104 protein-coding genes, 5 tRNA genes, 1 other RNA gene, 2 pseudogenes, 2 riboswitches and 2 other annotated features are annotated in these 115343 nt (G+C 28.5%); of the genes and pseudogenes, 25 read left to right on the top strand and 87 right to left on the bottom strand.

Annotated elements, in window-relative coordinates; translation table 11 throughout:
• Positions 1-90: 90 nt before the first annotated feature.
• The 5 genes from CKV72_RS01405 to CKV72_RS12320 all read right to left on the bottom strand — a co-directional run bounded on the left by CKV72_RS01405 (position 91) and on the right by CKV72_RS12320 (position 2769).
• Entirely contained in the window at positions 91-1461 is a 1371-nt protein-coding gene (locus tag CKV72_RS01405; RefSeq protein WP_095177240.1) for an MATE family efflux transporter, read from the bottom strand.
• A gap of 136 nt (positions 1462-1597) precedes the next feature.
• The gene (locus CKV72_RS01400) at positions 1598-1741 is read right to left on the bottom strand and encodes a HepT-like ribonuclease domain-containing protein (protein ID WP_095177239.1); all 144 of its coding nucleotides are present in this window, start codon (positions 1739-1741) and stop codon (positions 1598-1600) included.
• Between the two features lie 3 nt (positions 1742-1744).
• Complete coding sequence (gene mntA, locus CKV72_RS01395) at positions 1745-2182, bottom strand: type VII toxin-antitoxin system MntA family adenylyltransferase antitoxin (protein WP_089865682.1); 438 nt, start codon at positions 2180-2182, stop codon at positions 1745-1747.
• A 118-nt stretch (positions 2183-2300) separates the two neighbouring features.
• On the bottom strand, positions 2301-2489 hold the full coding sequence (locus tag CKV72_RS01390) for a hypothetical protein (protein WP_089865679.1): 189 nt from the start codon (positions 2487-2489) through the stop codon (positions 2301-2303).
• Between the two features lie 58 nt (positions 2490-2547).
• Positions 2548-2769, bottom strand: a complete 222-nt coding sequence (locus tag CKV72_RS12320) for a hypothetical protein (protein WP_143012626.1) — start codon at positions 2767-2769, stop codon at positions 2548-2550.
• Between the two features lie 75 nt (positions 2770-2844).
• Between CKV72_RS12320 and CKV72_RS01385 the strand changes: the two genes are divergently transcribed.
• Positions 2845-3363, top strand: coding sequence for a hypothetical protein (locus CKV72_RS01385; protein ID WP_089865676.1), 519 nt, complete (start codon positions 2845-2847; stop codon positions 3361-3363).
• A 125-nt stretch (positions 3364-3488) separates the two neighbouring features.
• A complete protein-coding gene (locus CKV72_RS01380; protein WP_095177238.1) occupies positions 3489-3899 on the top strand; it encodes a hypothetical protein in 411 nt (136 codons plus the stop codon).
• A 43-nt stretch (positions 3900-3942) separates the two neighbouring features.
• On the opposite strand, the gene CKV72_RS01375 is transcribed toward CKV72_RS01380, so the two are convergent.
• Positions 3943-4284 carry a cupin domain-containing protein gene (locus CKV72_RS01375; RefSeq protein WP_095177237.1) on the bottom strand — a complete coding sequence of 114 codons (342 nt, stop codon included), beginning with the start codon at positions 4282-4284 and terminating at the stop codon, positions 3943-3945.
• A 145-nt stretch (positions 4285-4429) separates the two neighbouring features.
• On the bottom strand, positions 4430-5497 hold the full coding sequence (locus tag CKV72_RS01370; protein ID WP_095177236.1) for a DNA polymerase IV: 1068 nt from the start codon (positions 5495-5497) through the stop codon (positions 4430-4432).
• Positions 5498-5665: 168 nt separating this feature from the next.
• On the opposite strand from CKV72_RS01370, the gene CKV72_RS01365 reads away from it, so the two are divergent.
• Together CKV72_RS01365 and CKV72_RS01360 are read left to right on the top strand one after the other, a co-directional pair.
• Positions 5666-5977, top strand: coding sequence for a hypothetical protein (locus CKV72_RS01365; RefSeq protein WP_089865664.1), 312 nt, complete (start codon positions 5666-5668; stop codon positions 5975-5977).
• Positions 5978-6086: 109 nt separating this feature from the next.
• Entirely contained in the window at positions 6087-6767 is a 681-nt protein-coding gene (locus tag CKV72_RS01360) for a TIGR00266 family protein (RefSeq protein WP_089865661.1), read from the top strand.
• Between the two features lie 69 nt (positions 6768-6836).
• Here the strand turns inward: CKV72_RS01360 and CKV72_RS01355 are convergent, their stop codons facing one another.
• Positions 6837-8132: an NCS2 family permease gene (locus CKV72_RS01355; protein WP_095177235.1), complete on the bottom strand. Its 1296-nt coding sequence runs from the start codon at positions 8130-8132 to the stop codon at positions 6837-6839.
• Positions 8133-8303: 171 nt separating this feature from the next.
• Between CKV72_RS01355 and CKV72_RS01350 the strand changes: the two genes are divergently transcribed.
• Positions 8304-8783 (top strand): hypothetical protein, encoded by a 480-nt coding sequence (locus CKV72_RS01350; protein WP_095177234.1) that lies wholly within the window; start codon positions 8304-8306, stop codon positions 8781-8783.
• 67 nt (positions 8784-8850) lie between these two features.
• Here CKV72_RS01350 and mscL read toward each other — a convergent pair whose 3' ends face one another.
• From mscL to CKV72_RS01315, 7 genes are all read right to left on the bottom strand, one after another.
• Complete coding sequence (gene mscL / locus CKV72_RS01345) at positions 8851-9255, bottom strand: large-conductance mechanosensitive channel protein MscL (RefSeq protein ID WP_269153603.1); 405 nt, start codon at positions 9253-9255, stop codon at positions 8851-8853.
• A gap of 27 nt (positions 9256-9282) precedes the next feature.
• Complete coding sequence (locus tag CKV72_RS01340) at positions 9283-10161, bottom strand: mechanosensitive ion channel family protein (RefSeq protein ID WP_089865653.1); 879 nt, start codon at positions 10159-10161, stop codon at positions 9283-9285.
• A 23-nt stretch (positions 10162-10184) separates the two neighbouring features.
• Positions 10185-10457, bottom strand: coding sequence for a hypothetical protein (locus CKV72_RS01335; protein WP_089865650.1), 273 nt, complete (start codon positions 10455-10457; stop codon positions 10185-10187).
• A gap of 141 nt (positions 10458-10598) precedes the next feature.
• Positions 10599-12374, bottom strand: a complete 1776-nt coding sequence (locus tag CKV72_RS01330) for an ABC transporter ATP-binding protein (RefSeq protein ID WP_114648735.1) — start codon at positions 12372-12374, stop codon at positions 10599-10601.
• Entirely contained in the window at positions 12367-14106 is a 1740-nt protein-coding gene (locus tag CKV72_RS01325) for an ABC transporter ATP-binding protein (RefSeq protein ID WP_095177233.1), read from the bottom strand. The genes CKV72_RS01330 and CKV72_RS01325 overlap by 8 nt, the downstream gene beginning before the upstream one ends.
• Before the next feature lies 1 nt (position 14107).
• Positions 14108-14542 carry a MarR family winged helix-turn-helix transcriptional regulator gene (locus CKV72_RS01320; RefSeq protein ID WP_089865640.1) on the bottom strand — a complete coding sequence of 145 codons (435 nt, stop codon included), beginning with the start codon at positions 14540-14542 and terminating at the stop codon, positions 14108-14110.
• A gap of 228 nt (positions 14543-14770) precedes the next feature.
• Positions 14771-15880: a M20/M25/M40 family metallo-hydrolase gene (locus CKV72_RS01315; protein ID WP_089865636.1), complete on the bottom strand. Its 1110-nt coding sequence runs from the start codon at positions 15878-15880 to the stop codon at positions 14771-14773.
• 185 nt (positions 15881-16065) lie between these two features.
• Here CKV72_RS01315 and CKV72_RS01310 point away from each other — a divergent pair, with 185 nt between their 5' ends.
• Positions 16066-16521, top strand: coding sequence for a spore coat protein (locus CKV72_RS01310; RefSeq protein WP_089865633.1), 456 nt, complete (start codon positions 16066-16068; stop codon positions 16519-16521).
• A 48-nt stretch (positions 16522-16569) separates the two neighbouring features.
• Here the strand turns inward: CKV72_RS01310 and CKV72_RS01305 are convergent, their stop codons facing one another.
• The 11 genes and pseudogenes from CKV72_RS01305 to CKV72_RS01255 form a co-directional block, all read right to left on the bottom strand.
• Positions 16570-18129, bottom strand: a complete 1560-nt coding sequence (locus tag CKV72_RS01305; protein WP_095177232.1) for a GTP pyrophosphokinase — start codon at positions 18127-18129, stop codon at positions 16570-16572.
• A 188-nt stretch (positions 18130-18317) separates the two neighbouring features.
• A complete protein-coding gene (locus tag CKV72_RS01300) occupies positions 18318-19460 on the bottom strand; it encodes a THUMP domain-containing class I SAM-dependent RNA methyltransferase (protein ID WP_095177231.1) in 1143 nt (380 codons plus the stop codon).
• A gap of 68 nt (positions 19461-19528) precedes the next feature.
• Positions 19529-20017: pseudogene (locus tag CKV72_RS01295) on the bottom strand (MATE family efflux transporter); the annotation flags it as partial.
• Between the two features lie 11 nt (positions 20018-20028).
• Positions 20029-20409 (bottom strand): DUF4363 family protein, encoded by a 381-nt coding sequence (locus CKV72_RS01290; protein ID WP_238056515.1) that lies wholly within the window; start codon positions 20407-20409, stop codon positions 20029-20031.
• 19 nt (positions 20410-20428) lie between these two features.
• On the bottom strand, positions 20429-21163 hold the full coding sequence (locus CKV72_RS01285) for a DUF421 domain-containing protein (protein WP_089865619.1): 735 nt from the start codon (positions 21161-21163) through the stop codon (positions 20429-20431).
• 138 nt (positions 21164-21301) lie between these two features.
• Positions 21302-23014, bottom strand: a complete 1713-nt coding sequence (hcp, locus tag CKV72_RS01280; protein ID WP_095177229.1) for a hydroxylamine reductase — start codon at positions 23012-23014, stop codon at positions 21302-21304.
• Positions 23015-23163: 149 nt separating this feature from the next.
• Positions 23164-23802, bottom strand: a complete 639-nt coding sequence (locus CKV72_RS01275) for an aspartate/glutamate racemase family protein (protein ID WP_089867415.1) — start codon at positions 23800-23802, stop codon at positions 23164-23166.
• 13 nt (positions 23803-23815) lie between these two features.
• Positions 23816-24979 (bottom strand): iron-containing alcohol dehydrogenase, encoded by a 1164-nt coding sequence (locus CKV72_RS01270; protein WP_089867418.1) that lies wholly within the window; start codon positions 24977-24979, stop codon positions 23816-23818.
• 122 nt (positions 24980-25101) lie between these two features.
• Complete coding sequence (locus CKV72_RS01265) at positions 25102-26124, bottom strand: ABC transporter substrate-binding protein (protein ID WP_089867421.1); 1023 nt, start codon at positions 26122-26124, stop codon at positions 25102-25104.
• A gap of 4 nt (positions 26125-26128) precedes the next feature.
• Positions 26129-26926: an ABC transporter permease gene (locus tag CKV72_RS01260; RefSeq protein WP_089867424.1), complete on the bottom strand. Its 798-nt coding sequence runs from the start codon at positions 26924-26926 to the stop codon at positions 26129-26131.
• Positions 26916-27665 (bottom strand): ABC transporter ATP-binding protein, encoded by a 750-nt coding sequence (locus CKV72_RS01255; protein WP_089867428.1) that lies wholly within the window; start codon positions 27663-27665, stop codon positions 26916-26918. Before CKV72_RS01255 ends, CKV72_RS01260 begins: the two co-directional genes overlap by 11 nt.
• 225 nt (positions 27666-27890) lie before the next feature.
• On the opposite strand from CKV72_RS01255, the gene CKV72_RS01250 reads away from it, so the two are divergent.
• The gene (locus CKV72_RS01250) at positions 27891-28094 is read left to right on the top strand and encodes a cold-shock protein (protein WP_089867430.1); all 204 of its coding nucleotides are present in this window, start codon (positions 27891-27893) and stop codon (positions 28092-28094) included.
• Positions 28095-28191: 97 nt separating this feature from the next.
• Positions 28192-28710 (top strand): hypothetical protein, encoded by a 519-nt coding sequence (locus tag CKV72_RS01245; protein ID WP_089867433.1) that lies wholly within the window; start codon positions 28192-28194, stop codon positions 28708-28710.
• Positions 28711-28862: 152 nt separating this feature from the next.
• On the opposite strand, the gene CKV72_RS01240 is transcribed toward CKV72_RS01245, so the two are convergent.
• The 4 genes from CKV72_RS01240 to CKV72_RS01225 form a co-directional block, all read right to left on the bottom strand.
• Positions 28863-31055, bottom strand: a complete 2193-nt coding sequence (locus CKV72_RS01240; protein ID WP_095177228.1) for a DNA topoisomerase III — start codon at positions 31053-31055, stop codon at positions 28863-28865.
• Between the two features lie 82 nt (positions 31056-31137).
• On the bottom strand, positions 31138-32646 hold the full coding sequence (locus tag CKV72_RS01235; protein ID WP_095177227.1) for a DUF1846 domain-containing protein: 1509 nt from the start codon (positions 32644-32646) through the stop codon (positions 31138-31140).
• A gap of 213 nt (positions 32647-32859) precedes the next feature.
• Positions 32860-33420, bottom strand: a complete 561-nt coding sequence (locus CKV72_RS01230; protein ID WP_095177226.1) for a cupin domain-containing protein — start codon at positions 33418-33420, stop codon at positions 32860-32862.
• 98 nt (positions 33421-33518) lie between these two features.
• The gene (locus CKV72_RS01225; RefSeq protein WP_095177225.1) at positions 33519-33929 is read right to left on the bottom strand and encodes a hypothetical protein; all 411 of its coding nucleotides are present in this window, start codon (positions 33927-33929) and stop codon (positions 33519-33521) included.
• 378 nt (positions 33930-34307) lie between these two features.
• On the opposite strand from CKV72_RS01225, the gene CKV72_RS01220 reads away from it, so the two are divergent.
• Positions 34308-35651: a dicarboxylate/amino acid:cation symporter gene (locus CKV72_RS01220; protein ID WP_095177224.1), complete on the top strand. Its 1344-nt coding sequence runs from the start codon at positions 34308-34310 to the stop codon at positions 35649-35651.
• Between the two features lie 357 nt (positions 35652-36008).
• Here the strand turns inward: CKV72_RS01220 and ssrA are convergent.
• From ssrA to rpoN, 13 genes are all read right to left on the bottom strand, one after another.
• Positions 36009-36340: a transfer-messenger RNA gene (gene ssrA, locus CKV72_RS01215) on the bottom strand.
• A gap of 94 nt (positions 36341-36434) precedes the next feature.
• Positions 36435-36905, bottom strand: coding sequence for an SsrA-binding protein SmpB (gene smpB / locus CKV72_RS01210; protein ID WP_089867453.1), 471 nt, complete (start codon positions 36903-36905; stop codon positions 36435-36437).
• A gap of 90 nt (positions 36906-36995) precedes the next feature.
• Complete coding sequence (locus CKV72_RS01205) at positions 36996-37265, bottom strand: DUF2325 domain-containing protein (protein WP_202192295.1); 270 nt, start codon at positions 37263-37265, stop codon at positions 36996-36998.
• 328 nt (positions 37266-37593) lie between these two features.
• A complete protein-coding gene (gene rnr / locus CKV72_RS01200) occupies positions 37594-39705 on the bottom strand; it encodes a ribonuclease R (RefSeq protein WP_089867459.1) in 2112 nt (703 codons plus the stop codon).
• Positions 39706-39894: 189 nt separating this feature from the next.
• Positions 39895-41916 (bottom strand): sodium-translocating pyrophosphatase, encoded by a 2022-nt coding sequence (locus tag CKV72_RS01195; protein ID WP_095177223.1) that lies wholly within the window; start codon positions 41914-41916, stop codon positions 39895-39897.
• A gap of 89 nt (positions 41917-42005) precedes the next feature.
• Complete coding sequence (gene secG, locus CKV72_RS01190; RefSeq protein WP_095177222.1) at positions 42006-42230, bottom strand: preprotein translocase subunit SecG; 225 nt, start codon at positions 42228-42230, stop codon at positions 42006-42008.
• Between the two features lie 189 nt (positions 42231-42419).
• A complete protein-coding gene (gene eno / locus CKV72_RS01185; RefSeq protein WP_089867467.1) occupies positions 42420-43721 on the bottom strand; it encodes a phosphopyruvate hydratase in 1302 nt (433 codons plus the stop codon).
• Positions 43722-43737: 16 nt separating this feature from the next.
• The gene (gpmI, locus tag CKV72_RS01180; RefSeq protein ID WP_089867470.1) at positions 43738-45276 is read right to left on the bottom strand and encodes a 2,3-bisphosphoglycerate-independent phosphoglycerate mutase; all 1539 of its coding nucleotides are present in this window, start codon (positions 45274-45276) and stop codon (positions 43738-43740) included.
• A gap of 10 nt (positions 45277-45286) precedes the next feature.
• Positions 45287-46036, bottom strand: coding sequence for a triose-phosphate isomerase (gene tpiA / locus CKV72_RS01175; RefSeq protein ID WP_089867473.1), 750 nt, complete (start codon positions 46034-46036; stop codon positions 45287-45289).
• Positions 46037-46069: 33 nt separating this feature from the next.
• Complete coding sequence (locus CKV72_RS01170) at positions 46070-47266, bottom strand: phosphoglycerate kinase (RefSeq protein WP_089867476.1); 1197 nt, start codon at positions 47264-47266, stop codon at positions 46070-46072.
• A gap of 108 nt (positions 47267-47374) precedes the next feature.
• Positions 47375-48382, bottom strand: coding sequence for a type I glyceraldehyde-3-phosphate dehydrogenase (gap, locus tag CKV72_RS01165; RefSeq protein ID WP_095177221.1), 1008 nt, complete (start codon positions 48380-48382; stop codon positions 47375-47377).
• An 86-nt stretch (positions 48383-48468) separates the two neighbouring features.
• A complete protein-coding gene (locus CKV72_RS01160; RefSeq protein WP_089867481.1) occupies positions 48469-49500 on the bottom strand; it encodes a sugar-binding transcriptional regulator in 1032 nt (343 codons plus the stop codon).
• A 135-nt stretch (positions 49501-49635) separates the two neighbouring features.
• The gene (gene rpoN / locus CKV72_RS01155) at positions 49636-51018 is read right to left on the bottom strand and encodes an RNA polymerase factor sigma-54 (protein ID WP_089867484.1); all 1383 of its coding nucleotides are present in this window, start codon (positions 51016-51018) and stop codon (positions 49636-49638) included.
• Between the two features lie 1010 nt (positions 51019-52028).
• On the opposite strand from rpoN, the gene CKV72_RS01150 reads away from it, so the two are divergent.
• From CKV72_RS01150 to CKV72_RS01140, 3 genes are all read left to right on the top strand, one after another.
• Positions 52029-53015, top strand: a complete 987-nt coding sequence (locus CKV72_RS01150) for a N(5)-(carboxyethyl)ornithine synthase (RefSeq protein ID WP_089867600.1) — start codon at positions 52029-52031, stop codon at positions 53013-53015.
• Between the two features lie 71 nt (positions 53016-53086).
• Positions 53087-54193: an ABC transporter ATP-binding protein gene (locus tag CKV72_RS01145; RefSeq protein WP_095177220.1), complete on the top strand. Its 1107-nt coding sequence runs from the start codon at positions 53087-53089 to the stop codon at positions 54191-54193.
• Between the two features lie 18 nt (positions 54194-54211).
• Positions 54212-55750 carry an ABC transporter permease/substrate-binding protein gene (locus tag CKV72_RS01140; protein ID WP_095177219.1) on the top strand — a complete coding sequence of 513 codons (1539 nt, stop codon included), beginning with the start codon at positions 54212-54214 and terminating at the stop codon, positions 55748-55750.
• 72 nt (positions 55751-55822) lie between these two features.
• Here the strand turns inward: CKV72_RS01140 and CKV72_RS01135 are convergent, their stop codons facing one another.
• The 14 genes from CKV72_RS01135 to CKV72_RS01070 form a co-directional block, all read right to left on the bottom strand.
• A complete protein-coding gene (locus CKV72_RS01135; RefSeq protein WP_089867592.1) occupies positions 55823-56743 on the bottom strand; it encodes an ABC transporter permease in 921 nt (306 codons plus the stop codon).
• On the bottom strand, positions 56736-57824 hold the full coding sequence (locus CKV72_RS01130; protein WP_089867589.1) for an ABC transporter permease: 1089 nt from the start codon (positions 57822-57824) through the stop codon (positions 56736-56738). The genes CKV72_RS01135 and CKV72_RS01130 overlap by 8 nt, the downstream gene beginning before the upstream one ends.
• A complete protein-coding gene (locus CKV72_RS01125) occupies positions 57817-59361 on the bottom strand; it encodes an ABC transporter ATP-binding protein (protein WP_095177218.1) in 1545 nt (514 codons plus the stop codon). Before CKV72_RS01125 ends, CKV72_RS01130 begins: the two co-directional genes overlap by 8 nt.
• A gap of 63 nt (positions 59362-59424) precedes the next feature.
• A complete protein-coding gene (locus tag CKV72_RS01120; RefSeq protein ID WP_095177217.1) occupies positions 59425-60504 on the bottom strand; it encodes a BMP family lipoprotein in 1080 nt (359 codons plus the stop codon).
• A gap of 96 nt (positions 60505-60600) precedes the next feature.
• Positions 60601-61443: a DegV family protein gene (locus CKV72_RS01115; RefSeq protein WP_095177216.1), complete on the bottom strand. Its 843-nt coding sequence runs from the start codon at positions 61441-61443 to the stop codon at positions 60601-60603.
• 16 nt (positions 61444-61459) lie between these two features.
• Positions 61460-61927, bottom strand: coding sequence for a tRNA (cytidine(34)-2'-O)-methyltransferase (locus tag CKV72_RS01110; RefSeq protein WP_089867576.1), 468 nt, complete (start codon positions 61925-61927; stop codon positions 61460-61462).
• 76 nt (positions 61928-62003) lie between these two features.
• A complete protein-coding gene (locus CKV72_RS01105; protein WP_089867574.1) occupies positions 62004-62825 on the bottom strand; it encodes a Cof-type HAD-IIB family hydrolase in 822 nt (273 codons plus the stop codon).
• 79 nt (positions 62826-62904) lie between these two features.
• The gene (locus tag CKV72_RS01100) at positions 62905-63603 is read right to left on the bottom strand and encodes an N-acetylmuramoyl-L-alanine amidase family protein (protein ID WP_095177215.1); all 699 of its coding nucleotides are present in this window, start codon (positions 63601-63603) and stop codon (positions 62905-62907) included.
• Positions 63604-63680: 77 nt separating this feature from the next.
• Positions 63681-65915 (bottom strand): transglutaminase domain-containing protein, encoded by a 2235-nt coding sequence (locus tag CKV72_RS01095; protein ID WP_095177214.1) that lies wholly within the window; start codon positions 65913-65915, stop codon positions 63681-63683.
• A 26-nt stretch (positions 65916-65941) separates the two neighbouring features.
• Positions 65942-66994, bottom strand: coding sequence for a DUF58 domain-containing protein (locus tag CKV72_RS01090; RefSeq protein WP_169712332.1), 1053 nt, complete (start codon positions 66992-66994; stop codon positions 65942-65944).
• Between the two features lie 98 nt (positions 66995-67092).
• Complete coding sequence (locus CKV72_RS01085; RefSeq protein ID WP_095177213.1) at positions 67093-68043, bottom strand: AAA family ATPase; 951 nt, start codon at positions 68041-68043, stop codon at positions 67093-67095.
• 71 nt (positions 68044-68114) lie between these two features.
• Positions 68115-69497 (bottom strand): VanW family protein, encoded by a 1383-nt coding sequence (locus CKV72_RS01080; RefSeq protein ID WP_242868148.1) that lies wholly within the window; start codon positions 69495-69497, stop codon positions 68115-68117.
• Between the two features lie 205 nt (positions 69498-69702).
• Positions 69703-70530, bottom strand: coding sequence for a TPM domain-containing protein (locus CKV72_RS01075; RefSeq protein WP_095177212.1), 828 nt, complete (start codon positions 70528-70530; stop codon positions 69703-69705).
• Positions 70531-70533: 3 nt separating this feature from the next.
• Complete coding sequence (locus CKV72_RS01070) at positions 70534-71109, bottom strand: LemA family protein (RefSeq protein WP_089867553.1); 576 nt, start codon at positions 71107-71109, stop codon at positions 70534-70536.
• A gap of 215 nt (positions 71110-71324) precedes the next feature.
• Here CKV72_RS01070 and CKV72_RS01065 point away from each other — a divergent pair, with 215 nt between their 5' ends.
• Both CKV72_RS01065 and CKV72_RS01060 read left to right on the top strand, forming a co-directional pair.
• Positions 71325-72836 carry a transposase gene (locus CKV72_RS01065; RefSeq protein ID WP_095177211.1) on the top strand — a complete coding sequence of 504 codons (1512 nt, stop codon included), beginning with the start codon at positions 71325-71327 and terminating at the stop codon, positions 72834-72836.
• Positions 72837-73134: 298 nt separating this feature from the next.
• On the top strand, positions 73135-74364 hold the full coding sequence (locus CKV72_RS01060) for a competence/damage-inducible protein A (RefSeq protein ID WP_089867550.1): 1230 nt from the start codon (positions 73135-73137) through the stop codon (positions 74362-74364).
• 78 nt (positions 74365-74442) lie between these two features.
• On the opposite strand, the gene CKV72_RS01055 is transcribed toward CKV72_RS01060, so the two are convergent.
• The 8 genes from CKV72_RS01055 to CKV72_RS01020 form a co-directional block, all read right to left on the bottom strand.
• Positions 74443-75612, bottom strand: coding sequence for an NAD(P)-dependent malic enzyme (locus CKV72_RS01055; protein WP_095177210.1), 1170 nt, complete (start codon positions 75610-75612; stop codon positions 74443-74445).
• 206 nt (positions 75613-75818) lie between these two features.
• Positions 75819-76457, bottom strand: a complete 639-nt coding sequence (nth, locus tag CKV72_RS01050) for an endonuclease III (RefSeq protein WP_089867546.1) — start codon at positions 76455-76457, stop codon at positions 75819-75821.
• Positions 76454-77161: a lysophospholipid acyltransferase family protein gene (locus CKV72_RS01045; RefSeq protein ID WP_089867543.1), complete on the bottom strand. Its 708-nt coding sequence runs from the start codon at positions 77159-77161 to the stop codon at positions 76454-76456. The genes nth and CKV72_RS01045 overlap by 4 nt, the downstream gene beginning before the upstream one ends.
• A 34-nt stretch (positions 77162-77195) precedes the next feature.
• Positions 77196-78179: a tRNA epoxyqueuosine(34) reductase QueG gene (gene queG, locus CKV72_RS01040; protein ID WP_089867540.1), complete on the bottom strand. Its 984-nt coding sequence runs from the start codon at positions 78177-78179 to the stop codon at positions 77196-77198.
• A 15-nt stretch (positions 78180-78194) separates the two neighbouring features.
• Positions 78195-78755, bottom strand: coding sequence for a serine O-acetyltransferase EpsC (epsC, locus tag CKV72_RS01035; RefSeq protein WP_089867538.1), 561 nt, complete (start codon positions 78753-78755; stop codon positions 78195-78197).
• A gap of 46 nt (positions 78756-78801) precedes the next feature.
• Positions 78802-79038, bottom strand: a binding site (T-box leader).
• Positions 79039-79119: 81 nt separating this feature from the next.
• A complete protein-coding gene (sleB, locus tag CKV72_RS01030; RefSeq protein ID WP_169712331.1) occupies positions 79120-79818 on the bottom strand; it encodes a spore cortex-lytic enzyme in 699 nt (232 codons plus the stop codon).
• Positions 79819-80623: 805 nt separating this feature from the next.
• Complete coding sequence (locus CKV72_RS01025) at positions 80624-81571, bottom strand: YegS/Rv2252/BmrU family lipid kinase (protein WP_095177208.1); 948 nt, start codon at positions 81569-81571, stop codon at positions 80624-80626.
• Between the two features lie 142 nt (positions 81572-81713).
• A complete protein-coding gene (locus tag CKV72_RS01020; protein WP_089868191.1) occupies positions 81714-82145 on the bottom strand; it encodes a CBS domain-containing protein in 432 nt (143 codons plus the stop codon).
• Between the two features lie 259 nt (positions 82146-82404).
• On the opposite strand from CKV72_RS01020, the gene pssA reads away from it, so the two are divergent.
• On the top strand, positions 82405-82860 hold the full coding sequence (pssA, locus tag CKV72_RS01015; RefSeq protein WP_238056844.1) for a CDP-diacylglycerol--serine O-phosphatidyltransferase: 456 nt from the start codon (positions 82405-82407) through the stop codon (positions 82858-82860).
• Positions 82861-82901: 41 nt separating this feature from the next.
• Here pssA and CKV72_RS01010 read toward each other — a convergent pair whose 3' ends face one another.
• The gene (locus CKV72_RS01010) at positions 82902-83240 is read right to left on the bottom strand and encodes a hypothetical protein (RefSeq protein ID WP_089868188.1); all 339 of its coding nucleotides are present in this window, start codon (positions 83238-83240) and stop codon (positions 82902-82904) included.
• Between the two features lie 78 nt (positions 83241-83318).
• Positions 83319-84976: pseudogene (locus tag CKV72_RS01005) on the bottom strand (nucleoside kinase).
• 124 nt (positions 84977-85100) lie between these two features.
• Here CKV72_RS01005 and CKV72_RS01000 point away from each other — a divergent pair.
• The 3 genes from CKV72_RS01000 to fba all read left to right on the top strand — a co-directional run bounded on the left by CKV72_RS01000 (position 85101) and on the right by fba (position 88023).
• Complete coding sequence (locus CKV72_RS01000; protein ID WP_089868184.1) at positions 85101-85769, top strand: DUF421 domain-containing protein; 669 nt, start codon at positions 85101-85103, stop codon at positions 85767-85769.
• 19 nt (positions 85770-85788) lie between these two features.
• A complete protein-coding gene (locus CKV72_RS00995) occupies positions 85789-86169 on the top strand; it encodes a DUF4363 family protein (protein WP_157726514.1) in 381 nt (126 codons plus the stop codon).
• A gap of 903 nt (positions 86170-87072) precedes the next feature.
• On the top strand, positions 87073-88023 hold the full coding sequence (gene fba, locus CKV72_RS00990) for a class II fructose-1,6-bisphosphate aldolase (protein WP_089865966.1): 951 nt from the start codon (positions 87073-87075) through the stop codon (positions 88021-88023).
• A gap of 33 nt (positions 88024-88056) precedes the next feature.
• On the opposite strand, the gene CKV72_RS00985 is transcribed toward fba, so the two are convergent.
• Positions 88057-89091 carry a nucleoid-associated protein gene (locus tag CKV72_RS00985; RefSeq protein ID WP_089865968.1) on the bottom strand — a complete coding sequence of 345 codons (1035 nt, stop codon included), beginning with the start codon at positions 89089-89091 and terminating at the stop codon, positions 88057-88059.
• Between the two features lie 147 nt (positions 89092-89238).
• On the opposite strand from CKV72_RS00985, the gene CKV72_RS00980 reads away from it, so the two are divergent.
• Positions 89239-90147 carry a type I phosphomannose isomerase catalytic subunit gene (locus CKV72_RS00980; protein WP_089865971.1) on the top strand — a complete coding sequence of 303 codons (909 nt, stop codon included), beginning with the start codon at positions 89239-89241 and terminating at the stop codon, positions 90145-90147.
• 62 nt (positions 90148-90209) lie between these two features.
• Here the strand turns inward: CKV72_RS00980 and CKV72_RS00975 are convergent, their stop codons facing one another.
• Both CKV72_RS00975 and CKV72_RS00970 read right to left on the bottom strand, forming a co-directional pair.
• Positions 90210-90488 carry a spore coat protein gene (locus CKV72_RS00975; protein WP_089865975.1) on the bottom strand — a complete coding sequence of 93 codons (279 nt, stop codon included), beginning with the start codon at positions 90486-90488 and terminating at the stop codon, positions 90210-90212.
• A 21-nt stretch (positions 90489-90509) separates the two neighbouring features.
• Complete coding sequence (locus tag CKV72_RS00970; RefSeq protein WP_089865978.1) at positions 90510-90716, bottom strand: hypothetical protein; 207 nt, start codon at positions 90714-90716, stop codon at positions 90510-90512.
• Between the two features lie 145 nt (positions 90717-90861).
• On the opposite strand from CKV72_RS00970, the gene CKV72_RS00965 reads away from it, so the two are divergent.
• From CKV72_RS00965 to leuS, 3 genes are all read left to right on the top strand, one after another.
• Positions 90862-91413 carry a class IV adenylate cyclase gene (locus tag CKV72_RS00965; protein ID WP_089865980.1) on the top strand — a complete coding sequence of 184 codons (552 nt, stop codon included), beginning with the start codon at positions 90862-90864 and terminating at the stop codon, positions 91411-91413.
• A 141-nt stretch (positions 91414-91554) separates the two neighbouring features.
• Positions 91555-91630: transfer RNA gene (locus CKV72_RS00960), tRNA-Gln, on the top strand.
• Positions 91631-91688: 58 nt separating this feature from the next.
• Positions 91689-91898, top strand: a binding site (T-box leader).
• Positions 91899-91951: 53 nt separating this feature from the next.
• Complete coding sequence (leuS, locus tag CKV72_RS00955) at positions 91952-94390, top strand: leucine--tRNA ligase (RefSeq protein WP_089865983.1); 2439 nt, start codon at positions 91952-91954, stop codon at positions 94388-94390.
• Between the two features lie 23 nt (positions 94391-94413).
• Here leuS and yjbM read toward each other — a convergent pair whose 3' ends face one another.
• Complete coding sequence (yjbM, locus tag CKV72_RS00950; protein ID WP_095177207.1) at positions 94414-95208, bottom strand: GTP diphosphokinase; 795 nt, start codon at positions 95206-95208, stop codon at positions 94414-94416.
• 145 nt (positions 95209-95353) lie between these two features.
• On the opposite strand from yjbM, the gene CKV72_RS00945 reads away from it, so the two are divergent.
• Positions 95354-96133, top strand: coding sequence for a DUF2225 domain-containing protein (locus CKV72_RS00945; protein WP_095177206.1), 780 nt, complete (start codon positions 95354-95356; stop codon positions 96131-96133).
• A gap of 52 nt (positions 96134-96185) precedes the next feature.
• Here the strand turns inward: CKV72_RS00945 and CKV72_RS00940 are convergent, their stop codons facing one another.
• From CKV72_RS00940 to CKV72_RS00920, 5 genes are all read right to left on the bottom strand, one after another.
• A complete protein-coding gene (locus CKV72_RS00940) occupies positions 96186-96872 on the bottom strand; it encodes a metallophosphoesterase (RefSeq protein ID WP_089865993.1) in 687 nt (228 codons plus the stop codon).
• Between the two features lie 8 nt (positions 96873-96880).
• Positions 96881-97144 (bottom strand): EscU/YscU/HrcU family type III secretion system export apparatus switch protein, encoded by a 264-nt coding sequence (locus CKV72_RS00935; RefSeq protein WP_089865996.1) that lies wholly within the window; start codon positions 97142-97144, stop codon positions 96881-96883.
• 17 nt (positions 97145-97161) lie between these two features.
• Complete coding sequence (locus CKV72_RS00930; protein ID WP_089865998.1) at positions 97162-98715, bottom strand: hypothetical protein; 1554 nt, start codon at positions 98713-98715, stop codon at positions 97162-97164.
• Between the two features lie 75 nt (positions 98716-98790).
• On the bottom strand, positions 98791-99405 hold the full coding sequence (locus tag CKV72_RS00925) for an ECF transporter S component (protein WP_089866001.1): 615 nt from the start codon (positions 99403-99405) through the stop codon (positions 98791-98793).
• A gap of 96 nt (positions 99406-99501) precedes the next feature.
• A riboswitch (FMN riboswitch) is annotated at positions 99502-99616 on the bottom strand.
• Positions 99617-99990: 374 nt separating this feature from the next.
• Complete coding sequence (locus CKV72_RS00920) at positions 99991-102147, bottom strand: Tex family protein (protein WP_095177205.1); 2157 nt, start codon at positions 102145-102147, stop codon at positions 99991-99993.
• A 109-nt stretch (positions 102148-102256) separates the two neighbouring features.
• Between CKV72_RS00920 and CKV72_RS00915 the strand changes: the two genes are divergently transcribed.
• Entirely contained in the window at positions 102257-103600 is a 1344-nt protein-coding gene (locus CKV72_RS00915) for a M28 family metallopeptidase (RefSeq protein WP_095177204.1), read from the top strand.
• A 39-nt stretch (positions 103601-103639) separates the two neighbouring features.
• Here CKV72_RS00915 and prfB read toward each other — a convergent pair.
• A protein-coding gene (gene prfB / locus CKV72_RS00910; protein WP_111921437.1) for a peptide chain release factor 2 occupies positions 103640-104744 on the bottom strand; the annotation gives its coding sequence in 2 pieces (ribosomal slippage) (positions 103640-104662 and positions 104664-104744; 1104 coding nt in all).
• Between the two features lie 67 nt (positions 104745-104811).
• Positions 104812-107322, bottom strand: coding sequence for a preprotein translocase subunit SecA (gene secA / locus CKV72_RS00905; RefSeq protein WP_095177202.1), 2511 nt, complete (start codon positions 107320-107322; stop codon positions 104812-104814).
• Between the two features lie 198 nt (positions 107323-107520).
• Here secA and CKV72_RS00900 point away from each other — a divergent pair, with 198 nt between their 5' ends.
• Positions 107521-108297 (top strand): HAD family hydrolase, encoded by a 777-nt coding sequence (locus CKV72_RS00900; RefSeq protein WP_095177201.1) that lies wholly within the window; start codon positions 107521-107523, stop codon positions 108295-108297.
• Between the two features lie 15 nt (positions 108298-108312).
• Here CKV72_RS00900 and hpf read toward each other — a convergent pair whose 3' ends face one another.
• From hpf to CKV72_RS00855, 9 genes are all read right to left on the bottom strand, one after another.
• A complete protein-coding gene (gene hpf, locus CKV72_RS00895) occupies positions 108313-108843 on the bottom strand; it encodes a ribosome hibernation-promoting factor, HPF/YfiA family (protein WP_089866017.1) in 531 nt (176 codons plus the stop codon).
• Between the two features lie 413 nt (positions 108844-109256).
• Complete coding sequence (locus CKV72_RS00890) at positions 109257-109931, bottom strand: ComF family protein (protein ID WP_095177200.1); 675 nt, start codon at positions 109929-109931, stop codon at positions 109257-109259.
• The gene (locus CKV72_RS00885; protein WP_095177199.1) at positions 109904-110935 is read right to left on the bottom strand and encodes a hypothetical protein; all 1032 of its coding nucleotides are present in this window, start codon (positions 110933-110935) and stop codon (positions 109904-109906) included. The genes CKV72_RS00890 and CKV72_RS00885 overlap by 28 nt, the downstream gene beginning before the upstream one ends.
• Before the next feature lie 13 nt (positions 110936-110948).
• Positions 110949-113180 carry an SF1B family DNA helicase RecD2 gene (gene recD2 / locus CKV72_RS00880; protein ID WP_095177198.1) on the bottom strand — a complete coding sequence of 744 codons (2232 nt, stop codon included), beginning with the start codon at positions 113178-113180 and terminating at the stop codon, positions 110949-110951.
• A 223-nt stretch (positions 113181-113403) separates the two neighbouring features.
• Complete coding sequence (gene metK, locus CKV72_RS00875; RefSeq protein WP_089866027.1) at positions 113404-114579, bottom strand: methionine adenosyltransferase; 1176 nt, start codon at positions 114577-114579, stop codon at positions 113404-113406.
• A gap of 82 nt (positions 114580-114661) precedes the next feature.
• Positions 114662-114765: riboswitch (SAM riboswitch) on the bottom strand.
• Between the two features lie 109 nt (positions 114766-114874).
• Positions 114875-114960, bottom strand: a tRNA-Tyr gene (locus CKV72_RS00870).
• A 5-nt stretch (positions 114961-114965) separates the two neighbouring features.
• Positions 114966-115041: transfer RNA gene (locus CKV72_RS00865), tRNA-Thr, on the bottom strand.
• Positions 115042-115057: 16 nt separating this feature from the next.
• A tRNA-Tyr gene (locus CKV72_RS00860) sits at positions 115058-115143 on the bottom strand.
• Positions 115144-115148: 5 nt separating this feature from the next.
• Positions 115149-115224: transfer RNA gene (locus tag CKV72_RS00855), tRNA-Thr, on the bottom strand.
• Between the last annotated feature and the right edge of the window lie 119 nt (positions 115225-115343).

The following is a 115343-nucleotide window of genomic DNA, read 5'->3' as shown; positions in this document are numbered from 1 at the left end:
AAAGATTTTCTGACGTAAGGAAGAAAATCATCCTTCATTGTCCTCTGTCCTCTGTCAATTGTCCTCTATAAAAATTTTATGACGCAAAATTTATATATTATGAATGACGTTTTTTATCCATTTATTCGATTTAACTCTCTTATAACTTAATATGAACTTTCCAAATTCCTCTATGCCTGCCATGGATGCTACTATATATACTGGTAGTTTTATTATGAATGCGGCTATTAAAGTTAGGGGAAGTCCTACAAGCCACATAGTTACAGCTTCTGATATTAATGCATATTTTGCATCTCCTCCACCTCTTAGAACTCCTACTATCATAACAGCATTAAATACTCTCATTACCATTATAGCAGAGGTTATATATAGTATAAGTAAAGAAGTTGTCATAACTTCTTTAGATACATTAAATAAGTTTAATATAAATGGTGCACTTAGTGCCATAGAAAAACCTAATATTATTCCAAGTACTATACCCATTTTAGTAAATTTTTTAGCATATTCTTTTCCTTCTTCTTCTTTTCCTTCTCCTATTTTATTTCCTATCATAACTGCTGAAGCATTAGCTACCCCTAGTGTTACTACCATAAATAGGTTTTGTACTGTAGTACATATTTGTATTGATGCAATGGCTTTTGTACCTATTCTACCGTATATTGCTGCATACATAACCATAGCTAGTCCCCAACAAGCTTCATTAAATAGTACACTTGCTATAGTTCTATATATTTTATTTATGAATTTCATGTTTATATCTGTCATTTCTTTTATGGATGCTGCTAAGACACCTTTTTTACTATATACATATATTAAAAGTGCTAAACATTCCACTAATCTAGCAATTACAGTAGCTAAGGCTGCTCCTTTTACTCCTAAGGCTGGTAATCCAAAGTGTCCAAAGATTAATCCATAGTTAAAAAATACATTAGTAATTAATGCAATTCCACTTATGGCCATTGGTATTATGGCTTCTCCAATACATCTTAAAGATATACTGTATGCTAAAGTTATAGCAGTAAGTATATAACTTACAGATATGACTTTTAAATATTTAGCTCCTGATTGTATGACTTGTGGATCTTTATTAAATAAAGATATTATATTTTCTGGCATTAATAAAGCTATTAATGTCATTATCAATGATATTGAAACACCTGCTATTACATTTACTCCCAATATTTTTTTTATGTTTTTTTCATCTCTTTTTCCCCAAAATTGAGAAATAAATATTCCTCCACCGCTAGATATTCCAAGTACAAGTAGGTTAAAGAAAAAGAAATATTGGTTTGCTACACCTACAGATGCTATTTCCACTTCACCTAATTTTCCTACCATAACTGTGTCTATCATATTCAAAAAAGCTGTTATAAAGTTTTGAATTATTATAGGTAGTGCTAATCTCCCTAAAACTTTATAAAATTCATTGTTTCTAGCTTTTGTTTTTAATGTGTTTTCCAATACGATCTCTCCTTTCCCCTATAAATTATCTTCAAATTAAAAGCAAACCCTTAGAAGTTTTTCAAAGTGGTTTGCTTCATCACTAATCTATATATTTTTTCTTGAAAAAACATTATATCATATAAGATTGTGTTATTCAATAGTTTTTTTCTTTAATCCATTGGTTTATGTAATTCATAAATTTAGCAAAATCATCCAAATTATTTTTTAATACATTTATAATTATTTCTTCGTCAATTTTCATATAATCGTGAACAAGTATATTTCTAAATGAAACCATGTTTTAACTATCACTCCCTGAATTTTTTTCAATCCATTCATTAATATATTTCATCTGAGTTCTTCTAAATGGTTCCATATCCATGTATACCTTAAGAACTTTAACTTCAAAAAATACCTTAATTTCTTCACTTTCCATATATACAAGTTTTCCATATTTGATTATTTGATGCCTTAAGACTGGACTTGCAGAATTTAAAATAACTAAATCTATATCATTTCTTTTAAATATTAAAGTTAAATCTCCTATTAAGCTTAATTTATCCATAGGATTATAATTTTCATCTAAAAGAACTGCTATATCTAAATCACTATCTTCAGTATTTTTACCTTTTGCATAAGAACCAAATATATATAATAATTTAATTCCATAATCCTCAACTAATTTCTCTATATTATTATCTAAAATATTTATAACTTCTTTTAGGTTATTTTGCAACACAATATCACCTACCAAACTATCATTTGAAATATCTTTATTATATTAATTATACACTAAATATATATTTAAAAATACCATTAAAAAAGAGGTGTCCATTTGGACACCCCCTTATTATATTTTATGCTTCAACATCATTATTATCTTCTGGACAATTACATTCACAACATTCTGGATTTAAATAATGTGCAATAATTCTTGCTTTAAATACTCTGTCATCTCCTTCTGGATCACAAGGATCTACTTCTATTGGATCACAGTTTTCCTCTTGTCTTACAAGTAATTTATGTATTTTAATTTTATTCTTCATTTATAAATCACACCCCACGTTTTTATTTAAAAGTTTAATATTATAGTAAATATTAATACTAGCATTCATTATAATAACAGCATTCACTACAACAAGATTTTTTAATAATTATTAGTAAGATTATTATTATTAATATCAGCTCTATATTAATGCTACATTTAACTGGCGGGGGTAATGGAGCATCTACATTTACCTTTATACTTTTACAAGTATCACAAGGCTTAACTATTGTTTTACCTTGACCCCATATTAAGTTACAATTCTTTTTATTATTAATCAATGCTTTAAAAAGTTACAAAATTACATCACCTTTTACAAAATACTTCATAATATAAAAGCATAGGAGGTGACATATATGGCAGTTTTGAATTATAGCCTTGAATTAAAAGAAGGTTTTCCACAATGTAATCCTGATGGCACACAAACTTGGGTTTATATTATTACTAAAACAGGAGATACTTCCAGTGAAGAAATTAGCCACTGGGATTTAGAACTTTGTCCAGAACATGAAGTGTTAAGAGTTTCTAAAAATGGTGTAGAAGTTTCTGCAGAAGATGCAGATGATATAGATGTAACAATATTTTATCCAGAAAATGAAAATGCCTCTTGTTTATTCTTACCTGATGAAAATGTAAGAGTAATAAAATGGAATAATCTAAATGATGATGAGGTTGCTCCAACTGCTCTAGGTGAATTTAACTTCGTACTATCACGTTGCTTCCAAGAAGGTGAAATTAGAGCATCCATTAAAGGTGGTAGTGAACAAACTGATGGTTGTGATATAAGAACTATAATAGGTCCTACTTGTGAAGAGGAACCTTCTAGAGGTATAGATTTTTCAAATTTAAAAGATATGGATATAGTAGATGACTAAAAATAGAAAAAAATGGACCCTTTTAATTTATGGTAATGGTAATAACGAAATAGAACCTGAAATATACAGTAATTTTTCTACTCTTACAAATCTTAAGGATATAAATAAAAGAAAATTTTAATTCTATGGGAGAATATTTTATTGAAAATAATATATATGATACAAAAGAAATAAATAAATTATTAAAAACTAATGTACCTAAACCTTGTTCAAATTATATAAAAGAAATAAACTCGTTGATTTCATCTTTATGTATTTATAATAGTTGTTTTAATAAAACTATTCCTATAAAATTTATTTGCGCAGACTTGGGTAGAGCTATAGCTTTATATAAAAGATTGTCTTTTGCTAAAAATAATTCTTGGACTAAACTTCTTAGTAAATATGAAATTGAAAGTAAGCAAAAGATTTCTGATTTAAAACCCCTTACACTATCCAATGCTGCTATTTATAGTTTTTTAAAAAATTTAAATCCCCATTTATCTTCTAATAAAATATTAGATATAATTAAAAGATTAAAATCTAATTCTATATAATAAGACCCCAATGCTAATTTTTAGCACAAGGGTCTTTTTATTTTTATTGCTCAAATATAACTATAAGAAGCATTTTAAATTTTTCTGTTGCATATAAGGCATGAGGTATACCTGATGGCATTACTATAGTTTCACCTTTTTTTACATTAAACTTTTCATCTCCAACTGTTATTTCTGCCTCTCCATCAATAACATAAACCATTGCATCTCCATCAGATGAATGAGAGCTTATCTCCTCTCCTTTGTCAAAGGAAAATAAGGTTACACTGGAACCTTTTCCTTGAGAAAGAGTTCTACTTATTACTTGACCCTCTTGGTATTCTACTAGTTCTTCTAAATTAAAAATCTTTGCAAATTCTACGTTTTTAATTAAATTATTTTTCATATAATTCCCTCCAATTTTAAATAAAATTTAATTTATATTTTTTAAAGTGATAATCTATGATTTTAGTATAGTATATTTTTCCCTTAAATTCCGTAACTTATGCTACCAAATTGTAACTTATTTAAAAGAACTCAAAGAACTTATTTTAACTTCTTTGGGAGTTCATAAGTTGTTCTATAGTTAATTGTTCAATTTTAATTTCTGAAAGATTTGATAGTGTAAGACCTATAAGTCTTAAGGGGTCTTTTATATTTATGCTATCAAGTATTTTACAGGCTTCAATATATATTTTTTCTTCTTCATTAATATATTCTTTTAAGGTTTTACTTTTGGTTGTGATTTCAAACTTATAATTTTTTATTTTTACTGTTACTGTCTTTCCCCACATGTGGTTTTTCCTTAAACCCTTTGATATACTTTTAGAAAAACTATACAGATATTTTTTAATTTCTTCTATATCTTTAGTATCCTTTCTTAGGGTTGTTTCATTTCCTATAGATTTTCTTTCTCTTCCAACTTCAACTTCTCTATTGTCAATTCCTCTTATTCTTTCATATATTTCTAATCCAAATTTACCAAAATACTCTATAAAAAGATCTAAGGGAAGCTTATACATATCTTCAATTTTAAAAACACCTATATTATTCATTTTTTTCACTGACTTTTTTCCCATTCCATGTACTTTATTTATTGATAAAGGTAATAATATATCTGGAATCATATCTTTTTTTATTATTTTTATTCCATTTGGCTTATTCCAATCCGAAGCTAATTTAGCTAAAAATTTATTATAAGAAATTCCAATAGATGCAGTTAGTCTTTCCCTTTTCCATATTTCTTTTTTTATGTAATCTACAACCTTTAAAGGTTCTTTACCACAATTTGTTATATCTAAATAGGCTTCATCTATGGAAACTGGTTCTACAACTTCAGTTATTTCATAAAATATTTTAAATATATTCTTTGATACTTCCCTATATCTATCATGTCTTGAGGGAACATATATACCATAGGGACATTTTTTTCTAGCCATAAAAACAGGCATAGCAGAATGAACACCATATTTTCTAGCTTCATAGGAAGCTGTTGCCACAACTCCCCTACCACTAGTTCCCCCAACTATAACAGGTTTTCCCTTTAATTTAGGATTATCTCTTTGCTCTACAGAGGCAAAAAAAGCATCTAAATCTATATGCATAATAATTCTATCCAAATTACATACTCCTTTACATTTTAACCAAACTTATGTTCTTATATATTTTATCATATATTTTAAAGTATTTCTTCTAAAGTTAAGAAATTCTTAATATATTATGTAATTTTTACTTAAGATTTAATTTTTATAATATATATAACAAAACAAAGACAAGGAGAATCTAAAATGGAAATGCGTGAATGGAGAATTGGTTCTTTAACCTTAGGACTATCCCTTATAATTTCAGGAATTGCTTTTATATTTTTTAATATTTATGGAAATGAAGATTTTTTAATAAAAGCGTTAAATTGGTGGCCTATTATACTTATAATTTTAGGATGTGAAGTTTTACTTTCTAATAAATTATATATTATGGGCAAAATAAGCTGTAAATTAGATTGGATAAGTGTACTATTTATATTTATACTATTAGGTTTTTGTTTTGTTACTGCTTTATTTTGTTTTCTTATAAAAAACGGAATGCTGTACTACTTATAATACCCCATGTAAAATAACTAGGGAATAGAAATTATTCTCTAGTTATTTTAATATTAATTTAAGATTATTATGATATAATTCATTTAATAAATAGTGGGGAGTGATTTATTTGAATTACGAAATAAAAGGTGGTACTTTACCTGTTGTTATTTGTAATCTTAACCCTGGCGAAAAAGTTGTTTCTCAAGCTGGGGCCATGGGTTGGATGTCTGATAATATAATTATGGATACTAATATGAAAGGCGGACTTATGGGCGGTCTTGGAAGAATGATGTCTGGAGAATCCATATTTTTAAATACATTTACCTGCAGTGGAGGTTATGGTACTATAGCCTTTCCTTCTTCTTTTCCTGGTAAAATATTAGCTCTTAATTTATCTCATGGTGAAAGTGTAATAGCTCAAAAGGATGCTTTTCTAGCTTCAGAAGAAAGTGTTTCTCTTACAACATTTTTTAAGAAAAAACTTTCAGCAGGTCTTTTTGGTGGTGAAGGTTTTATACTTCAGAAAATCACTGGTCCTGGATTAGTATTTTTAGAATTTGATGGATATATAGAAGAATATACTTTATCCCCAGGTGAAACACTAAAAGTTGATACAGGATATGTAGCTATGTTTGAACCCTCTGTTGATTTTGATGTGACTACAGTAAAAGGAATGAAAAATATATTTTTTGGTGGTGAAGGATTATTCCTTACTACTTTAACAGGTCCTGGCAAAGTTTATCTTCAAACTATGCCTATGCAAAACATGGCAGCACATATATATAGTTTAATTCCACATAAAGATTGATTAAAAAAGAGCTGTTGAATTAGCGATATTTTAAATCGCTATTAACAGCTCTTTTTTATTTGTATCTTATTAAACACTAAGTATGAAATTAATTAAAAATATAATTGATATTATATACATTGGCAAAGAAACATCTTCTTTTTTATTTGCAGCTAATTTAGCAATAGGATATGCTATAAATCCAAAGGCCATACCATCTACTATGCTATAGGTTAATGGAATCATAGTTATAATTAAAAAAGCTGGAAATCCTTCTGTAAAGTCATTGAAGTTTATATTTAAAACATTTTTAATCATTAAGCTTCCTATAATTATAAGTATTGGTGCTACAGCTGAATTTGGAATAACTTTTATAAGTGGAAGGAAGAATATTGAAAGAATAAATAATATTCCTGTAAATATAGAAGTTAAACCCGTTTTTCCTCCAGCTGCAATTGCCGCTGCACTTTCCACAGTGGCTATAGTTGGGCTAGTTCCTAAAATACCACAAGTAATTGAAGATAATGCCGTGGATTTATAAGCGTTTTTAAATTTTTCTGGTTGTTTAAGCATAATATTTACATATCCATTAAGAAGTCCTAAATTTTCAAACACCAAAACTAATACCAATGAAAATACTGCTGTCCAGAAACTTATAGTTGTTATTCCTCCAAAGTCTAAATTAAAAAATACATCTCCATATCCTTGAAAACTTAATCCTTGAAAATTTATTGATGATACATCAACCAACCCTAGTAGATAAGATACCCCTGTACCTAAGATTATGCTTATCAAAAAATTTCCCTTTATATCTTTTATGAATAAAAATAATGTTATAGCTAAATTTATAAGGGTTGCTAAAACTAGTGGATTTTTTAAATCTCCTAGAGTTACAAAATTACTTTGGTGTGAAACTATTATTCCACCCTTTTGAAATCCTATAAAGGTTATAAATATTCCTATTCCCACAGTTATTGCTTCTTTTAAAGAATGTGAAATAGATTTTGTGATAATATCTCCAAGTCTTGTAAAAGTTATTATTGAGAATATTGCACCCGCTATAACCACTGCTGTTAAAGCTTGTTGTACAGAAAGTCCCATGGATTTTATAATAGTATATGAAAATAAAGCATTTACCCCCATACCGGGTACTACCATAATAGGCACATTTCCTAAAAGCCCCATTATAATGCAACCTAAAAAGGATACTAATATAGTAGCAATAATTCCCACTTCTAATGGAATTCCTGCATCAGAAAGTATTGATGAATTAACAGCTATAATATAGACTACAGAAAAAAATCCTGTTAATCCAGCTAATAATTCACCTTTAACAGTGGTTTTATATTTTGTTAAGTCGAATATCTTTTCAATTATTTTCTTCATTTCTTATTACCTTTCTCATATACCCTCAGCCCACCCTCATTATTAATAAATAATGCAATAATTATTATATCAAAGGTTAGAGTAAAATCAAACTTAAGAAATTATTAATATTTCATATGATATTTCATTAAGAATTTTACAATACAATAAGTATTAAAGAGGTGGTAATAAATGAAAAACAATAAATTTTTAACTTTTATTTTTTCCTGCATTCCTGGAGCTGGACACATGTATCTAGGCTTTCAAAAAAAAGGATTGCAAATTATGCTTTTATTTTTTTCCTTATTATTTTTAGGTGATTTTTTAAGAACAAATATATTTTTTGTTCTTATACCTGTAATATGGTTTTATAGCTTTTTTGATGTAAGAAAAGCTTTTAATAAAAGTGAAACTTTTGAAGATGAAATAATATGTTTTTCCTTAATTAATTTTGATCTTAAGTATATAGGATATTTCTTAATTTTTGCAGGAATTATAGGATTAATGAATGGAGCATTGTTCCCTATACTGAGTGTTTATCTAGATTGGCATACTATAGAAACTATAAAAGATGTACTTATGTCTTTAATTTTAATAATTATAGGAATTAAACTTATATGTGGTAAAAAAGTTTATTATAAAAGATTAAATCCCCCTTCTGATGAGAATTAGGTAAAAAACTAATAATTTACAATTTGTTCATTGCCCCCGAGGGTCAAAAAAAAGAAACTATTTAAAATTAAATAGTTTCTTTTTTTAGAATGTCTCTTATTTCTGTAAGTAATTGTTCTTCTTTAGACGGTTCTTCTACTTTAGGCTTTTCTTCTTCTTTCTTCTTAAAAGAATTTATAAGTTTTACAAATAAAAATATAGAAAAAGATATTATTAAAAAATCAACCACTGATTGAATAAATTTTCCATAATTTAATACTATTTTAGAGCCATCCATAGACATTACAGTTAAACTTAAAGTATCAAAATTAACTTTTCCTAGTAATAATCCTACTGACGGCATTATTATGTCCTCTACTAAAGAACTTACTATTTTACTAAAAGCTCCTCCTATTACTACACCTACTGCTAAGTCTATTGCATTTCCTTTTACTGCAAATTTTTTAAATTCTTTAATCATATTTTTAAACATTACATTTCTCCTTTGTTTTTGATATATTTAAACCAATTCTATGTCCTTTTCTTTTCCTATTTGTTTTAAGATTTCTTCTATTATCTTATGTTCTGTATTTCTAGAATTTCTAATTTTACACATAAATCTTAAAGTTAAAGTGATTTTTCCTTCTGCTATAGAAGTGTATATGGTATGGGATAAATTTTGATAATATATAGGATGTTTTTTAGAAGCTATATTCAGTGATTCCTTCACATCTCCTTCTATATCTCCCAAAATAGAATCTGCCACTTTATTCATTATTTCTTTAGTCTTTTCCCAATTACTTTTAAGAGTTATATTTATCTCTATTTCATTCCAAGTAAATGGGAAATCTCCAGTTTCATTTATTACCTCTGTGGTAATAAGTTTTATATTAGGTATATAAACAAATCTTCCAGTACTTTGTCCATATATTTTGTTAGTTTTAGTTACTTCTATTATAGTAGTGTAAAACCAATCTATTTCTACTACGTCACCAATATTATCATCTATTTTTATTCTATCTCCAACTTTAAAGGGTTTGTGTGAGTTAATTATAACCCATCCTAAAAAGTTTGATACTAAATCTTTAAAAGCAAAAGCCATACCTGCTGAAAATAATCCTAAAAAAGTTAATATATCTTTAGATTCATAAACCCAAATAGGGATTAGAAAAACTAGAAAAAGAACTTTATTGATAAAGGATACTTGTTTTTTTAATTTTATAGTTCTTTCAGAACTTAAGTTAGCTTTTTCTATAGATTTATATATAAATCTATAGATTAGATAAAATACAATCAAAAGCATAATTGATACTATAAATTTAGGAACTGTTCCTACATATTTAAATTTTAAACTTATAGACTTAAACACTGAGGTCAACTTTGATAAAATATCTTCCATAATATAAAGTGTACCCCCTTTATCTACTCTTCCTTTTTATCCAATTCTTCTATTATAAATTTATCAAAATATATATCTTCCATAAAATTATCTTCATTAAAAGTAGTTTTGTTCATTCTTTCAAATTCTTTATAATTTGTAGGTAGCCAATAGGGATTGGAGATATCCAACCTATTGCATATTTCTTTTATACAAATTTCTAAATCTTTTTCATATTCTTTTTGTGAATTAGAAACTACTATTTCTTCTTGAATCATTTTATTATCTTTCATGAGTTTTCCCCATATTCTTGGCATATTATTCCTCTCTTTCTGTAAGTTATGTATAAATACAATAATAAAGTACATATTACCTTCTGTAAAGTTTTATTATAATAAAAAATAAGTAAAATAACTTTAAATTATCTTAAGCTATCTTACTTATATTATCATAAATTTTTAAATTTTAAACTGTGAAACATATAAATTATGATAGAATCCTTCATCTTCCATTAGGGTTTCATGATTTCCTCTTTCTATAATTTCACCATTTTTTATAACTAATATTTTATCTGCTTCTTCTATAGTCTTTAGTCTATGAGCTATTACAAAGCTAGTTCTACCTTTCATAAGATTTTTTAACCCCTTTTGTATTTGAAGTTCTGTTCTAGTATCTATATTACTAGTTGCTTCATCAAGAATTAATATATCTGGATTAGAAAGTATTACTCTAGCTATAGATAAAAGCTGTCTTTGGCCATGACTTAAATTTTCACCTTGAGATGTTACAATAGTATCATATTTTTTTGGTAAATGCTTTATAAAAGAGTGAGCATTGGCAAGTTTTGCAGCTTCTATTATTTCTTCATCTGTAGCATCTAGCCTTCCATATCTTATATTGTCTTTTATTGTTCCAGAAAATAAATAGTTATCTTGAAGAACCACTCCTACTCTTCTTCTTAGGGATTTTATACTATATTCCTTTATATCTAAATTGTCTATTTTTATATTTCCATCATTTATATCATAAAATCTTGTTAATAGATTTATTATAGTTGTTTTTCCTGAACCTGTTGGTCCAACTAAAGCTATAGTTTCCCCTGGATTACATTGAAAATTTATATTTTTTAATACTGGTGTATATTCTTTATATGAAAAGTTTACATTTGTAAAATCTACTTCTCCCTTCAGAGTTTCTATTTTAACTGCACTATCCTTATCTTGTATATCTGGTACTTCATCTATAATTTCAAAAACTCTTTCTCCTCCAGCTATAGCTGATTGTATTGTATTATATAAGCTAGCTAGTTGATTTAAAGGTCTTGAGAATTGTCTTGAATAGTTTACAAAGCTTGCAATTATACCTACAGTTGCCATACCCTTTAGGGTTAAAACTCCTCCTACAGCTACTACTAATGCAAAACCTAAATTGTTTATAAAATTCATAAGTGGACGCATTGCACCAGATAATATTTCTGCTGTAGTAGTTGTTGTTCTTAACTTATTATTTTTTTCTTCAAATTTATTAAATACATATTCTTCTCTACTAAATAGGGTTATTATATCCTGTCCTCCAATAGTTTCTTCTATTAACCCATTTAAGTCTCCTAAAGATTCTTGTCTTTCTATAAAAGATTTTTTTGTTAATCTTCCTAAGTATTTAGTTATAAAAAACATAATAGGGATTATTATGAATGTGGCTAAAGCCATAATTGGATTTAAAAGAAACATGGCCACTGTAACTCCTATTATTGTTAATATACTTGAAAGTATTTGTATAACACTTTGAGTTAGAGCATTATTTAAATTATCAATATCATTAGTAGCTCTACTCATAATGTCCCCATGGGCATTGTTGTCGAAGAATTTTAAAGATAATTTTTGCAGCTTTGAAAATAATTCTGCCCTTATATCTTTTATTGTTCTTTGGGATACTATAACCATTATATAGGTTTGAAGCCATGTAAATATAGCAGTTAACACATATATTATAGCTAATATTAATATTATCTTTATAGCTCCTGGTACATCTTTAACCGAAATATAATCATCAATAGCTACTCCTATAAAATAAGGTCCTAGAACCCCTAGTACAGATGTTATTAGAACTAATAACATAACTGTCCACAGAGCCTTTTTGTTTTCTTTTTTTAAATATTCCCAAATTCTTTTTACTGTACCTTTAGTATTTTTTGCCTTTTTAACAGGTCGAAAGGCATTTTTTCTTTTAGACATTTTGTTCCTCCTTTCCACCTTGAGAAAGGTAAATTTCTTTATATACATCACAATTTTTTAGTAATTGTTCATGAGTTCCACACCCTACTAATTCACCATCATCTAATACAAGTATCATATTGTAATTAATTATAGAGGATATTTTTGAAGCAATCATAAATGTAGTAGTTTTACTAAATTGCTCTCCTATAGATTTTTTAATAATTTTTTCAGACTCAGCATCTACTGCACTAGTTGAATCATCTAAAATTAATATAGATGGATGCCTTACTAATGCTCTTGTTATAGATAATCTTTGTTTTTGTCCTCCTGATAGATTTGTAGCCTTTTGTGTTAATTCATAATTAAATCCACCTTCAAATTTATCTATAAATTCCATAGCACAAGCTGCTTTTGCTGACTTTATCATTTCATCTAATGTAGCATCTTCTTTACCATATTTAATATTTTCTTCTATAGTTCCAGAAAACAATAATGCCTTTTGTGGTACCATACCTATAGATTTTCTTAAAGAAGAAAGTTTTATATCTTTAATGTTCACTCCATCTATTAATATTTCTCCATCACTTACGTCATAAAGCCTTGATATAAGTTTTACTAAAGTAGATTTACCACTGCCAGTAGAGCCTATTATGCCTACCTTACTTCCAGCCTTCACCTTAAAATTTATGTTCTTAAGAACTAAATCATCATCTCTATTATAACTATAAGATACATCCTTAAATTCTACTTCTCCTTTTATATTGTCAAGTTCTTTTGCATCAATACTATCTTTTATTGTTATTTCTGTATCTAATATCTCCATAGCTCTTTCCATGGAAGGAAAAGCTCTTGTTATGTGTATAAATATCATACCTATCATCATTAAAGACATTAAAATTTGAAGAAGATAATTTAAAAATGCCATAATCTGTCCTATTTGAATTGTACCTTTATTTACATTAACAGCTCCAATCCATAGCGTTGCTATCATAGCTCCGTTAATTATTAAACTCACTATTGGAATCAAAATAGATATTAGCTGCATTGCATCTATATTTTTTAAAGTTAAGTTTTCATTTACTTTTTCAAATTTTTCTATTTCATGATCCTCTCTTACAAAAGCTTTTACAACTCTTATGCCAGATAAATTTTCTTGTATAGATGTATTTACTCTATCTAAAGCTTCTTGAACTTTTTTAAATAAATTTCCTACTCTTTTTCCCAAAACCATTGTAACTACAAGAATTAATGGAATAACTACCAAAAGTATTGGTGATAATTCATAAGTACTTGTAAGTACCATTACTATACTTCCTATAAATAAAAGAGGTGCTCTTACAACTACTCTAAGCATCATCATTATTGCCATTTGTATGCTGTTTACATCGTTGGTTAATATAGTTATTAATTTACCGCTTTGGAATCTATCTATATTTTCACCTGAAAATTTTTGAATTTTTTTGTATAAATCCCTTCTTAAATCTGTAGATAAATTTACTCCTGCTTTTGTGGAAAATATTATACACATAACACCACCAAAAAGACCTAAAAAAGCAATTAATATCATAAGAGATCCTGTTTTTAATACATAGGTAAAATCTCTATTAGCTATACCTATATCTATAATATTTTGCATAAGCCTTGGTTGATATAAATCCATAACTACTTCTAAAACCATAAAAAGTGGCCCCATAATAGCTAAAAATGTATATGGCTTTAAGTATGCAAATATTCTTTTTAGAGATGCCATATTACCTCATTTCCTTTCCTTTTAAATTATTATATATTTTTCCCAATATATTGCTAAAAATATCCTTTTCTTTTTTAGAAAGACCTTCAAAACAACTTTCTTCAAAGTCTTTATAAGCTATTTTTATAGTATCTATCATTTCATAAGCTTTATTAGTTAAATATATTCTACTTATTCTTAGGTCTTTTTCGTCATCCTTTTTTTCTACAAAACCTGCTGCTTCAAGTCTTTTTACCATTTTAGTTATAGTTGCTGGCGCTGTACATAGCTTATTACATAATTCCTTTTGAGTAAGCCCCTCATTTTTACAAAGAATAAAAAGCAAAGCAGGTTGCCCTCTATAAAGTCCTATTTTATTTAGCTCTTCTTCTAATCTTTTAAAAGTTAATCCACAAACCTTTAAATGATTTATAATTAGACTATTTTCTATATCCATATACTTCCTCCATTATTTAGCCGGCTAATAAATTTCATAGTAATTATTATATTCAATAGTTTTATAAATGTAAATAGACTTTTTTAATTAACAGCTAGTAATTAATAGTAAATAGCCAATGTAGAAATTCCTTAAAGGGATTTGTTTAAATTGAAAAAACCCTTACATATTAATGCGTAAGGGCTTTATTAGTGTTGTAAATTATTTAAAAGTATTTACAAAAATTTATTATTTTCTTAACATAATTTGATATACTAGTTTTGCAGTATTGTTTAAATTTTCTATAGTTATATATTCTTCTGTAGTATGAACCTTTGCCATGCCTGTAGCTAGATTTACTGCTTTTATGCCATTTCCGTTAAATACATTGGCATCACTTCCACCACCAGAGGCTGCTGGTTGAAAGTTTACTCCTATTTCTTCACAAGCTTTCTTAACTATTTGAACTGTTTCATCTTCTACATCTAAATTAACAGGATCATAACTATGAGTTACATCTATATCAACAGTTACTCCAAATTTTCCTGCTGCTTTATTGAAACATTCTACCATATGTTCTGTTTGTTTCTTCAATTTATCTTTATTTATGCTTCTAGCTTCTGCTTTTATTTCTACTTCTGGACAAACTATATTAGTTGCTTTACCACCTTCAATAATACCTACATTTGCTGTAGTTTCTTCATCTATTCTAAGAAGTTTCATATTGCTAATAGCTTCTGCTGCTACTTGTATTGCACTTATTCCTTCTTCTGGTGCTACCCCCGCATGAGCTGCTTTTCCATTTACTTTTACATTTATTTTATCTTGTGCTGGAGCTTTTATTATTACCTTACCAACATCTCCACCACTATCTAATATAAATGCTTTTTTAGATTTTATTTTTGAATAATCTGCATTCTTAGATCCTTTTAAACCAATTTCTTCACAAATAGTAAATACTACTTCTATAGGACCATGAGATATGTTGTTTTCTTTAATTGTTTTTATAGCTTCAAGTACAGAAACTATTCCTGACTTATCATCTCCACCTAATATTGTATCGCCACTGCTATAGATAACTCCATCTTTAATAACTGGCTTTACACCTATACCTGGAGTTACAGTATCCATGTGACAACTAAATAATATTGGTTCTATATCTAAATCACCTTTTAAATATCCATAAACACTAGTTCCATTAGAACCTACTTTTTCTCCGGTGTTATCTGTAGAAACTTCCATACCTAATTCTTTCATATCTCTTATAAGAGTTTCCATCATTTCTTTTTCATTTAGACTTTCACTGTCTATTTGAACATACTCCAAGAATTTATCTAACAATCTTTCTTCTTTTATCATTTCCTACCTCCTATGATGAATTCTAAAATTGCATTTTTTTAATTTTCTTAATATATTTATACTATCATTTACCACATTATTTATCAATTATATAAAAAAATTTTTCTATAATATAATTTGATTTTAGTGGAATACTATTTGTAAATAGGATAAATATCTATATTATAGAAAGGGGTTTTTTAACTATGGCTCTTACAAGTAAAGAACAGGCATACATTGAAGATAATCTAAATGCTGAATACTTATGTATAAGAAAGTATGAACAGTATGCATCAATTGCAGCTGATCAACAATTAAAACAAATGTTTACGGATCTCGCAAATAAAGAACGTAAACACGCAGATACTCTTAAAGGAATGCTTTCTGGCAGCAATATAACTCCACAAAATATCTTTGAAAGTTATAATAGTCCTGCCGGTGACCAATCTAATATTCAAAGTAGTCTTGGTATTACAGATGCTCAATTGTTAAATGATGCTTTAGCTACTGAAAAACATGTATCAAGCACCTATAATACATCTGTTTTAGAATCTATGGATCCTAATATAAGAAAGCAACTTCAACATATTCAAAAAGAAGAACAAGATCATGCCCAGACCCTCTTTAATGCAATGCATTCACGAGGATGGTATGAAGTATAATAAAATAGGAGATAGGCTTTAAATATAAAAGCCTATCTCCTATTTTTATTATTTTATTAAAGCATTTTCATTTATATTACTTAATTTTATTAGATGTAATGCATCCTTTGCTGTTATTTCTGACAATAATTCTAGCTTGTCTATGTATTTTAGTATTCCTTCACTTACATGTATCTTTCCTGAATGATTTTTTACTCTCTCTATAAATTCTTTTACATTTTCTACACCTACTTTATAGTCGAAAACAGAAAATACTTTAAATTTAAAGAATTCCAAGTAAATGTCCTTAGTATTTTCCCATTCTTCAAAAGTATTTACATTAGCAACTACTATTTTAATTATATTGTCTATTATTTTATTTATACTTTCTATATTTTCTTCGTATACAAAACTTATAGAATCTATTTCAACAAAGCAATTGGCAAGTTCTTTCATCATTGAATTTACTATACTTTCAACTTCACTTTCTTCAAATAAGAAGTGAAGTTTTGTAAAACTTTTATTATTGTAAAATCTTCCTTTAAAATATGCTATAAAATCTTCAAAATCCTCAGCATTATTACCTAATTCTATTTCAAAAAGCATTTTAAAAAATATATTCCATTGAAAATCCTTATTTATAGAATTTAGCATAACATCTCCTATGATTCCACAAAACTCGTCTTCTATACAAATTTGTCTTTCAAATTTTATTTTTTCCGTAAAATTCATTTCATTTTTACCAATTTCATTTAATCTAGATAGAGTTTTTAGCAAAGTTTGATTGTATTCTTCTAAATTTTCCGCATTATTTGTTCTAAATATGTATTTCATTATAACATCACAGGATCTTCTAAAGTCTACAATCAAACCTATATGATTTCTCATTTTTGTAGAAAAAATATCATAAATTATTTTAGCCATCATCATTTCTAACTGTGCTTTTCTAATTGTAGGATCTATGGTATTAAGTTGATTAACCTGTTTATAAATAAGTAATAGCTGATTATCTATCATAGATAGATTTTTCTTAATAGATCCCATTATATTTTTAAAGAAGTCATCTACTAACATATAATTATTATTTTTATATATTACTTTATGCTCTATTTCACCCCAAAATATATTAACTAGGGATTTTATTTGAAGTTCAAAATTAAACCTTTTGTCATCATATTGGTAAAAACCATCTATTCTAAATATTTCAAACCCATTTCTTTGTTGTTGAGGTTGTTCTCCTGTTAAATCCAATTTTATATTTTCATTTATTTCATTATAATAATATCCATTCTCATCTTTTTTGTTAAAATTATTTTTAATTTTTTCATATATATTATTTTCATCTTCAATAAATCTGCACTCAATTCTTATACCTATTAGGTCTGAAAGATTTTTAAATAATTCTTCTGGTGATTTATATTTTTTATAATAATTATTTCTTATTATCTTTTCTTTAAGACTTTTAGATGATTTAACTCTAGAATTTACATTTAAAAATCCTCCATCTTCACCTTCTAGTGATTCCTCAAAGTATATCTCTATTTCTTTACAAACTTTTTCTAAATCTTCCTGTAAATCTTCTAAATGTTCAAGGGATTTATCAATAAATTGAAACATTCTCAGTTCCATAAGCTTCCTCCTAATTATAACAATATATAGCAAAATATTTATTTCCAATATAAGTTTACCATATTAAGCATAGAATTAGGAAAATCAATAAAAAATTTAACAAAAATTATACTTTTATAAGTTTTTAATCTACATAAAAATAGGATAACCTTTTTTTGGTTAGCCTATTGAAAAGTTAATGATGTATTTTATTTTTCCCAAGGATTTTTTTCAGGTTCTGCACCAAAATATTGATAATAATAACATTTTATTCTTCCATTATACAATTTTCTATTCTTGTCTGATTTTTCACCAAAACATTTTTCAAAATCTTCATAAGAAGTAATTACAAAGTAGGACCAGTCTTTTAATTGTTGAAATACTTCTCCCATATCTTTGTATAAATTTTCTATTTCTTTGGCATTTCCCATTCTCTCACCATAAGGTGGATTTGTTATTATAAATCCATATCTTTTTTTATTTCTAAATTCCTTCATGTCCATTCTTTGAAAGGCTATATAATCTGCAACACCAGCTTTTTCAGCATTATCTCTAGCTGTTTTTAATACTCTTCCATTTATATCTGACGCTAATATTCTAAATTCCTTATCATTAATTGAATTCCTAGCATATTTTCTCATGTCTTCCCACAGCTTTTTAGGTATTATATCCCAACCTTCTGATACAAAACTTCTATTAATACCTGGTGCTATGTTTTTTCCTATCATAGCCGCTTCTATAGCTATAGTTCCTGATCCACAGAATGGATCTGCTAATATTCTAGAAGGTTCCCATTTGCTTAAAAGCACTAACGCTGCTGCTAAGGTTTCCTTTAATGGAGCTTCTCCTGCAAATTCTCTATACCCTCTTTTATGTAATCCAGGTCCTGTAGTATCTAAAGTTAAAGTTACTATGTCCTTTAAAATAGCCACTTCTATTTTATAGGTAGCTCCATTCTCTGGAAATACTTCCTTATTATATTTCCTTTTCATGCTTTCAACTACTGCTTTTTTGGTTATTGATTGACAATCTGGAACACTAAAAAGCTTTGATTTTACAGACTTTCCTACCACATGCATAAAGCCTGTTTCTGGAATAATATCTCCCCATTCTACTTTTAATGTTCCTTGAAATAATTCTTCAAAACTTTCTGCTTTAAATTCTGCCATTTTTATAAGTACTCTATCTGCTGTTCTAAGCCACATATTGCAAGTGACTATATCCATTTCACTTCCCTGAAAGGTTACTTTTCCGTTTTCTATAGTTAAATCATCATAACCTAATTCTCTTAGCTCATCAGCTACTACTTTTTCTAATCCAAAAGTAGCAGTTGCAATTAATGTATACTCCATATTTTTTCTCTCCCATATACCTTAGATTTTATTCTATTATAAGTATATCTTATTTTTATAGTTTTAACCTAAGAAATTTGTTTCATATCATCATCTAATATAAGTTCTTCAGACATTTCTTTTTTAAATTGTTTTTTTAGCCAAATAGCCATTATTAAAGTTTCTAAAAAAGCTAATCCATCTGCTGCAGTTTGGCAAAATATTACACCATTTAGTCCCATAAATTTTGGTAATATATATATTAATGGAATATAAAATATGCCCTGTCTAGAAATAGATAATATAAAAGCTCCTGTTGCCTTTCCTAGAGCTTGAAACAATACTGCATAAGTATTTACATACCCAAATAAAGGGAATAGCAAACTTGCCGCTCTAAATGCTTTTATTCCTATGTCTATAACTTCTTTATCTCTTGTAAATATAATCATACATTCTCTTGCAAAAATTATAAATAAAAGGGATGTTATTACAGCGGCTATAGTACTCCATTTAATAGATATTTTTATGGATTCTTCTAATCTAGTAAAATTTTTAGCTCCATAATTATATCCTGCAACTGAATGTGTTTTTACCTCCCTAGACTTTTCCAATGTTCATAGGCTGCATTTAATTCTACTAGGGCTAATCCCTTATCTTTAGCCATAATAGCTCCTTTAAGACGAGCTAAACTTGCCTCCAGTTCGTTCATTTCAGCTCTTTCTGAACTAAATTGTATTCTTTTTACAACTTTATCCCAAGCTTTCTCTAGCTTTTCTCTATTTTTATCAGCTTCTACCCAATTTTCTTTATTAACATCTTCTATAACTATTTCTATAAAACCTACTATATCATCATCCTTGCCCATAGGTTTTTTGAAATAATTGCCACTAAGCATAACTAATATAAAAATAATTAATGTAGCAGTAGGAATACCTACAGCTAAAAATTTTTTCATTCTATCACTTTTCATAATATCACCCTTTTTACTATTATAATGGTCCTTTATAAGTGCCATCACGTGTTGAATTTTCATTTTTAATAGAATCGTTATATTTATCTACATAAAAATTCCCCGTATTATCTAATGTAGCTAAGAATACTTCTGATGGATCTTTTATATTTCGTTTTTTAAGTTCTTTTTTTAGCCATTTTTGATCTTTATTAAACCATTTTAAATTTTTTTCAATAATTAAACCATCATAAATTATTTCTATGGTTATATCTGATGGAGAAGGCGATACATTCATATCTTTAGGTGTTACAGGTTGATATTCTTCCTTTTTAAGCACAGAAATTTGACCATTAGGTTCTATTAGTGCAAACTTAACCTGCTTTAAATCAAATATATCTTTATTTCTAAGAAGTTGCAGAATATCTGCTGCTCTATATTTCATTGTTTTTAATGCTTCTTCCATTATTTTACCATTAACAATTACAATTGTAGGTTCCCCATCTATGTATTTAGCCATGGTTCTTTGTTTCAATGTTATAAGTTGCATTATATATCCAAGTACTGCCCAACTTATAAGAGCAACCCAATGGGGCCATGCTCTGGTTGATAAATCCGTACTTAAAGTACTAGCTGTAGAGCCTATTGTAATTCCTAATACATACTCAAAAAATGTAAGTTGACTTAATTGTTGCTTTCCTAAAACTCTAGCAAAAATGAGAAGAGAAAAAAAACCTATAATAGACCTAACTGCCACTACTAAACCTTCATTCATTTGCATTTTCCCCTTTCTATTTCTTACATATATTATCCAACAAAATTCTATAATTATACTAAGTTACACTAAAATACTGATAAAAAGTAGGCTATCTAGATAATATTATCTAGATAGCCTATTTTTATTAATTAAACCTTATTCTAAGAACATTTTCATGTCATCTTCTACATTTGTTATTCCGCCTATTCCAAAGTTTTCTACTAAAACATTAGCTACATTTGGGGATAGGAATGCTGGTAATGTTGGTCCTAAGTGAATATTTTTTACTCCTAAGTGTAATAATGCCAGTAATACTATTACAGCTTTTTGCTCATACCAAGCTATATTATAGGATATTGGTAATTCATTTACATCATCTAGTTCAAATACTTCTTTTAATTTTAATGCTATTAATGCTAATGAATAAGAATCATTACATTGTCCTGCATCTAGTACTCTTGGAATTCCTCCAATGTCTCCTAAGTTTAATTTATTATATTTGTATTTAGCACAACCTGCTGTTAATATTACTGTATCCTTTGGAAGTTTTTGAGCAAATTCTGTATAATAGTTTCTTGATTTAGCTCTTCCATCACATCCAGCCATAACAAAGAATCTCTTTATTGCTCCAGTTTTTACTGCTTCTACTACTTTATCTGCTAATTGGAATACTTGGTTATGTGCAAATCCACCTACTATTTCTCCTTTTTCAATTTCTGTTGGCGCTGCACATTTTTTAGCATGTTCAATTATTTGTGAAAAATCTTTTTGTCCCTTTTCATCTGCATCTATATGTTTTAATCCTGGGAAGCCAACTACCCCTGTAGTATAAACTCTATCCTTATATGAATCCTTTGGTGGAACTAAACAGTTTGTTGTCATAAGTATTGGGCCATTAAATTTTTCAAATTCTTCTGTTTGCTTCCACCAAGCATTTCCATAGTTTCCTGCAAAGTGTGAATACTTTTTAAATGCTGGATAATAGTGTGCTGGTAGCATTTCACTATGAGTATAAATGTCTACCCCTGTCCCCTCTGTTTGCTCTAATAATTGTTCCAAATCTCTTAGGTCATGTCCACTTATTAATATAGCTGGATTGTTTCTAACTCCTATATTAACTTTAGTGATTTCTGGATTTCCATAAGTTTGGGTATTAGCTTTATCAAGTAATGCCATTCCCTCTACTCCATATTTACCTGTTTCTAAAGTTAAAGCTACTAAATCATCTACTGTTAATGTATCATCTAAAGTTGCAGCTAAAGCTTTGTGCATAAATCCATGTATTTCTTCATTCTCAAAATTTAAATTATGTGCATGCTCTACATAAGCTGCTAATCCTTTTATTCCATAAGTTATTAGTTCTCTTAAAGATCTTATGTCTTCATCTTTTGTTGCTAATACTCCTACTTTTTCAGCTTTCGCATTAAATTCTTCTACATTATCAGCAAACCATGTAGCTGCATCCGGAAGCTTAGTTTCTTCTTCTTTTTTAAGTCCTACAAAAGATAACATTTTATCTAACCAGTTTTTATTTGCATTAGAATTTTCTAGGTTTCCTCCTGCTTTTATAACTTGTTCTTTTAGTTCTTGTCTTAATTCTAATCCTTTTTTGATTCTTTCTATAAATACTTCTCTATCGAAATTAGCATTTGTTATAGTGGAAAATAAACTTTCTACCATAAAGTTATCCACTTCTTTGTTGATAACTCCAACTTCTCTTCCCTTTACTCCATATACTGAAATTCCTTTTAATATATATATTAATAAATCCTGTGACTTTGCTACATCTTCTGTTTTTCCACAAACCCCTCTTACTGTACAACCTTTGCATCCTGCTGCTTCTTGACATTGATAACAAAACATACTCATTATTTTTTTCCTCCTTATATTATATTAAAAATTAATTTGTTTTCTCTTGATTACATTTTAAATTATACTAATTTAATCTGATTTAATCGGTAACAAATGTTACACTTTTAAATAAAAAACAACTGATTTTAAAAACCAGTTGTTTTTTATTAAATTAATTTTTTAATCATTTCCATAGCTGGATCTATAATTTTTATTGAACTTATAGCTTGTAATTCTTCATATAAATAAGGAAAATGAGTACATCCTAAAATAATAGCTTCACAATTATTCTTTATAAAAAAATCTACTATATTCTCTAATGCAAAATTTTTTACAATGTCTTTTGGTGGTAAACTTTTTTCAATAGCATTTACTAAAGGCAAAATACCTATACCTATTACATAGGCCTTAGCATTTACCTTTTGAATAGTTCTTTCTATTCCAAAGGTACTTTGATTATTTGCCGCTAAAACTCCTATGGTATTAAATTGATTAGCCATTTCTCTGTATATTTGTAGGGGCGTTATTATATTTATTTCATATTCTTCTTTAAGTTTATCCATATCTACTGCACCACTTAAAGAATTACAATGAACATATATATTATTTATTTTACTGTCTTTTATTTCTTTTATTTTTTCTATAACTATTTTTTCTAATTTATCTGGATATAAAACCTGAAGTTCTGATTGTTCATCTGGAGTTTTTGAAATAGGATAGGCCTTTGAGTCATATCCTTGACTTTTTAAAAAATCCATTCCCATTTGAGTATCAAAAGGCGTCCCTGCTATTAGTGCAATGTTCATATAAACACATCCTTTATAAAGCAGATTTATATATTTTTAGGACATCATCTTCTTTGAGAGGTTTAAAATCTCCTATTGTACCTCTTCTTGTGGCAGCTTTAGCCATTTTCTCTAATTTTTCTTCTCCTATTCCCACTTCTCTTAGGCTTGATGGTATTCCTAATGATTTAAAATATTCTCTAGTTTTTTCTATTGCTTTATTAGCTATAGCATATTTATCTTCCTTATCATCAATATTCCATACATTTATTCCATATTCCACAAAGTTATCTAATGTACTATCGTCTAAAACATATTCCATCCAATAAGGTGTTAGTATAGCAAGACCTATACCATGAGTTATATCGTAAAAAGCACTTAGTTCATGTTCTATTGGATGCACACTCCATATTGTTTTTTTCCCATAACTTAATATACCATTTATAGCAAGGCTGGATGCCCACATTAAGTTAGCTCTTGCTTCATAATTTTCTGGATCTTCCATAGCTATTTTACCATATTTTATACAAGTTTTAAGTATAGCTTCTGCCATCCTATTTTGAAGATAAGCTTCCTTTGTTTTACTAAAATAATTTTCAAAAGTATGACTCATTATATCTGCAATGCCCGCTGCTGTATGTTTAGGTGGAACAGTAAAAGTATAGGAAGGGTCTAATATAGAAAACTTAGGTGCCATAGCTTCATGATGTGTTCCTAATTTCTCATTAGTTTCTAAATTAGTTATAACTGCTCCTGAATTCATTTCTGACCCTGTAGCAGACAAAGTTAAAATAGTTCCTAGTGGTATTGCATTTTCTATTTTACTAGAATCTAAAACAATATCCCATGGGTCTTTTTCATAATAATAACCTGCTGCTATTACTTTTGAGCAATCTATACTACTTCCTCCCCCTACTGCTAATATAAAATCTATATTATTTTCTCTACAGATTTTAATACCTGATCTAACGGTAGTTATCCTTGGATTAGGTTCTACACCAGATAGTTCCCAAAAATTTATATTATTCTCTTTAAATATTTTGACTATTTCATCATATATACCATTTTTCTTTATACTTCCCCCACCATAAACTAATAGCACATTGTTTCCATATTTTTTTACTTCTTTTCCTAAAACCTCTATTTGTCCTTTACCAAAAAATATTTTAGTAGGTATAGAATAATTAAAATTTAACATATTTTAATTCCCCTTTCTTTTTAATAATTGTAGGTTATTTATAATTTTACTATATATAATATGTAAAAGTAAAATTTTTCAATACAAATCCTCCCAAGAAATTCTGGGAGGATTTATTTCTTTTATTTAATATTTTTTATAGCTTCTTCTGCAAATTTTGTAGTAACTATTTTATCATAAGGGGCTTTTTTATCCAGTTCTTTTGCTAATTCCATTACATCCATTAGTCTGTTTAAACTTTCCTCTTTTAATATAGGATTTTCACACCAAGCATCTATAGATTTATATCTATCAACAACAACTATTAAGTCTTCCATTTTTATATCTGTAAAATATGGTGATATAGATTTTGCTATATCTTCTGAGCTTTTATTTTGAACATATAGTTGTCCTTTATATATAGCATTAGTAAATTTTTGAATTATTTCTGGATTTTTATCTATATATGTGTTTGTAGCACAATAAGCTGTATATGGAATCTCACCAGATTCCTCACCTATAGATGCTACTATATATGCTTTATTATCTTTTTCTAAAGCTGTTGCTACAGGTTCAAATAAAGTTACATAATCTCCTTCTCCAGCAATAAAGGCTCCACTCATTACATTAAATTGTACATCTGTTCTTACATTTACTTCTCCTTTATTAGTATTTTTTCCTATATTTAATCCCTTATTCTTTATAACATATTCTAAAGTCATTTCAGGCATTCCGCCTTTTCTTCCTCCAATTACCTCTTTACCTTTTAAGTTTTCAAATTTAAAATCTTCTTCTTTTTCTCTTCCAACTAAAAAACTTCCATCTCTTTTGGTAACTTGTGCAAAGTTTATAGCATAATCTTTACTTTCTTGATTATAAACGTATATTGATGCTTCTGGTCCCATAAAACCTATGTCTACTTCTCCTGAAATAAGAGCTGCCATAGTTTTATCTGCTCCTTGAGCTGCTATAAGCTCTATATCTAATCCTTCCTCCTCAAAAAATCCTTCACTTAGTGCAACATATTGTGGTGCATAAAAAACTGAGTGCGTAACCTCTGCAACTTTTAATTTAGTTTTTGTCTCTTCTTTAGAACATCCAGTAAAACCTAATGCAGTCATTGTAATACAAGTTAATATTAATAATATTTTTTTTATATTATTCATGGTTTCACCCTTCTTTATATTTTTTTTCTATTATATTTACAATTTGATACATAACTAAAGCACAAACTGCTAAAACAGCTACTCCCATCATAACTAGATCTAGTTTAAACACTTGTCCTCCATATACTATTAAATATCCAATACCATATCTAGATACTAGAAATTCTCCTACTATAACTCCTACCCAAGACAAGCCTATGTTTATTTTTACAATATTAATGATATTTCCAATATTAGAAGGCAGTATAAGTTTAGTTAATATTTGTCCTTTAGTTGCTCCAAAGCTCTTTAGCATCTTAATTTTTTCTTCGTCTGCATTTATAAAATAGTTGTATGCAGATAAAATAGTAGTAACTATAGATAATGTTATAGCTATAACAACTATTCCTTTAATGCCGGCACCAGCCCAAACTATTAAAATAGGTGCTAGAGCAGTTTTAGGCAATGCATTTAATACAACTAAAAATGGATCTAAAATTTTAGATACAGTTTCAAACCACCAAAGTAATATAGCTATTAAAATTCCCAATATGGTCCCTATAGTAAATCCTAAAATAGTTTCCCAAAGGGATATGCCTATGTGTCTAAAAAGTTCACCATTTTTTACGTATTCTTTAAAAAGATAATGTATATCTGATGGTTTACTAAATAAAAAGACATCAATTATTTTATTTTTCGCTAGTATCTCCCATTGAAGTAAAAATATTATTAAGATAAATATTTGCCAAAATAGTATCTTTCTTTTTTCATTTTTTTTATTTTTTAAAAATTGTTCATAGGGAGTTAAATCATTATTTCTCATATATATCTAACTCCTTCCATAACACATCGAAATAATCTTTAAATTCTGGTGCTTTACGAGCAGATAAAGGTGCTTTTTCTCCATTAACTGTAAGCTTAATCTCATGTATATTTTTTATATTTGAAGGTCTTTTAGATAGGACTGCAACATAATCTGCCATAGCTATAGCCTCTGATATATCATGAGTTACTAGTATAGTTGTTTTATTTTCTTTTTTTATAATTCTATAGATATCATCACTAACTAAAAGTCTAGTTTGATAATCCAAAGCTGAGAAAGCCTCATCTAAAAGTAAAATATCTGGATCCACTGAAAGAGTTCTTATTAGAGCAACTCTTTGCCTCATTCCTCCAGATAGTTCTTTTGGATACCTATTCCTAAATTCCCAAAGGCCATAAGTTTTCAATAGATGATTTATTTTTTCTATTGATTCATCGTTAAGTTTTTTTTGTATTTCAAGAGCAATAGTTATATTATCAAATATTGTCCTCCACTCTAATAAATTATCCCTTTGGAACATGTACCCTATTTTGCCATTTATATTAACATGACCAGAGGTTGGTTTTAAAAGATTACTTAAAATATTTAAAAGTGTGGATTTACCACAACCTGAAGGTCCTAAAAGGGCTAATATTTTTCCTTCTTCTAATGAAAAACTTAAATCTTTAATAACTTCAAGCTCTCCTTCCAATGTATAAAAACTCATATTTACATTTTTAGCTTCTACTATATTCGACATATGAATATACCACCTCCCAATACACTACTTGCTTGGCAAAATACATTTACTAATTACCCTTATACTATATTATTTTCAATGCCTTATATTTGTGATGATTAAATACAAATATTTAAATTAAAATTATTTCTTAAGTTTTTTGTTAATTTTAATTTATTGTGGTATAATACTAATATAAACTAAATTAAACACTCTAAAGTGTTTTTGACAATAGGAGGTCAATTAATGAAAAACGGAACAGTAAAATGGTTTAATTCAGAAAAGGGTTTTGGATTTATTGAAGTAGAAGGAGAAGATGATGTATTCGTACATTTTACAGCAATACAATCAGATAGCCCAAGAAGAAATCTTGAAGAAGGTGAAAAGGTTCAATTTGAAGTAGAACAAGGACCTAAAGGTCTTCAAGCGTCTAATGTAGTAAAATTATAATTTTATAATTTATGGACTAGAAAATAATACCACCTTTATAAAGGTGGTTTTTACTTACCCTAATTTAAAGGGAATAAAATATATAAAGGAGAATTTTATGGCAAGAAAAAATTTCAGAATGAAAAAAACAATAACAATGAAGAGATTTATTTCTGAGCTAGGACAAAACTTTTCTGATAAAGTTAAATCCAGATTATTAGAATTGGAAATAAGAACCGTTCTGACAAGAAAAGAAGTAGAAAACATACTTGATATAAAGCATGTAGAGCATACAAAATATGATTGTCCAACTGCTTCAAAAAAAGGTTCAACAAAAGGTCAGAAAGAATTTTGCTATGGTAGATTTATTGTAATTGATAACGATTTATATTTTGCTGAAACTTGTATAGAAAATGAATCAGTAATGAAATGTGAAATTGTAGATACTATTTATAATTCTTTAACTAGCCAACAGACTGTATATGAAGATATATCTGCTAAAAAAATAGATGATAGTAATATAGATTATGTTATAGATACCCTCTTATCAGCCTGCCCTGAAGTATCTCAAAGATATAAAGAAATCATGAAAGAAGTAATATCTCGTTCAGAAAACAAACTATCTCATACACTATAATTTGCAACTTATCTATTATAATTATTCCAATACTTTAAAATATTATAATATCATTTATTAAATTTTTATAATATTTAGTAAAAGCAGTCAAGAAATCAATGTTTGTTACATTCCTTGACTGCTTTTATTATTTACCTTACTAAACTATTTTATTACTTTAAATTTAATTTTGATAACGCATCTGCTAAAGCTGAATTTATAGGTTGTTTTTCTTGTTCTTTCATCTTTCTCATATATTTTGATACTTCTCTTTTATCTGCATTATCTCCTTTTTCTTTAAATCTATTATTAAAGGATGAAAGCTTTTCTCTAAATGTACATTTTGGACATACATAAATTTGCCCTTCTCCTTCTCCTCTTAGTTCTAGCTTTTTATGACACTCAGGACATCTTACATTAGTATATCTACTGATATTTTCTCTGTATCCGCATTCTCTATCCTGGCATACTAGTATCTTACCTCTTTTACCGTTAACTTCAAGCATATACTTTCCGCAATTAGGACATTTTGTTCCTGTTAAATTATTGTGTACGTATTTTTCATTGCTATTTTTTACATCCTGCACAAGTTTTGTTGAATAATTTCTCATGTTATTTATAAATTCTTTGCCACTGATCTTACCTTTACTTATTAATTCTAATTCTTTCTCCCACTGTGCTGTTAATATAGGAGATTTTAAATCCTGTGGCACTAAGTCTATAATTTGTTTTCCCTTTGATGTAGGCATTATTTCTTTACCTTTTTTCTCTATATAAAAAGAATTATATAATTTTTCTATTATATCTGCTCTTGTAGCTACTGTTCCAAGTCCTCCAGTTTCCCCTAAAGTCTTTGCATATTCTTTATTCAATTTTATATATTTTTGAGGGTTTTCCATTGCAGATAATAATGTACCTTCGTTAAATCTAGCTGGTGGCTTTGTTTGCCCTTTATTTATATTAACTGAGTTAAATTTTATAGTATCTCCTTTGATAAATTTAGGAAGAATCTGTTCTTTAAGCTCATACCCATTATCATTGTCTTCATTTAAATCTTCTTTATTATATACAGCTTTCCATCCATTATGTTTTATATTCTTTCCTTTTGCCGTAAAAGTCTCTCCATTAACTTCTACTTTAACAGTAGTTTGAATATATTCAAATGGTGGAAGCATTACACTTAAAAATCTCTTTATAACTAAATCATATATTTTTCTTTCTTCACTGCTTAAATTTGATAATTTAACTTTTTCTTCTGTTGGAATTATGGCATGATGGTCTGAAACTTTACTATCATCTACAAACCCTTTATGTGCTATAATTTTTCCCCTTAATATTTCTTCTGCAAATTTACTATAACTTCCTATAGATATGCTCTTTAGTCTTTGAGGTATAGTTGATACTATATCTTTTGAAATATACCTTGAATCTGTTCTTGGATAAGTTAATACTTTATGATATTCATATAACCTCTGCATTATGGAAAGGGTTTCCTTTGCAGAATATCCAAATATTCTATTAGCATCTCTTTGAAGTTCTGTTAAATCATAAAGACATGGAGCGTATTGCTTTTTATCCTTTTCTGTAATTTCTACAACACTACCAACTTCTCCACTAACCTTAGATAAAGTATTTTTTGCAAATTCTTCATTAAAGGTATACATTTGTCCTTTTTTATCCTGCCAGTTAAATTGAATTCCCTTAGCTTTAGCAACTATAGTATAATAATCTCTTGGTTTAAAGTTTTTAATTTCCTCTTCTCTTTCTACTATTAATGCAAGAGTTGGTGTTTGAACTCTTCCTGCTGAAAGCTGAGCATTGTATTTACAGGTTAATGCTCTTGTAACATTAAGACCTACTAACCAATCTGCTTCGGATCTAGATACAGCTGATTTATATAGATTTTCATAATCTTTTCCTGGCTTTAAATTATTAAAACCATCTCTTATAGCTTTGTCTGTTTGTGAAGATATCCAAAGTCTTTTAATTGGCTTATTAACTCTTGCCTTTTCTATTATCCATCTAGCTACCAACTCCCCCTCTCTTCCTGCATCTGTGGCTATAATAATTTCATCTATATCCTTTCTATTCATAAGTTTTTTCACTTCATTAAATTGTTTCGAAGTTTTACCTATAACAGAAAGCTTCATATTTTTTGGAATCATAGGAAGAGTTTCCATAGCCCATTTTTTATATTTATCATCATATACCTCTGGATCAGCAAGGGTAACTAAGTGCCCTAGTGCCCACGTAACTACATATTTATTACCTTCTATATAGCTTTTAGAACTTTTATTACACTTTAATACTCTAGCTATTTCTCTACCTACACTTGGCTTTTCTGCCAAAACTAATGATTTTCCCATTGTTTTACTTCCCTTCATAAACTATTTGAAATATGAAAATAAGGATAGATTATTTAATTTCTATCCTTATTTAAATCTAATATTATTGATTATAGTAAAGACTTTCTGATGGATATTCTGGATCACAGGTTATATCTATACCAAGCTTTCTAAAGGTTTGCTCTTCATTTCCACTTAAAATAGTTGTGGAATGAGCCTGACATCCTCTTAGCATTGATAATTTTTCCATAGCTACTTGTGCTGTTGGATTTGTAACTGCACATATACTAAGTGCAATTAATATCTCTTCACAAGTTAATGCAGCACTTTTACTAGCTAAAGTTTTTAATTTTAAATTTATAATTGGTTCAAGTATTACTGGAGAAATAAGATGAATTTCATCAGATATATTGGCTAAATATTTAATTGCATTTAAAATTACAGCAGCAGTTCCATCCATTACATCTGAATTTCTACCCGTTAATATTTTTCCATCCTCAAGTTCTAAAGCAACTACTGGATATACTTCATTTTTATTATACCTTTTCTTTAATTTAGCTGAATATTCCCTTGCAGGCATTACAACTTTTCTATCTTCTTCTTTCAAATTAAGCTCATGCATGATAATTTTAGATCTATGTAATATTTCTTTATCTACATAACCTTTTTTATATTCACAACCGGTTTTAAAATATCTTCTTATTATTTCCTGTTCTGATGCCTGCTTAACTACTTCATCATCAATTATTCCATATCCTACTCTATTTACTCCCATATCTGTTGGTGATTTATAAACAGATTCTTCTCCTGTTATTTTTTCTATAATTCTTTTTAGTAGAGGGAAACTTTCAATGTCACGATTGTAGTTTACAGCAACTTCATTATAAGCATCAAAATGGAAAGAATCAATCATATTTACATCCTTAAGATCTACTGTTGCAGCTTCATAAGCTATATTTAAAGGATGTTTTAGAGGAACATTCCAAACTGGAAAAGTTTCAAATTTTGAATATCCTGCAACCTTTCCTTTTTTATATTCGTGATAAAGTTGACTAAGACATGTAGCAAGTTTACCGCTACCTGGTCCTGGTGCTGTTACAACTACAATTGGCTTACTTGTTTCAATGTAAGGATTTTTTCCATATCCTTCATCACTTACAATGGTATCCACATCTGCAGGATATCCTTTTGTAGGTTGATGTTTATATACTTTTATACCTCTGCGTTCAAGTTTATTGATAAAAACAGTAGCTGATGGTTGCCCAGTATATCTAGTTATTACAACACTATTTACTTGAAGATCATAGCTTCTTAAATCATCAATTAGTCTTAAAACATCTACATCATAAGTTATTCCAAAGTCTCCTCTTATTTTGTTTCTTTCAATGTCGCCTGCATATACACAAATAATTATTTCAACTTTTTCTTTTAATTTGTGTAAAAGCTTAATTTTTGCGTTTTCATCGAATCCTGGTAAAACTCTCTTTGCATGAAGATCATATAGAAGTTTACCACCAAATTCTAAGTATAATTTGTCATAGTTATTAACTCTTTCTAAAATATACTTTGATTGTTCTTCAATATATTTTTCGTGATCAAATCCTATTTTCATTTTCTCTACCTCACTAAACAATTATAAAATACCTATATTATTATTACATACTTTTAACTTTTAGTAAAATATTATTGGGCTATTTTTTATTATTTTTATTACTGATATTCAAATTAAAATACGGTTATATTTCAGTATATAAACATTAAAATACCCTGATTTGGTAAATCCAGGGTATTCTATCATGTATTTGTATACATATATTTTTATATTTTATGCTTTTTCGGCAGCTTCTGCATCTGCTTTAGTCTTATGCACTGTACCACGTGGATGTTCAGGAGGTGCATAAATGGAATATACTTTAAGTGGTTTATTTCCTGTGTTAATAACGTTATGCCATGTACCAGCGGGTACCATGATTGCAAAATCATCATAAACTTTTGCTTCAAAATCTAATTTATCTTTATTTCTTCCCATTTTAACAAGTCCTTGACCCTCTTCAACACGTATAAACTGGTCAAGGTTCGGATGCACTTCTAGTCCTATATCATCACCAACATTAATGCTCATCAAAGTAACTTGTAAATGTGTTCCTGTCCATAAAGCGGTGCGGAAAGTTTGATTTTGTTTAGTAGCTTTATCTATATTAACTACAAAAGGCTGTGGACCATAATCCTTTAATTCAATTTGCTCATTGTTATTTAATAATTGTGGTGAAGCAAACCTTGAACCACATTCTGATTCATCAGCAAAGTAAGGATTATAAGTATATTGGTTATATATTGGTATGTTAACACAATAAGGACACATATACATCATATAAGGATTATACATATTATTTCTCTCCCTTTATAATCTTATAAAATTATAATATGTGTTACATTTTAAAAATGTGCTTCTATTCATTAAAATTATATTATAAGCAAATAGTATTATTTAAAGAAATTTTTTACTTTTTCTTTAAAAGGTTTATTTGTACAATCTTTTTGGCACATTTCCAATATTTGCTTTGCAATATTTTCATTTCGATCACCATAATCAGTAATCACATCTTCTGTACCTGTTATCACAACCATTACCTTCGTTTCGTAGTCACTAACCTCTGTTAATTTAATATAATATGGAACATATCCACCCCCATGATATATAAATGACACCACATTTACTCCTCCCAAAGATGAAGTAACGCCAAAATAAATTTTAACTCTATTTCCTTCTATAGTTCTCAAATCCTCTGTATGCTCAATCTCCCAACGAAGGCCTTTTAAATTGGATTTTAGTCGTTGTTCAATATCTTCTAAAGATTCATATATAGTATTTTCCATGATTTTAGCTATCTTCATTTATATTCACATCCTTAAAATTTTTATCTTAGTTATATCTTAACATAATTATCCTAATTATTTATTAATGCTCAACATGTTTGTAGCTTCCTTTTTTGAAATACATTCGTGAAATATTGACAAGAATTATATGAGATGATAATATAAAAAAAGAAAAAAACTATCCCTTTAAATTGATTCGAGAAATCAGCAAGGAAAAGTTATAATATACTTATAAATTTTATCTTTTTATTGTGAGTAAATTTACAATAAAAAGTAAATGAAATGATTGAGTTATCATAGCCTTCCTTATATAGGAAGGCTTTTTTAAGTATATTAAATCTTATGTAGTTGTTTAATTCTCACAAATAGGGAAATAACTAATTAGGAGAAGATAACATGAAAGCAAACAACGATAACAAAATGGCTATAAGAATGGCTATGGCTCTTGTTCTAGGGCTAGCAGTAGGAATAGGATGTTTATTACTAAGAGAAAATTTAATTAGAAATGGAAATGCACACATATGGGCAAAAATAAACAATATTTTATTTCAAGATATATCTGTAGAAGGTGCTACAAATGCTTTAGGTATTTTTTATATTATAGGAAAGTTATTTATTAACTCACTTCAACTTATAATTGTACCAATGATATTTACTTCTATAACATTAGCTATGTGTAAAATTAGTGATACTAAAAAACTTGGACGTATTTCATTTAAAACTATATTAGGATTTTTAATTACATCATTTTTCGCATTAGCGTTAGCTGGAATAATTGGATTTATAATTAAAAACTTAGGTTTATTTACCACTAGTGTGAAAAACATTGCAGCACAAGCTGGAACTGCAAACTCTGCAAATCCATTACTAGTAATAGTAAGTATAATACCAAGTAACATTACATCTGTTTTTTCAAACAATGGTAGTATACTTGCAATAGTATTTATAGCAGTAGTAACAGGTTTGTGTATTAATGTTTTAGGTAACAAGATAAAAATACTAACTAATTTATTAGAAGATATTAATTCAATTATCACTGTATTTTTAAGTTTTGTGATAACTCAATTTGCACCAATTGCAATATTTGTGCTTATTACAAGGACATTTGCAATATATGGTATAGAAAACTTAAAACCAGCTTTTGTATATGTAGTAGTGACAACAATTACTTTATTAATATTCCTAACATTTGGGTATGCAATATTTGTAGCTGTAGGGGCTAGGCTTAATCCAATTAAATTTATAAAGAAAATAGGAAAAGTTGCTTTGTTTGGATTCTCAACTTCATCTTCAGCAGCAACATTACCACTAAACACAAAAACTACAATTGAAGAACTAGGTGTTAATGAGGATATAGCATCATTTATATTACCACTTGGAATGACTATAAATATGAATGGTACTGCAATAATGCAAGTTATAGCTACAATATTTATAGCTACAACAGCAGGTTATAATGTAACAGTAGGCAATATAATTATTATCGCATTAATAGCTTTAATAGCATCAGTTGGTACTCCTGCAGCACCAGGAGCAGGTGCAATAATTCTTTTCACAGTATTATCAGGTATGGGATACAATAATTATGGGGCAATACTTGCTTACTCACTAATTCTTGCCATAAACAGGCCTATAGAAATGCTTTTAACGTCTTTAAATGTAGTAGGAGATGCAGCAACAAGTGTTGTAGTTGCAAAATCTGAAGAAATGTTAAACGAAGGAATTTATAATGCAAACTAATAGGGTATGATAAAATAGGTAAAACCCATCACAAATCTGTGATGGGTTTTTGTTTGGTGGAGGCGAGGGGACATGCTGTTCCATTATCTCTAATGGCACTGACTATATATTGCACTTAAAAATTATAAGCTTTAAGTGCCTTGGCGTGTTATAGAAGCTATATTATAGTTTGAAACTTCTATCCTAGTATTTCTTACTTAAGAAAATTTTATTTCTTAAGGTTAGAAACCTATGAGTCGATACACGGCTGTTGAGTTTCCTCACATACCACTCGGTATTGCCGTCGCCATAACACGTTACGGTTTCACCGATAAAGCCAAGTTTTCACTTATGAATCACTTCATAAGGCGACTCTTTTGAATCGAACCCCTGTCCGAAAGCAGTAACCCCTGAGCATCTCCGAGTGCAGTTTATCTTTTTCCATTCCCTCCTCTAGACACCGATAAACAGGTTTCTAGATTCAGTAGCTTCATAAATTCCGTTTTCTACTCAAAGCTTTGTAGAACTCGGTTCCCCACTAATTGACGCCCTATCCCAGGTCGTGGGAATCCTAGGTAGGACGAGCTGCGCTAATTAGGCAGCTAAAACGAAATTATCGTCTGCGTTTATAATCTTTCCCAGTTTTTTAACGCGGGCCCAGGACCCCTCGACTCGCTTCTCAGGAGCAACTTGCCCCCGTCGAAACCATTTACGCCCCCATGCTATATTGCACAGGACGATAATATTTAATTTTAAGGTCTATATTATATGATATAACAACTTAAGCAATTTATCAATAGTAAATTAATACCTACTTCTATCTTTTAATTCTCTTTCAATATCACGCTTAGCTGCTTTTTCTATTAAATCTTGCCTTTTATCATAATTCTTTTTACCTTTAGCCACAGCTAAATTTACTTTAACTCTTCCATTTTTCAAATATAATGATAATGGTATCAAAGTATATCCTTGCTGAGTAGTATAAGCTGTAAGCTTTAGAATTTGAACTTTATGAAGCAATAACTTTCTATCTCTTAACGGATCTCTATTGAAAATATTACCTTGTTCATAAGGACTTACATGCATATTTCTAAGAAATACCTCTCCATTTCTTATCTCTGCATAGCTATCTTTTAAATTAGCTTTACCTTCTCTTATAGATTTTACTTCTGTACCAACTAATTCTATTCCTGCTTCATAGGATTCTTCTATAAAATAATCATGTCTTGCTTTTCTATTTTCGGCAAGAGTTCCGTTTTTTCTAACTTTGGCCATAACAACACCTACTTCAAATATTATGTTTCCCCGTGTTATATAATTATATAATACTTTATATTCCTAGTCAAAAAACTTTTTTGTCAAAAATTAACTATCTATTTGAGTGTTTGTAAATCCATCTAAAGCTTTTTCTATAAAAGCCCAGGCCTTTTTGCTAAATATTACATTAGGATTGCTCACATTATTTTTTAAATTAGTTACTACACCATGATTAATAAAATCCGTTAATACTAATACCATGTCAGCTCTTTCCGCCTTATTAGAAATTCTTATTTTTCTATCTCTACTTTTTCTACCACTTATATGTTCTATTTTATTAAATCCTCTTCTCTCTAATTCATCTTTTATTTTTCCCAATTTGTCTCCTCCAATTACTAAAGCACTTACGATTAAATCCCCCTTATAGAATTAATTTTTATTTCGATACTGATAATCATTATCATTTATATTATATAACATTGTTTTTATTTCGTCAAACCCATTTTTAATTAATAATATGGAAATCTTTTCTGTACTACGTTTAGAAAAAATTTTAATCATATAAAGTATTTAAAACCTAGCAGTGTGAAAACTTCTTAATACTTTAAAAGAGTGTAAAAATAAAATTCCAGAGAAAAATAAATTTTCTCCTGGAATTTTGGTATTAAATTTATAAAAATTTATTATTTAGCTTCACCATTATTAATTATTCAATTAGTGCAAAGTAAACCTCATAACTATCTAAATCTACCTTATCCACTTTTATCTTAACTTCGTCTCCTAATCTGTATATTTTTTTAGTTTTTTCTCCTATTAATCTTAGTCCTCTTTCATCATAAACATAGTAATCATCTAAAAGGGTACTTATGTGTACAAGCCCTTCTACAGTATTAGGTAATTCTACAAATAATCCAAAGGCAGTTACTGAAGATATTATTCCATCATAAACTTCGCCTATTCTTTCGCTCATGTATTCAGCTTTCTTTAGATCATCTACTTCTCTTTCTGCTTCTTCTGCTAGTCTTTCCATTTCTGAGGACTGTACAGATGCATAGGCTACTTCTCCTTCTAATTTTTTAATTCTTTTTTCTGTTGTCCTACCTTTTATATACTCTTTTATAATTCTGTGTATTATAAGATCTGGATATCTTCTTATAGGGGATGTAAAGTGACAATAATATCTTGCTGCTAATCCAAAGTGACCTACACATTCCGGAGAATATTTTGCTTGTTTTAGAGAACGTAATAAAAGAGTATTTATTACTGTTTCTTCTTTTTTTCCTTTTACTTTTTCTACTACTTCTTGTAAAGCTTTTGGGTGAATTTCTTTAGAGTATTTTATTGAATAACCTAAGTTGTAAACAAATTCATTAAAATGTTGCAATTTTTCTGAGTCAGGCTCTTCATGTATTCTATAAACAAATGGAATATTAGCCCAAAACATGTATTCTGCTATAGTTTCATTACACACTAGCATAAATTCTTCTATTATTCTATTTCCAATTTCTCTTTCATAAGGTTTAATTTCTACTGGCTTTCCTTCCTCATCTAGTATTATTTTACATTCTTCAAAATCAAAATCTATAGCACCTCTATTTATTCTCTTTTTATAAAGTATTTTACAGAGCTCCTCCATTAGCTTAAAGTTTTCCATTAAATAATCATACTTTTTAATTAGCTGTTGGTCATTATCTTTAAGTATTTTATTTACATCGGTATAAGTCATTCTTTCAGAGGAATTTATTACACTTTCTACAACTTTATGATTTAGTACTTTTCCTGTTTTATCAATTTCCATAAAGCAACTTAAGGTCAATCTATCTACTTTAGGATTTAAACTACATATACCATTAGACAATTTTTTTGGCAGCATAGGAATAACTCTATCTACTAAGTACACAGAAGTTCCTCTCTTTAAAGCTTCTTTATCTAATGGATTCTTTTCTTTAACATAGTGGGATACATCTGCAATATGAACTCCAAGATAGAAGTTTCCATTAGGTAATTTTTCAATAGAAATAGCATCATCTAAATCTTTTGCATCTTCTCCATCTATAGTTATAATCTTCTTGTCTCTTAAATCCATTCTATTATTATATTCTTCTTCCTTTATTTCATCTGGAATATTTTCCGTATACTTTTGAACTTTTTCTGGAAATTCCTCTGGTAAATTATATTTTTTAATTATAGTTAAAATATCTATACCTTTTTCTCCTTTTTTACCAAGTATCTCAACTATCTTGCCTTCGGGACTTCTTCTTTTTTCAGGCCATTTAGTTATTTCAGCAATTACAATATCTCCTGAATGAGCACCCATTGTATTACCCTTTGGTATGTATATATCTTGATATATTCTCTTTTCATCTGGTACTACAAATCCAAAATTTTTACTATCTTCAAAAGATCCTATTACAGTTTTATTTACTCTATCTAATATTCTTATTACTTCCCCTTCAGATCTTTTTCCTTCTTTTATTTCTTTAAATACTTTTACTACAACCTTATCTCCATTCATTGCACCATTTAAGCCAGATGCAGGAATAAATACATCTTCTCTATCATCTTCTGGTATTAAAAAAGCATATCCTCTTTTATGTCCCTGAACTTTACCAACTAATAATCCCATTTTTTCTGGTACACCATAGTGTTCTGTTCTAGTTTTTACCACTAATCCATCCTTTTCCATATAGTCTAACACCTTTTTAAAATCTTCTATATCATCACTTTTTATATTGAAAACTTTAGCTAATTCTTTCAAATTCATAGGTTTATACGCTTGTTCTTTCATAAATTCTACAAGAGTTTCTTGTATTTTCATAATTTTTCCTCCCCACTTGTTTTTTTATTATACATATACTTATTTTTAGTTTATATTATAAAAATATTCATTTATATCTATGTTTCTTCCAATATTTAAATAAAATACTATATTAATATTGTTCATTAGTCAAGAATATAAAAAACCCTAAGGATATTTATTTTATCCTAGGGTTTTTTAATAAAATAACTATTTAATTAAGTTTAATAATATTCCACCATATTGTAATACAACTGGAGCAAATACTAATGAAACTATTGTCATAAGTTTTATTAATATATTCATTGAAGGTCCTGAAGTATCTTTGAATGGGTCACCAACAGTGTCTCCAACTACAGCTGCTTTATGAGCGTCACTTCCTTTTCCTCCATGAGCTCCACCTTCAATATATTTTTTAGCATTATCCCATGCTCCACCAGCGTTAGACATAAGTATACCTACAAGAACTCCACTTACAAGTGCTCCTGCAAGTAATCCACCAAGTGCTTCTTTTCCTAATAAAAGTCCAATTGCTACTGGAACTACTATTGCTAATACACCTGGAAGGATCATTTCCCTTATTGCTGCTGCTGTAGAAATATCTACGCATTTCTTATAGTCTGGTGTAGCTTTTCCTTCCATTATTCCTGGTATAGTTTTAAATTGTCTTCTAACTTCCTCTATCATTTCATTTGCAGCTTTACCAACTGATTCCATTGTTAAAGCACCAAATAAGAATGGAAGCATTGCTCCTATAAATAAACCTACTAAAGTTACTGTATTAAGTATATCTATATTTTCTAAGTTAGTAGCTTGTGCATAGGATGCAAATAAGGATAGTGCAGTAAGTGCTGCTGATCCTATAGCAAATCCTTTTCCTATAGCTGCAGTAGTATTACCAACTGAATCAAGTTTATCAGTGATTTCTCTTACTTCATGAGGTAATTCTGACATTTCAGCTATTCCACCAGCGTTATCTGCAATTGGTCCATATGCATCAACTGCAACAGTTAATCCTGTAGTTGAAAGCATTCCAACTGCTGCTAAGGATATTCCGTATAATCCCATTGTTGCATCAGATGCTCCACCCATTACAAAGAATGAAACTAATACTCCTATAGATATTAAAATTATTGGCCATAGTGTAGAATACATTCCTACTGCAAGACCTGAAATGATTGTAGTTGCTGCTCCTGTTTCTGATTGTGTAGCAATCTTTTGTACTGATGAATATTCATCTGAAGTATATATTTCTGTAATTTTACCTATAATCATTCCAACAATTAATCCAGAAGCTACTGCAAAGAAAGCTTTAAGATTTCCAAATACCATGTTGCTTAATATTGCTGCTGATATTATAACTATAATTCCACCTATATAAGTTCCTGTATTAAGTGCTTTTTGAGGATCTTTTGCTTCACTTTTTCTTGAAAATAATATTCCTATTATTGAAGCCACTATTCCTATAGATGCTAAAGTCAAAGGAAATATAATTCCTTCTTTATTTGCATATACAACTGAACCAAGTGTTAATGCAGATATAATTGATCCTACATAGGATTCAAAAAGGTCAGCTCCCATACCTGCAACGTCTCCTACATTGTCTCCTACGTTGTCAGCTATTACGGCTGGATTTCTTGGGTCATCTTCTGGTATACCTGCTTCTACTTTACCAACAAGGTCTGCTCCAACGTCAGCTGCTTTAGTATATATACCACCGCCAACACGAGCAAATAGTGCAATGGAACTTGCTCCAAGACCAAATCCTGTTATAAATTCCATGTTTCCACCAAATATGTAATACATAATTCCTATACCTACAACACCAAGTCCTACAACAGACATTCCCATTACTGCTCCACCTGAGAATGCTATATTTAAAGCTTTCCCTTGGCTATGTCTTGCTGCTTCTGCTGTTCTAACATTTGCTTTTGTAGCTACATTCATTCCAAAATATCCTGCAAATATAGAGAATATAGCTCCTAAAACAAAGCATGCTGCTGTTTGCCATCCTACAAAGATAGCTAAAATTACTGTAACAATTGCTATAAATCCGGCTAAATATTTATATTCTGTTTCCAAGAAAGCCATAGCACCATCATGGATGTGCCCAGCAATTTCTTGCATTCTTTCATTTCCTGCATTTTCTTTGGAAATGAAACTGCTTAGCATAAAAGCAAATATTAATGCTATTACTCCAGCTAAGACTGAGTAAACAATGAAACTTTCCATTTTATCTTGTCCCCCTAATCTTTTCTTTATTTAATTAGTTTATTTTAATTCTATATATTTTTAAAAATATATAGAACTTTTTCAAAGATTTAAACTAAATTTAAAGCCACTATTACTATTGCAAAGGCTATAGCTGTAATTATAGTGAGCTTTGACATAGTTGACTCAAAAGTTCTTGTTTTATTTTTTGAGAAAAATGTATCTGTAGTTCCTGTCATTAAACTGAATCCCTGTGTTTTTGCAGGTTGAGCTAGTACAGAAATAATTAAAATTATGCCTAATATTACCTGCAGTGCAATTAAAATATTTTTCATAATATTCCCTCCATGTTTATTTATAAAGGATTTTAATTTCTTAAAATTTAACACATTATATTTTATCATAATATTTGACTTATAACAATGGAAGTCACTAATTTATATTGTACTTTAACACAAAATTCGGAGAAATATTATCTTAATTATTAACATTTCTCCGAATTTTATTCAATTTAATCTATTTTTTTATTTATTAATGTTATAGAAAGCCTTTAAACCTCTATACTCTCCCATTTCTCCTAACTCATCTTCAATTCTTAGTAATTGATTGTATTTAGCAACTCTTTCACTTCTTGAAGGAGCTCCTGTTTTTATTTGTCCTGCATTTACAGCTACAACTAAATCAGCTATAGTTGTATCTTCAGTTTCTCCTGATCTATGTGATACTACTGCAGTATATCCTGCTCTTTCTGCCATTTCTATAGCATTTAATGTTTCAGTTAATGTTCCTATCTGATTTAATTTTATAAGTATTGAATTTGCAACACCTAATTCAATTCCCTTTTTAAGTCTATTTGTATTAGTTACAAATAAATCATCACCTACTAATTGAATCTTTCCACCTAATTTTTCAGTGATCATCTTCCAACCTTCCCAATCTTCTTCTGCCATACCATCTTCTATAGATATTATAGGATATTTTTCTACTAAATTAGCATAGTAATCTACCATTTCAGCAGGAGTTAACTCTCTTCCTTCGCCTTTTAATTCATATTTATTGGTTTCAGTATTGAAGAATTCAGATGATGCTGGGTCTAAGGCTATAAATACTTCTTCTCCTGGTTTGTAACCAGCTTTTTTAATAGCTTCCACTATAACTTCAATAGCTTCTTCATTACTATTTAAATCAGGTGCAAATCCTCCTTCATCACCAACTCCTGTAGATAGTCCTTTTCCTTTTAATATATCTTTTAATTGATGATATATTTCAGAACACATTCTTAAAGCTTCACTAAAACTTGATGCTCCTGCTGGCATTATCATAAATTCTTGTAAATCTACATTGTTATCAGCATGAGAACCACCATTCATTATGTTCATCATTGGAACTGGTAATACTTTTGCATTTACTCCTCCAATATATTGATATAAACTTAATCCTAGATATTCAGCTGCTGCTCTTGCACAAGCTAGAGATACTCCAAGCATAGCATTAGCACCTAATTTACCCTTATTATCTGTACCATCTAATTCTATCATTGTTTTATCTATTGCAATTTGGTCTAAAACATTCATTCCAACTAATTCTTCTGCGATTATTGTATTTACATTTTCTATTGCTTTTAAAACGCCTTTCCCATTGTATACTGATTTATCACCATCTCTTAATTCAACAGCTTCAAAAATTCCTGTAGATGCTCCTGATGGTACGGCTGCTCTTCCTATAGTTCCGTCTTCTAAAATTACATCTACCTCAACTGTTGGATTTGATCTTGAATCAAGTATTTGTCTTGCTGATACATCTATAATTTCAATATAATTTTTCATAATTTAACATCCTCCTTTATTCTTCTATTAGATTTTTTCCAGTCATTTCTTCTGGTATTTTAATACCCATTTCTGTAAGCATAGTTGGTGCTATATCTGCTAATATACCATTTGATTTTAATTTTTTATTCTTAGCATTTTTACTTACATATACAAAGGGAACTTCATTTGTAGTATGAGCTGTCATAGGCTTTCCTGTAGAATAATCTATCATTTGTTCAGAATTTCCATGATCTGCAGTTATAAATATAGTTCCTTCCTTTTGTAAAATTTTATCTGATATTTCTCCTAGGCATTTATCTACTACTTCTATAGCAGTTTTAGCTGCTTCAAATACACCAGTATGTCCTACCATATCTGGATTAGCAAAGTTTAATATTATCATATCGTATTTATCAGATTCTATTCTTTTAATAACTTCATCCTTAACTTCAAAAGCACTCATTTCTGGTTTTAAATCGTAAGTAGCTACTTTGGGAGAAGGGATTAAAACCCTATCTTCTCCTTTATTAGGTGCTTCTACACCTCCGTTAAAAAAGAAAGTTACATGTGCATATTTCTCAGTTTCTGCAATTCTTAATTGATTTAATCCTAAGCTACTTACATATTCACCTAAAGTATTTTTATAACTTTGAGGTTTATATGCTATTTTTACATTCTCAATAGTTTTATCGTATTGAGTCATAGTTATAAAATTAAGATTTAATGTCTTTCTTTCAAATCCATCAAATTCTCTATCATTTAAAGCCCTGGTTATTTGTCTTGCTCTATCTGGTCTAAAGTTAAAAAATATTATAGAATCCTTATCTCTAATAGTAGCTGTTGGCTTTCCATCTTTTAGTATAACTGTTGGTAATACAAATTCATCTGTTGTGTTATCATTATAAGATTTTTCTATGGCTTCAACTGGTGAGTTTGATAATTCACCTGTACCATATACCAAAGCATTATATGCAAGTTCTATTCTTTCCCATCTTTTATCTCTGTCCATAGCATAATATCTACCTGCTAATGTTGCAATCTCACCTACTCCAAGTTCTTTCATATAATTTTCAATGTTCATTATATATTCTTTAGCACTAGATGGTGGAACGTCCCTTCCATCTAAAAAAGCATGAACATATACTCTATTTAATCCCTTATCCTTAGCTAATTTTAAAATAGCTTTTAAATGATCTATATGAGAGTGAACTCCTCCATCAGATAATAATCCTAATAAATGAAGAGCAGAATTGTTTTTTATAGCTTCGTCTATAGCATAATTTATCTCATTATTTTTGAAAAACTCTCCATCACTTATGTCCTTTGTTATTCTAGTTAATTCTTGGTATATTATTCTTCCCGAACCAATATTCAAATGTCCTACTTCGGAATTACCCATTTGACCATCTGGAAGTCCCACATTTAGTCCGCTAGCTTTCAATTGAGTATGAGGATATTCACTCCAAAGCTTATCAAAATTTGGCTTATGTGCTGACTTTACAGCATTTCCATCTTCATGGTCTGTTATTCCAAAACCATCTAATATCATAAGCATTACTGGTTTTTTATTCATAGTCTTCCCCCTATTTGTAGTTTACTATAGCTGAGAAGTCATCTGATTTAAGACTTGCTCCTCCTACTAAGGCTCCATCTATATCTGACATTGACATTTGTTCTTTTATAGTTGAAGGTTTTACTGAACCACCATATTGTATTCTGATACTTTCAGCTGCTTTTTCTCCATATAAATTTTTTACTGTGTTTCTTATAAATGATATAACTTCATTTGCCTCTTCTGAAGTGGCAGTTTTACCTGTACCTATAGCCCATATTGGTTCATAAGCTATTACTAATTTTTCTATCTCATCTTCTCTTAATCCAGAAAGTGCAAGTTTTACTTGTTTTGATACAACTTCTTCAGTTACATCATTTTCTTTCTCATCTAAAGTTTCTCCTACACAGAGTATAGGAATTAAATTATGTTCAAATGCAGCCTTAATTTTCTTATTAACTGTTTCATCTGTTTCTCCAAAATATTGTCTTCTTTCACTATGTCCTATTATTACATAATCTATATTTAATTTTTCAAGCATTATAGGAGATATTTCCCCTGTGAAAGCTCCCTTTTCTTCAAAATACATATTTTGAGCTCCAACTTTTATATTAGTTCCTTCTGTAATTTCTCTTATTTTTGGAAGACATATAAAAGGTGGACAAACTACAACTTCACATTTAGCTTCTTTAACCTTTGGAATTAATTCCTCTACTAATTTTACCGCTTCGTCTACAGTATTGTGCATTTTCCAATTTCCTGCTATTATTGCCTTACGCAATGAACACACCCCTTTCAAAATTAACCTCAAACATTATTTATCATTAAGTGCTGCTATTCCTGGAAGCTCTTTCCCTTCTAAGAATTCAAGTGATGCTCCTCCACCTGTTGAAATATGTGTCATTTTATCTCCAAATCCAAGTTGATTTACGGCTGCAGCACTGTCTCCTCCACCTATTATAGTTGTAGCTCCTGATTCAGCCATAGCTTTTGCTACTTCTATGGTACCCTTGGCAAATTTTTTAAATTCAAATACTCCCATAGGACCATTCCATACTACAGTTTTGGCTTTTTTAATTTCTTCTGCATAAAGTTTTGAAGTTTTTGGTCCTATATCAAGGCCCATATATCCTTCTTGAATATTTTGGTCTTCTGTTATAATTGCCTCTGTATCTTCTGCAAATTTTTCTCCTACTACATTGTCTACTGGTAAAAGTAATTTTACTCCCTTTTCTTTTGCCTTTTCTATCATTTCTTTTGCGTAATCTAATTTATCTTCTTCTAAAAGAGAGGTTCCTATTGTGTATCCTTGAGCTTTTTGGAATGTATAGCTCATTCCTCCACCTATAATTAATGTATCAACTTTTTCCAATAAATTATTTATCACATTAATTTTATCAGATACTTTAGCTCCACCAAGTATTGCCACAAAAGGTCTTTGTGGATTTTCTACAGCATTTCCTAAAAATTTTAATTCTTTTTGGATTAAGTATCCACATACTGATGTTTCGACAAATTCTGTTACTCCTACTGTGGAACAATGTGCTCTATGTGCTGTTCCGAAAGCATCATTTACAAATATATCTGCAAGGGATGCTAATTCTTTTGAAAAGTTTTCTTCATTTTTAGTTTCTTCTTTTCTATATCTTGTATTTTGCAATAGAATTATATCTCCATCTTTCATATTTTCTACTGCTTTTTTAGCATTTTTTCCAACTACTTCATTATCTGCTGCAAATAAAACTTCCTTATTTAAAAGTTCAGATAATCTTTTAGCTACTGGTGCTAAGGATAGTTCTTCTTTGGGTTCTCCCTTTGGTTTTCCAAGATGAGAACATAAAATTACTTTACCACCTTTTTGAGCTATATATTTAATAGTTGGTAATGCTCCAATTAATCTATTTTCATCTGTTATTTTTCCATCTTTTAAAGGTACATTAAAATCACATCTTACTAAAACTTTCTTTCCTGTAACTTCAATGTCTTCAATGGTTTTTTTATTAAATGCCACACAAACCACCCTTTCTTTATATAGACAAAAGAGGGTTTTGTCTTATAGCTTTACTACAAAGCAAAAACCCTCTTAGTTTTTAACTATAAGTATGACTTAATTACTTGATTATAATCTATCACCAACATATTTAGCTAAATCAGCTAATCTTGTTGAATAACCCCATTCATTATCATACCATGAAACTACTTTAACTAATCTATTTCCCATTACCATTGTAGATAATCCATCAACTATTGAAGATCTTTGATCTCCTCTATAGTCTATGGATACTAATGGTTCTTCACTATATCCAAGAATTCCCTTCATATCTGTTTCTGAAGCTTTTTTAAATGCTGCATTTATTTCTTCTACTGTAGCATCTTTTGAAATTGTACAAACAAGATCAGTCATTGATACTGTTGGAGTTGGTACCCTTACAGCCATTCCATTTAATTTTCCTTTTAATTGTGGAAGAACCAATGCAACTGCTTTAGCTGCTCCTGTTGTTGTTGGTATCATTGATTCGGCTGCCGCTCTAGCTCTTCTTAAATCTTTATGAGGAGCATCTAATATTCTTTGGTCGTTAGTATATGCATGAATTGTAGTCATAAGTCCTTCTACTATTCCAAATTCTCTATCTAATATTTTTGCAAAAGGTGCTAAGCAGTTTGTAGTGCAAGAAGCATTTGAAATTATATTATGTTCCTTTGGATCATATTTTTCTTCATTAACACCTAAAACTATAGTAACATCTTCGTTTTTAGCTGGTGCTGAAATAATTACTTTTTTAGCTCCTGCTTCTATATGTGCTTTAGCTTTTGTAGCATCTGTAAACAGACCTGTACATTCTAGAACTATGTCTACTCCTTCTTGTTTCCATGGAAGGTTTTTAGGATCTCTTTCTGCAAATATTTTTATTTCCTTACCATTTATAACTATAGAACTTTCCTTAGCTTCTACTGTCCCATTGAACTTACCATATAATGAATCATATTTTAAAAGATGAGCTAAAGTCGCTGCATCAGTTAAGTCGTTAATTGCAACCACTTCTAATTCATTACTGTATTTTTCAACCAAAACCTTAAATACATTTCTTCCTATTCTCCCAAAACCATTAATCGCTACCTTTACCATTTAAAAGACCTCCTTAAATTTTAAAAAATTTGATGAATATAATATATATTTAATACTTAAAAGCGTTTATGCTTTTGTATTACTAATCAAAGGATATCTAATATATTTAATATACTTTTACTTGCACCTTCATCGGTAATTAATATACCATTCGATTTGTTGAGCTGAGTAGCTATTATAGCTTCTGCTTTAGAAGCACCTCCAGCTACAGCTATTATATTTTCTATATTTTCTACCTTTTCATTTTTTATTCCCATAGTAGAAGTAGAATACACTATCTCCCCATTTTTATTAAAATAATGACCAAAAGCCTCACCTAATGCCCCTTTTTCTAATAGTTTTACAATATTTTCTTTTGACATTCCTCTTCTTTTAGCCATTTCATCGGCTCTTCCTATTCCGTATATTAAAATGTCTGCATCTTCTATTATATTCATGACCTCTATTACATCTTTTTCTTTCATTATAATTTTAGCAGCCTCTGCTCTTAAATTATCTGGCACATGAAGAAGTCTATAATTCCAATTGCATTTTATTGCTAAATTAGATACTAAAGTATTGGATTGAGTTTCTAGTCTTTTTCCCATACCTCCCCTTGCAGGTACAATAGTTATATCTTGGTGATTATTACACTTTACTACATTATCTACAAAGCTTTTTATAGTACTTCCTCCAGTTAGGGCAACTATGTTTCCATTTTTTAGTAAGTCTTTAAAACAATTTGATGCAGCTTTTCCTAATTCTTTTAAAACAGAACTATCTTCTTCTACATCTCCTGGAACTATAATAACTCTTTTTAATCCTAATCTTTCTTTTATCCTGTTTTCTAATGCAGAAAGACCTTTTATCATATATACAAATTCTTTTAACTTGCTTATTACTTCTTCTCCTAGCTTAGTAATTATCATTCCAGGTGCATTTATTTCAATAAAACCTTGTTCTTTTAAGAAATTAACCTCTGTTCTTATAATTCTTTCACTTAGATTTAAATTTCTAGAAAGTAGCCTTCTGCCAACAGGTTGACTATAGTATATATTTCTAAGTATTATGTATCTTCTTTCTAAAAGTTCTATACCTTCTGGAATAATTTTTTGTTGTAATTTTAGCAATTCTTCCAAATCCAAGCACCCCTCTGGTCATTTATTGTCCCGCTACTTTCTTTTTAGTCCCACTTCTATTATAGACTAAAGGACAATAAATTCCAATAGTTAAATAAATTTTTTTATAAATAAATTAATTTATATACATAGAATTCAATATCTTTTTCTTCTCATAGAAGATTTTATTCCCATTTCTTCTCTGTATTTTGCCACAGTTCTTCTAGAAATATTCACACCACTTTTCTTTAATTTATCTGCTATATTTTGATCTGATAATGGTTTTTTCTTATCTTCCTCTTCTATTAATTTCTCTATCATATTCTTAACTGTAACATTAGATATAGCATCCTCATTGCATTTACTTTCAATAGCTGTAGTAAATAAATCTTTTATTTTTATAATACCATTATTGGTATATACATACTTTTCTTTTATAGCTCTACTAACAGTTGATTCATGAACATCTAATTGTTCTGCTATTTCTTTTAGTGTCATAGGTTTTAAGTATTTTTTACCTTTATCAAAATACTCTTTTTGTTTTTCAACTATTTTTTCTAAGACCTTATATATAGTACTTTTTCTTTGTTCTATACTTTTTATTAAATAAGATGCACTATCTAATTTTTCTTTTACATACTCCACTGCAGTTTCATCTTCATTACTATTTATTATGTTCTTATATAAATTATTGATAGTAAGTTTAGGAGTCATACTTTCATTCATCAATATAATATATTCTTCTCCTATTTTTTTGATATATGCATCTGGTACAATGTACTTTACATCTTCTCCTGTATAAAATCCACTAGATGGTTTAGGCTGTAAAGATTTTATAAAATCTCCGTACATCTGTGCTTTCTTAGGAGATATGTCAAGTTTTTTTCCTATATTGGAATACTTATTTTCCGCAATATCTTCTAAATAATTATCTATTATATTATATATCTTTTCATCCTCTATGCCTTTCTTATTACATTGTATCTTTAGGCATTCACTTAAGTTTCTAGCTCCAATACCATCTGGCTCTAATCCCTGTACTATATTCAATGCTTTATTTGCTAATTCAATAGATACCTTTAATTCTTTTGCAATAACTTCAATATCCTCCCCTAAATAGCCCTTTTCATCTATGTCTTCAATTATGTAATTGCATATACACTTAATGTATTCCTTTACATCTAAGTACATTATTTGTTCTAACAAATATTCCTTTAAAGATTTTTTAGTAGATATAAAATTAAACTGATTTACTTCTTCTTCACTTTCTTGATTATTTACACAATTGTAATTATCTTCTTTAAGGTTTTTTATAATATTTTTATATTTTAATATTTCATCTATATCTTCGTGAGAATCCTCTTCTTTTTTTATGTCTTCATTATTTATTTCTAAAAGAGGATTTTCTTGTACTTGTTTCTCTATAAGTTTTGTAAGTTCATAGGAAGAAAGTTGTAATATTTTTATTGAAAGTTGCATTTGTTGAGTCATTATTAATTTTTGTTCTTGAGACATTGATAGATTAAACCCTAAATCCATGTATTCATCCCCTTTACTTTATTATAACACCATATATAAATTTTGCGTCATAAAATTTTTATAGAGGACAATTGACAGAGGACAGAGGACAATGAAGGATGATTTTCTTCCTTACGTCAGAAAATCTTTAATCTTATTAGTTATAATTGAAAATGGAGAATGGAAAGTGGAAAATGATTGACAACTTTTCTCCATTAACATTACGAAAAGTTTTTAATTTTATAAGATCTTTAGGTTTAGCTAAAGCTAAACCTTTTTTATATTAGACAAATCTAAAATATCCGTAATTCTCCATTCTCCAATTTCCATTTTCAATTATATCTAAATTGACATTTTTATTGATGGCTCGTTTAGCAAAGCTAAACATCGCTTTAGCTCATATAAAAGTTCATATAATCAAAGATTTTTTGTAACAAAGTGAAAAAAATCCTCAATAATTATTCATTGTTCCCTGTTCATTATTCATTAATCAACGGCAGCCTATCGGCTTGCGACACAGTCGCTAGATTAATAGCAAATAATTAAAATAAATTATTATATAAAGATTAATTTATTTTAAATCTCATCAGGTTTTATAAAATTAAAATTTTTTCGTAATGACAATGAAGAAAAAATATCTATCATTTTCAATTTTCAACTTTCAATTTTCAATTATATTATAAAATTAAAGATTTTCTGTAGCAAAGCGGAGGAAAATCTTCCTTCATTGTCCTATGTCAATTGTCCTATGTCCTCTGTTAAAAAAATTACTTCGTAATTTTTTTATTTCACGTAAATAAGAAAATCCTCCTAAACTCTTAATTTTTCACTAAGCAAAGCAATCCTGAGATTATAAGAGAATTTATGAGCATTACAAATATAAACAAGTTTTACAACTTGCAACTTATAAATTAGACATGAGTTGTAAGTTGATGTTTTGCACATTTTTCAAATATAATATTTATATGGATTATTATATACATCTATGGTTCTATATAGTATATAGTTTTCAAATTTAAGGAGTTGATTTAATGCGATCTATTGGTTTCTTAATCAGTCAAAAAGAAAACGAAAAGAGAAGAGCATTATTACCAAAGGATGTACAAAAGATAAAAAATAAAAAATATCTATACTTTGAAGAAGGATATGGAAAAGTTTTAGGTATTAATGACCATGAATACTTAAATGCAGGTGCTAATATAGCTCCAAGAGAAGAAATATTTAAAAAAGACATATTATGTGATCCTAAGATAGGTGATGCAAATTATTTAACCAGATTAATAAGAAATCAAGTTCTATTCGGATGGGTACATGCTGTCCAAAATCCAAATCTAACTAATGTTTTATTAAAGAATAATTTAAAATGCATTGCTTGGGAAGAAATGTATGAAGAAGGTAGACATGTATTTTGGAGAAATAATGAAATAGCTGGAGAAGCTGCTATTATGCAAGCATTCCAATGTTATGGTAAATTTCCTTATGAAACAAAAGTCGCTATACTTGGTAGAGGTAATACCGCGAAAGGTGCTTATAGGATTTTAACTGGATTAGGGGCCACAGTAACAGTTTATGGAAGTAGATTAGAAAAATTATTTAAAAAGGAAATGCACAAATATGATGTAATAGTAAATGCCATACTTTGGGATATCAAAAGAAAAGATCACATAATAAATAAATGTGATTTAAAAAAATTAAAAAAAGGTGCTTTAATAATTGATATTAGCTGTGACTCCAATAAAGCCATAGAAACAAGCATATCTACAACTATTGAAAACCCAATCTATTTTGTAGATGGGATTATGCATTATGTAGTAGACCATACCCCTTCTCTATTTTTTAAAACCGCTACAAAATCAATAAGTAATGAACTCACAAAATATATAGATATATTGTTAGAAGAAAATGAAGATAAAGATCCAGTATTATCTAATGCTATAATTATTAATAAAGGAACCATTTTAGATGAAAAAATTATTCGATATCAAAATAGAAGAAATGTACAAATAGATATTGCATAAGTGTTTCACAATCTCTGTGCAAAATTTTGTACAGAGACTTTTTATTTTTATAATATAAGGAGGCGTTGGTTATGATAGAATTCACAAATGTAAGCAAAAATTTCAAAAGTACTCGAGTTTTGGAAGATATAACATTTTCTATAAAAGAAGGTGAATTAGTAGTACTTATAGGTCCTAGTGGCTGTGGAAAAACTACTACCTTAAAAATGATAAACAAACTTATTTTACCCTCTTCCGGTAAAATAACTATTAATGGTGAAGATCTTTCTAAAAAAGATACAATACAACTTAGAAGAAATATAGGTTATGTAATTCAACAAACGGGTCTTTTCCCCCATATGACAATAGGAGAAAATATCGACTTAATTCCTTACCTTCAAAAATGGGATGAAAAAACAAGACGCAAAAGGACACATGAATTACTTGAATTAGTTGGACTAAGTCCTGATGAATACATTAATAGATATCCAGAAGAATTAAGTGGTGGTCAGCAACAAAGAGTTGGTGTAGCAAGAGCTTTAGCTGTAAATCCTGATATAATTTTAATGGATGAACCATTTAGTGCTTTAGATCCTATAACTAGAAATTCACTTCAAGATGAAGTATTTAAACTTCAACAAAAACTTCAAAAAACTATCGTATTCGTAACTCATGATATGGATGAAGCCTTAAAACTAGGTGATAGAGTTTGTATTATGAAAGACGGTCATATAATGCAATTTGATGAACCACAATCCATACTAAGAAATCCAGCTAATGAATTTGTTGCTAATTTTATAGGTAAAAATAGATTATGGAGCAATCCAGAACTAATTACTGCAGAAGATATAATGATCAAAAATCCAGTAAAAACCTTTGGTGAAAGAACTATAGTTCAATCTGTAAACATAATGAAACAAAATCATGTAGACAGTATTTTAGTGGTAGATAAAGATAATGTATTAAAAGGAATTGTAACATTGAAACATCTAGATTTAGACAATATAAATGGAAAGAAGCTTAAAGATGTAATGGCTTCTGACTTAAAATATGTTCACTTAGAAGATTCTATAAAAGATGTAATAAATGTTATGAAAAAAAATAGTATATCTTATATACCTGTAGTAGATGAAGATAAAAAACTTAGGGGATTAATTACTCAAAGTAGTTTAATAACTACTTTTTCTAAAATCTCTTAATACAAAGGAGGACTTAATATGAATTTTTTCAATTTTGTTACGGAAAGATCTTCTCAAATACTTAGTTTAACAGGAAAACATCTTCAGCTAACAGCCATAGCAGTATTATTAGCTATATTTATAGGAGTCCCTATAGGTATATTAATATCTAGGTATAAAAAAGCAGCACCTTATGTGATAGGAATAGCAAACGTAGTACAAGCTGTACCAAGTCTTGCTTTATTGGGTTTTTTAATTCCATTAATAGGAATTGGAGAAATGCCTGCTATTTTGATGGTATTTTTATATTCCCTACTTCCTATTATAAAAAATACATATACTAGCCTTGAAAATATATCACCTGATATTAAAGAAGCAGGTAAAGCTATGGGTATGACTAATTATCAGTTGCTCACTATGGTAGAACTTCCATTAGCTTTTCCAATAATAATGGCTGGTGTTAGAATTTCTTCCGTTACGGCTGTAGGTCTTATGACTATAGCAGCTTATGTTGGTGCTGGTGGTCTTGGTGATCTTATATTTTCAGGTATACAAAGCTTAAATTCTTCTATGATTTTATCTGGTGCAATTCCTGCTTGCATAATGGCATTACTTTTAGATTTTATTATAGGAAAAATAGAGAAAAAAGCTTCTGAAAAGAAATCAAAAAATAGAAAAAAAGCAAGAATAAAAAGAATTATTGCACTAGCTAGTTGTGTAATTTTAATAATTAGTTTTGGTATATTTAACTCTCAAAAAAAATCAAACACTATAGTTATTGGTTCTAAAGACTATGTAGAGCAAGAAGTTTTAGGTAATTTAATAGCTGAAATGTTAAAACATCATACAAATTTAAATGTAGAAACAAAATTTCAATTAGGTGGTTCATCAGTAGTTGTAGAAGCTATTAAAAAAGGTGATATAGATATTTATCCTGAATATACCGGTGTTGGTTTAATGTATGTTTTAAAACTTCCTCATGATAGTGATCCTGATAGAGTATATAATACAGTTAAAAAAGGATTTAAAGATAAAATGAATTTGCAGTTTTTAAAGCCTTTTGGATATAATAATACCTATGCTGTAGCAGTAAGAAAAGACACGGCAAAACAATATAATTTAAAAAATGTATCTGATATAGCTAAGGTTTCTAATAATTTAAAAGCTGGATTTACTGTATCCTTTGTAGATAGGCAAGATGGATTATTAGGATTAGAAGACACTTATGGATTAAAATTTAAAGAAGTCTTAAAAATGGATTCTGGTGTAAGATACAGTTCATTAATAAGTAAACAAACAGATGTAACAGATGCATTTACTACAGATGGTATGTTAAAATCCTTAGATTTAACATTGCTTAAAGATGATAAGGGTGTATTTCCACCTTATTATGCTGCACCTGTTATAAAATCAGAAACACTTGAAAAATATCCAGAAGTTGAAGAAATCCTAAACAGATTATCGGATAAAATTTCAGAAGAAGATATGATAGAAATGAATTATAATGTGGATGAACTTGGAATGACTGCACAACAATCTGCTTTAGATTTTCTAAAGAAAAAAGGATTAATAGATTAAAAGCTTTAAAAAAAGACTATCCATTTAGTTTGGTGGATAGTCTTTTTTTATAATTAATATATTTTTTTATGCTTATCTTTGTCCTTTTTCGTAAGGTACACCGTCTGCCGCTGGAGCTTGAGTTTTTCCTACAAATCCTGCTAATGCAAACATAGTTATTATATAAGGGAAAGCTGCATAGAACTCTCCTGGAATAGCCCATCCAAAACCTTTAGCAAATAATTGAAAGGTTTCTGCAAAAGCAAAAATCATAGATGCCCACATGGCATTTATAGGCTTCCAATTACCAAATATCATGGCCGCAAGAGCTATAAATCCTCTACCACTAACCATATTCTCTCTATATAGGTTCATTATACCTATAGAAAGAGTAGCTCCTCCTAATGCTCCTAGAATACCAGATAATATTACACATAAATATCTTATTCCATAAACACTTACTCCCAAAGTGTCAGCAGCTTTAGGATGTTCTCCAACAGATCTAATTCTAAGTCCTAATGGTGTTTTATATAGCACAAAGTGTGAAATAATTACTAAAGCTATAGCTATAAATACAAACCAGTTTAATTCTTTTAAAATTCCTCCTATTAATGGAACTTTACTCATAGCTTCTGCTGGGTACGGTAATGATTTTACTACACTTGTTTGTGAATTTGTTTTAAAGAATTTAACTATTAAATAACTAGTTAAAGCTGCAGCAAAAACATTTATACCTACACCTGAAACTATTTGATCTGCTTTTAAATGTATACTTAAATAAGCATGAATAGCTGCCATAATAGCTCCAGAAATAATTGCAAACAAAACTCCTATCCAAGGATTTCCAGTTAAAAATGAACCATATACAGCAAAAAACGCTCCCGTAGTCATTATTCCTTCAAGGGCAATATTTACAACCCCTGATTTTTCTGAGAATACTCCTCCAAGTGCTGCAAATATTAGAGGAGTTGCTAACCTAAGGGTAGCAGATATAAGCATTACTATACTACTCATTTAATAATGCCCCCTTTTTCTTTCTTTCTGATATAAGTCTAAATACATATTCTCCAGCTATAAATAATATTATTATACCTTGAATTAAATACACTATAGTTTTTGGTATTCCATAAAGCATTAAAGTACCAGAACTATAATTCAATGCTGCAAATAGAATTGCTGAGAATATTATTCCTATTGGATTACTTTTTGCTACAAGAGCAACTGCTATTCCATCAAATCCAAAGTTAGGGAAAGAAAATAATTGCATGGATTGATGCTGTACTCCCATAGTATGTACTGCTCCTCCAATACCTGCTACAGCTCCAGATATAACCATGGCAAGTATTATATTTCTTTTTATATTAATTCCTCCGTACTCTGCTGAAGTTGGACTTAACCCAACAGCTCTTATCTCGTATCCAGTAGTGGTTTTCCAAAATAATATATAGACCAAAAATGCAAATATAATTCCTATAAATAATCCAATACTTAATCTATTATTTTCCCCTAAAAATCTATATAATTCAGCAGAAGGTTGAATTACGTTTGTACTTGCTGACCCTTCTTTATGAAAAGGTCCCATAGTAAAGTAGTTAGATAAATGCATAGCTATAAAGTTCATCATTATTGTATTTACAACTTCATTTGTTCCCATTCTTGCCTTTAAATATCCAGGTATTCCTGCCCAAATAGATCCTGCTAGTATACCACAAGCAAGTATAATAATTTGATGTATTGGTGCTGGTATTCCTGGTATTAATCCTACAAGTGTAGCTGTTAACATACCTACTATAAATTGCCCTTCTACTCCTATATTAAAAAGTCCTGTTTTGAAAGCTATAGAATGGGCCAGTCCTGTAAATATAAGAGGTGTTGCAAATACCATAGTTTCGATAAAGTTTAACTTTGTTCCAAAGCTTCCCTTCCATATGGATTTAAAAAGTAAAGTAGCAGCTTCTCCAAAGGAGAATGATTTAGCCCACATTACGAAAAATACAGATATAAATAAAGCTAACACTATAGCTACAATTGATATTGAAAAACTTTTAATCACATCTGAATTTAACTTAGATTTATCTGAAGCTTTTTTACTCAACTTTTTCCCCTCCTTCTTTTCCTTTGTTTAAAGTTCCTCCTGCCATAAGAATTCCTAGTTTTTGTTCTGTGGCATCTTTTGCATCCAGTACATCTACAACTTGACCTTCATACATTACTGCAATTCTATCAGATAAAGACATTACTTCATCTAATTCTAAAGATACTAATAAGACTCCTCTGCCTTTATCTCTTTCTTCTACTAATCTTTTATGAATATATTCGATAGCACCTACATCAAGTCCTCTAGTTGGTTGAGCTGCAATTATCATAGTAGGATTTTTTTCTATTTCCCTTGCTACTATAAGCTTTTGTTGATTTCCTCCTGAAAGTGATGATGCAGCTACATCTTCATTGGGAGTTCTTACATCAAAATTTTCTATAAGTTTTTTAGAATGTTCTCTTACTTTATCATAATCCATCATAATACCTTTGGCAAAAGGTGCTTTATGATGAATACCTAAAACAGAATTTTCTACTAGGGAATATGCAAGAACTAATCCTCTTTTATGTCTATCTTCTGGTATATGTGCTATACCTAGTTCTGTTATTTCTTTAGTAGTTTTTCCTGTTATATTTTCACCTTTTAAATATATATTTCCCTCTGATGCTTCTGTTAAGCCAACTATAGCTTCAATTAGCTCTGTTTGACCATTTCCATCTACCCCTGCAATTCCTAAAATTTCTCCCTCTCTTAACTCTAAATTTACTCCTCTAAGAGCAGGTAATCCTCTCTGATCTTTTGCCTTTAAATTCTCTATCTTTAGTATAGTTTCTCCTAATTTTGATTCTTCTTTTTCTACTACTAAATTTACTTTTCTTCCTACCATAAGTTCTGCTAAACCATCTATATCCGTATCTTTGGTATTAACTGTATCTATATATTTTCCTCTTCTTATTACTGTAACTCTGTCACTCATACTCATAACTTCTTTTAATTTATGAGTTATTAATATTATAGATTTACCTTCTTTTACTAAGTTTTTAAGTATATTACCTAATTCCTCTATTTCTTGTGGCGTTAATACCGCTGTTGGTTCATCCAATATTAGTATTTCTGCTCCTCTATAAAGTGCTTTTAATATTTCAACCTTCTGTTGTTGACCTACAGTTATATCTTCTATAACATCATCAGGATTTATATTAAATCCATATTTATCTGCTAATTCTTTAGTTTCTTTTTTGGCTTTCTCTATATCTATTTTAAAACTTCCTTTTTTAGGTTCTTGACCTAAAATCATATTCTCAGCCACTGTAAAATTATGAACTAACATAAAATGTTGATGAACCATTCCTACTCCTAATTTTATTGCATCTTTAGGATTTTTTAGTTCTACTTTCTGACCCTTTATATAAATCTCTCCACCTTCAGGTTGATATAGTCCATAAAGTATATTCATAAGAGTTGTTTTACCTGCACCATTTTCACCTAGAAGAACATGAATTTCACCTTTTTTAAGTTCAAAATCTACATTTTCATTAGCTATAGTTCCGGGAAAAATCTTTGTTATTCCCTTCATTTCAACAACTTTATCCATTTGGTTCCTCCTTCCTATTGATTAAAAAAGCTAGATGCAAAAGCACCTAGCTTCCATTTAAATTTAAATTTCTGGAGCTTTAAAGTCTAAAAGTTCTTTTCTTGTTCCTGGAACTTTAAATTTACCTTCTTTTATAGCTGCTCTGTATTTTTCTGATAATTCATCTGCCTCTTTAGTAAGGTCTGGATGTTTTGTTGGTGCTATTCCAACTCTATCTTCTTTTATTCCAAGAACTATATGTTTTCCACCTTCGAACTTGTCTTCTTGAATGCTCTTTATAGTATCTATAACAGCATCTCCTACTTTTTTCTCCATGGATATAAGTATTACATCTTTATATTCTGGTAATGCTGCTGCTTGGTCAGAGTCAACTCCTATTGCCCACTTATTCATTTCTTTTGCAGCCTTAAATACTCCAAGACCTACTCCACCTGCTGCATGGAATACTATATCACAACCTGAATTATAAAGCATTTTTGCAGCTTCTATTCCCTTTTGTTGGTCATCAAAAGAGTCTACATATTTTACATTCTTTCCTGGTGTTTTTTCATTAACAGGTTTTAATAATTTACCGGCTTCTGGATTAACTGACATAACTCCAGCTGCAAATCCTATTTCAAATCTGCTTATAACTTCACTTTCTTTTCCACCTATAAATCCAACTTTATTAGTCTTTGTCATTTTACCTGCTATAACACCAGCTAAAAATGATCCTTCTTCTTCTTTAAAAGTTATAGATAAAGTATTTGGTGATTTTACAACTGAGTCAACAATTAAAAACTTTTTCTCTCCTATTTGTTTGGATACGTTTTCCATAGCATCAGTCATCATATATCCACAGCCTACAATTAAATCAGCTTCCCCTGCCATAGTTTTTAAGTTTGGCTCATATTGTTCTTGTTGCTTTGATTCTATAGCATTTATTTGTGTTATTCCTAATTCTTTTTCTGCTTTTGAGATTCCTTCATGTGCTGATTGGTTAAATGAACCATCATTTACTCCTCCTTGGTCTGTTACAAGACCAACCTTTAATTGTTCTTTTCCACCTTCAGCAGGCTTCTTTTCTCCTCCACCACAGCCGGCAAATAATGATACAGTCATTATTGCTGCTGATAAAAGGGCTACAACCTTTTTCTTATTCATTTGATTACTCCTCCCTAATTTTAATGTTAAATTATATAATTTCTTCTAGCAATATAATATTTCTACATAAAAATAATATTTCCTTCTTGTTAGTTATTAATAATCTTCTATAAAAAATATTCCACAAGCTCTATTACCAGAATGTACACCAACCACACATCCAACTTCACATTCTATAAATTGCAGCTCTTTTTCTTTTAAATGTTGTTCTAAAGCAATTCTTATTTCCTCATTTTCTATATGTAAAAGTATACATGGTTCATCTTTTTTTATACCTATTTCTTCTATATAATCCATAACATATCTTATAGCTTTTTTATTTCCTCTGACTTTATCTAATATTGCCATTTCTCCATCTTTTACTGTTAGTATTGGTCTTATACCTAAAATATTTCCAACAACCCCTGCTGTTTTTGAAAGTCTTCCTCCTTTAACTAAATTAGTTAATTCTTCAAAAACAAGTCCACTTTTTATATGGGGTATGGTCCTTTTTACTTCTTTTGAAATTTCATCCAATGTAAAACCTTCTTCTTTAAGTCTAGCAGCCTTTATAACAAGTAATCCTAAACCTGAAGTTACATTTTGGGAATCTATTATTTCTATAGCTTCATCTGCCTCTAAAATTTCCCTTGCTAAACAAGCTGACTGATATGTTCCACTCATTTTAGATGACAGATGAAGAGAAATTATTTTATATCCTTCATCCAAATATTTTTTATAATATTCTATAAATCTTTGAGGAGTTATTTGAGCTGTTCCTGGAAACTCATCAGAACTTTCCATTTTTCTTAAAAGCTCTGATGTATTTATATCTACACCATCTTTATAACTTTCCTCCCCAAAGTTTACTAGTAAAGGAATAACTTCTATATCATATTTATCTATTATTTCTTTTGATAAGTCTGCGGTACTATCTGTTATTATTTTAATTTTATTCATAAGCTGAAACCCCCTCCTATTTCATGTTGGGGAAGTTCATTTGCCTTAGCCCTTCATAGGTTACTATAGCTACAGTATTAGACAGATTCAAGGACCTTGTGCTACTTTTTATCATAGGTACTTTTATACATGTGTCCTTATTACCTTCTCTTATATAATCTGGTAACCCTGAAGTTTCCCTTCCAAAAACTATAAAATCCCCTTCTTGAAATTTCACATCATTATAATATTTACTGGCGTGAGTAGTAGAAAAATAAAATCTGCCATCTTTATATTTTTCTCTTAAGTCTTCATAGGATTCATGTATTTCTAATGATAGTTGTGGCCAATAATCCAGCCCTGCTCTTCTTAAATGCTTTTCATCTAAACTAAAACCTAATGGTTTTATTAAGTGAAGTTTACATTCTGTCAAAACACAGGTTCTGGCTATGTTGCCTGTATTTTGTGGAATTTCTGGTTGAAATAAAACTATATTTAAATTCAAGATATTCTCCCCCTTATACACAAGGAATTAAAATTACATAACATATCTTACTCTATTATTTAAAAATAGTAAAGTTTTAAAGTATAAATTTTTCTATAGCTTTTGCAACTCCGTCTTCATTATTTATATCTGTAATATAATCTGCATTCTCTTTTATGCATTCTGCTGCATTTCCCATGGCTACTCCTAATCCTGCAAATTTTATCATAGATAAATCATTTTCACTATCTCCTATACACATTACATTTTCTCTTTCTATTCCTAGCATATCTGATAAAATACTTACAGCATTTCCTTTAGATATACCTTTGCTCATAACTTCAAAATTATTGCTGTAGGAGCTAACAACCTCTATACCCTCTTCTTTTGCAACTATTTCTTTAACTTCTCTTATTTTGTTTATATCTTTATCTACAATTATACCCTTTAATACCTTATGTTCATATTTCTTTAAAGCATTTTCCCAAGTATCTACTAATTCTATATCCACCTTATTATTTTCTGATAATACCTCATTCATTTTAGAATAGACCTTATTTGAAAACTCCAAGTCTTCTGTGAGGATTTTATTAGGTGTATTAAAATGTGGACGTAATTTATATTCTCTTAATATCTCTATGATTCTTATAGTCTTTTCTAAGTTCATTGGTTTTTCGTATATGACTTTATCTTCACTGCTATTTTTAATATATGCTCCATTTGAAGCTATAACTGGTGATTTCACTCCTATTAAGTCAGCATAATAATTAGCTGAAGGAAATATTCTTCCTGTGCTTATAGCTACATGAACACCTTTATTAGTAGCAGCCTTTATTGCATCTATATTCCTTTTACTTAATTTTTTATCATCTCTTAATAATGTTCCGTCTATATCAATACATATTAGTTTATATGACACTTAAAACATCCTCTCCTATTTTATTTATATAATCATTATATCAAAAAAATTGAATTTTCTTTTTTTATATAGTGCTAATTTATTCCTTTAAATAATTTATAATACCTTTGGCAATGTTTACACCTGTTTTTTTCAATACCTTATCATCTCTTAATCTTTTTCTATCCTCTTCATTAGTTATAAAACCACATTCTACTAAAGCGCAAGGTACATCACTCCATCTTAAGATGGCTATATTTTGTCTTCTTATGCCTCCATCTCTCCATGCTTCTCCTTTTGAAACATCCTTTTGAATTGTTTTTGCAAGTTCTATTCTTTCATCCTTTTGAAATTCTTCTGGATCATAGTAATAAGTAATAATTCCATTATATGAATTATCTTTATTTGAATTTACATGAATTGATATAAAAATATCTGGATTTATACTATTAGAATAATTACTTATTTCTCTAAGATATAAAAATTTATCTTCTTCTCTTGTCATAAAAACCTGTATGCCATGACTTTCAAGATATTCTTTAGTATAATGTGCTATTTTTAAATTAATGTCTTTTTCATATAGATCCTGAAAGCTTGTCCCTTTATCCATACCACCATGACCTGGATCTAATACAACTTTTTTATTTTTTAATGATATGTTACTTAAAGTTAGTATTTTATTATAGTTCTCTTTTGCAAAATTTTTATTGTACTTTCCATCATAGCTTAAAATCAAAATCATACACATTAATATAAAAATACATGAACTTAAAAATTTTTTCCTATCTTTTATTCTCATAAATACCTACCCCATTTTACCCAATTCTATATATAAGTATAACCTCATTTTCCATTTTTTTCAATATAATATGGTGTTTATAGGTATTTATATATGTAATATCTAAATTTCCCCAATCTCTTTTTAATAGTATTTTCTATAAATGTGTATATCTCCTTTTTTTCATTAAAGTCTAATTGCTGTTCTTTTACTTCCCCATAAAATTCTTTACATGAGGCATTGGTAAGTATTTTAAGCATATGTTTTAATTTTTCTTCCTCTATTTGTTCTAAAAATTCATATTCACCTTTACTGTTTTTATAAATATTTATAGTTTCTAATCTTTTTAATGTATATTCATATAAAAAAACAGATTTTGAACTTTTTAATATTTTCTCTACCTTTTTTAATTCTATAATTATTTTCATAGGTATTAGTATTATTAAAAATATAATAACCAATAAAAGTATATATTTTTTGTAATTTACTTTATCTATTTGTTTATTAACTTTATGCTCTTTTTTAATATTATCATGAAGCTCTTCTATGTCATTATGATCATTATCATTTTCATATTCTATTTCGCTAAAACTTTCTCTACTTTCTTCTTTACTTTTCATTATTTGATTTATCATTTCTGGTGCTTCTGGTACTGTATCTATAATAGTCCATGTGTCACTATAAGGGGATACTAAAATTTCACACCAAGCATGTGCATTCCTATTATAAACTACATATCTTCCTTTATCATCTTTATGATGTCCCATATTAAAGCCTTCTACATATCTAGTTGGGATTCCTATTATTCTAAGCATTATAGTAGCTGAAGTAGCAAAATATGTACAATATCCTTTCTTTTCATTAAATAAAAAATGCTCTACAAACTCTTGCCCTTCTGGAATATCTTTTACATCTAAGGAATACTCATAATTCTTATTTAAATATTCATATATTCTAAAGACTTTTTCTCCTAAGGTATTAGCATCCTTAGTTATATCTTTTGTCAAATCGTATACTCTTTTAGGTATATTTTCTGATAATTGAAGATAATCTTCATATCCATCAATCTTAGAAGGATACAAACTTTTAGTTCTTTTATATTCAAAGTCTATCATATTTATAAAAAAATCTTCTTTTTCTTTTATCTTATTTGATAATATAGAGTACTTATAATTATCATCATAAAATTTAATAATATATTCACTTGAAATATTATTGCTTGAAATGAAACTTTTATCTCTATTAAAATAAATTTTATTATTATGATTTAAATCATATGTATTTATTGGAGCAAATAATGTTGATGTGGATATATTGGTTGGTATTATGCTTATACTATTTTTAGTTCCTTCTCCTCTTATAGAAAAAAATGAATTATTATTGGGTTGTAACTCCTGTTTATATTTATCTAATCTTTTAAAGGTATCTTTACTAGTTTTCCAAGAAAAACCGTCATAATAATCTTTTATGCATCCTCTTAAATAATATGATTTATCTGATTTTACTCTAAATGCTTCATTATTATCTATATCTATTGGTCCTCCTAATTTCTTTTCTGTATTAGTATATCCAGATTTATTTAAAGAATAACTTTCATTTATATTTTTAGTATTATTTAAAACTTTATCTAGTATCTTATTTCTTAAATTTGCATTACTAATATTAATATTTTTAGCAATGTAATTTGTTAAAAAAGGTATAGTAGAACTTAGAAATATTATATAAAACAAAGTAATATATTTATTTCTATATATTTTTATATTTTGTTTTTTTCCTTTATTTTTTATATTTAAATTTTGATTTATAAAATAAGTAAGGATATTTAAAGCTAATAAATATGGTGTTACACTTATTACTGTTTTTTTATAATCATAATGCCAAAAAAAAACAGTAGGTAAAATAGAAAAAACTATAATAAAATTTTTATAATAATTAGATATGAATAATAAAATTATTGTAATTAAAGGTATTACAATTGATACAATATCCTTATATTGATAAAAATAAGTGCTGTTACCTTCATATATATGTTTATTTAAAATTTTTATATATTCTATATTTTTATATATTGTCATAAATATATATTTTTCATTATTGTATATCCATAAACAAAATATACCAAATAAAATAAGAAGCATTAAAATATTATAAAAGTTTTTTGTGGATAATACAGTATATATTAAATATATAAATGCACCTATTAAAAAAGCTTTAGTAAAAAATATATAAGAAAATCCCTCTATCTTTAAACATTTTCTCATAAGTATTATAGAAAATAATAAATTAACATATATAATACCAATGTTTATCAATGCTTTTTTATAATCTTCCATAGCACAATTCCTATCCCTTCCCTGTTTTATAAATTATCCACAATAGGCTTGAAACTTATACACTCTATCCCCATTTCTTTTAACATATCTCTTTGATACAGTATCTCAATCTCTGTTTTATAATAAAATATTTTAAATCTATATCCAAGTTTTATTGCTTCTAAAGCTCTTTTCCAAATATATTCTGTTAGAAATGGCATTACAATTATAGTAATTTTATTTACTTTATTTAAATTCTTCTCCATATAATAAATAAAATCTTCTTTTCCTAAACTTTTATTGTTTATAAAGTATTCTTTTATACTTGTTATATCTTTATTTTTTTCTAATTTGAATTTCATAGATTTTTTATTGTTTATATTTAACACACAGGATGTATTGTTATCTATTAAATACTTGCAAAAGGATATTAAAAATTCCACAGTATATTCCTCTATAATATCACCATTTTCTTGTTTGTATATTTCATTATTCATATCCAAAAATATATTGTATTCTTCATTAGAATACATTTCATAGTTTTTAGTATATAGCTCACCATATTTAGCACTAACTTTCCAGTGAATTCTCTTTAAGCTATCTCCAATTTTATATTTTCTAATATCTTTGATGAATATAGAATTTTCTATATCTCCTAATAAATTTGTTGTTAAGTTTTGTTTCTCATTGCTAGTTCCATAAAAATCATTACTTTGCATAGTTTTAGGATATACTTTTATATTGATTTTGTCCTTTAAAGATTTTTTTAAATAAAATATATTAAATATATCTTTTATATTTATATTTATATCTGTTAAATTATAATTTCCTCTTATATAAAACGTGTTGTATACTTTTACATTTTTTATTTCCTTGCTCTTTAAATTAAAAATATTTGAGGGATTTTCACTAATCCAATTTGTACCTTCATTATATTTAATTTCTATATAATTTATAGGAATAAAACTTCTATTTTCTAAAAATATATTTATTTCTATTTTTTCTCCTGTAATAAAGCTATCTTTTAATTTATGTATTTCTACCTTTATCATTTTATTAGTAATAAATACATATGCAAATGAAAATAAAGTAATAATCATAATACATATAAAGATGGCATTAGGAAAATAACCATCCTCAAAAAACACATATATAAAAGAAATTAAAAGTATTGATAAAAACTTTTTATTAATTTTTATCATTTAAAATCACCTTTTATTTGAGGTAAACTTATGGTATCAATAATTGAATTTAATATTTCATTTTCCGTAATTCCTTCTAATCTTGCTTTAGAAGACAACCTTATTCTATGGGCTAAAACTTGAATTATATTTTCTTTTACATCCTCTGGTATAACAAAATATCTACCTTTTATAATAGCTGTAGCCTGTGCTATTTTTATTAATGCTAAAGATGCTCTAGGACTTGCACCTAATTCTATGTATGGATTTTTTCTTGTTACTTCTATTATTCTTACTATATATTCTATTATTGAATTATTAACCTTGACTTCTTTTAACTTTCTTTGAAGCATTAATATGTCTTCTATTTTAACTACAGATTCTAAAAACTCTAAGGGATCACCCTTGCTATAAATTTTTAGCATATCAATCTCACTTTCTCTGTCCGGATATCCTAAGTTTATTTTTATAATAAATCTATCCAATTGGGCCTCTGGTAATACAAAGGTTCCCTTAAATTCTATAGGATTTTGTGTAGCTATGACAATAAAAGGTTCTTGCAATTTATAAGTATTATTTCCTTCTGTTACTTGTTTTTCCTCCATAACTTCTAACAATGCAGATTGAGTCTTAGGAGAAGTTCTATTTATTTCATCTGCCAATATTATATTAGAAAATATAGGACCTTTTTTAAACTCAAAATCTTTTGTAATTTCATCATATATAGAAATTCCTAATATATCTGAAGGTAATAAATCCGGGGTAAATTGTATTCTTTTATACTGTAATTGTAAGGATTTAGATAAAGCTTTTACAAGGGTTGTTTTCCCTATTCCAGGAACATCTTCTATTAATATATGTCCTTTTGCTATTATAGCTTTTAATATATTACATATTTCCTTTTCTTTTCCTAATATAACTTTAGACACATTATGAAGGATTTTTTCCACAATTTCTGTTTCCCTCAAAAATATTCTCTCCTTTCCCTATTAAAAGTAGAAGAGTTGAAAAGAGATTTTTCTCTTTCAACTCCCCCCTATTATTTTTTAGTACCTACTTTTATTATTCCCTGTATAGGCTTATAAAAATCATTTGAAATAAGTTCTTTATTTATAAGTTTTCCATTTTCATATATATTTCTATAAACTTTCACTTTAAAACCTTGATGGGCATTTTGAACTACTTCTGTGGTACCTTGTGGCAAATTTGCATCCTGTATTGTCTTTGTGTCTGTTGGTAGATTTTCATAGACATCTGTTGTTATTTCATATCTTCTGTTTTTTAAGGAAGAATTTGAATATATATTGAATCTGACTTCTCCATTATAAGTTAATCCTTCTATATATATAGGGAAAGAATAATCATTTCTAAATTTATAATCTATATTTTCCCAATCTACTGTAGCATCTCTTCCTAAAGGCACATAACTTGATGGCATAGTATGATGTGCTCTTTCCACTGATTTTAAGTTAGCCATAAGAGCTGCATTATATAAAGTAGATGAAGTTTGACATATACCTCCACCAAGTCCATCTTCTACTTGATTACCTATAATTACTGATGCCGCTTGATATCCTCTCTCCGAAGTTCTTTGACCAACTATTCCATTAAAACTAAATACCTCTCCTGGCATTAGTACAGTACCATTTATACTTTCTGTACTAAGTTTTATATTGTTTGCTCTTTGTGGAGAAGATATGTTTCCATAATTAGTACCAAAAGAAGATATCAATGTGTCTACTGTTGTCAATTTATCAGCAGTAATCTTAGCTTGTACATTTTTCACTTCTCCATTTACAACTAAATTATTAGAAACATCGCCATTTATATTACTTAATATATCTTTTTGTAATTTCTCTTTATTTAGTTTTTTTCCTATATTTTCAGGGATTATACTAAATCCTTCGCCTTTTTTTACAAGTTTTGCATTAATGGCATCTCTGTTTACTTTCTTTTCTACGTCATTAATAAAATCAATTACTTTTTTTTCATTATAAGAAAACATTAATTCAAAAGGTTTTTTTTCTCCTTTTTTTATTATTCTATATTTAGAAAACACATTAAGATCTTTCCCATAATCATAAGCTTTTTTTAATGAAGTGTCTAAATCATATTTTCCATCTATTTTATCAAAAGTTATGGAATACTCCCCCTCTGGAATTTTTACAATTATCTTCTTGTTTGGCAACTTACTTTCATATTTTTGCCTTATAATTTTTTTACCTTCTTCTAAGGTTTTACCAGAAATATCTTCATTTCCAACTGTTACACCTGGATAAAATAAATTTTCATAATACTTTATGTCGCTATAACTATACCCTGCTTTTACGGAAGTTAACCCCATTAGTATTACTAAAATTATTATTGCGTATATATTGACCTTTTTACTTAAATTTTTCTTTCTTTTTTTTCTTTTTGCCATAATCTCACCTCCTAATATAAGCACATATTCATTATAACTTTAATTAATTTTATAAACAATATTTCTTAAAATAATTTATCAATTTATGTCTGGTATATTCATCCAATTAATCTATTAATTTTCCAATTACACTATATGTTTTATGTTAGTAAAATTTAAAAAACAGTAACATGAACCTTTCATGCTACTGTTTTAACTTTTAAAACTACCAACTTCCAGAAGAACCTCCTCCACCAGAGGAACCTCCTCCAAAACCACCAAAGCCACCGGAGGAACCTCCTGAGGATCCTCCACCGAAACCTCCAAAGCCACCAAAATCTCCGCCAGTGCCTCCGAAACCTCCAGGACCTCCTCTTCCTCCTCTATTGCTCCAAAATAGCATTCGGAAAATTTGCTTTGTCACTCTTCCTCTATTTAAAATATTATCTAATATAAATAATACAACTATTATACTTAAAAATAAAGATGTTCCCCTGCTATTTTCTTCTACATTAGTAGGTAACACTACTCTTGAATTTTTTTCTAAAGTAACATTATATTCTTTAGCTATAGCATCTGCAAAAGCTGAATAAGATTCCGTTATTCCCTTATCATAATCTTCATTTGCAAAACTAGGCTTAAAAATTTGCTCCATAACTTCATCTGAATATAAATCAGTAATAGCTCCTTCTAAACCATATCCTACTTCTACTCTTCTAAGCCTATCCTCCATAGATATTAATATCAATAAGCCATTATTCTTTTCTTTCTGTCCTATGCCCCATTCTCTAAATAATTCAGTGGCATAGGTTTGTATATCATTGCCATCTAATGAATTTACAATAACTACTACAGATTGTGCTCCTGTTTTGTCTTCTAATTCTTTACCTACAGATACCACGTATTCCTTAGCATCTAAACTTAAAGTATTAGTATAGTCATTTACATATTTTAAATTAGTGGGTTTAGGTAAATTATCTTTTGCACTTACCAAAGGAATAGATATAAAAATTATACATAAGCAAATTAAAAGAGATTTTAATATTTTTTTCATATTTTACTTTCCTGTATTAAAGTCTACTTTTGGTACTTCCTTAGAAGCTTCATCTGCTTTATAATATTCCTTTGATTCAAATCTAAATGTTGATGCTATTATTGAAGCTGGAAATCTTTTAATAGTAGAATTATATTTAGTTACAGCTTCATTATAATCCTTTCTAGATACATTTATTCTATTTTCTGTACCTTCTAACTGTATCATTAGATTGTTAAAGTTTTGATTAGATTTTAATTCAGGATATCTTTCTACCACTACTAATAATCTAGATAATGCGCTAGAAAGTTCACTATCTGCATTTGCTTTATCTTGAATAGTATTTGCACCACCTAATTTAGCTCTAGCATTAGCTATATCTGTAAATACTTCTTTTTCATGTGTGGCATAGCCTTTAGTTGTTTCCACTAAATTAGGTATTAAATCACTTCTTCTTTTTAAATCACTATCTATATTTGAAGATAACCTCATCACATTTTGTTCTAAAGTAACTATCTTATTATAAGTTGATATTATTGGGAAAATCAAAACAATTAATACACCAATAACTATCAAAGCATTTTTTAGTCCTTTACTCAATTTAATCCCTCCTATATTTAAATTAAATATATTCGGAAACCCTTAGGCCTCCATTTATCTTAATCCCGAAGGGTGTCAATTTTAACTTCCCCCCAGAATTTTAAACAAAATATCAAAAAAACTTATATTTTTTCCAAAATCACTTGACAAAGTTTGTAAAATTTGTAGCCTCGCACTATAGAAACTATTTACAAAATATTGCGAGGTGATTTTTTATGTTAGGTTATTGGCGTAGCCATTGTGATTACCAAAGTCTTCTTTTGTCAAGCATTAGTGAACTTTATAAAACTGATCCCACTATCGTGGAATACTACTCATCAAGTATTGAAAAACTATATAATTTAAATCTTGATGATATAAAACCATTAATTAGAGAAACATATTCTCTAACTGGTAAACCTTCAAACCAGCAACCGGAACTCTTCAGATCATTTATATTAATGTCTGACTTAGGTTTTCATAGTCTACAAAAATGGATTAAGCACTTACGTGCACATGATATACTTTGCACCATCATTGGTGTTGAAAAATCTAATGTACCAGGATTAGGTACTCATTATGATTTCATATCGAGATTTTGGGGTATGAGCCCTAAGGCTGAAAAATCAGCCAAGGACTCACTTCATTCTTTTACTTCCAAGCCCCACAAAAAACTTGGCAAGAATGAAAAACTACCACCAAAACATCCTGGTGTTATTAAAAATTTAGTTGAACAGGCTCTTAAAGGACGAACTGTCGAAACTCGCCCTGAAAAGCTATTTCAACAAATTTTTGCTAAGTTAGCTATTGAGCCTTCCGCTAAACTCGGTCTCCTTGGTAATACTCAAAAACTTGATATATCAGGAGATGGTACCTGTCTTGAAACTGGCGGTAGCTCATTAGGCATTAAGACCTGTGATTGCATTAAAAAAGGTATTTTTAACTGCAAATGTAATAGAAGATTCTCTGACCCTGACGCTAGACGCGGTTGGGACAGTTACCACGAAAAATGGTATTATGGTCATTGCCTATATTTTCTTAGTGTCTATAATCCTAAACTTAAAAAGGATCTTCCTATATATTTTAGGATGGTACAAGCGCAGCGTTATGATGGTGTTACTGCAATTTTTGCACTTTCAGAAGTTAGAAAGATGTATCCTCAATTTAACTTTGATAAGTTCATCGCAGATGCTGCTCATGATAACTATCCTACGTATAAGCTTCTTAATGAATGGAATATAAAAGCTGTTATATCCCTTAATCCAAAGGGTGAAGGTAAAAATAAATATGAACCACCAATTGGATATACTAAGGACGGTATTCCCATCTGCAAATGCAACCAACCAATGGTATATGATTGGTACGATAAAGGCAGAAGTAGAATTAAATATAGATGTCCTTTAGTAAAAGGTAAAATTAAAGAATGTCCTCATAAGGAAGAATGTTCTCCTAGTGCCTACGGCCGTGTAATATACGTAAAGCCAAGTGATGACTTACGTTTATTTACTGCTATACCTAGAAACTCTGACCTTTGGAAACAAATAATGAAAAAGAGAACTTCTTCAGAGCGAGTAAATAAAAGAATACTTGAAGACTACAACATGGAACAAGCCCACTGCCGTGGTAAAAAACGTTGGTCTTGGTGGACATTAATCCATAGCATCAATATTCATTTGGATGCTCAACTATCTGTTTCTAAAACTAACCTATTAGACATTATAAAATTAACTGCAAACAAAGCATGCTAGTCTAGATAATTGTTAAATTTTAAGAAAATTCACCTATCGGTGAGTTAGCTTTGCTATACTCTTTTTTAAAATAAAGTTAAATAAAAACAGTAATATAACAAATGCTCCGCACTAAAATAATATTAAAGCCATTTTGGAGCCAATTGGAAATTAGTTTCCGAATTCACTCTAAATTGTAATCATTCTAATGAATAATGTTAATTTAATTCTACTTGTTATATAGTTTATTATCAACATAATATATTATTTTTAATAATAATTTAATGTTTGTGGTATTATTATTTTAAGAGGTGATACTATGAATGCAGAAATAATAGCTGTTGGTACAGAAATTTTATTAGGTGATATAGTAAATACAAATGCTCAATTTCTTTCTAAAAAACTTGCCCAAATGGGTATCTCTGTATATCATCAATCTGTAGTAGGAGATAATAGTAATAGATTAAAAGAGGAACTTAATGAATCTTTTAAAAGAAGTGATATAGTTATAACCACGGGTGGATTAGGTCCTACTAAAGATGACCTTACAAAAGAAATAGGTGCAGAATATTTTAATAAAGAAATGATTCTTAATGAGGAATCCTTAGAAACTATAAAAAACTATTTTAAAAAACAAGGAAGAAAATTAAGTAAAAACAATGAAAAACAAGCGTATTTTCCAAAAGACTCAATAATTTTACCAAATAATTTTGGTACAGCGCCAGGTTGCATAATAGAAGAAAATAATAAATATCTAATAATGCTTCCAGGTCCACCACGAGAAATTATACCAATGTTTGAACAACATGTAGTACCATATTTAAAAAAATTTAATGAAGGTGTTTTAATCTCTAAAGTTCTTAAAATATGTGGTATGGGTGAATCTCAGGTAGTAACTGAAATAAATCATTTAATTGAAAATCAAACTAATCCTACTGTTGCACCTTATGCTAAAGAAAATGAAGTAACTTTAAGACTAACTGCTAAAGCTTCAAATGAAGAAGACGCATTGTCTTTAATAGCTCCTTTAGAAAAAGAAATTAAAGATATTTTAGGTGATAATATATATGGTACTGATTCAGATACATTGGAAGGTGTAATAGGAAATTTTCTAATAGAAAATAATCTATCTATTGCAACTGCTGAGTCCTGCACAGGTGGTCTTTTATGCGGAAGATTAGTTAATTATCCTGGCATATCTAAATGTCTTGTGGAAGGTATAGTTACCTATAGTAATGATTCTAAAATGAATAGAATAGGTGTTAAAAAAGAAACTTTAGAAAACTTTGGTGCGGTAAGTGAGGAAACGGCTTTAGAAATGGCTAAAGGTGTAGCTAAAACTTCTGGAGCTGATATAGGTATATCCACTACTGGAATTGCAGGTCCTTCTGGAGGAACTGATGAGAAACCAATAGGCCTTGTATATATAGGATATTATATACAAGGTAAATCTTTTGCAAAAAGATTTGTTTTCCCTGGCAACAGAGAATCTATAAGAAATAGAACTGTTACAGTAGCATTGGATTATCTTAGGAAAAATTTAATTTAGTTATATATATAGATATTATTAATATAAATGTAAAAGTGCCTACAAATTGAAAATGTAGACACTTTTTTTATTATATTCTTATTTACATATATTCATTTCTTTTGCAATTCTTCTAACTTCTTTTGATACAGATTCTGCAACTTCTTTATTAAATGGATCTGGAATTATATAATCTTCATTTAAGTCTTCTTCTTTTATAAGATTTGCCACACCTCTTGCGGCTGCAATTTTCATCTCTTCATTTATTTCCTTAGCTTTTACATCTAATGCTCCTCTAAATATTCCTGGGAACACTAAAACATTGTTTATTTGATTTGGGAAGTCAGATCTTCCTGTTGCAACAACTCTAGCTCCCCCAGCTTTAGCTTCATCTGGAAGTATTTCTGGTTCTGGATTAGCCATAGCAAAAACTATACTGTCTTTGGCCATAGTAGAAACCATTTCTTTTGTTAATAATTTAGGACCTGAAACTCCTATAAATATATCTTTACCCTTTATTACATCAACAAGTTTTCCTTTTTCTTTTTCTCTATTAGTTACTTTTGCTATTTCTTTTTGAGCAGGATTTAATTTTTCGTCTCCTTCTATTAAAGCTCCATTTATATCGCACATAACAATATTTTTAGCTCCAGCATTTAATAAAAGTTTACATATGGCTATTCCTGCCGAACCTGCTCCATTTATAAGAATTTTTGCTTCTTCTAGTTTCTTACCCACTATCTTTAAAGCATTATATATACCTGCTAATACAACTATAGCTGTACCATGTTGGTCATCGTGAAATACTGGTATATCTAATTCTTTTTTAAGCCTTTCTTCTATATAAAAACACTCTGGTGCTTTTATATCCTCTAAATTAATGCCACCAAAACCTGGTGCTATTAATTTTACAGTTTTTATAATTTCTTCTGGATCTTCAGTATCTAAACATATAGGGAAAGCATCCACATTTGCAAATTCTTTAAAAAGAAGTGCTTTACCTTCCATTACAGGCAATGCAGCTTCTGGTCCAATATTACCTAGTCCTAAAACCGCTGTTCCATTAGTAACCACTGCAACCATATTACCTTTTGTAGTATACTCATATACATTTTTTTTATCCTTTGCTATATGCACACAGGGTTCAGCAACTCCTGGTGTATATGCCAATGCTAGATCTTCCCTATTTTTAACAGGTATTTTACCTACAACTTCTAATTTACCTTTCTTTTCTGAGTGTAATTTTAAAGCCATTTCTTTTACATCCATAGCATTTTATTAAACTTCAAAAATGATTTTATTACTTCATTTTTAAAATTTAATACTACCCTCCTTCCAAGTGTTTGCCTTTTGAAGTATTTCCCTTCAATTTTTATGTATTGAAATACTTCATCTGCTTATTAAAACACTATTCTGAATTTTCTCCTTCAATATTTAGTATTCTCCATTAATTCAAAAATTCCTCTAAAATTTTCTTAACTTTTTTCTATTCCACTAAAATATTCACAGTAAGGCGCTATAGGGCACTGTTCACATTGTGGCTTTCTTGACTTACAAGTATACCTTCCATGCCATATTAAATAATGATGGGTTATACTCCACATATCCCTATCTATATTTTTCATCAATTCCATTTCTACTTCATTAGGATTTTTGCCTTTAGCAATACCTATTCTATTTGATACTCTAAATACATGAGTATCAACAGCTATTGCAGGTATTCCAAAAGCATTAGATAATACTACATTAGCAGTTTTTCTTCCTACCCCTGGAAGAGACATAAGTTCCTCCATAGTTTGGGGAACTTTTCCTTTAAAGTCTTGTAAAATCTTTTTACTAGCTTCTAATATATTTATGCTTTTATTATTATAAAGCCCACAGCTTTTTATTTTCGTACCTAATTCTTCTTGTGACAATTGAAGCATTTTTTCTGGTGTATTGTATTCTTTAAAAAGTTCAGATGTTACTTTATTTACTCTTTTATCCGTACACTGAGCCGACAATATAGTAGATACTAAAAGTTCATAGGGAGATTTAAAATCTAACTGACACTTTGCTTCTGGATAGGTTTTACCTAATATATCTAAAACTCTTTTTATTCTTTCTTTATTCAATTTATCTTATACACTCCTTGATATTCTTCTGGCAATAATTTAGCAATACTTTTCATAAAATAATCTAAAACTTTTTCTTCATAATCATGTTTTTTCTCGCCTTTCTCCCTAGATGGTATATTTTCTAAAGGCTTTCCTATTCTAATATTTATATGTGAGTAATTGAATTTTTCAGCTCCCATATCCTTTTCATTTATAGGGAGAAGCTTTTCTGTCCCTGTTAAACTTATAGGAACTACTGTTGCTTTCGATAATTTTTGTATAAGCACTACTCCTTTTTTGCCTTCTATTAAACTTCCACACCTACTTCTAGTTCCTTCTGGAAATATTAATACATTATTTCCACTCTTTAAAGTTTTTATTATGTTTGATATAGCTTCCTTATCTGCTGTATTAGGTTTTATAGTTATAGTTTTAGTTATTTTAATACCTAAATTGGTTAATGGATTTTTAGATAATTTTATACCTGCTACAAAAGTTATGTCATGTTCATTTAAAACATCATCTATTATTAAAGCATCTGCATTACTTAAATGATTTGATATAAATAATATAGGCTTTTTTATGCCTTCTAAATTTTCTAAACCTTCTACTTTTATATCTGCATATTCATCTAAGTATTTTTTTAATATTTTCTTAGATATCTTTCTTACAATACTGTCAGGTAAGTAAGATATTAATTTTGCTAATTTAGGAGAAATCATAAATTGTTCCACCTTTCATACTTTTATACTTAAATTATAAATTGTGTAATTTTAAAAGTCTACTATAATAATCCCTTATGTACGGTGAATTAAACTTTTGCCCTTTTAACTCACCATCTTTATTATAATAAAATTCATTGATAAGTGCATTCCTCTTTAGTATATTCTTTCCTCTCCATCCGCAAGAAGATAGGGCATATTTTTCTTTAAAACTTTTATTATCTATATAAATTAATTCTTGTAAATCTACTTTTTCCATAAATTCTAAGGGTTTAAATTCCATTAAAGGTGATTTTTCTACTCCTTTATTAAAGGGACATACTCTTTGACAAGTATCACAACCAAATAATCTTCCCTGTAATTTATTCATCCATACATCTTCCAAATCCTTTTTCTGTGTCAAATATGATAAGCATATGTTAGGATTACTTTCTTTTTCTTTTATGGATTTTGTGGGACAAGCTTTTAAACATAAATCACACTGTCCACATTTATTATCCTTTTCATTATCTCCGGGTAAACAAAGATCTGTTATAATTTCTCCTAAAAATACATATGAACCATATTTCTCTGTTATCAACATATTATTTTTTCCTATAAATCCAATTCCACAAAGTTTAGCAATATATCTTTCTGGAAGACAATTACTATCTACAAAGTATTGAGCCTTTCCTCCCATATATTCTATAAAGCAACATATTTTTTTTAAATATTCCCCTACTACTTTATGATAATCTCTTCCCTGGGTGTATTTAGAAAAATATATTTTTTCTTGAAAATTAAAATTAAACATATAAGGAAAGGCAATACTTATTATAACCTTTCCCCAATCACATACATCTTGTAAATTTATTCTTTTTTCTATATCTTTTTCTTCAAATTCATTTTCATGTCCTTTTTGTTTTCTATTAATTAAATAACTTTCTAATTCTTTAAATTTTCTTATTTCTGTAACACCAATTGTATCTAATCCTAATTTCATACAATAATCTAAAATTAATTTTTTCTTATATTCCATAAAATTTACACTCCATTACCTTACCGTACTTCTATATAAATTCATATCTACAACTTCTGATTCCTTTTTTTGAACTATTCTAGCGGGTGCACCTACTGCTGTTGTATTTTCGGGTACTTCCTTTAAAACTACAGAATTAGCTCCTACTTTTGCATTATTTCCTATTTTTATAGGTCCCAATACTTTAGCTCCACTTCCTATTATAACATTGTTTCCTACTGTAGGATGCCTCTTACCTTTATCTTTTCCTGTTCCTCCTAAAGTAACTCCATGATAAATAGTAACATTATCTCCTACTTCAGCAGTTTCACCTATAACTACTCCCATACCATGATCTATAAAAAGTCCTTTTCCTATTTGAGCTCCTGGATGAATTTCTATTCCTGTAATAAATCTGGATATTTGAGATATTAATCTAGCAATAAAAAACATTTTTCTCTTATAAAAAAAGTGAGCTATTCTATGATTTATAACTGCATGGATAGATGGATATAATAATAATACTTCTAAAGAATTTCTTGCCGCAGGATCATTCTTTATTACATTATTTATATCATACTTTAAATTCTTAAACATAAATGTTCCTCCTTATATTAAATAAAATAAAAAACTTCATCTCAAAAATAGAGACGAAGTTATAACTTTCGTATTCCACTCTACCTATAAACTAGGTTTAGAACAAAATTCAAGCACAATAATGCTCTATTACTATAACGGGTAAAACCGTTGCAGCCTACTTATTTCGGTGCAATACTCCAGAGGGCACTTCATACATACTTCCTTTAAAAATCCTTGCAGCCCATGGGATTTTCTCTCTAAAAATTCCATATATATTACTTTCCTCTTTCAACGTATTTATATGAATTATGTTTTCCTAGTAAATTACTAAGAATTCTATAATAATTATTATATTCTATATTTATTATTTGTCAACCTATTTTTATTTGCAAAATCTATGTTTTCCAATTACTTTTATTAAAGGTCTAGACCATATCCATGAACTAGTTGCTGTAGCTGGATTAAAATAATATACAGCTCCTCCTGATGGATCCCATCCGTTAATAGCATCCATAGCTGCTTTCATAGAACTTTGTTCCATAGCTGCATTTATTTGACCATCTGCTATAGCTGTAAAAGCCAATGGTTGATATACAACTCCGGCTATAGTATTAGGGAAACGTGGATCCCTTGTTCTGTTTAAAATAACTGCCCCTACGGCTACTTGACCCTCATAAGGTTCTCCTCTTGCTTCTCCATTTATAACTCTTGCTAGCAAGTTTATATCTTGATTGTTAGATGTATTACTTCCCTGTGATTGAGCTACATTTATACCCAACGCGGCTAAGGTTTTATTTCCAGCAACTCCATCTACAGTTAATCCATTTTTCCCTTGAAACTTCTTTACTGCAAGAAATGTTCTGTAACCATATATTCCATCTACTTCGCCATCATAATATCCCCAATTTTTTAATTTTCTTTGGATTTCCGATACATTATCTCCCCTTGATCCATAATTATATGCTATTACATTTAAAGCTTTGTTATAAGGTCTAAAAAATGCATATGTAGCAGAATAACATATGGCAGCTATTAAAAAATATACTATACCCTTTTTAAGACTAATTCTCCTATTCTTCATACTAATACACTCCCTGTTGATAATATGTATTTCTGTATTATTTTTACCGAAGAATAGAAAAAAATACATAAAATAAAAATTTTGCGTCATAAAATTTTTATAGAGGACAATTGACAGAGGACAGAGGACAATGAAGGATGATTTTCTTCCTTACGTCAGAAAATCTTTAATCTTATTAGTTATAATTGAAAATGGAGAATGGAAAGTGGAAAATGATTGACAACTTTTCTCCATTAACATTACGAAAAGTTTTTAATTTTATAAGATCTTTAGGTTTAGCTAAAGCTAAACCTTTTTTATATTAGACAAATCTAAAATATCCGTAATTCTCCATTCTCCAATTTCCATTTTCAATTATATCTAAATTGACATTTTTATTGATGGCTCGTTTAGCAAAGCTAAACATCGCTTTAGCTCATATAAAAGTTCATATAATCAAAGATTTTTTGTAACAAAGTGAAAAAATCCTCAATAATTATTCATTGTTCGTTGTTCATTATTCATTAATTAACGGCAGCCTATCGGCTTGCGACACAGTCGCTAGATTAATAGCAAATAATTAAAATAAATTATTATATAAAGATTAATTTATTTTAAATCTCATCAGGTTTTATAAAATTAAAATTTTTTCGTAATGACAATGAAGAAAAAATATCTATCATTTTCAATTTTCAACTTTCAATTTTCAATTATATTATAAAATTAAAGATTTTCTGTAGCAAGGCGGAAGAAAATCTTCCTTCATTGTCCTATGTCAATTGTCCTCTGTCCTCTGTTAAAAAAATTACATCGTAATTTTTTTATATTATAAGTTTCCATGTATTCTATTTTTTATAATTTTAATTCTCTTATTTGGGTTTTTGCTTTCTGTATTTTTCACCCCTAGTACAGTGATCCCACCTTTTATGCATTCTATATTTAATGGGAAATTAGGCCCTTTTTCTCCATCTATATCCGTAGCTATATCTTCATCACATTCTATTTGAAGTTTATCCGTTTTGAAATATAATACCCCATTTACATTTTCTAGATGCTCACCTTTTAATATTTTTATAAAGAGGGATATTATATCTATAATCATACCTGCTCTGATTATTATAACATCTAATAATCCATCATCTATTTTAGATTTATACGCTAATTTGAAATTCCCAGCAGTTTCACCATTGAAAACCAACATTAAATACATGTCACCTTCAAAATTTTGAACCTCTGAAGTAACTTTTATATTTATTTTCCTGAAATTAGGAAGTTGCTCTATGCCTTTTACATAGTATGCTAACTTACCAATAGTATTTTTTAAATTTACATCAGTTTTTTGCGATACATCTGTAAATAAACCTGTACTAGCTACATTAATAAAAAATTTATCATTTACCTTACCTATATCTATTTTTTTTTGTTCGCTATTTATAATTTGCTGACAAGCAGCTTCCACATCTTCTGGTATTCCTATAAATTTAGCAAAGTCATTAGCTGTACCTACTGGTAAGATACCAATAGGTAAGTCTATGTTTAATTTTTTCATATGATTAACTACATTATCTACTGTACCATCTCCGCCTGCTACTAATATGTATTCATAAGTTTCATCTATATCTTTAAAGGCATCAGATAATTTATACTCCATACTTATCCTATAAGGAATTACTGTGTATCCATATTTTTGATGTACATCTATGACAGTATCTAAATCTGAAATTATAGTATTCTCTCCTGAATATGGATTGTAAATAAATTTTACTTTACTCATATAATATAACTCCCTTATAATAATTATTTCTCTGCATAAATATTATATATTAGTAAAGTAAAGAAATCTACTTAAATTATTAATTGTCATTAAAAGAGTCTATAGAAAGGACCATCTTTCTATAGACTCTTTTTTATTGTTTTTATCTAAGTTCTGAGTAATTTTGTTCAGATATTCCAGTAAGAGCTTTTCCTGCACTATTCTCTAAATTAGGTTCTGTTGATATATCTCCTAGAGACACCATACCCACTAAGTTTTTATTTTCTACAACAGGAAGTCTTCTAATCTGTTTTTCACTCATTATTTTAGCTGCTTCTGTAGCACTTATACTAGGGCTTACTGTAACTGGATTAGATGTCATTATATCTCTAACTGTCTGGTTTTTTATATTTTCACCTATTGCTACTGATCTTAAAGCTATGTCTCTATCTGTAACTATTCCTATAACTTTTCCTTCATTACAAATTGGTAAAGATCCTACTCCATGCTCTTTCATAAGTTGAGCTGCATGTTCTATTGTATCTTCAGATTGTAAAGACACTATATTCTTTGTCATTATATTATTGATCTTCATATAAATCATCACCTCAGAATTTATTTTCCCCATATATTCTTTTTATATTAATGAAATTATAGGTTTAATTTAAACTTTATTGTATTATATAAAAAACTCTAATTTTATATTAAAATTAACTATAAAATAAGGTATAATGTATGGTATAACCTTTTTGGAATTATTATTTATATTTTTAAATTTAGGAGTGATATTTTTGCAAACTAAAAAAAGTGCTTTACCTAATCTTTTTACTTTAGGTAACTTGTCCTGTGGAGTTATGTCGATAATGATGACTTTTCAAAATAATTTTAAGAATGGATGCTTATTTATACTTCTTGCAGCTTTAATGGATAGATATGATGGACGTGTAGCAAGGTTTTTAAATGTTTCTAGCGAATTAGGTAAGGAACTAGATTCACTTGCAGATTTAGTTTCCTTTGGTGTAGCACCATCTATATTAATATTCAATATGTATAACTTTTCTAAATTTGGTCTGCTTGGTTATTTGTTAGTTCTCTTATTTCCCTTATCTGGTGCTTATAGACTAGCTAGATATAATATAACAACCTTTGAAGGTGATTTTACAGGTATTCCCATAACTTTAGCTGGGTCTTTTATGGCAATATATGGTCTTTTAACACTTAATAATACTGAAAACTACAATCTTGCAGTATTATTTATAGTTTCTTTATCTTATCTTATGATTAGTAAATTTAAGTTCAAAAAGTTTTAAAAGAATAAGACTGATTCAAAGAACATTATTTTGAATCAGTCTTATTTTTCTGTATCATTAAATTTTAATTCACTTTCTATTTCTGTTTGTATAATATTTAATTTCATTTTATATTTCATAATCTCAGATTTAGTTTTACAATATTTTATATACTCATAGGTGCATTTATCAATTCCATCTATTACTTCATCTATAATACATCCAAGGTCATTTGCCCTATCTATAGCCTTTTTTACATCACTTCTTTTAGCTAGAGCTATGCTGTTTAATTCTCCAGCACTTCCTATTAAAAGTCTATAAGAATTTACTAATTTAACTAGAAGTTCTGCCAAATTGTCTATATCGCAATAATAGTCATTTATAACTTTTCTATGTCCCATACTATCCACCACAATTCTTATTAAAGTTTACTTTATCTATATTTATGGATAGTAATGTTTATTACTTCTTTTTATAAATTAGTGATCATAAAACCAGCTTCCACCTATAAATTCTCTTAATATTGAATTTTCAGGTATGTGAGATGTATCCACTTCCTTAAAGAAATTTAAAATACTTTTTAATCTATAGGCTTCTAAATATACTGGACTAGATGGCTGTATTTTTTCTAATTCTTTTATAGCAAATTTTTTTAATATACACAATTCATAAACTAGTGTGGAATTAAACATAACATCTGCATTTTCTTGAAATACAAATATATTTTTTTCTTCTCCTCTTCTTATAGAAGGCCACATCTTTAAAGTTTCTTCCGCACTATACCCTCTTGACATATTATCCCTTACTATTCTTCTAATCATTCTTACATCTGTAGTAGCTATTCTATTGTGATTATCTAAGTTTAGTTGTGTTAATGCACTTATATATATTTTAAATTTATTTTCATCAGCTATTGAAGATGTTAGTAAGTCATTTAATCCATGGATTCCTTCCACAATTAATATACCATTTGATGGCAATTTAACTTTTGTTCCATTCCATTCTCTTTTTCCTGTTACAAAATTATATTTAGGTATGTGTACTTCTTCTCCTTTAAGTATTCTAGTCAAATGTTCATTAAAAAGCTCTAAATCTACAGCATATATTGATTCAAAATCATATTCTCCATTTTCATCTTTTGGTGTTTTTTCTCTTTCTACAAAATAATCATCTAAACCTATAGGAATAGGTATTAATCCATTTACTCTAAGTTGTATTCCAAGCCTTCTTGCGAAAGTAGTTTTGCCTGAAGAGGATGGTCCTGCTATTAATACTAATTTTACATTCTTTCTATCTGTTATCATATCTGCTATATTAGCAGCTTTTTTTTCATGCAATGCTTCAGCTACCCTAATAATGTCGATTATTTCTCCAGTATCTACTTTATTATTTAAAGAACCTACATCTGCAACTTCTAATATATCTCCCCATCTCTCAGTTTCTCTAAATATATTGGCAAGTTTTTTATGTTCTTCAAATTCAGGTAATTTATTTGGTTTTTCTTTAGTAGGATATCTTAATATAAACCCTGGTTCATAATACATTAAATCAAATTCTTTAATAATTCCTGTACTTTCAGCCATAGGTCCATAAAAATACTCATATACACCATCTAATTCATAAAGTTTTATTTTTTCTAAATTCAAATGACTAAGAAGCTTTATTCTATCTTCCATATTATGTCTTTTAAGCATTTTCATAGTCTCTTCTTTTGTAAAATATTCTTCCTTTATAGGAATATTTTCATCTATTATTTTTTCATTCTTTTTTTTATCTTCTCAAGATCTTTTTCTTTTAAAAAGTTTCCATTTTTTATTTCACAATATAGTCCTTTACTTAAAGAATGTTGTATTGAAATATTCGCTCCAGGGAACTCTTCTAAAGTAGCTTTTATTAGTATAAATTGAAGAGTTCTTATATATGCCCTATTACCTGCGTCGCTACTTAAATCTATAAGTTCTAAAGTACCTTCTTCACTAATTTTTGAATTCAACTCATATATTTTGCCATTCATATGTCCTAAAACTATAGGCCATTCGTTTTCAATAGGATGCTGGCATAATATATCACCTAGAGTTTTTCCCTTTTCTATTAAAATTTCTTTTTTTCCATTTAAATTTATTTTTAATTTTTCCACATTATCAACCCCTATCTTTAATGTATATAATTTATTATATTTTAAAAGTTTTAAATTTCTATTTAAAACACTAATAATTTTTTATTTTTTTGAAACAATATATGTATACGAAAGGGTGATCTTATTGTTTACTGTTTTCTTTAGAACAATAATACTATATATCCTTGTAATAACATCTATGAGGATAATGGGTAAAAAACAAATAGGTCAGCTAGAACCTTTTGAACTAGCAATAACTATAATGGTTTCTGAATTAGCAGCTCTACCTATGCAAGATACTAGAATTCCTTTAATTCATGGTTTTATTCCAATAATAACTTTACTTGCTCTACAAACTGCGTTATCCGTTTTACAACTTAAAAGTGAAAAGTTTAGGAGTTTGGTTAACGGTAGACCAAGTATATTAATTGAAAATGGACAAATAGATATAAACGAATTAAGATATCAAAGATTTAATATAAATGATCTTATGGAAGAAATTAGACTTCAAGGTTTTTTTAATATTTCTGATATAGAATATGCTATTTTAGAAACTAGTGGTCAATTATCCATTATACCTAAGACAAATTTAACTCCTCCAACAAAAGAAGATTTAAACATACAAAGCACTCAAGATAGTTTACCGATTCCTTTAATACTTGATGGTAAAGTAGATCATGAAAATTTAGCTCTTATAAAAAAGGATTTAAAATGGCTTAGAACAAGACTTAACAAAAGTGAATCAGACGATTTTAGTGATATTTTTATAGCTATTTTAGATTCTCATAAAAATTTTTACTTTCAAAAAAAATAAAAAATTTTAGGTGATGTTAATGAAAAATGTTTTTATTTCTTTTATAATTTTTATTTCTATGTTATTTTCTATATTATTTTCTGTAAAATATTTAAATCAAGTATACTCTAACATAAATTCCCTAAACTTACAACTTGAAAATCACATTGTTACAGAAGATTGGGAAAACTCTTATAAATTAATACAATCAATAGATATTAATTGGTCAGACTACTCCCGTAAATTGTTTATGTTTGTAAATCATCAAGAAATAGATAGCATAAGTAGTGAATTAAAAAAACTTTCTCAATATATTTTATGTGAAAATAAAGATGAATCTTTAGCCAGCCTACATTCTATAAATTTTTTTCTTAAGCATATAGTTCATCTTGAGGAAATATCTATTGAGAATATTCTTTAAAACACAACATATAAATTTTGTGACGCAAAATTTTTACAGAGGACAATTGACAGAGGACAGAGGACAATTTTTAATGAACAACTAACAATGAATAATGAACAATTTAGGATGATTTTCTTCCTTACGTCAGAAAATCTTTAATCTTATTAGTTATAATTGAAAATGGAGAATGGAAAGTGGAAAATGATTGACAACTTTTCTCCATTAACATTACGAAAAGTTTTTAATTTTATAAGATCTTTAGGTTTAGCTAAAGCTAAACCTTTTTTATATTAGACAAATCTAAAATATCCGTAATTCTCCATTCTCCAATTTCCATTTTCAATTATATCTAAATTGACATTTTTATTGATGGCTCGTTTAGCAAAGCTAAACATCGCTTTAGCTCATATAAAAGTTCATATAATCAAAGATTTTTTGTAACAAAGTGAAAAAAATCCTCAATAATTATTCATTGTTCCCTGTTCATTATTCATTAATCAACGGCAGCCTATCGGCTTGCGACACAGTCGCTAGATTAATAGCAAATAATTAAAATAAATTATTATATAAAGATTAATTTATTTTAAATCTCATTTCAATTATATTATAAAATTTAAGATTTTCTGTAGCAAAGCGGAGGAAAATCTTCCTTCATTGTCCTATGTCAATTGTCCTATGTCCTCTGTTAAAAAAATTACTTCGTAATTTTTTTATATTGTGAATCAAATCTAGAAAATAATAGAAATGTATCTTATAATATTATTTATAGGGTAAAAACTTTTTGAAATATGATATACTAATGTAGATATGTATATCATATTCTACTTTATTAAACATAATACTTATATTAACAACTGAAATTATGTTATTTTAAGTTGTTAAATCTAAATTAAAATAAATATATTGGAAGGTGGATTATTTATGGCTTTAGTTACTACAAAAGAAATGTTCTCAAAAGCTTATGAAGGTAAATATGCTATAGGAGCTTTTAACATTAACAACATGGAAATTATACAGGCTGTAGTTAATGCAGCTAAGAAAGAAAATTCTCCTGTTATTCTTCAAGTTTCTTCTAGTGCATTAAAATATGCAGGTCCTAAATATTTAAAACATATGGTTGATGCTGCAATTGAAGATACTGGTATAGATATAGCATTACACTTAGACCATGGTGCTAATTTAGATCAAGTTAAACTTGCCATAGAAACTGGATTTACTTCAGTAATGTTTGATGGTTCTCATTATGATTATGAAGAAAATATAAGATTAACTAAAGAAGTAGTTGACTATGCTCATAGTAGAGGAGTTGTTGTAGAAGCTGAATTAGGTCAATTAGCAGGTGTAGAAGATGAAGTTAAGGTAGAAGGTAAAAATGCAACCTACACTGATCCTGACCAAGCTGCTGACTTTGTTGAAAAAACTGGTGTTGACTCCTTAGCAGTAGCTATAGGAACAAGTCATGGTGCTTATAAATTTAAAGGCGAAGCAAAACTAGACTTTGATAGACTAGAAAAGATACAAGAAAAATTAGAGGAAAAAGGATTTAAGAACTTCCCTATAGTTCTTCACGGTGCTTCTTCTGTTGACCCACATTTTGTTGCCATTTGTAACGAATATGGTGGAGAAATTGGTGGAGCTAAGGGCGTTCCTAATGAAATGCTTAGAAAAGCTTCCTCTATGTCTGTTTGTAAGATAAATATGGATACAGATTTAAGACTTGCTATGACTGCAAGTGTAAGAAAATTCTTAGTAGAAAATCCAAAGGAAATAGATCCAAGAAAATATCTAGGTGCAGCTAGAGAAGCTATAGAAGGATTAGTTGAAAATAAAATAAAAAATGTTTTAGGTTCATCAAATACGCTTAATAAATAGCAAAAAATGCTGACATAAATCTGTCAGCATTTTTTATTTTTCTATATAGTTTATAACATTTTTTATTACTATATCTATGGATCCATCTCCATTTCTTTTTACCTGAAATCTATTTACATCAGTGTAAGCTTCTTCATTTATATATAAATCTATATCTCTATCTATTTTTAATCTAGTCCTTTTTAATTTCTTTTCAATCCAATGCTTATCTAAGTTTATTTTATCATTTACACCTTCTGAATAAGCATAGTCTATAAAGCTTGCCTTTGCTTCTTTATTATCTCCAAAAATCTCCTGTGAAACCTCATATAAGTCTAAACTTTCCTCTTCTCTTAATTTTTTCTTTATTGTACTTCTAACTTTTTCTGCCTCTTCTGCATTTTCCTTTAGATTTACTCTTGTCCATTTTTCACTAGCAGTTACAAAATTTTTGGTTTCATCTCTACTATTTTCTATTATTTTACATCCTAAAAGTTTATTTATAAAATAATTTGCTCCATAATCTTCTGAGTCTTTTTTCTTTTGTTTGTCTATTACAAGTAAGTCATATTCATTTTCTTCTTCTTGTAGTTTTATAAAAGCACATTTTTGTATTTTTTGAGAACTTGTAGGAAGTCCTGTAAGTTCTTGAACTATTTCTATTCCTATTTTATTATCAAGAGAATTTATATTATGACTATAGTTTTTTACATAATCCATCTTTATTATTCCCAACATATTCCCATACTCAGTAGATATAGAAGTCACTAATAAATCACAAGAAGGTATATTCCCTTGTGACTCCATAAGTACAAATAGTTGTCTTGCTATTTCTTTGGATACTTCTACGATATCATTTTGACCATTTAAATATTCTTGACTTAATTCTTTTACTATATTTCTTTCTTCTTTAAAGACAGCATATTTTAATTCCTCATCTTTTAAGCATCTTTCTATGTGTTTTAGTATAAAATTATATACCTCATCTGATAAATTTATTTTATATTCATTTAAAATAGGTTCTTGTGAATTATTATCTAAAATATGAATTATAGCCTCATTTATATTAACTTCTTTTATATAATCCAAAACAAAATCCCCCTTAATCTATAATTCCACATACTAGATATTATAGTAAAACAAATATATTACATCAACTTGTAATTTATTTAGTGACTTTTAAATACTATAGAATTAGAAACATTTAAATTGTTATTACTTATGGAGGGTTTAAATATGTATATTTTAAAGCCGATAACTATAAACAAAATATGGGGTGGAAAAAAATTATTAGACTATGGTGGAAATAAAGCTATATCTAAAATAGGACTAATATATTCTGTATCCTGTGAAAAAAATAATTCTAATGAAATTCTAAATGGTAATTTTAAAGGGCAAACCCTTTTAAATGTATGGAATTCTAATAAAAATAAATTTGGTTATTCAAAGTTTGACAAATTCCCCCTTATTATATCTTTTATAGATGCTCATGAAGATTTAAGTTTACAGGTACATCCTGATGATGAGTATGCTATTAAAAATAAAATTTCTCCTTTTGGTAAAGAAGAATCTTGGGTTTTTTTAGATACTTTAGAGAAGCAAAAGATAATACTTGGATGTGCTATTAATTCTATAGAAACTATTAAAAAGAATATTAAAGAAAATAAGTGGGAAGATATATTGAATTATCTACCTGTTAAAAAAATGGATTATGTTAATGTAAAACCTGGTACTCTTCATGCTTTAACCTCTGGATCTTTAGTATATGAAATTCAACAGGCTACTGATATAACTTATCGTTTCTATGATTACAATAGGATTACAAAAGAAGGTAAAAAAAGAGAACTCCATTTATCTAAAGCCCTAGAAGTATTGAAACCTAAACTTAAATCTAAACCTATTTCTTTTAAAGAAAATAAAATAATAAAAGAGAAATATTATTCATTACAATTAACCACATTAAATAATAATATTATCCACATTATCCACAATAAAAATGATGTTTTTGCATGTTATACAGTTATAGATGGTGAATTGATTATAGAAAATGTTTTAGTAACAAAAGGTATGTCTTTTATTCTTATGCCAAAAGAGAAATGTTCTGCATTAGGAAAAGCTAAATTAATAATGTCTTATCCTAACTAATTTTAGAAAGGGACTGTGGCATTAGCGACTTTTTACATCACTATCAACAGTCCCTTTATTAATTATTTAAGTTCTTGAGACATTTGCATTGACTTATCTTTTATTTGCTGTACCTCATTTGTAGGAGCATCTTTTGTTTCATACCATCCTCTTTGCTTCATAGCATCAAATACTTTATATTGAGTATCTTCTGCTTTCTTAAAGTTATTCACTAATACTGATCTTAAATTTTGACAGGATGATTCTGTAATTCCTGTACTATATGCTGAAACTATTTGTTTTTCAGTAGTTAATAAGTCCTGCATTAAATCTTTTTCACTTAAATTAGGTGAATTATGCATTAAAATTCCCTCCTATATTAATTATTGATGTGAATCTAAATAAGTTTTTAATTCGTTAAAATTTTGTTTATGAGTCATAGCTGCTTGAGTACATAGGTTTTTTAGTTGAGGATCTGTGCAATAGCTGCTATATAAGCTATACTTTTTGTTCATAAGGCATTCATGATTTAACTGATCTGAAATAACTTTTAAGTTATTACTTTCAATTTGCATATTTCCTGAATTCATTATATTTTCCCTCCTAATATTTTATCTGACATTATTTATTTTACCCTCTAATTTTTTTATTATTTATATATTTTCATTGTAATTTATAGCATTATTTTTTATTTAATATTGTGCTATAATTTCAATGTAATAGGGAGTGATATTTTTGAAGGAATTAGAAGTTAAAATTTTAAATATAGACTTAGAAGATATAAGAAATAAGGTTAATTTATTAAATTGTAAAAATGTAAAAAAAGAAAATCAAATTAATAAAATATTTGATTTTAAAGACAATACACTGTTAAAACAACAAGGTTATGCTAGGATAAGAATAGTCGAGGATTTACTTTTAAATTGTAATAGGTATTATATGACTGTAAAAAAAATATTATCTCAAAGTAAATTCAAAATAATGGATGAACATGAAATAGAAATATCTAATGACAAAGAAGGAGAAAATATTTTTAAAGCTTTAGGTTTACAAATGAATCAATGCATAAGAAAATATAGGGAAAGCTACAAATATAAAGATTCTTTAATAGAAATAGATATTAACGATAAATCCTTTTGTCCTTTTCCATACATCGAAATAGAGTCTCCAAACGAAAAAGAACTAGAAGAAATCGTGCATTTATTAGGATATTCAATAGAAGATACTACATCTAAAAACATATATGAACTAATAAAATTGTTTAAAAATAATCAGGAATCAATATAATTATATTTGACTATGTTACGCATTTAGATTTATTATTTAATGCTTTTTGTGCATACTATATAATAGAATTCTTTAAAAGCTCTATTGACATAGATTTATATTTATTGTTATAATTTAAGGTAGTTAATTTGTAAATTATAATGCCCATTAGCCAAATGGTAAGGCACCTGTCTCTGGAACAGGCATTGTGCTGGTTCGAATCCAGCATGGGCAGCCAAAAGTATTTGCTTGACAATATATTATTATTAATATAGAATGTTATTTAAATTTCATATGAAAAAGCTAGGAACAGGAGTAGTAGTATTTAATTCACTTATAAGAGAGCTGTTGGTTGGTGTAAAACAGCAGTGAACATTATGAACTTGCCTGGGAGCATATCTGTTAAAAGCAGATACGGTTTTACCGTTAGAAAGTATACTAAGGAGAAGACTTTTTAAGTCTTAATTAGAGTGGTACCGCGGAGAACAATATCCTTCGTCTCTTAAAAAAAGTAGAGACGAAGGTTTTTTTATTATAAAAAAACAAAGGAGAGATTATAATGGGAAGATACGGAACTAATATAGATACAAAATGGCAAAAAAAATGGGAGGAGTCTGATGTTTATCATTTTGATAAAAATAATTTAGATAAAAAACTTTATGTTTTAGAAATGTTTTCTTACCCATCAGCAAGTAATCTTCATGCAGGACACTGGTTCAATTATGGACCTGCAGATTCTTGGGCTAGATTCAAAAAAATGCAAGGTTTTAATGTTTTTCAACCTATGGGTTTTGACTCTTTTGGATTACCAGCAGAAAACTATGCTATAAAAACTGGTGTTCATCCAAAAGATTCTACTATGAAAAATATAGAAACTATGACAAAGCAACTTAAGTCTATGGGAGCTATGTTTCATTGGGATAATGAAGTAATAACTTCTGAACCAGATTACTATAAATGGACTCAATGGATGTTCCTTCAACTTTATAAAAATAATTTAGCTTATAGAAAAAATGCACCTGTAAACTGGTGCCCAAGTTGTAATACGGTACTTGCTAACGAACAAGTTATAGATGGTGCTTGCGAAAGATGTTCTTCTGATGTTATTAAAAGAGATTTAACTCAATGGTTTTTTAAAATAACAGACTATGCTGAAGAACTTCTTGAAAAACTTGATGATTTAGATTGGCCTGAAAATACAAAATCCATGCAAAAACATTGGATTGGAAAATCTGTAGGTGCACAATTAACTTTCAAAATAGTTGATTCAGACCTTTCTTTTGATATATTCACAACAAGAGCAGATACATTATTTGGTGTAACCTATGCAGTTTTAGCACCTGAAAATCCTCTTGTAGATAAAATAACTAAGAAAGAATATAAAAAGGAAGTAGAAGCTTATAAAGAACAAGCTAAAAAACAATCTGAAATAGAAAGACAATCAATAACAAGAGAAAAAACTGGTGTATTTACAGGCTCTTATGCAATAAACCCTATTAATGGAAGAAAAGTTCCTGTTTGGGTTGGTGACTATGTATTAAGTACTTATGGCACTGGCGCAGTTATGGCTGTTCCAGCTCATGATGAAAGAGATTTTGAATTTGCTAAAAAACATAATTTGCCTATAGAAAAAGTTATAGAAGGTGGAGATGCTCTTCCTTACACTGAAGACGGAATAATGATAAATAGCGGTGAATTTAATGGTTTGGAATCATCAAAAGGTAGAGCTGCCGTTATAGATAAATTAGAAAAAGAAAAACTTGGATGTAAAAAAATAAATTATAGACTAAGAGATTGGTTAGTATCTAGACAAAGGTATTGGGGTGCTCCAATTCCAATTGTATATTGTGATAAATGTGGCACTGTTGCCGTACCTGAAGACCAACTACCTGTTGAACTTCCATATGATGTAGAATTTACACCAGATGGAAAATCACCTTTATCCAAATGTGATAGCTTTGTAAATACAACATGTCCTAATTGTGGAGGACCTGCTAAAAGAGAAGTTGACACATTAGATACCTTTGTATGTTCATCTTGGTATTTCTTAAGGTATGCAGATAATAAGAACTCAGAAAAAGCCTTTGATCCTAAAGTAATAAATGAAATGCTTCCAGTAGACAAATATATAGGTGGACCAGAACATGCTTGTATGCATCTTTTATATGCAAGATTCTTTACAAAGGCATTAAGGGACATGGGATATCTTAATTTTGATGAACCATTTACCTCTTTAACTCATCAAGGACTAATATTAGGACCTGATGGATATAAAATGAGTAAATCTAAAGGAAATACTATCTCACCTGATGACTATATAAGTGAATTTGGATCTGATGTATTTAGAATGTATTTAATGTTTGGATTTGATTACACAGAAGGTGGAGCTTGGAGTGATGAAGGAGTTAAGTCTGTTTCTAGATTTGTAGATAGAGTAGAAAGAACTCTTGCTTCTTGTAGAGAATATATTAACAATCCTAATAATGATAAATCTAGTATGGATGATGAAGAAAAAGACTTAAATTTTGTAAGACATAATTCTATTAAGTCTATAACAGAGGATGCTGAAAAAATGCAATTTAATACATGTATTGCACGACTTATGGAATATACAAATGCTCTTTCAAAATATATAAATGTTGATAATAAAAATTCAGGATTTTTAAAAGAATGTTTAGAGGACTTTATAATTTTAATGGCTCCTTTTGCACCTCATTTTAGTGAAGAACAATGGGAACTTTTAGGTATGCCTTATTCTGTATTTAATCAAAAATGGCCTGAATTTGATAGCAAAGCTTTAATTAAAGATGAAATTGAAATCGCTGTTCAAGTAAATGGTAAAATTAGAGACAGAATAACTATTGCATCTAACTTAGATGAAGAAAGTATAAAACAAACTGCTTTAAACTCAGAAGATGTAAAAAAATATACAGATGGCAAAAATATAGTAAAAGTAATAGTTATAAAAGGTAGATTAGTAAATATAGTTGTAAAATAAGAAAGAGGCTTTAAAGCCTCTTTTTAATCTATTTGGTATATACTTAATATTTTTTCTGTGTTTTTTAATAAACTATTAAGTTCTGGCAGCTCACCCTCTTCTATTAATCTATTTAATTGAACTTGAAATCTAGATGCTTCTTGAGATTTTCCTATAGAAGATAATGTAAGTATATTATCCATAATGTCAGAAATCATATTAGATTTTACTTCAAACAATTTTTGTGCATCCTTTATCTCGTCCTTTATTTCTAGCATACCTTCGTCTAATTGAAAGGCTGCATCTGCAGCTCTTTTTAATTTATTCCTTATTTCTTGAGGTATATCGTGTTTATATTTATAATTTAATGAATGTTCTATGGTTGCCCAAAAGTTCATGGACAAAGTTCTTATTTGAAATTCTGCTAAAATATCAACTTTTCCTTCTGCCATATTTACAGGATATTTTATTATTACATGATAGCTTCTATATCCACTGGATTTAACATTAGTGATATAATCTTTTTCATACATTATTTGCATGTCTGTTCTATTTCTTATAATATCTACTACTTTCTCTATATCATCTACAAACTGACACATTACTCTTATACCAGCTATATCTTCAATTTCATATTCTATTCTATCTAAAGGTATATCAAATTTATTAGCTTTTTCTAATATACTAGATATCTCCTTAACTCTCCCTGTAATAAATTCTATAGGAGAATACTCATTTTTACCCCTATATTCTTTTCTTATACTCCTAAATTTAACTTTCAACTCTTCTACAGCCTGTTCGTAGGGTATTAAAAATGTCTTCCATTCCCTCATCGCCATAGTGATACCCCCTTACTTAACTACTCCTAATAATTATATCCTAAGTTAATTATAATATAAAAAACATATTTATATTATATTTTTTCATTATTTTTTGATATAATGTTATTTGTCTATAATATATGAACATATTAAGGGTGATTTAATGAATAGTAATTTATCAAATGATACAAAAAAGCAATTGGAACTTCTTTATAACAAAGAAGTTAATTGTCCTGTATGTAATTCTAAATTTCATGTGAAAGCTGTAAAATCTTCTTCATATAGATTAGATTCAAAGGACTCAGATTTCTTTTTAAGATATGCTTTAATTAATCCATATTTCTATGACGTTTGGCTTTGCAATGAATGTGGTTATGCTGCTTTAAAAGTAGATTTTTCTAAAATAAAAAAATATCAAAAACAACTAGTTTTAGATAAAATATCTCCGAGGTGGAAAAAAAGATACTATGGAGAAATTTTTAATCTAGATATAGCTATAGAAAGATACAAGCTTGCCCTATTAAATTATACATTAATAGAAGGAAAGCCTAGCCAAAAAGCCATGACTTGTCTTAAATTAGCTTGGATGTACAGATTAAAAGGAAATAAAGAACATGAGAAAGATTTTATTAAAAATGCTCTAAAAGGTTTTGAAGAATCCTATGAGTCAGAAGAATTTCCTATATTTGGAATGGACAAGTATACGATTGTGTATCTAATCGGAGAGCTTAATAGAAGATTAGGAAATAAGGATAAAGCTTTATTATGGTTTAGTTATGTAATAACTACTCCCCATGTATCTTATAAATTAAAGTCCCTAGCTAGAGATCAAAGAGATTTAATTAAAGAAGAGGATTCTATAAAAACTAAGAACTTAGCTGATGAAGTTTCAAAAAAATCTAATACAAATAGTAATGGATGGCTTTCAAAGCTATTTAGATAAAAAGTAAGGGATATTCACTTTCCCTTACTTAATAATTTTAGCTTATTTTTTATTATAATATTTTTATAGGTTCAAAATTCAAGTAATCACAAGAAGTTAATATGTATTCTATTCCATCAATTTCTCTATTAAAAATATTTTGTTTAGGCACTCCATGTAAATGTCCAAAAATTACTTTTTTAACATTGTAATCTTTAAATATTTCTAAAAAACCTTCATCTACTTTTGCACTACTGAAAGGCGGATAGTGAAGTACTATTATAAAATTTTTATATCCATCTTTTGTGGCAGCATCTAAGGATAATCTTAATCTTATAAGTTCCCTTCTATATATCTTACTATCATGTTCTGTAAAATTATCTGTTCCTGGGCATATCCATCCTCTAGTACCACATAAAGCATAATCTTCATATTCAAAATAATTATTTTGAATAAACTTCATGTCTGAATACAAATTATTTAATTTAGATATAGAAGTCCACCAATAATCATGATTACCTTTTACTAATATTTTTTCTCCAGGTAATTTGCTTATCCAGTGTAAATCTTCCATACCTTCTTCTATATTCATTGACCAAGATATATCTCCAGCTATTATTACTTTATCCTGCTCTTTTATATTTTTTAACCAATTCTCCTTGATCTTTTCGTGATGATTTTCCCAATTATCCCCAAAAACATTCATAGGTTTATCTGTAGTAAAAGATAAATGAAAATCCGATATTGCATATAAAGCCATTAATAAAATCACCTTCTACCTATAATTTCATCTATATCCATAACATAAGCAATAACCTGTGCTACAGCATCATATAATTCATAAGGAATATCCTCACCTATATCTACGTTATTTAATACCTCTACTAATTCTTTATCATAAACTATTGGAACACTATTTTCTTCAGCTTTTTCTATTATTCTATCTGCTACATATCCCATACCTGTTGCTGTAACTACAGGTACATCATATCCTTGTTCATATTTTAAAGCTGCAGCCTTTTTTTTAGTCATAGATACCCTCCTAAAATCTATACTTTAAGGTCAATTGCACTTATATTTTTATCTTCAAAAAAATCACTACAATTGCTTAAATTAAATTCTTCTTCTTTTTTGCTTACGTTCATATATACATTATAACCTTTATCTTTTAAAGCATTCAATAGCTGTTGTTTCTTAGTTTTTAAAATCTTTATCCACATTTCTTCAGCTTTAATATCCACATTCATAATATTTTTGTTTATTCCTATAAAAGCATCTACAATTCCAATATTTATAGTTTTTATAGATGTAGCTATCTTTACATTTTGCTTGTCTATCTTCTTTCCCTTTTTCCTCTCATCTTTTATTATTAACTTGCATTCATATTCATCTTTATTTACATTAACAGGTAAATCTAAATAGTAGTATTGATTTGACATAGTGTTAAAAACTTTAAAATCGTTTAATTCTTGTTTTATTAATCCAAATAATTTCTCATGTTCATTTATTTTATACTGAGTCTTTGGATCAATCAAATCTTTTAATATATTTTTCATATCCTCTATTTTAGAATTTATTTGTTCTTTTACTATATCTTCTTTTTTATATAAAATATCTTTACCATTATCAATTAACTTTTTTACGTTATCTTTTGAAAGAGTTTCTATTTCTTTTATATTAATTGTTTCTTTTGATTCAATAGCTTCACTCTTTTTATTTTCTAATGTATCTTTAGATGTATCATTTATTGTTTTGTCTTCATATTTCAATATATTTTTAGATGTGTTCTCTTTTGAATTTACTATTTTTTTCTCTAAAATACCTTGTTCTAGTTTTTCATTTTTGGCTAATGTTTCTTTTCCTTCTTGTACAGTTTCACTTAATACATTACTTTCTTTTAATATATTTTCAAATGCTTTTAGTTTATTATATAAAGAACTTTCTTTATACAAACTATTGAAACTTCTTATATTGTTTTCTGTTATATCTAGTCCATTTTCTAACATTGTTAATATATCGTCTTCCCCTATAGTAGATAGTTCTTTAAAAAATCCTTTTAAAGTATCTTTAATAAATTGCCCTTCTTTAGAATTTATGTCTACATTTCTACTTTCTATATACTTTTCTATAAAACTATTTGATTCTTCTCCATCTTTTGAAAATCTATTTATCATCTCAATTAAATTTTTTATATTTGATATATTATCTTTTGTTAAAGGCATATTATGTTTTACCATTTTTTCTAATAAAGGATAATCTTTTTTATCTAAACGTATATCTTCCCTTCTTAGTGCACCTTCTATAGAATCTTCTTTTAACTTCTCTTCTGGCTCTCTTCCATCTAGAATGCTTAATTGCAATTTACCATCTTTAAATCCTTCTACCTTAAATTTTATAAGACCTGTTGGTTGAAAATCTAATGATTCTTCTAATTGAGCAGGAAACTGCCATCCATCTAACAATCTTAATAATGTATCCTCATTTTCTTCTCCTAGATTTATTACTCTAGCTAGAAACACTTCTCCTATTTGAAAAGATAGTTTATTTGTTAACCTTTTTAAATTTATATTATAAGCACCATTTACATTCCATATTCCGGACATAATATGCACCCCCTATTATAATATCGTATAAAAAAATAAAGCCTAAACCAGGCTTTATTTTACATCACATTAATTTTAAGCTATTTGGCCTTTCTTTATTCCCTCTTCATGTAGTATAGGGGAAACTTTCTTGTACATACCCATAGTAAGGGCAGATATAAATACTCCTTTTAACAAATTAAAAGGTACTATTGACCATAAAACTAAAGTGCCTAAACTATTTACTGATGGATTTACTTTTGCTGTCATTTGAACAAAAGCTTCAATTGGTATGTGTAAAATCTTTTGATATAGCGGTATAAATACATACAAATTTAATATTCCAGCAATTACTGACATAGTTATAGTACCAGCTACTAATCCTACAAAAGCTGATCTTTTACTCTTATTATTTCTATATATATACCCTGCTACAAAAACTAATACCGATCCTACAACGAAGTTTGCTACCTCTCCTACAAAACCTGTCTTAGTAGCAAAAATTCCATGTAATATATTCTTTAATAATTGAATAATAACTCCTTCTACAGGTCCTAGTGCAAAAGCACCCATTAATGCTGGTATATCACTTATGTCTATCTTTAAAAATTCAGGAAAAAATGGTACTGCCAATTCAATATACATAAGTAAAAATGCAATGGTACTTAAAAGTGTTATTTTTATACTTCTGCTTAATTTTTTATTTTTCATTTAATACCCCTCCTAATAGTATCTTCTAATTTTAGGATGATGGTATAATAAGAAGCCCTGACAAATTTTTGTCAGGGCGAAAAAATCTCATCTTTATTATACCTTCTTTCATCCAGACTTTACTGTCGGCTTCGGAATTACACCGAATCATGCCTTACGGCTCGCGGGCTATACCGCCGGTGGGGAATTACACCCCGCCCTGAAGATATTTAATATTATCTTTTACAAAACTATTATATATTATTTTTATAAAAAATTCAATAGAAAACCCTTTAATTAATGAATAAATAATAATGAATAATGAATAATTATGGATATTTTTTCTCCATTAGCATTACGAAAAAATTTTAATTTTATAAAATCTTTAAGTTTAGCTGTGGTTAAACTTTTTTAAAAAATTCCTAAACTATTAACTCCTCACTAAACCAGCGATGTTTAGCAACGCTGAACGAGCCTACAAAATAAAATATAAGATTTTCTGTAACGTAGTAGAAGAAAATCCACCTAAATTGTTCATTATTCATTGTTAACTGTTCATTATTCTTAAAATAAAAATTTTGTGGTGCAAAATTTTTATTTTAAGAATTACTGTTTCATACTTAAGGATATTCTGCCTCTTTTTTCATCTACATCTAAAACTTTAACCTCTACTATATCTCCTACTTTTACTACATCTAAAGGATGTTTTACAAATCTATCTGACAACTCACTTATGTGGACTAATCCGTCTTGATGTACGCCTATATCAACAAATGCTCCAAAGTCTGCAACATTTCTTACTGTTCCTGTAAGTGCCATGCCAGGTTTTAATTGATTTATGTCTATAACTCCTGTTTTAAATATAGGTTTTGGCAACTCTTCTCTTGGATCTCTTCCAGGTTTTTTTAGTTCTTTTATTATATCTAAAAGTGTAGGTTTCCCAATATCTAATTTTTTAGCTAATTCATCTATATTAAAATTATTTATTCTTTCTTCTATATCTCCTAGTCTGTTACTTTTTAAATCCTCTATAGAATAGTCTAGTATTTCTATAAAATTTTTAGCTACCTTATAAGATTCTGGATGCACCCCTGTGTTATCAAGGGGTTCTTTGCTTTCACTTACTCTTAAAAAACCTGCACATTGTTCAAAAGCTTTAGCTCCTAATCTTTTTACTTTTAATAATTCTTTTCTGCTTGTAAATTTACCTTTTTCTTCTCTATATGCAACAATATTTTTAGCTATTCCGGAATTTACTCCTGAAACATAGGATAATAGTGATGGTGTTGCTGTATTTAAATCTACCCCTACATTATTTACACAGTCCTCTACCACACCTCTTAAAGATTCATCTAATTTTTTAGGAGTTATATCGTGCTGATATTGCCCTACTCCTATGGATTTAGGATCTATCTTTACAAGTTCAGCTAAAGGATCTTGGAGTCTTCTTCCTATAGATATTGCTCCTCTTATAGATACGTCTATATCTGGATATTCTTCTGTGGCAAGTTGTGATGCTGAGTATACAGAAGCTCCCGCTTCAGAAACTATTACATAATACACTTCTTTACCCTTTTCTTCCTTTATTTCTTTTATAAGTCTTCCAATAACTTCTTCAGATTCTCTACTAGCCGTTCCATTACCTAAAGATATTACATCCACATCATATTTATAAATAAGCTCTTTTAATACTTTTATAGAGCCTTCTATATCATTTTGTGGTGCTGTAGCATAAACTGTAGATTTATCCAAAAATTTTCCTGTGTCGTCTAATACAGCTATTTTACATCCAGTTCTAAAACCTGGATCATATCCTAATACAGTTTTCCCCTTTATTGGTGGCTGCATAAGTAACGCTTTTAAATTAGATTTGAATATATTAATAGCCCCTGCTTCTGCCTTGTCTGTAAGTTCTCCTCTTATTTCCCTTTCTATAGATGGATATATAAGTCTTTTTAGTGAATCTGAAACACTTTCTTCTATATAAGAGTCTGTTAATTTATTATTCTTTAGTAAATTCTTCTTTAAATACAGTTCTATTTTCTCCATATCACAAGTTATTTTAACAGATAATATTTTTTCTTTCTCTCCTCTATTAATAGCCAAAATTCTATGAGAAGGTATTTTTTTAACTTCTTCTCTATAGGAATAATACATTTCATAAGGGGTTGGTTCTTTACTTTCACCTGAAGTTTCTATTACTCCCTCTTTATTAACAAAATTTCTAATCCATTTTCTATATTCTGCTTTATCAGATATTATTTCACTTATTATATCAACTGCTCCTGCTAAAGCCTCTTCTACAGAATTTACTTCTTTTTCATCATTAATATATTTTCCTGCTTCCTCTCTTAAATCGCCCTTAAACTCTCCTAACAATATTAATTCAGCCAAAGGTTTAAGTCCCTTTTCTTCTGCAATAGTAGCTCTGGTCCTTCTTTTAGGTCTAAATGGCCTATAAATATCCTCTACCTCTGTAATGGTTTCACATTTTAATATACTCGACTTTATTTCTTCTGTTAATTTACCTTGTTCTTCTATTATTCTTATTACATCTTCTTTTCTTCCATTTAAATTTCTCAAATATGTCAATCTTTGAAATAATTCTCTTAGTGTCAAGTCTGTTAATCCGCCAGTTACTTCTTTTCTATACCTTGCTATAAAAGGTATTGTATTACCTTCATCTAATAGATTAACTGTACTTTCTACTTGTTTTATGCTTATATTTAATTCTTTTGCTAGCCTCTCGTTTACATCAATCATTAATTAATAAACCTCCATAATTAGTTTTTTTAAATCTATCCTTTAAGTTATATAAATACCAAGTTTTTAATATATTTTATAAGGTAAGTACTTTAAAGGAGATAATGTATTGAAAAGATTTATAAGTTTTATTTTAACATTATGTTTAATTATATTCTACTATAGTTTTAATCAATTTATTTCCATTGATAATTTTAATAGTAATACAGTAAAAAAACATATAAAATATCTTTCTTCTGATAGATTAGATGGACGTTTAGCAGGTTCCAATACTAATCTAGAAGCTGCCAATTACATCAAAAATACTTTTAAAGAATATGGTCTTGAACCATTTAATGGGAGTTACTATCATAATTTTACTACGTATTATCCCAAAAAATCAAATGATAAACCTTATTTAAATATAGTAGATGAAAATAATGAGATTATAAAAAGCTACATTTATGGAATAGATTATAAAGAAGATTTGCTAAATTTTAGAAATAATAAATTATCTTTTAGTCCAAATAATATAACCTATTCAACAGAAGATTTTATAGCTTTTGCTTCTAACAAAGGCTCTCTTATTTTGTTTACTCCAGATGAAGACAATATTAATTTTAGAAGCTCATTTTTCCCACAATCTAAGGTTGATATGTATATTATGACAAAAAATTCCATAAGAAAAGATATAAAAAAATTCTTAGATAAGGGGCTTAAACTTAATTGTTATATTCCTTTTTCTATAGAAGAAGAGACTATAAGCAATGTAGTGAGCATAATTAAAGGAAAAAAATCCACAGAACCTATAATTATATCTGGACACTTTGATCATTTAGGTAGTGACCTAGGTGGTACAGTATATAATGGTGCTTTAGATAATGCTTCTGGTATATCATTTGTAATGGAATTTAGTAAGTATTTAAAGTCTTTAGGCACACCTAAAAATGACATAGTTATTATAGGATTTAATGCTGAAGAATTTGGTTGTTTAGGTGCTAAAGCTTTTGCAAAAGATAATATATCTTATATTAAAAATGCTAAAGTATTTAATTTTGATATGATTGGATCAGATTCGAATGTACCTTTATCGTTAATGGGTGGGAAAACTAATTCCCCTGATTCTGATTTAATTAAATCCGTAGCAAATACCTGTTCTAAATCAAAAGTTAATTTTACTTATATCTTTGATGACTCTAGTGATCATGAAGCTTTTACAAATTTAGGAATACAAGCTATAACCTTTATTGATGATGATAAATCAAGAATTCACACTCCAGAAGATAAAATAGATTTTATAAGTTTAAAATCTATAGATAGATGCTTTAAAGTTGCATCTAAAGAAGTTATAAAGCAAGGTTTTTCTAATGATTTTAATATATTGTATTGTAAAGAACTTTCAATACTTTCCCTATTATTAATTACAATAATAAGCCTTGCACTTATTAAAAAGAATAAATTATATAGAATATAATTATAATACCCTTAAACTTAGTTTAAGGGTATTATAATATTAATTAGATTTTAAGTATTCATTTATAAATAAATCAATATCTCCATCCATTACTGCCGTTAAATTACCTGTTTCTGCAGAAGTTCTATGATCTTTTACCAAATTATAGGGATGAAATACATAGGATCTTATTTGATTTCCCCATCCCATATCTTTTAATTCACCAGTTAAATCTTCTATTTTTTCTTTGTGTTCTGCTTCTTTTAATTCCACAAGTTTAGCTTTAAGCATATTTAAAGCAGTATCTCTATTTGAGTGCTGACTTCTCTCTGACTGACATTGAACAACTATTCCTGTTGGAATATGAGTTATTCTTACTGCGGATTCTGTTTTATTTACGTGCTGTCCACCTGCTCCACTAGCTCTATAAGTATCCACTCTTAAATCATCATCTTTTATTTCTATATCTTGATCTTCCGTAAGTTCTGGTATTAACTCTAAGGAGGCAAAAGAAGTTTGTCTCTTTCCATTTGCATTATAAGGTGATATCCTTACAATTCGGTGTACTCCTTTTTCTGCTTTTAAATATCCATAGGCAAAATCTCCAGATATCTTTAATGTAACACTTTTTATACCTGCTTCATCACCAGGTATAAAATCTAAAGTTTCTACCTTATAACCCTTCTTTTCTGCCCATCTTGTATACATTCTAAGTAGCATCTCAGTCCAATCCTGAGCATCTGTTCCTCCTACTCCTGCATGCAATGTCATTATAGCATTATTTCTATCATATTCACCTGATAATAAAACTTCTATTCTAAAACTTTCTACTTCTTTTTTTATTAATTCTAATTCCTTTAACACTTCTCCAGCTGAAGAAATATCTTCTTCTTCTTTCATAAGTTCTATAAGTACTAAAGAATCTTCTATCCTGCTTTCTAAAGAATTAAACTTTTCTAATCTATCTTTAATTAACTTTTCCTCTTGAGTTACTTGCTGGGCTCTTTTTATATCCTCCCAAAAATCAGGTTCTTGCATTTTGTTTTGAAGTTCTTGCATTCTAAATTTCAAACTAGTTAAGTCAAAGAGACTCCCCTATTTCTTTTGTTAAAGTTTCTTTTAATTGTTCCAAATCTTTTACAGCTTCTTCTAACTGCAATAACACTTTAATCAGCTCCTTTTATATACTAAAATAATCATGGAGAAGTAATATTACTCCTCCATTTTATGTCTTAAGCTTCTCTTCCACAACAATTTTTATATTTCTTACCACTACCACAAGGACATAAATCATTTCTACCTATTTTAGGTTCTTTCCTTATAGGTTGTTTTTTCAATGTGTCATCTCCACCTTGATTAGTTGATGTTTCCTTTGCAACTTGTTCTCTTTCTGGTGCTTTTTGTATTTGAACTCTAAATAAATATCTTACTGTATCAATTTTTATATTATAGATCATTTCGTCAAACATTTGACTTCCTTCAAACTGATAAGCTTGAACTGGATCTTGTTGCTTATATGCTCTTAATCCTATACCTTGTTTTAAATGATCCATATTATCAATGTGATCCATCCATTTAGTATCAACTACTCTTAAAAGAATAACTCTTTCTATATCTCTCATTTGTTCTGAACCAAATTCTTCTTCTTTATCTGCATATATATTTTTAGCTATGTCATATAATTTTTCTTTTATTTCATCATTAGATAAACTTTCTAAGTGTTCTGCTTTTACATAATCTTTAGGTAAGAATATGTCTTCTAAGAATTTAATAAGTTTACTAAGTTCTTCTTCAAATTCTTCTTCTATTCCAGATATATGAGAATCTACAACTGAATTTATAACATCTTTTATCATTTCTTGTATCTGATCTTTTAAGTCTGCACCCTCTAGTACTTCAGATCTTTGTTTATAAATTATTTCCCTTTGTGTATTTATAACGTCGTCATATTGAATTAATGTTTTTCTTATATCAAAGTTATTTCCTTCTACTTTCTTTTGAGCATTTTCAATAGCGTTACTTACCATCTTACTTTCTATAGCTTCATCTTCAGCAAGTCCTAGTTTCTCAACTATACCTTTTAATTTATCAGAACCAAATATTCTCATTAAATCATCTTCTAATGAAACATAGAATCTAGATTCTCCAGGATCCCCTTGACGGCCTGAACGTCCTCTTAATTGATTATCTATTCTTCTAGACTCGTGTCTTTCTGTTCCTATTATTTTTAACCCGCCAACTTTAATTACATCTTCTTCAAGTTTAATATCAGTACCACGTCCTGCCATATTTGTAGCAATAGTAACCATACCATATTCACCTGCATGGGATACTATTTCTGCTTCTTTTTCATGATATTTTGCATTTAATACTTGATGTGGTATTCCTTTTCTTTTAAGCATTTCTGATATAAGTTCAGATTTTTCTATGCTTACAGTACCTACAAGCACTGGCTGACCTTTTTTATGAGTTTCTACGATTTCATCTACTATAGCTTTATATTTACCCTTTTCTGATTTATAAACCACATCAGGATTATCTTTTCTTATAACTGGCTTATGAGTAGGTATAACTACAACATCTAATCCATATATTTCTCTAAATTCAATTTCTTCTGTTTGTGCTGTACCTGTCATACCGGATAATTTTTCGTACATTCTAAAGAAGTTTTGATAAGTTATAGTTGCTAGAGTTTTTGATTCCCTTTCTACCTTTACACCTTCTTTAGCCTCAATAGCTTGATGTAAGCCATCACTATACCTTCTACCTTCCATAACTCTTCCAGTAAATTCATCTACTATTAGTACTTCCCCGTCTCTTACCATATAATCTGTATCTTTTTTCATGGAGTAATTGGCTTTTAATGCTTGAACCACATGATGTTGTATTTCCATATTTCCAGGATCTGCATAATTCTCCAACTTAAAATATGATTCTGCTTTTTCTATACCTTTATCTGTTAGCATAACTGCATTAGCTTTTTCATCTACAGTAAAATCTTCTTCTTTTATTAAGGATTTGGCAAAGTAATCTGCTACTTTATAAAACTCTGTAGACTTTTCTCCTTGTCCTGATATTATAAGAGGAGTTCTAGCTTCATCTATTAATATGGAATCCACTTCATCTACTATTGCAAAGTTTAATTTTCTTTGAACTCTTTCTTCTTTGTAAACCACCATATTATCTCTTAAATAATCAAAACCAAGCTCACTATTAGTTCCATAAGTAATATCACAATTATATGCTTCTTGTCTTTCATTGTGTTCTAAATCGTGAAGAATAACCCCTACAGTTAACCCTAAAAACTCATATATAGGTCCCATAGTTTCTCTATCTCTTTTTGCCAGGTAGTCATTTACTGTAACTATATGTACACCCTGGCCTTTTAGGGCATTAAGATAGGCTGGTAATGTTGCAACTAATGTTTTTCCTTCTCCTGTTTTCATTTCTGCAATTCTACCTTGATGTAAAATTATACCACCCATTAATTGTTCTCTATAAGGTTTTAATTTGACAACTCTCCAAGCAGCTTCTCTTACTACCGCAAAAGCTTCTACTAATATATCATCTAAAGTTTCTCCCTTTGACAATCTTTCTTTAAATTCATTTGTTTTATTTTTTAACTCTTCATTTGTTAATTTTTCCATCATTGGATCTAATTTATCTATCTTATCTACTATTGGTACTACTCTTTTAAGTTCTCTTTGACTATATGTGCCAAATATTTTTTCCCAAATCCTCATGTTATTCATCCTCACTATTATAAAATTTCTTAATTATTATATACCTTATAGATTATAACATCTAATTTAATCCTCTTCAACTTATATAATGTAAGTTTAATTTTTATAAATAACACTTTTTATTTTACATTCCATAATTTAGGTATTATAATTAATTTGAACCTTTCATAATTTGAATTAAAAACTGAGGTGAAAATATTGGCTCATAAATTGAAAAATTTTATATTTTGTGCTGACGAAATAATACTCGACGAACATACAAGAAATCATTATATCAAATTTATTAATTCCATTCCTTGGGCTTGTTTTTATTTTTTTACTCATAATTGTTCTATAAGTCGTAAAGAACTTAAAGAAATCCTTTTAGATTTTGGAATTAATGTTTCATTAAATTCAGTATTAACCCCAAATTATTTATTGCTAGGATATTGCAAAAAAATATATCATTCTTTTAATGTTTACCCAATAATTAATAATAATTTTTCTCATGATTTTTATGATTTTCATATTCATAATATTGAAATATGTTATAGATATTTTGATTTAATTTTTCTTTCAACTACTAAATTAGATAATAATCATAAAGAATTAATACAGAATAGCAATGTTCCCATAGTTCTTTCATCAAACTTATGTAAAAGTAGAAAACTTGATTGTAACAAATGTACTTCAAACTGTTATGTAAGCTTTTTAAAGTTTAATTATAAAAATAGATTAATAATTCCTGACGCACCACCTTTTTTTAATACATTTTTGTTATTTAAAAATTTAAATTTAAAACCATCCGAAAGTTTATTTATCACAAATAAAATTAAATATGATTATTCTAAATTTCAAGAGGCTGGTAGCAAAACGGCCCTTATTCTTGAAAATAACCATATTGATAGATATCTAAATTCTCCTTATGATGCAGATGTAGTAATTGATGACTTAGATAATTTATTATATTTTCTAAACATAAAGGAGAAGGCTTAGCCTTCTCCTTTATGTTTAGAATTCTGGTTCTATTAAACCATAATTTCCATCTTTTCTTTTATAAATTACATTTACTTCCCCTGTATCTCCATTTTCAAATACGAAAAAGTTATGTCCTATAAGTTCCATTTGTAAAACTGCTTCTTCTGATGACATTGGTTTCATTGCGAATCTTTTTGTTTTTACTATTTTTGATTCCTCTTTAGACTTATCTCCTTCATAATCAGGTATAAATTGAAATCTTAATGAGTCACCATGCATTCTTTTTTGTAATTTAGTTTTTTGTTTTCTTATTTGTCTCTCTAGTTTATCTATTACTAAATCTATAGAAGCGTACATATCTTCATTAGCTTCTTCTCCTCTTAGAATAACTCCATTAAAAGGAATTGTCACTTCTATTATTTGTCTATTCTTTTCAACACTTAATGTAACTTGGGCCTCTATATCAGGTTTAAAATACTTATCTAATTTTTCTAATTTCTTTTCCACCACATTCCTTAGAGCATTTGTAACCTCAATATTTTTTCCTGTCACTGTTATTTTCATAGCTTCAGCCCCTCTCTTAATGTTTATTATTTTTTATTTATTTTTAATGTTATATATATTTTAATACGATTTACTCTAAATATCAAGTTATTTAATGCCAATTAACAAAATATTAAGTTAATTTTAATTATTTTGTATATTTATGCTAAAAACAAAAGCTTTAACCATTAAAATAATAGTTAAAGCCTTTTGTTTTTAAGTTAGCTGACCTGATCTTTGACCCCACACTCGCCTGCTGGAGATTTCGCTACCCAGAATTCTCCTCTCACTACTAACCCTCTCGTATTATTATACGGCAGGTCTTACTTCTAAACCGCACCATGCTCATTAAATATTTTATTTAACTTACGTGGATCGTTTTGCCTGCGGCTGGCATCGACTTTCAATCACAAACCTAACTTAATACAATAAAATTATACAACAATTTTAGCTACAGTCAATACATTTAACTCTTTTATATTTACATTACATATCTCTTTTGAAGCAAAATATACTGTAGCTCCAGTGGTTATAATATCATCTATTAAAATTATTTTTTTATCTATAATTTCGTCTTTATTAATAAGTTTAAAACCCTTTTCTAGATTTATCCATCTATTTTCTCTATTTAATGTTTTTTGCTCTTTGGTACTTTTCACCTTTATCAAAGTATTTTTTACAGGCACTTGTAGTATATCACCAATATTTTTAGCTAAAAATTCACTTTGATTAAAGCCTCTTTTTTTTAAAGATTTTTTATCTGAAGGAATATATGTTATTAAATCACAAGGAATATTCTCTTTTATTATCTTTTCTGCCATATAACTAGCCAATATTTCTCCGCTTCTAAAACTTTTTTTATATTTTAAAGATAATATCATTTCCATTATACTTGAAGAATAATACGCTGTACTATAACAGCAAATTTTAAATTCTTCTTTATTTATATAAAAATTACCTTTACACCAATTTATTTTATGAAAACAATTTTCACATATTCCATGTTTTGAGTAAACCCCACATATAACACATTGATCTTTGGAAGGATACAATAAACATGCTATACTTTCTTTTATTATATCTAAATACTTAAAAGTCCCATTTCCCATGCTTCTTTATTGAATCTCCTAGTTATTTGTTTTGCCTTATCTAAAGCTCTAGTTTCTTCATTGCATACAAATATAACTTCCTTCATAGCTCCTTCTCTTCTAAGTACCATTTCTCCACAAAAATATATTAAATTTTTATAATTGTACACATGGTCATCTGCAAAAAATACCATTATATTTGTATCCTCATCTTGACTTATATGGTGGGTTTTCTCATTAAAATCATCAGTTATTATTATAGATTTTTTCAAATGTTTAAAATTAGATATTACCTTTATATTATTATCCTTTTTAGAATAATATAATATATTTTTGCTAATACTTTTATAATTATTTTCAAAATAATTATAAACATTTTTCAACCGCTGCCCATCTGGAACATATATTATAACTTTCTTGTCAAGTTCTATAGTCCACTTTAAATATTCATAAATCATATAAGGAATATCACTGTTTAAATCTACTTTTGTAGTTATTATTCTAGGTTCTATTATAGGCATACTATTTTTATATAAAGGTAACACTATTTCTCTTTTATTGCTGAAAATTGGTTCTATGGAATAAGCTATACCTTTTCCATTTTCCTTTAAATTTCTTTTCACTATATGCTTAATTGATTTTTTATGTAGCAATGAAATTTTTCTTATCTCATCAAATATTACTAAATCAAATTTTTCTTCAAGTTGTATTGCTACTTCAATATTGCATACTAGAAGTCTTTTTTGTTGTAAATTTTCAACATTCTTTATGTAGCTATAATCTTTAAAATTAGATATTTTTTTTATATTTAATATAATATCTATATCTTTATCCTCTTCTGTAATATACAAAACTCTTTTATTACTATTAACAAAAGTTAATATAGTTTCAACAAGTATAGATGATGAATTATTAGGAACTGTTATTATATTTAACAATTTTTCTTTTGAAAATATCCATGTTTTTAAATAATTACTTATTTTCTCTAATTGCCAATGATTTTTTTTATCCATTTTAATAAACATATAAACCTCCAGGCTATTGTCCATTATCTTCATAAAAATTTTCTAGTATGTTTTGTATTCTCCACTTTAATAAGGAATATCTTTCAAAACTCCTATTATTATCAACCATAAATTTTAATGCTTTTAATTTTCCTACTACAACCACTAATTCTTTTGCTCTTGTTATTCCTGTATACAATAAATTCCTATTCATAAGCATAGGTGGCCCCATAAAAGCAGGTATTATAACTGCTGGAAACTCACTTCCTTGACTTTTATGTATAGTTATAGCATATGCCAAATCTATTTCATCTAAATAAATATCTTCATAAATTACTTTCTTTTCTTCATCAAAAATAATGGTCATATTGTTGTTTTCTTCATCTATATCCTCTATATATCCTATATCTCCATTGAATATTCCCATTCCTTCTTCTGGATCATATTTATCTATCTTTCTCCACTTAATATTATAATTATTTTTAGTTTGCATAATCTTATCGCCCACTCTAAAAATACAGTCTTTAAACTTCTTCTCTTTTTTTTCTTTTGATGGAGGATTTAGTACTTTTTGAAGGTTTCTATTTAAATTTTCAACTCCTAATATTCCTTTTCTCATAGGACTTAATATTTGTATATGTTTTAATTTATCCCAATCCTTATTAAAATTTGGTAATCTCTTATGAATTAGTCCTAATAGAATATCCAATATATTCTCATTAGAATCACCGTTTAAAAAAAAGAAATCCTTATTCCTTTCATTCAAAATAGGCATTTGTCCACTATTTATCTTATGTGCATTTAAAGTTATTGCACTAGTTTCTGATTGTCTAAATATATCCTTTAATCTTACTACTTTAACACAATTGCTTTCTATTAAATCTTTTAATACATTTCCAGGACCTACCGATGGTAATTGATCTACATCACCCACTATTATAAGTCTAGTTCCTATAGATATAGCTTTTAGTAAGTTATTCATAAGCATTATATCTATCATTGATGCTTCATCTATTATCACTACATCACATTCTAAGGGAGTTTCTTCTGTTTTAGAAAATATTTCTTCTTCCCCTACCCCCATTTCCAATAATCTGTGGATAGTTTTTGCATCTCTTCCTGTAGCTTCTGTCATTCTTTTTGCTGCTCTCCCTGTAGGTGCTCCCATACAAACAGTATATCCATATTTTTCATATATATCCGAAATACAGTTTATAATAGTTGTTTTACCCGTACCAGGTCCACCTGTTATTATTTCTACTCCATTCAAAAAGGCTCCTATTATAGCTTCTCTTTGTGAAGGAGAAAATTTTATATTATTATTATCTTCAAAATTTCTTATTTCTTCTTCTACAGTCATATCTAAATCCTTATGATTATATAATGATAATTTTAATATATTCTTTGTTACGCCTAATTCACAATAATAATAGGGTATAGAAAAAATATATTCTTTTCCATCCACTATTTCTACTCTTAATTTACCTTGAAGAGCACTTTGTAATACATTTTCTTTTATCTCTTCTTCTTCTACATTTAATATTTCTTTTCCATCTTTTATTAATTTATCCGCTGGCATGCAAGTATTTCCTAATGCAGAAAATTGATTCAATACATAATTTATACCACTTTGTATTCTAAAAGGAGAATTTATATCAACTCCTAAATTTTTAGCTATTTTATCCGCTGTTTTAAATCCTATTCCTGAAATAGTTTCTGTTAATATATATGGATTTTCTTTCACTATTCTAATAGATTCGCTTTTAAATTTCTTATATATCTTGAGACAATGATTTATAGATATACCATACTCTTGAAAAAACATCATTATATTTCTAACTTCTTTTTGATCTTCGTAAGACTCTTGAATTATACCTATTTTTTTATCTCCTATGCCCTCTATTTCCTTTAATCTTTCAATATCATTCTCTAATATATGAAAAGTCTTCAATCCAAATTTTTGAACAATTTTTTTAGCTGTTACAGGCCCTATTCCGGGAATTATACCTGATGATAAATATCTTTCAATTCCTTTTTTAGTATCAGGAATGATTTCTTCACAACTTTCAACTTTAAATTGTCTTCCAAATTGAGGATGAATTACCCATTCTCCATATAATTTAAGATTTTGTCCCTCCGATATATAAGGTATACATCCTACTATAGTTGTTATAGAATTAGCATCTTCCTTAATTCTACTGACAACATATCCATTTTCATCATTCCTAAATATTATGGAATCAACGGTTCCTTGTATTTCTTCCATAAGATCTCCCCTAATTTTACTATTTTTATATATTATATCATACACCGCCTCTGGTTAATGAATAATGAACAATTTATAAAACTATATAATATTTATTTTTAATTATACCCAATAAAATTAAAAGTTTTCTGATTCAAGAAATAAAGTTTCACTAAATTGTCTATTATCCATCAATAAAAAACCCCAGTAAAAATTTACCAGGGTTTTTTTATATGCTTTTATATTAGATTAAGGCTTTTATTTGTTCCACTTTATTTAGATTTTCCCATGGAAGTTCTATATCTGTTCTTCCAAAATGTCCATAGGCTGCTGTTTGTTTATATATAGGCCTTCTCAAATCTAGCTCCTTTATTATAGCTGAAGGTCTTAAATTAAATACCTTATTAATTATTTCTATAATTTTCTCATCTTTTATTTTGCCTGTTCCAAAAGTCTCTACTGAAATAGAAACAGGTTTTGCTACTCCTATAGCATAAGCTAGTTGAACTTCCAATTTATCTGCTACTCCAGCTGCTACAAGATTTTTAGCTACCCATCTAGCTGCATATGCTGCAGATCTATCCACCTTTGTAGGATCTTTTCCTGAAAATGCTCCACCACCATGTCTTCCATATCCACCATAGGTATCAACTATTATTTTTCTTCCAGTTAATCCAGCATCACCTTGTGGTCCACCTACAACAAATCTTCCTGTTGGATTTATATAATAATGAGTATTTTCATCTAAAAGTTCGGCTGGTACAACTTTAGATATTACATGCTCAATAATATCTTTTTCTATTTGTTCTCTTGTAATTTCTGGTCCATGCTGAGTAGATACTACTATAGTATCTATTCTTACTACTTTACCATCTTCATATTCTACAGTAACCTGTGTTTTACCATCTGGTCTTAAATAAGGTAATGTTCCATTTTTTCTTACTTCGGATAATCTTCTAGATAATTTATGAGCCATAGATATTGCCATTGGCATATATTCTGGAGTTTCATTATCTGCATATCCAAACATCATTCCTTGATCCCCTGCTCCTATAACATCTTCATTATCTATTCCACCTTGTTTAGATTCTAAAGATTCATTAACACCCATAGCTATATCTGGAGATTGTTCTGATATAGATGTTAATACCGCACAGGTATCTGAATCAAATCCATATTTAGCTCTAGTATATCCTATATTTTCTATTGTATTTCTTACTATTTTAGGTATATCTACATAACAATTGGTAGTTATTTCCCCTGCTACCAAAACCATTCCTGTAGTTACACTAGTTTCACAAGCAACTCTACCATTTGGATCTTTTTCAAGTATAGCATCAAGTACTGCATCGGAAATTTGGTCACAAATTTTATCTGGATGTCCTTCTGTAACTGATTCAGATGTAAATAATTTCCTCATTTTTTTACCTCCTATTGTGTAGCTCTTATATAAAAATAAAGTCTCTTCTGATAAGAAGAGACTTGCTTTTTACTTGCTATCCCTCTTATCTTGCAGAATTTTCTGCAGGAATTGGCACCTTAATATTAAAAAATATTGGTTGCCGGGTTTCATTGGGCCCTTTCCCTCCACCTCTCTCGATAAGAGCTTTTTATCTAATTATATTACTAACTAATATTAGCACATTAATATTTAGCTGTCAATTATATATTATGCTATAATAAAAAAATAACACTAATATTTTAGTGTTATTTTTTGGTGGAGGAGGACGGATTCGAACCATCGAAGGCGAAAGCCAACAGATTTACAGTCTGCCCCCTTTAGCCACTCGGGAACTCCTCCATATATGGAGCTGGCAATAGGACTTGAACCTACAACCTGCTGATTACAAGTCAGCTGCTCTGCCAATTGAGCCATGCCAGCACATTTTAAGAAACTATGGTGGAGGAGGACGGATTCGAACCATCGAAGGCGAAAGCCAACAGATTTACAGTCTGCCCCCTTTAGCCACTCGGGAACTCCTCCACATATGGAGCTGGCAATAGGACTTGAACCTACAACCTGCTGATTACAAGTCAGCTGCTCTGCCAATTGAGCCATGCCAGCACATTTTCTATCGAACTTGTCGACAAAAACAAGTATACAATTATATTGTTAAAAATTCAAATGTGATTATAGTATAATAAATCGATATTAATCATTATATCTCTATTTTTCTCTTACTA

This window comes from Clostridium cochlearium, from assembly GCF_900187165.1.
Lineage (GTDB): Bacteria > Bacillota > Clostridia > Clostridiales > Clostridiaceae > Clostridium_G > Clostridium_G cochlearium.
The sequence above is the reverse complement of the archived record's forward strand: the minus strand, read 5'-3'. Positions and strand labels throughout refer to the sequence as shown.

Coding starts and splice junctions, on each gene's coding strand:
- CKV72_RS01315 (WP_089865636.1), bottom strand. CDS start 15,880: ATGATAAAAGAAGAAAGATTGTTAGATAAATTCTTGGAGTATGTTCAA.
- CKV72_RS01335 (WP_089865650.1), bottom strand. CDS start 10,457: ATGCCAAGAATATGGGGAAAACTCATGAAAGATAATAAAATGATTCAA.
- gap (WP_095177221.1), bottom strand. CDS start 48,382: ATGGTAAAGGTAGCGATTAATGGTTTTGGGAGAATAGGAAGAAATGTA.
- secA (WP_095177202.1), bottom strand. CDS start 107,322: ATGAGGATTTGGGAAAAAATATTTGGCACATATAGTCAAAGAGAACTT.
- CKV72_RS01350 (WP_095177234.1), top strand. CDS start 8,304: ATGAAAAACAATAAATTTTTAACTTTTATTTTTTCCTGCATTCCTGGA.
- CKV72_RS01245 (WP_089867433.1), top strand. CDS start 28,192: ATGGCAAGAAAAAATTTCAGAATGAAAAAAACAATAACAATGAAGAGA.
- CKV72_RS01145 (WP_095177220.1), top strand. CDS start 53,087: ATGATAGAATTCACAAATGTAAGCAAAAATTTCAAAAGTACTCGAGTT.
- CKV72_RS01135 (WP_089867592.1), bottom strand. CDS start 56,743: ATGAGTAGTATAGTAATGCTTATATCTGCTACCCTTAGGTTAGCAACT.
- CKV72_RS00885 (WP_095177199.1), bottom strand. CDS start 110,935: ATGTTTATTAAAATGGATAAAAAAAATCATTGGCAATTAGAGAAAATA.
- gpmI (WP_089867470.1), bottom strand. CDS start 45,276: ATGAATAAAAAACCAGTAATGCTTATGATATTAGATGGTTTTGGAATA.
- CKV72_RS01385 (WP_089865676.1), top strand. CDS start 2,845: ATGGCAGTTTTGAATTATAGCCTTGAATTAAAAGAAGGTTTTCCACAA.
- CKV72_RS00930 (WP_089865998.1), bottom strand. CDS start 98,715: ATGTCCGGAATATGGAATGTAAATGGTGCTTATAATATAAATTTAAAA.
- CKV72_RS01125 (WP_095177218.1), bottom strand. CDS start 59,361: ATGGATAAAGTTGTTGAAATGAAGGGAATAACAAAGATTTTTCCCGGA.
- hpf (WP_089866017.1), bottom strand. CDS start 108,843: ATGAAAATAACAGTGACAGGAAAAAATATTGAGGTTACAAATGCTCTA.
- CKV72_RS01065 (WP_095177211.1), top strand. CDS start 71,325: ATGTTAGGTTATTGGCGTAGCCATTGTGATTACCAAAGTCTTCTTTTG.
- CKV72_RS01305 (WP_095177232.1), bottom strand. CDS start 18,129: ATGGAACTGAGAATGTTTCAATTTATTGATAAATCCCTTGAACATTTA.
- CKV72_RS01235 (WP_095177227.1), bottom strand. CDS start 32,646: ATGAAAATAGGATTTGATCACGAAAAATATATTGAAGAACAATCAAAG.
- CKV72_RS01290 (WP_238056515.1), bottom strand. CDS start 20,409: ATGAAAAGTGATAGAATGAAAAAATTTTTAGCTGTAGGTATTCCTACT.
- CKV72_RS01375 (WP_095177237.1), bottom strand. CDS start 4,284: ATGAAAAATAATTTAATTAAAAACGTAGAATTTGCAAAGATTTTTAAT.
- CKV72_RS01240 (WP_095177228.1), bottom strand. CDS start 31,055: ATGGGAAAATCATTAGTTTTGGCAGAAAAGCCAAGTGTAGGTAGAGAA.
- CKV72_RS01325 (WP_095177233.1), bottom strand. CDS start 14,106: ATGGCATCTCTAAAAAGAATATTTGCATACTTAAAGCCATATACATTT.
- CKV72_RS00935 (WP_089865996.1), bottom strand. CDS start 97,144: ATGACTAAAAAAAAGGCTGCAGCTTTAAAATATGAACAAGGATATGAT.
- CKV72_RS00920 (WP_095177205.1), bottom strand. CDS start 102,147: ATGATTGATGTAAACGAGAGGCTAGCAAAAGAATTAAATATAAGCATA.
- CKV72_RS00995 (WP_157726514.1), top strand. CDS start 85,789: ATGAAAAATGTTTTTATTTCTTTTATAATTTTTATTTCTATGTTATTT.
- CKV72_RS01025 (WP_095177208.1), bottom strand. CDS start 81,571: ATGAGTAAAGTAAAATTTATTTACAATCCATATTCAGGAGAGAATACT.
- CKV72_RS01120 (WP_095177217.1), bottom strand. CDS start 60,504: ATGAATAAGAAAAAGGTTGTAGCCCTTTTATCAGCAGCAATAATGACT.
- CKV72_RS01020 (WP_089868191.1), bottom strand. CDS start 82,145: ATGAAGATCAATAATATAATGACAAAGAATATAGTGTCTTTACAATCT.
- secG (WP_095177222.1), bottom strand. CDS start 42,230: ATGAAAAATATTTTAATTGCACTGCAGGTAATATTAGGCATAATTTTA.
- CKV72_RS01195 (WP_095177223.1), bottom strand. CDS start 41,916: ATGGAAAGTTTCATTGTTTACTCAGTCTTAGCTGGAGTAATAGCATTA.
- queG (WP_089867540.1), bottom strand. CDS start 78,179: ATGGAATATAAGAAAAAATTAATTTTAGATTATTGTATGAAATTAGGA.
- CKV72_RS01100 (WP_095177215.1), bottom strand. CDS start 63,603: ATGAGAATAAAAGATAGGAAAAAATTTTTAAGTTCATGTATTTTTATA.
- CKV72_RS01230 (WP_095177226.1), bottom strand. CDS start 33,420: ATGTATAATCCTTATATGATGTATATGTGTCCTTATTGTGTTAACATA.
- CKV72_RS01060 (WP_089867550.1), top strand. CDS start 73,135: ATGAATGCAGAAATAATAGCTGTTGGTACAGAAATTTTATTAGGTGAT.
- mscL (WP_269153603.1), bottom strand. CDS start 9,255: ATGTTTAAAAATATGATTAAAGAATTTAAAAAATTTGCAGTAAAAGGA.
- CKV72_RS01140 (WP_095177219.1), top strand. CDS start 54,212: ATGAATTTTTTCAATTTTGTTACGGAAAGATCTTCTCAAATACTTAGT.
- CKV72_RS01285 (WP_089865619.1), bottom strand. CDS start 21,163: ATGAATGAAGGTTTAGTAGTGGCAGTTAGGTCTATTATAGGTTTTTTT.
- CKV72_RS01365 (WP_089865664.1), top strand. CDS start 5,666: ATGGAAATGCGTGAATGGAGAATTGGTTCTTTAACCTTAGGACTATCC.
- yjbM (WP_095177207.1), bottom strand. CDS start 95,208: ATGGCGATGAGGGAATGGAAGACATTTTTAATACCCTACGAACAGGCT.
- CKV72_RS00945 (WP_095177206.1), top strand. CDS start 95,354: ATGAATAGTAATTTATCAAATGATACAAAAAAGCAATTGGAACTTCTT.
- CKV72_RS01260 (WP_089867424.1), bottom strand. CDS start 26,926: ATGAGAAATAATGATTTAACTCCCTATGAACAATTTTTAAAAAATAAA.
- CKV72_RS01270 (WP_089867418.1), bottom strand. CDS start 24,979: ATGTTAAATTTTAATTATTCTATACCTACTAAAATATTTTTTGGTAAA.
- CKV72_RS01380 (WP_095177238.1), top strand. CDS start 3,489: ATGGGAGAATATTTTATTGAAAATAATATATATGATACAAAAGAAATA.
- leuS (WP_089865983.1), top strand. CDS start 91,952: ATGGGAAGATACGGAACTAATATAGATACAAAATGGCAAAAAAAATGG.
- recD2 (WP_095177198.1), bottom strand. CDS start 113,180: ATGGAAGAAATACAAGGAACCGTTGATTCCATAATATTTAGGAATGAT.
- hcp (WP_095177229.1), bottom strand. CDS start 23,014: ATGAGTATGTTTTGTTATCAATGTCAAGAAGCAGCAGGATGCAAAGGT.
- CKV72_RS01095 (WP_095177214.1), bottom strand. CDS start 65,915: ATGGAAGATTATAAAAAAGCATTGATAAACATTGGTATTATATATGTT.
- CKV72_RS00975 (WP_089865975.1), bottom strand. CDS start 90,488: ATGCATAATTCACCTAATTTAAGTGAAAAAGATTTAATGCAGGACTTA.
- rpoN (WP_089867484.1), bottom strand. CDS start 51,018: ATGGATTTAGGGTTTAATCTATCAATGTCTCAAGAACAAAAATTAATA.
- epsC (WP_089867538.1), bottom strand. CDS start 78,755: ATGTTTAAGAATTTAAAGTATGATATAAATAATGTAATAAAGAATGAT.
- CKV72_RS01340 (WP_089865653.1), bottom strand. CDS start 10,161: ATGGAAGATATTTTATCAAAGTTGACCTCAGTGTTTAAGTCTATAAGT.
- CKV72_RS01150 (WP_089867600.1), top strand. CDS start 52,029: ATGCGATCTATTGGTTTCTTAATCAGTCAAAAAGAAAACGAAAAGAGA.
- CKV72_RS01355 (WP_095177235.1), bottom strand. CDS start 8,132: ATGAAGAAAATAATTGAAAAGATATTCGACTTAACAAAATATAAAACC.
- CKV72_RS01010 (WP_089868188.1), bottom strand. CDS start 83,240: ATGGGACATAGAAAAGTTATAAATGACTATTATTGCGATATAGACAAT.
- rnr (WP_089867459.1), bottom strand. CDS start 39,705: ATGAAAATACAAGAAACTCTTGTAGAATTTATGAAAGAACAAGCGTAT.
- CKV72_RS01075 (WP_095177212.1), bottom strand. CDS start 70,530: ATGAAAAAAATATTAAAATCTCTTTTAATTTGCTTATGTATAATTTTT.
- CKV72_RS01225 (WP_095177225.1), bottom strand. CDS start 33,929: ATGAAGATAGCTAAAATCATGGAAAATACTATATATGAATCTTTAGAA.
- CKV72_RS01250 (WP_089867430.1), top strand. CDS start 27,891: ATGAAAAACGGAACAGTAAAATGGTTTAATTCAGAAAAGGGTTTTGGA.
- CKV72_RS01390 (WP_089865679.1), bottom strand. CDS start 2,489: ATGAAGAATAAAATTAAAATACATAAATTACTTGTAAGACAAGAGGAA.
- eno (WP_089867467.1), bottom strand. CDS start 43,721: ATGAAAAATTATATTGAAATTATAGATGTATCAGCAAGACAAATACTT.
- CKV72_RS00890 (WP_095177200.1), bottom strand. CDS start 109,931: ATGGGAAATGGGACTTTTAAGTATTTAGATATAATAAAAGAAAGTATA.
- CKV72_RS01090 (WP_169712332.1), bottom strand. CDS start 66,994: ATGATTATTACTTTATTTTCATTTGCATATGTATTTATTACTAATAAA.
- CKV72_RS00940 (WP_089865993.1), bottom strand. CDS start 96,872: ATGGCTTTATATGCAATATCGGATTTTCATTTATCTTTTACTACAGAT.
- CKV72_RS00925 (WP_089866001.1), bottom strand. CDS start 99,405: ATGAAAAATAAAAAATTAAGCAGAAGTATAAAAATAACACTTTTAAGT.
- CKV72_RS01055 (WP_095177210.1), bottom strand. CDS start 75,612: ATGGATGTAAAAGAAATGGCTTTAAAATTACACTCAGAAAAGAAAGGT.
- CKV72_RS00980 (WP_089865971.1), top strand. CDS start 89,239: ATGTATATTTTAAAGCCGATAACTATAAACAAAATATGGGGTGGAAAA.
- CKV72_RS01275 (WP_089867415.1), bottom strand. CDS start 23,802: ATGAACATTGCACTAATAGCAGGGACGCCTTTTGATACTCAAATGGGA.
- CKV72_RS01220 (WP_095177224.1), top strand. CDS start 34,308: ATGAAAGCAAACAACGATAACAAAATGGCTATAAGAATGGCTATGGCT.
- CKV72_RS01080 (WP_242868148.1), bottom strand. CDS start 69,497: ATGGCAAAAAGAAAAAAAAGAAAGAAAAATTTAAGTAAAAAGGTCAAT.
- smpB (WP_089867453.1), bottom strand. CDS start 36,905: ATGGCCAAAGTTAGAAAAAACGGAACTCTTGCCGAAAATAGAAAAGCA.
- CKV72_RS01045 (WP_089867543.1), bottom strand. CDS start 77,161: ATGATTTCTCCTAAATTAGCAAAATTAATATCTTACTTACCTGACAGT.
- sleB (WP_169712331.1), bottom strand. CDS start 79,818: ATGAAGAATAGGAGAATTAGTCTTAAAAAGGGTATAGTATATTTTTTA.
- CKV72_RS01300 (WP_095177231.1), bottom strand. CDS start 19,460: ATGGAGTATACATTAATTGCAACTGCTACTTTTGGATTAGAAAAAGTA.
- CKV72_RS00970 (WP_089865978.1), bottom strand. CDS start 90,716: ATGAATTCAGGAAATATGCAAATTGAAAGTAATAACTTAAAAGTTATT.
- CKV72_RS01255 (WP_089867428.1), bottom strand. CDS start 27,665: ATGTCGAATATAGTAGAAGCTAAAAATGTAAATATGAGTTTTTATACA.
- CKV72_RS01330 (WP_114648735.1), bottom strand. CDS start 12,374: ATGTCTAAAAGAAAAAATGCCTTTCGACCTGTTAAAAAGGCAAAAAAT.
- metK (WP_089866027.1), bottom strand. CDS start 114,579: ATGAGGAAATTATTTACATCTGAATCAGTTACAGAAGGACATCCAGAT.
- CKV72_RS01115 (WP_095177216.1), bottom strand. CDS start 61,443: ATGAATAAAATTAAAATAATAACAGATAGTACCGCAGACTTATCAAAA.
- CKV72_RS01320 (WP_089865640.1), bottom strand. CDS start 14,542: ATGGATATAGAAAATAGTCTAATTATAAATCATTTAAAGGTTTGTGGA.
- pssA (WP_238056844.1), top strand. CDS start 82,405: ATGTCGATAATGATGACTTTTCAAAATAATTTTAAGAATGGATGCTTA.
- fba (WP_089865966.1), top strand. CDS start 87,073: ATGGCTTTAGTTACTACAAAAGAAATGTTCTCAAAAGCTTATGAAGGT.
- CKV72_RS01400 (WP_095177239.1), bottom strand. CDS start 1,741: ATGGTTTCATTTAGAAATATACTTGTTCACGATTATATGAAAATTGAC.
- CKV72_RS01265 (WP_089867421.1), bottom strand. CDS start 26,124: ATGAATAATATAAAAAAAATATTATTAATATTAACTTGTATTACAATG.
- CKV72_RS01310 (WP_089865633.1), top strand. CDS start 16,066: ATGGCTCTTACAAGTAAAGAACAGGCATACATTGAAGATAATCTAAAT.